General features: G+C 73.7%; 105 protein-coding genes (2 of these 105 only partly in view). 47 read left to right on the top strand and 58 right to left on the bottom strand.

Going from position 1 to position 110,367, the window contains the following annotated elements; translation table 11 throughout:
• The 8 genes from R2E43_RS35595 to bdeA form a co-directional block, all read right to left on the bottom strand.
• Positions 1-530 carry the start of an ABC transporter substrate-binding protein gene (locus R2E43_RS35595; RefSeq protein WP_003978156.1) on the bottom strand. Its footprint begins 754 nt before the window's first position, so 530 of the gene's 1,284 nt are visible here — the first part of the coding sequence; it begins with the start codon at positions 528-530; the stop codon falls past the left edge of the window.
• A complete protein-coding gene (locus R2E43_RS35590; RefSeq protein ID WP_030862924.1) occupies positions 527-1,723 on the bottom strand; it encodes a branched-chain amino acid ABC transporter permease in 1,197 nt (398 codons plus the stop codon). The genes R2E43_RS35595 and R2E43_RS35590 overlap by 4 nt, the downstream gene beginning before the upstream one ends.
• Positions 1,716-2,615, bottom strand: coding sequence for a branched-chain amino acid ABC transporter permease (locus R2E43_RS35585; protein WP_003978154.1), 900 nt, complete (start codon positions 2,613-2,615; stop codon positions 1,716-1,718). The genes R2E43_RS35590 and R2E43_RS35585 overlap by 8 nt, the downstream gene beginning before the upstream one ends.
• On the bottom strand, positions 2,612-3,412 hold the full coding sequence (locus R2E43_RS35580) for an ABC transporter ATP-binding protein (RefSeq protein ID WP_003978153.1): 801 nt from the start codon (positions 3,410-3,412) through the stop codon (positions 2,612-2,614). Before R2E43_RS35580 ends, R2E43_RS35585 begins: the two co-directional genes overlap by 4 nt.
• Positions 3,409-4,200, bottom strand: coding sequence for an ABC transporter ATP-binding protein (locus R2E43_RS35575; RefSeq protein ID WP_003978152.1), 792 nt, complete (start codon positions 4,198-4,200; stop codon positions 3,409-3,411). The genes R2E43_RS35580 and R2E43_RS35575 overlap by 4 nt, the downstream gene beginning before the upstream one ends.
• 1,037 nt (positions 4,201-5,237) lie before the next feature.
• Positions 5,238-6,518 (bottom strand): PucR family transcriptional regulator, encoded by a 1,281-nt coding sequence (locus R2E43_RS35570; RefSeq protein WP_030872201.1) that lies wholly within the window; start codon positions 6,516-6,518, stop codon positions 5,238-5,240.
• A gap of 120 nt (positions 6,519-6,638) precedes the next feature.
• A complete protein-coding gene (locus R2E43_RS35565; RefSeq protein ID WP_332056972.1) occupies positions 6,639-9,470 on the bottom strand; it encodes a helix-turn-helix transcriptional regulator in 2,832 nt (943 codons plus the stop codon).
• 170 nt (positions 9,471-9,640) lie between these two features.
• On the bottom strand, positions 9,641-10,573 hold the full coding sequence (bdeA, locus tag R2E43_RS35560; RefSeq protein ID WP_003978149.1) for a bis(hydroxyethyl) terephthalate hydrolase: 933 nt from the start codon (positions 10,571-10,573) through the stop codon (positions 9,641-9,643).
• 390 nt (positions 10,574-10,963) lie between these two features.
• On the opposite strand from bdeA, the gene R2E43_RS35555 reads away from it, so the two are divergent.
• A complete protein-coding gene (locus R2E43_RS35555; protein ID WP_093455478.1) occupies positions 10,964-11,851 on the top strand; it encodes a Gfo/Idh/MocA family protein in 888 nt (295 codons plus the stop codon).
• 6 nt (positions 11,852-11,857) lie between these two features.
• Here R2E43_RS35555 and R2E43_RS35550 read toward each other — a convergent pair whose 3' ends face one another.
• Positions 11,858-12,229, bottom strand: a complete 372-nt coding sequence (locus R2E43_RS35550) for a hypothetical protein (protein WP_003978147.1) — start codon at positions 12,227-12,229, stop codon at positions 11,858-11,860.
• 294 nt (positions 12,230-12,523) lie between these two features.
• Between R2E43_RS35550 and R2E43_RS35545 the strand changes: the two genes are divergently transcribed.
• The 3 genes from R2E43_RS35545 to R2E43_RS35535 all read left to right on the top strand — a co-directional run bounded on the left by R2E43_RS35545 (position 12,524) and on the right by R2E43_RS35535 (position 15,223).
• Positions 12,524-13,726 carry a glycoside hydrolase family 64 protein gene (locus R2E43_RS35545; protein ID WP_011027312.1) on the top strand — a complete coding sequence of 401 codons (1,203 nt, stop codon included), beginning with the start codon at positions 12,524-12,526 and terminating at the stop codon, positions 13,724-13,726.
• 71 nt (positions 13,727-13,797) lie between these two features.
• Complete coding sequence (locus tag R2E43_RS35540; RefSeq protein ID WP_016325231.1) at positions 13,798-14,925, top strand: PP2C family protein-serine/threonine phosphatase; 1,128 nt, start codon at positions 13,798-13,800, stop codon at positions 14,923-14,925.
• A gap of 76 nt (positions 14,926-15,001) precedes the next feature.
• Positions 15,002-15,223 carry a hypothetical protein gene (locus R2E43_RS35535; RefSeq protein WP_003978144.1) on the top strand — a complete coding sequence of 74 codons (222 nt, stop codon included), beginning with the start codon at positions 15,002-15,004 and terminating at the stop codon, positions 15,221-15,223.
• Between the two features lie 112 nt (positions 15,224-15,335).
• Here R2E43_RS35535 and R2E43_RS35530 read toward each other — a convergent pair whose 3' ends face one another.
• From R2E43_RS35530 to R2E43_RS35515, 4 genes are all read right to left on the bottom strand, one after another.
• Positions 15,336-15,812 (bottom strand): DUF5709 domain-containing protein, encoded by a 477-nt coding sequence (locus R2E43_RS35530; protein WP_003978143.1) that lies wholly within the window; start codon positions 15,810-15,812, stop codon positions 15,336-15,338.
• Positions 15,813-15,884: 72 nt separating this feature from the next.
• Positions 15,885-17,378: a hypothetical protein gene (locus R2E43_RS35525; protein ID WP_332056971.1), complete on the bottom strand. Its 1,494-nt coding sequence runs from the start codon at positions 17,376-17,378 to the stop codon at positions 15,885-15,887.
• Between the two features lie 164 nt (positions 17,379-17,542).
• A complete protein-coding gene (locus tag R2E43_RS35520; RefSeq protein WP_011027316.1) occupies positions 17,543-19,921 on the bottom strand; it encodes a glycoside hydrolase family 65 protein in 2,379 nt (792 codons plus the stop codon).
• Positions 19,918-20,658, bottom strand: coding sequence for a beta-phosphoglucomutase family hydrolase (locus R2E43_RS35515; RefSeq protein WP_003978139.1), 741 nt, complete (start codon positions 20,656-20,658; stop codon positions 19,918-19,920). The genes R2E43_RS35520 and R2E43_RS35515 overlap by 4 nt, the downstream gene beginning before the upstream one ends.
• A 53-nt stretch (positions 20,659-20,711) precedes the next feature.
• Between R2E43_RS35515 and R2E43_RS35510 the strand changes: the two genes are divergently transcribed.
• On the top strand, positions 20,712-21,401 hold the full coding sequence (locus R2E43_RS35510; RefSeq protein ID WP_011027317.1) for a nucleoside/nucleotide kinase family protein: 690 nt from the start codon (positions 20,712-20,714) through the stop codon (positions 21,399-21,401).
• A 24-nt stretch (positions 21,402-21,425) separates the two neighbouring features.
• Here the strand turns inward: R2E43_RS35510 and R2E43_RS35505 are convergent, their stop codons facing one another.
• Positions 21,426-21,599: a hypothetical protein gene (locus tag R2E43_RS35505; protein ID WP_166680897.1), complete on the bottom strand. Its 174-nt coding sequence runs from the start codon at positions 21,597-21,599 to the stop codon at positions 21,426-21,428.
• Positions 21,600-21,776: 177 nt separating this feature from the next.
• Between R2E43_RS35505 and R2E43_RS35500 the strand changes: the two genes are divergently transcribed.
• Both R2E43_RS35500 and R2E43_RS35495 read left to right on the top strand, forming a co-directional pair.
• Positions 21,777-22,694, top strand: coding sequence for a MurR/RpiR family transcriptional regulator (locus tag R2E43_RS35500; RefSeq protein WP_030872221.1), 918 nt, complete (start codon positions 21,777-21,779; stop codon positions 22,692-22,694).
• A gap of 314 nt (positions 22,695-23,008) precedes the next feature.
• The gene (locus R2E43_RS35495; RefSeq protein ID WP_030872223.1) at positions 23,009-23,392 is read left to right on the top strand and encodes a hypothetical protein; all 384 of its coding nucleotides are present in this window, start codon (positions 23,009-23,011) and stop codon (positions 23,390-23,392) included.
• A 56-nt stretch (positions 23,393-23,448) separates the two neighbouring features.
• Here R2E43_RS35495 and R2E43_RS35490 read toward each other — a convergent pair whose 3' ends face one another.
• The gene (locus tag R2E43_RS35490) at positions 23,449-23,937 is read right to left on the bottom strand and encodes a flavin reductase family protein (protein ID WP_193484470.1); all 489 of its coding nucleotides are present in this window, start codon (positions 23,935-23,937) and stop codon (positions 23,449-23,451) included.
• Between the two features lie 32 nt (positions 23,938-23,969).
• Complete coding sequence (locus R2E43_RS35485; RefSeq protein WP_016325235.1) at positions 23,970-24,803, bottom strand: ATP-grasp domain-containing protein; 834 nt, start codon at positions 24,801-24,803, stop codon at positions 23,970-23,972.
• 129 nt (positions 24,804-24,932) lie between these two features.
• On the opposite strand from R2E43_RS35485, the gene R2E43_RS35480 reads away from it, so the two are divergent.
• Both R2E43_RS35480 and R2E43_RS35475 read left to right on the top strand, forming a co-directional pair.
• Positions 24,933-25,667, top strand: a complete 735-nt coding sequence (locus R2E43_RS35480) for a TetR family transcriptional regulator (protein WP_011027318.1) — start codon at positions 24,933-24,935, stop codon at positions 25,665-25,667.
• Positions 25,668-25,848: 181 nt separating this feature from the next.
• Positions 25,849-26,271 (top strand): Zn-ribbon domain-containing OB-fold protein, encoded by a 423-nt coding sequence (locus R2E43_RS35475; RefSeq protein WP_003978132.1) that lies wholly within the window; start codon positions 25,849-25,851, stop codon positions 26,269-26,271.
• A 7-nt stretch (positions 26,272-26,278) separates the two neighbouring features.
• Here the strand turns inward: R2E43_RS35475 and R2E43_RS35470 are convergent, their stop codons facing one another.
• The gene (locus tag R2E43_RS35470) at positions 26,279-26,686 is read right to left on the bottom strand and encodes a PPOX class F420-dependent oxidoreductase (RefSeq protein WP_003978131.1); all 408 of its coding nucleotides are present in this window, start codon (positions 26,684-26,686) and stop codon (positions 26,279-26,281) included.
• 50 nt (positions 26,687-26,736) lie between these two features.
• Positions 26,737-27,918 carry a MalY/PatB family protein gene (locus R2E43_RS35465; RefSeq protein ID WP_329433156.1) on the bottom strand — a complete coding sequence of 394 codons (1,182 nt, stop codon included), beginning with the start codon at positions 27,916-27,918 and terminating at the stop codon, positions 26,737-26,739.
• Between the two features lie 151 nt (positions 27,919-28,069).
• On the opposite strand from R2E43_RS35465, the gene R2E43_RS35460 reads away from it, so the two are divergent.
• On the top strand, positions 28,070-29,434 hold the full coding sequence (locus R2E43_RS35460; protein WP_332056970.1) for a S1 family peptidase: 1,365 nt from the start codon (positions 28,070-28,072) through the stop codon (positions 29,432-29,434).
• Positions 29,435-29,507: 73 nt separating this feature from the next.
• On the opposite strand, the gene R2E43_RS35455 is transcribed toward R2E43_RS35460, so the two are convergent.
• Together R2E43_RS35455 and R2E43_RS35450 are read right to left on the bottom strand one after the other, a co-directional pair.
• Positions 29,508-29,693, bottom strand: a complete 186-nt coding sequence (locus tag R2E43_RS35455) for a hypothetical protein (RefSeq protein ID WP_003978128.1) — start codon at positions 29,691-29,693, stop codon at positions 29,508-29,510.
• 165 nt (positions 29,694-29,858) lie between these two features.
• The gene (locus tag R2E43_RS35450; protein WP_193484476.1) at positions 29,859-31,025 is read right to left on the bottom strand and encodes an ROK family transcriptional regulator; all 1,167 of its coding nucleotides are present in this window, start codon (positions 31,023-31,025) and stop codon (positions 29,859-29,861) included.
• Between the two features lie 174 nt (positions 31,026-31,199).
• On the opposite strand from R2E43_RS35450, the gene R2E43_RS35445 reads away from it, so the two are divergent.
• Positions 31,200-32,402, top strand: coding sequence for a Gfo/Idh/MocA family protein (locus R2E43_RS35445; RefSeq protein ID WP_332056969.1), 1,203 nt, complete (start codon positions 31,200-31,202; stop codon positions 32,400-32,402).
• A gap of 33 nt (positions 32,403-32,435) precedes the next feature.
• On the opposite strand, the gene R2E43_RS35440 is transcribed toward R2E43_RS35445, so the two are convergent.
• Both R2E43_RS35440 and R2E43_RS35435 read right to left on the bottom strand, forming a co-directional pair.
• Complete coding sequence (locus R2E43_RS35440) at positions 32,436-33,131, bottom strand: L,D-transpeptidase family protein (RefSeq protein WP_003978125.1); 696 nt, start codon at positions 33,129-33,131, stop codon at positions 32,436-32,438.
• 185 nt (positions 33,132-33,316) lie between these two features.
• Complete coding sequence (locus R2E43_RS35435) at positions 33,317-34,117, bottom strand: SDR family NAD(P)-dependent oxidoreductase (protein WP_003978124.1); 801 nt, start codon at positions 34,115-34,117, stop codon at positions 33,317-33,319.
• A gap of 50 nt (positions 34,118-34,167) precedes the next feature.
• Here R2E43_RS35435 and R2E43_RS35430 point away from each other — a divergent pair, with 50 nt between their 5' ends.
• Entirely contained in the window at positions 34,168-34,707 is a 540-nt protein-coding gene (locus tag R2E43_RS35430) for a hypothetical protein (protein ID WP_003978123.1), read from the top strand.
• Here the strand turns inward: R2E43_RS35430 and R2E43_RS35425 are convergent.
• The 3 genes from R2E43_RS35425 to R2E43_RS35415 form a co-directional block, all read right to left on the bottom strand.
• Positions 34,691-35,617, bottom strand: coding sequence for an SDR family oxidoreductase (locus tag R2E43_RS35425; protein WP_011027325.1), 927 nt, complete (start codon positions 35,615-35,617; stop codon positions 34,691-34,693). The genes R2E43_RS35430 and R2E43_RS35425 overlap by 17 nt on opposite strands.
• A 154-nt stretch (positions 35,618-35,771) precedes the next feature.
• Entirely contained in the window at positions 35,772-36,401 is a 630-nt protein-coding gene (locus R2E43_RS35420; protein ID WP_003978121.1) for an MBL fold metallo-hydrolase, read from the bottom strand.
• The gene (locus R2E43_RS35415; protein ID WP_011027326.1) at positions 36,401-37,489 is read right to left on the bottom strand and encodes an S-(hydroxymethyl)mycothiol dehydrogenase; all 1,089 of its coding nucleotides are present in this window, start codon (positions 37,487-37,489) and stop codon (positions 36,401-36,403) included. The genes R2E43_RS35420 and R2E43_RS35415 overlap by 1 nt, the downstream gene beginning before the upstream one ends.
• A gap of 177 nt (positions 37,490-37,666) precedes the next feature.
• Between R2E43_RS35415 and R2E43_RS35410 the strand changes: the two genes are divergently transcribed.
• On the top strand, positions 37,667-39,421 hold the full coding sequence (locus R2E43_RS35410) for an ABC transporter ATP-binding protein (RefSeq protein ID WP_189282722.1): 1,755 nt from the start codon (positions 37,667-37,669) through the stop codon (positions 39,419-39,421).
• Positions 39,422-39,429: 8 nt separating this feature from the next.
• Here R2E43_RS35410 and R2E43_RS35405 read toward each other — a convergent pair whose 3' ends face one another.
• Entirely contained in the window at positions 39,430-39,714 is a 285-nt protein-coding gene (locus R2E43_RS35405; protein ID WP_003978118.1) for a hypothetical protein, read from the bottom strand.
• 181 nt (positions 39,715-39,895) lie between these two features.
• Between R2E43_RS35405 and R2E43_RS35400 the strand changes: the two genes are divergently transcribed.
• Positions 39,896-40,261, top strand: a complete 366-nt coding sequence (locus R2E43_RS35400) for a nuclear transport factor 2 family protein (RefSeq protein WP_003978117.1) — start codon at positions 39,896-39,898, stop codon at positions 40,259-40,261.
• Between the two features lie 27 nt (positions 40,262-40,288).
• Here R2E43_RS35400 and R2E43_RS35395 read toward each other — a convergent pair whose 3' ends face one another.
• Positions 40,289-40,948, bottom strand: coding sequence for a TetR/AcrR family transcriptional regulator (locus tag R2E43_RS35395; protein ID WP_003978116.1), 660 nt, complete (start codon positions 40,946-40,948; stop codon positions 40,289-40,291).
• Positions 40,949-41,147: 199 nt separating this feature from the next.
• Here R2E43_RS35395 and R2E43_RS35390 point away from each other — a divergent pair, with 199 nt between their 5' ends.
• Complete coding sequence (locus tag R2E43_RS35390; RefSeq protein ID WP_332056968.1) at positions 41,148-42,401, top strand: YncE family protein; 1,254 nt, start codon at positions 41,148-41,150, stop codon at positions 42,399-42,401.
• 240 nt (positions 42,402-42,641) lie between these two features.
• Here R2E43_RS35390 and R2E43_RS35385 read toward each other — a convergent pair whose 3' ends face one another.
• Positions 42,642-43,142 carry a metallophosphoesterase family protein gene (locus R2E43_RS35385; protein WP_106517574.1) on the bottom strand — a complete coding sequence of 167 codons (501 nt, stop codon included), beginning with the start codon at positions 43,140-43,142 and terminating at the stop codon, positions 42,642-42,644.
• Between the two features lie 122 nt (positions 43,143-43,264).
• On the opposite strand from R2E43_RS35385, the gene R2E43_RS35380 reads away from it, so the two are divergent.
• Positions 43,265-43,846, top strand: coding sequence for a hydrolase (locus tag R2E43_RS35380; protein ID WP_106517573.1), 582 nt, complete (start codon positions 43,265-43,267; stop codon positions 43,844-43,846).
• 19 nt (positions 43,847-43,865) lie between these two features.
• Here the strand turns inward: R2E43_RS35380 and rfbB are convergent, their stop codons facing one another.
• From rfbB to R2E43_RS35360, 4 genes are all read right to left on the bottom strand, one after another.
• Positions 43,866-44,840 (bottom strand): dTDP-glucose 4,6-dehydratase, encoded by a 975-nt coding sequence (gene rfbB, locus R2E43_RS35375; RefSeq protein WP_003978112.1) that lies wholly within the window; start codon positions 44,838-44,840, stop codon positions 43,866-43,868.
• A 165-nt stretch (positions 44,841-45,005) separates the two neighbouring features.
• A complete protein-coding gene (locus R2E43_RS35370) occupies positions 45,006-45,185 on the bottom strand; it encodes a hypothetical protein (RefSeq protein ID WP_003978111.1) in 180 nt (59 codons plus the stop codon).
• A 100-nt stretch (positions 45,186-45,285) separates the two neighbouring features.
• A complete protein-coding gene (locus tag R2E43_RS35365; protein ID WP_003978110.1) occupies positions 45,286-47,772 on the bottom strand; it encodes a SpoIIE family protein phosphatase in 2,487 nt (828 codons plus the stop codon).
• A gap of 237 nt (positions 47,773-48,009) precedes the next feature.
• Positions 48,010-49,332, bottom strand: coding sequence for a S1 family peptidase (locus R2E43_RS35360; protein ID WP_003978109.1), 1,323 nt, complete (start codon positions 49,330-49,332; stop codon positions 48,010-48,012).
• A 581-nt stretch (positions 49,333-49,913) separates the two neighbouring features.
• Between R2E43_RS35360 and R2E43_RS35355 the strand changes: the two genes are divergently transcribed.
• The 9 genes from R2E43_RS35355 (at position 49,914) to R2E43_RS35315 (ending at position 59,368) form a co-directional block, all read left to right on the top strand.
• On the top strand, positions 49,914-50,129 hold the full coding sequence (locus tag R2E43_RS35355; RefSeq protein WP_003978108.1) for a hypothetical protein: 216 nt from the start codon (positions 49,914-49,916) through the stop codon (positions 50,127-50,129).
• Between the two features lie 117 nt (positions 50,130-50,246).
• Positions 50,247-51,053 carry an HlyD family efflux transporter periplasmic adaptor subunit gene (locus R2E43_RS35350; RefSeq protein ID WP_332056967.1) on the top strand — a complete coding sequence of 269 codons (807 nt, stop codon included), beginning with the start codon at positions 50,247-50,249 and terminating at the stop codon, positions 51,051-51,053.
• On the top strand, positions 51,050-53,272 hold the full coding sequence (locus R2E43_RS35345) for an NHLP family bacteriocin export ABC transporter peptidase/permease/ATPase subunit (RefSeq protein ID WP_189282727.1): 2,223 nt from the start codon (positions 51,050-51,052) through the stop codon (positions 53,270-53,272). Before R2E43_RS35350 ends, R2E43_RS35345 begins: the two co-directional genes overlap by 4 nt.
• Position 53,273: 1 nt before the next feature.
• Entirely contained in the window at positions 53,274-56,096 is a 2,823-nt protein-coding gene (locus R2E43_RS35340; protein ID WP_011027334.1) for an NHLP bacteriocin export ABC transporter permease/ATPase subunit, read from the top strand.
• Positions 56,097-56,126: 30 nt separating this feature from the next.
• Positions 56,127-57,137, top strand: coding sequence for a Ppx/GppA phosphatase family protein (locus tag R2E43_RS35335; protein ID WP_332056966.1), 1,011 nt, complete (start codon positions 56,127-56,129; stop codon positions 57,135-57,137).
• Between the two features lie 48 nt (positions 57,138-57,185).
• Positions 57,186-57,365 (top strand): hypothetical protein, encoded by a 180-nt coding sequence (locus R2E43_RS35330; RefSeq protein ID WP_003978103.1) that lies wholly within the window; start codon positions 57,186-57,188, stop codon positions 57,363-57,365.
• A gap of 55 nt (positions 57,366-57,420) precedes the next feature.
• Positions 57,421-58,452, top strand: coding sequence for an iron-containing redox enzyme family protein (locus R2E43_RS35325; RefSeq protein ID WP_319124008.1), 1,032 nt, complete (start codon positions 57,421-57,423; stop codon positions 58,450-58,452).
• Between the two features lie 30 nt (positions 58,453-58,482).
• A complete protein-coding gene (locus tag R2E43_RS35320; RefSeq protein ID WP_016325244.1) occupies positions 58,483-59,127 on the top strand; it encodes a HemK2/MTQ2 family protein methyltransferase in 645 nt (214 codons plus the stop codon).
• A complete protein-coding gene (locus R2E43_RS35315) occupies positions 59,108-59,368 on the top strand; it encodes a CDGSH iron-sulfur domain-containing protein (RefSeq protein WP_003978100.1) in 261 nt (86 codons plus the stop codon). Before R2E43_RS35320 ends, R2E43_RS35315 begins: the two co-directional genes overlap by 20 nt.
• Before the next feature lie 133 nt (positions 59,369-59,501).
• On the opposite strand, the gene R2E43_RS35310 is transcribed toward R2E43_RS35315, so the two are convergent.
• Positions 59,502-59,936, bottom strand: coding sequence for a protease inhibitor (locus R2E43_RS35310; protein ID WP_003978099.1), 435 nt, complete (start codon positions 59,934-59,936; stop codon positions 59,502-59,504).
• Between the two features lie 359 nt (positions 59,937-60,295).
• Here R2E43_RS35310 and R2E43_RS35305 point away from each other — a divergent pair, with 359 nt between their 5' ends.
• On the top strand, positions 60,296-61,465 hold the full coding sequence (locus tag R2E43_RS35305; RefSeq protein ID WP_003978098.1) for a lactate 2-monooxygenase: 1,170 nt from the start codon (positions 60,296-60,298) through the stop codon (positions 61,463-61,465).
• A gap of 70 nt (positions 61,466-61,535) precedes the next feature.
• Here the strand turns inward: R2E43_RS35305 and R2E43_RS35300 are convergent, their stop codons facing one another.
• The 3 genes from R2E43_RS35300 to R2E43_RS35290 all read right to left on the bottom strand — a co-directional run bounded on the left by R2E43_RS35300 (position 61,536) and on the right by R2E43_RS35290 (position 68,986).
• Complete coding sequence (locus R2E43_RS35300) at positions 61,536-63,143, bottom strand: RICIN domain-containing protein (RefSeq protein WP_332056965.1); 1,608 nt, start codon at positions 63,141-63,143, stop codon at positions 61,536-61,538.
• Between the two features lie 359 nt (positions 63,144-63,502).
• Entirely contained in the window at positions 63,503-65,746 is a 2,244-nt protein-coding gene (locus tag R2E43_RS35295) for a cellulase (RefSeq protein WP_319214865.1), read from the bottom strand.
• A 153-nt stretch (positions 65,747-65,899) separates the two neighbouring features.
• Positions 65,900-68,986 (bottom strand): glycoside hydrolase family 2 TIM barrel-domain containing protein, encoded by a 3,087-nt coding sequence (locus R2E43_RS35290; protein ID WP_265695469.1) that lies wholly within the window; start codon positions 68,984-68,986, stop codon positions 65,900-65,902.
• Between the two features lie 278 nt (positions 68,987-69,264).
• Here R2E43_RS35290 and R2E43_RS35285 point away from each other — a divergent pair, with 278 nt between their 5' ends.
• Both R2E43_RS35285 and R2E43_RS35280 read left to right on the top strand, forming a co-directional pair.
• Positions 69,265-71,646: a SpoIIE family protein phosphatase gene (locus tag R2E43_RS35285; protein WP_332056964.1), complete on the top strand. Its 2,382-nt coding sequence runs from the start codon at positions 69,265-69,267 to the stop codon at positions 71,644-71,646.
• A 130-nt stretch (positions 71,647-71,776) separates the two neighbouring features.
• Positions 71,777-72,442: a DUF4232 domain-containing protein gene (locus tag R2E43_RS35280; protein WP_030869332.1), complete on the top strand. Its 666-nt coding sequence runs from the start codon at positions 71,777-71,779 to the stop codon at positions 72,440-72,442.
• Positions 72,443-72,478: 36 nt separating this feature from the next.
• Here R2E43_RS35280 and R2E43_RS35275 read toward each other — a convergent pair whose 3' ends face one another.
• From R2E43_RS35275 to R2E43_RS35265, 3 genes are all read right to left on the bottom strand, one after another.
• Positions 72,479-73,447, bottom strand: a complete 969-nt coding sequence (locus R2E43_RS35275; protein ID WP_003978092.1) for an aldo/keto reductase — start codon at positions 73,445-73,447, stop codon at positions 72,479-72,481.
• A gap of 77 nt (positions 73,448-73,524) precedes the next feature.
• Positions 73,525-74,082: a flavoprotein gene (locus tag R2E43_RS35270; RefSeq protein ID WP_106517568.1), complete on the bottom strand. Its 558-nt coding sequence runs from the start codon at positions 74,080-74,082 to the stop codon at positions 73,525-73,527.
• Positions 74,083-74,091: 9 nt separating this feature from the next.
• Positions 74,092-74,529 (bottom strand): nuclear transport factor 2 family protein, encoded by a 438-nt coding sequence (locus R2E43_RS35265; RefSeq protein ID WP_011027346.1) that lies wholly within the window; start codon positions 74,527-74,529, stop codon positions 74,092-74,094.
• Between the two features lie 96 nt (positions 74,530-74,625).
• Between R2E43_RS35265 and R2E43_RS35260 the strand changes: the two genes are divergently transcribed.
• Positions 74,626-75,204: a TetR/AcrR family transcriptional regulator gene (locus R2E43_RS35260; RefSeq protein WP_003978089.1), complete on the top strand. Its 579-nt coding sequence runs from the start codon at positions 74,626-74,628 to the stop codon at positions 75,202-75,204.
• Here the strand turns inward: R2E43_RS35260 and R2E43_RS35255 are convergent.
• Positions 75,179-75,379: a ferredoxin gene (locus R2E43_RS35255; protein WP_011027347.1), complete on the bottom strand. Its 201-nt coding sequence runs from the start codon at positions 75,377-75,379 to the stop codon at positions 75,179-75,181. The two genes, R2E43_RS35260 and R2E43_RS35255, sit on opposite strands and share 26 nt — an antisense overlap.
• A gap of 12 nt (positions 75,380-75,391) precedes the next feature.
• Entirely contained in the window at positions 75,392-76,630 is a 1,239-nt protein-coding gene (locus tag R2E43_RS35250) for a cytochrome P450 (protein ID WP_011027348.1), read from the bottom strand.
• Positions 76,631-76,939: 309 nt separating this feature from the next.
• Between R2E43_RS35250 and R2E43_RS35245 the strand changes: the two genes are divergently transcribed.
• Entirely contained in the window at positions 76,940-77,389 is a 450-nt protein-coding gene (locus R2E43_RS35245) for a nitroreductase family deazaflavin-dependent oxidoreductase (protein WP_003978086.1), read from the top strand.
• Positions 77,390-77,453: 64 nt separating this feature from the next.
• Here the strand turns inward: R2E43_RS35245 and R2E43_RS35240 are convergent, their stop codons facing one another.
• Positions 77,454-78,374, bottom strand: a complete 921-nt coding sequence (locus R2E43_RS35240; protein WP_016325249.1) for a cation diffusion facilitator family transporter — start codon at positions 78,372-78,374, stop codon at positions 77,454-77,456.
• A gap of 243 nt (positions 78,375-78,617) precedes the next feature.
• Between R2E43_RS35240 and R2E43_RS35235 the strand changes: the two genes are divergently transcribed.
• Positions 78,618-79,643 (top strand): glutathione S-transferase family protein, encoded by a 1,026-nt coding sequence (locus R2E43_RS35235; RefSeq protein ID WP_003978084.1) that lies wholly within the window; start codon positions 78,618-78,620, stop codon positions 79,641-79,643.
• A 48-nt stretch (positions 79,644-79,691) separates the two neighbouring features.
• Positions 79,692-80,000: a DUF4235 domain-containing protein gene (locus R2E43_RS35230; RefSeq protein ID WP_003978083.1), complete on the top strand. Its 309-nt coding sequence runs from the start codon at positions 79,692-79,694 to the stop codon at positions 79,998-80,000.
• A gap of 20 nt (positions 80,001-80,020) precedes the next feature.
• On the opposite strand, the gene R2E43_RS35225 is transcribed toward R2E43_RS35230, so the two are convergent.
• Complete coding sequence (locus R2E43_RS35225) at positions 80,021-80,416, bottom strand: VOC family protein (protein ID WP_003978082.1); 396 nt, start codon at positions 80,414-80,416, stop codon at positions 80,021-80,023.
• 191 nt (positions 80,417-80,607) lie between these two features.
• Between R2E43_RS35225 and R2E43_RS35220 the strand changes: the two genes are divergently transcribed.
• Together R2E43_RS35220 and R2E43_RS35215 are read left to right on the top strand one after the other, a co-directional pair.
• The gene (locus tag R2E43_RS35220) at positions 80,608-81,549 is read left to right on the top strand and encodes an NADP-dependent oxidoreductase (protein WP_030869326.1); all 942 of its coding nucleotides are present in this window, start codon (positions 80,608-80,610) and stop codon (positions 81,547-81,549) included.
• A gap of 184 nt (positions 81,550-81,733) precedes the next feature.
• Entirely contained in the window at positions 81,734-82,120 is a 387-nt protein-coding gene (locus R2E43_RS35215; protein ID WP_030869323.1) for an anti-sigma factor antagonist, read from the top strand.
• On the opposite strand, the gene R2E43_RS35210 is transcribed toward R2E43_RS35215, so the two are convergent.
• Complete coding sequence (locus R2E43_RS35210) at positions 82,086-83,039, bottom strand: ribose-phosphate diphosphokinase (RefSeq protein ID WP_011027351.1); 954 nt, start codon at positions 83,037-83,039, stop codon at positions 82,086-82,088. The genes R2E43_RS35215 and R2E43_RS35210 overlap by 35 nt on opposite strands.
• 201 nt (positions 83,040-83,240) lie before the next feature.
• Here R2E43_RS35210 and otr(A) point away from each other — a divergent pair, with 201 nt between their 5' ends.
• Positions 83,241-85,148 carry a tetracycline resistance ribosomal protection protein Otr(A) gene (gene otr(A), locus R2E43_RS35205; protein ID WP_011027352.1) on the top strand — a complete coding sequence of 636 codons (1,908 nt, stop codon included), beginning with the start codon at positions 83,241-83,243 and terminating at the stop codon, positions 85,146-85,148.
• A 17-nt stretch (positions 85,149-85,165) separates the two neighbouring features.
• Positions 85,166-85,849, top strand: a complete 684-nt coding sequence (locus R2E43_RS35200; protein WP_011027353.1) for a DUF4230 domain-containing protein — start codon at positions 85,166-85,168, stop codon at positions 85,847-85,849.
• Here R2E43_RS35200 and R2E43_RS39050 read toward each other — a convergent pair.
• On the bottom strand, positions 85,846-86,373 hold the full coding sequence (locus R2E43_RS39050) for a hypothetical protein (RefSeq protein ID WP_375336286.1): 528 nt from the start codon (positions 86,371-86,373) through the stop codon (positions 85,846-85,848). The genes R2E43_RS35200 and R2E43_RS39050 overlap by 4 nt on opposite strands.
• A gap of 218 nt (positions 86,374-86,591) precedes the next feature.
• On the opposite strand from R2E43_RS39050, the gene R2E43_RS35190 reads away from it, so the two are divergent.
• A complete protein-coding gene (locus R2E43_RS35190) occupies positions 86,592-87,131 on the top strand; it encodes a VanZ family protein (protein ID WP_003978074.1) in 540 nt (179 codons plus the stop codon).
• Between the two features lie 130 nt (positions 87,132-87,261).
• Positions 87,262-88,530, top strand: coding sequence for a glycoside hydrolase family 16 protein (locus tag R2E43_RS35185; protein ID WP_136208174.1), 1,269 nt, complete (start codon positions 87,262-87,264; stop codon positions 88,528-88,530).
• Between the two features lie 38 nt (positions 88,531-88,568).
• Here the strand turns inward: R2E43_RS35185 and R2E43_RS35180 are convergent, their stop codons facing one another.
• Entirely contained in the window at positions 88,569-88,805 is a 237-nt protein-coding gene (locus tag R2E43_RS35180; protein WP_003978072.1) for a hypothetical protein, read from the bottom strand.
• Positions 88,806-88,964: 159 nt separating this feature from the next.
• On the opposite strand from R2E43_RS35180, the gene R2E43_RS35175 reads away from it, so the two are divergent.
• The 4 genes from R2E43_RS35175 to R2E43_RS35160 all read left to right on the top strand — a co-directional run bounded on the left by R2E43_RS35175 (position 88,965) and on the right by R2E43_RS35160 (position 93,339).
• Positions 88,965-89,996 (top strand): PHP domain-containing protein, encoded by a 1,032-nt coding sequence (locus R2E43_RS35175; RefSeq protein ID WP_030869314.1) that lies wholly within the window; start codon positions 88,965-88,967, stop codon positions 89,994-89,996.
• Positions 89,997-90,051: 55 nt separating this feature from the next.
• Complete coding sequence (locus R2E43_RS35170; protein ID WP_003978070.1) at positions 90,052-90,708, top strand: HAD family hydrolase; 657 nt, start codon at positions 90,052-90,054, stop codon at positions 90,706-90,708.
• A gap of 103 nt (positions 90,709-90,811) precedes the next feature.
• Positions 90,812-92,011: an FUSC family protein gene (locus R2E43_RS35165; RefSeq protein WP_168715318.1), complete on the top strand. Its 1,200-nt coding sequence runs from the start codon at positions 90,812-90,814 to the stop codon at positions 92,009-92,011.
• A gap of 296 nt (positions 92,012-92,307) precedes the next feature.
• Entirely contained in the window at positions 92,308-93,339 is a 1,032-nt protein-coding gene (locus R2E43_RS35160; RefSeq protein ID WP_093455493.1) for an SDR family oxidoreductase, read from the top strand.
• A gap of 17 nt (positions 93,340-93,356) precedes the next feature.
• On the opposite strand, the gene R2E43_RS35155 is transcribed toward R2E43_RS35160, so the two are convergent.
• Positions 93,357-93,665 (bottom strand): hypothetical protein, encoded by a 309-nt coding sequence (locus R2E43_RS35155; RefSeq protein WP_003978067.1) that lies wholly within the window; start codon positions 93,663-93,665, stop codon positions 93,357-93,359.
• A gap of 64 nt (positions 93,666-93,729) precedes the next feature.
• The gene (locus R2E43_RS35150; RefSeq protein WP_011027360.1) at positions 93,730-95,019 is read right to left on the bottom strand and encodes an ROK family transcriptional regulator; all 1,290 of its coding nucleotides are present in this window, start codon (positions 95,017-95,019) and stop codon (positions 93,730-93,732) included.
• A gap of 189 nt (positions 95,020-95,208) precedes the next feature.
• Between R2E43_RS35150 and R2E43_RS35145 the strand changes: the two genes are divergently transcribed.
• The 4 genes from R2E43_RS35145 to R2E43_RS35130 all read left to right on the top strand — a co-directional run bounded on the left by R2E43_RS35145 (position 95,209) and on the right by R2E43_RS35130 (position 99,447).
• A complete protein-coding gene (locus tag R2E43_RS35145; protein ID WP_003978065.1) occupies positions 95,209-95,703 on the top strand; it encodes an FBP domain-containing protein in 495 nt (164 codons plus the stop codon).
• A gap of 106 nt (positions 95,704-95,809) precedes the next feature.
• Entirely contained in the window at positions 95,810-97,078 is a 1,269-nt protein-coding gene (locus R2E43_RS35140) for an FUSC family protein (RefSeq protein ID WP_030869305.1), read from the top strand.
• Between the two features lie 60 nt (positions 97,079-97,138).
• The gene (locus R2E43_RS35135; RefSeq protein ID WP_332056963.1) at positions 97,139-98,191 is read left to right on the top strand and encodes a hypothetical protein; all 1,053 of its coding nucleotides are present in this window, start codon (positions 97,139-97,141) and stop codon (positions 98,189-98,191) included.
• A gap of 35 nt (positions 98,192-98,226) precedes the next feature.
• Entirely contained in the window at positions 98,227-99,447 is a 1,221-nt protein-coding gene (locus R2E43_RS35130; RefSeq protein ID WP_173668699.1) for a lactonase family protein, read from the top strand.
• On the opposite strand, the gene R2E43_RS35125 is transcribed toward R2E43_RS35130, so the two are convergent.
• Entirely contained in the window at positions 99,415-100,140 is a 726-nt protein-coding gene (locus tag R2E43_RS35125) for a DUF2470 domain-containing protein (protein ID WP_011027363.1), read from the bottom strand. The two genes, R2E43_RS35130 and R2E43_RS35125, sit on opposite strands and share 33 nt — an antisense overlap.
• Positions 100,141-100,247: 107 nt before the next feature.
• Complete coding sequence (locus tag R2E43_RS35120) at positions 100,248-100,856, bottom strand: TetR/AcrR family transcriptional regulator (protein WP_003978060.1); 609 nt, start codon at positions 100,854-100,856, stop codon at positions 100,248-100,250.
• 123 nt (positions 100,857-100,979) lie between these two features.
• Between R2E43_RS35120 and R2E43_RS35115 the strand changes: the two genes are divergently transcribed.
• Positions 100,980-102,575 (top strand): cytochrome P450, encoded by a 1,596-nt coding sequence (locus R2E43_RS35115; RefSeq protein WP_332056962.1) that lies wholly within the window; start codon positions 100,980-100,982, stop codon positions 102,573-102,575.
• Here the strand turns inward: R2E43_RS35115 and R2E43_RS35110 are convergent.
• From R2E43_RS35110 to R2E43_RS35075, 8 genes are all read right to left on the bottom strand, one after another.
• The gene (locus R2E43_RS35110; RefSeq protein WP_030869291.1) at positions 102,537-103,385 is read right to left on the bottom strand and encodes a pentapeptide repeat-containing protein; all 849 of its coding nucleotides are present in this window, start codon (positions 103,383-103,385) and stop codon (positions 102,537-102,539) included. The genes R2E43_RS35115 and R2E43_RS35110 overlap by 39 nt on opposite strands.
• 57 nt (positions 103,386-103,442) lie before the next feature.
• The gene (sigJ, locus tag R2E43_RS35105) at positions 103,443-104,417 is read right to left on the bottom strand and encodes an RNA polymerase sigma factor SigJ (RefSeq protein ID WP_319230601.1); all 975 of its coding nucleotides are present in this window, start codon (positions 104,415-104,417) and stop codon (positions 103,443-103,445) included.
• A 22-nt stretch (positions 104,418-104,439) separates the two neighbouring features.
• Positions 104,440-105,183, bottom strand: a complete 744-nt coding sequence (locus R2E43_RS35100; protein WP_003978056.1) for a PIG-L deacetylase family protein — start codon at positions 105,181-105,183, stop codon at positions 104,440-104,442.
• A gap of 70 nt (positions 105,184-105,253) precedes the next feature.
• The gene (locus R2E43_RS35095; protein WP_319214857.1) at positions 105,254-106,555 is read right to left on the bottom strand and encodes an alpha/beta fold hydrolase; all 1,302 of its coding nucleotides are present in this window, start codon (positions 106,553-106,555) and stop codon (positions 105,254-105,256) included.
• Positions 106,556-106,682: 127 nt separating this feature from the next.
• Positions 106,683-107,708, bottom strand: a complete 1,026-nt coding sequence (locus R2E43_RS35090) for a LacI family DNA-binding transcriptional regulator (protein ID WP_003978054.1) — start codon at positions 107,706-107,708, stop codon at positions 106,683-106,685.
• Positions 107,709-107,797: 89 nt separating this feature from the next.
• Positions 107,798-108,118, bottom strand: a complete 321-nt coding sequence (locus R2E43_RS35085; protein WP_003978053.1) for an L-rhamnose mutarotase — start codon at positions 108,116-108,118, stop codon at positions 107,798-107,800.
• Between the two features lie 26 nt (positions 108,119-108,144).
• Positions 108,145-109,227 (bottom strand): rhamnose ABC transporter substrate-binding protein, encoded by a 1,083-nt coding sequence (rhaS, locus tag R2E43_RS35080; protein ID WP_003978052.1) that lies wholly within the window; start codon positions 109,225-109,227, stop codon positions 108,145-108,147.
• A gap of 241 nt (positions 109,228-109,468) precedes the next feature.
• Positions 109,469-110,367, bottom strand: the 3' portion of a protein-coding gene (locus R2E43_RS35075; protein ID WP_003978051.1) for an ABC transporter permease. The gene runs 115 nt beyond the window's last position; the window shows 899 of its 1,014 coding nt (coding positions 116-1,014); its start codon lies off the right edge, out of view; its stop codon occupies positions 109,469-109,471.

Genomic DNA, 110,367 nt, shown 5'->3' with positions numbered 1-110,367 from the left:
ATCATGTCGAGGTCGTAGGTGGTGCCGAGGACCTGGACGGAGTCCCGGCCGAGCAGGGAGGCCGCCCAGGCCTGCGGGAAGGTCAGCATGTGGTCGCGCTCGATGTCGTCGAGCAGGGCGGCGACCACCGGGGAGCCGATGACCTGGGGCAGCGCGACGACGTCGGGGGCGATGTCGGCGTAGGCGGTCACCGCCTTCTGCACGTCGTAGCCGTGGTCCTTGACGACGATCTCGACCTTGCGTCCGCAGATGCCGCCCGCGGCGTTGGTCTCGTCGGCCCACATCTGCTGGGCCTGCACGATGCTCTTGCCGAGGGTGGCGTAGGGGCCGGTGAGGTCGGTCAGGGCGCCGAGTCTGATGCTCTTCTCGCTGACTCCGGGGCCGGACTTGACGCCGTCGGCGGCGGCGTCGTCGGTGCTCCCGCCGTCGGCCTTGGAGCTGCAGGCGGTGCCCGCGAGCAGCACGGCGGCCAGGGCCGCGGCCAGGGCGGCGGTCCGGGTGGTGCGGGGCCTGGGGTGCTTGACGTTCACGGGGTGTGCTCCTTGGCTCGTGCGGAGGTGTCGTCGGTGCCGGTGGTACCGGTGGTACCGGTGGTGCCGGAAGGGGTGTCGGGGTCGGTCCGGTCGGGTCCGGACGAGGGTCCGGTGCCGGGTGGGCCGGTGACGGTCGGGCGGCGGCGCAGGCGGGCGCGGAGGCGGCGGGCCAGTCCGTGCAGGCCGTCGGGGGCGTAGAGGAGGATCACGACGATGGCCGCGCCGTAGAGGTAGCGGGACGCCTCGGTCGGGCCGATCGAGCCGCCGCCGGACCCGGGCGTCGCGACCAGGGGCAGCTGGTCGGCGTAGCGGGTCATCAGCAGGGGCAGCGCGGTGACGAAGACGGCTCCCGCGGTGGCTCCGGCCACCGAGCCGAGGCCGCCGATGACGATCATGGCGAGGTAGTCGACGGAGAGGGCGAGGGAGAAGTAGTCGGGCACCACGCGGCGGAAGGAGAGCGCGAGCAGTACGCCGGCCAGACCCGCGTACATCGAAGAGACGACGAAGGCGGCCGAGCGGTACCGGGCCACGTGCACGCCCATCACGGCCGCGGCGGTCTCGCTGTCGCGCACCGCCGCCAGGGCGCGGCCGGGCCGTCCGCGCAGCAGTCCGCGCGCGGTGAACCAGGTGACGGCGAACAGGGCCAGGCCCAGGTACCAGAGCCGCTCCTCGGCGCCGAACGGCACGCCCAGGACGGTGAGTCCGGGGTCCGACTCGGCGAAGGTGAAGCCGCCCAGTTCCAGCGGCGGCACGGAGCGGCCGTTGAAGCCGCCGGTGACGGAGTCCGCGGTGAGCAGGACGTGGTGGCCGAGGAAGACCAGGGCGAGGGTCGCGACGCCGAGGTAGATGCCCTTCACGCGTCCGGCGACGGGGCTGAACAGCCCGCCCGCGGCCCCGGCGAGCAGGACGGCGAGGACTGCGGCGACGGCGGGCGGCAGACCGGGCCCGGGCTCGCCCGCCAGCCAGACGTAGCCGTAGGCGCCGACGGCCAGGAAGAAGGCGTGTCCGAGGGAGAGTTGCCCGGCGGTGCCGCTGAGCAGGCCGAGCCCGACGGCGCCGATGGCCGCGGCCATGGAGAACAGGCCGATGCGCAGCCAGAAGGCGTCGAGGTAGAAGGGCAGGGCACACAGGAGCAGTGCGGTCAGCAGCAGCGGGCCGCGCCTGAGGAGGAGGGGTCGCGGGTCAGACACGGGCCGCTCCCTTCGCCGCGAAGAGTCCGGCCGGACGCACCAGCAGCACCAGCACCATCACGGCGTACGGAGCGACGTCGCCGAAGCCCTCGCCGAGGACGTGCAGGTCGGACTGGTAACCGGCGACGAACGCCTCGGTGAGGCCGATCAGCATGCTGCCGACCAGGGCGCCGACCGGGGAGGTCATGCCGCCGAGGATGGCGGCGGGGAAGGCCTTCAGCGCGATCTGGCCGGTGGTGCGTTCGAGGCCGGGCGCCGGGAAGGCGACCAGGAAGACGGCGGCGAGGGCGGCGAGGGCGCCGGCCAGGCACCAGGCGGCGGTGCGTACGCGGGTGAGGCGTACGCCCATGAGGGCGGCGGCCTCCCGGTCCTCGGCCGCCGCGCGCAGCGACAGGCCCCAGGGGGTGTACCGGAAGAGGGCGAAGGCGCCGCCGATGGCGACGGCGGACACCAGGATCGCGGCGATGCGGCTGTCGGCCACGGTCACCGGGCCGAGGTCGGTCACGGCGGAGCCCCAGGGGTCGCCGAGCGGCAGCAGGTCGCCGCCGATGCGCCGGGCGAGGTCGGTGACCAGGACGATGTCGACGCCGATGGTGACGATGGTCTGGACGTGGGCGGCGTGCGGGTCGCTCCCGCCGACGCGTTGCAGCACCAGCCGGTCCAGGGCCCCGGCCACGGCCGCCGTCACGAGCACCGCGACGGCGAGTGCCCCGGCGAAGCCGAGGTCGTCGTGGAGGACGGCGACGAGGTACCCGCCGAGCAGCAGCAGCGAGCCGTGGGCGAAGCTCAGGACTCCGGAGGCCTTGAAGATGGTGACGAAGCCGAGGGCGATCAGGGCGTACACGGAGCCCAGCGCGAGGCCGCCCAGCAGACTGTCCAGGAAGCCGGTCATGCCGCGTCCTCCCCCGTGGTGGCGGTGCCGAGGTAGGCGCGGAGCACCTCGGGGTCGCGGCGGACCTCGTCGGGGGTGCCGTGGGCGACGGCCCGGCCGAAGTCGAGGACGGTCACCTCGTCGGCGAGCCGCATGACCAGGCCCATGTCGTGCTCGACCAGCACGACGGACAGGCCGAGTTCGGCACGGATCTCCCGGACGACCGCGGTCATGCGGGTGCGTTCGGCGGCGTTCATGCCGGCCACGGGTTCGTCGAGCAGCAGGACACGGGGCTCCAGACACAGGGCGCGGGCGAGTTCTACGCGTTTGCGGTCGCCGTACGACAGCAGCGCGACGGGCGAGTCGAAGTGGGCGCCGAGGCCGGTGAGTTCGGCGATCTCGCGGGCCTTGGCGAGGTGGGCGCGCTGTTCGCGCCGGGCGCGCGGCAGACGCAGGGCGCTGGCGGTGAAACCGGCGTGGGACAGGGCGTGCCGGCCGAGCATCAGGTTGTCGGCGACGGTGCCCTGGGTGGTGACGATGTTCTGGAAGGTGCGGGCGACGCCCAGGGCGGCGATCCGGTGCGGGGCGAGCCGGGTCAGTTCGGCGGCGCCGAGCCGTACGGTGCCCGCGGTGGGCCGGTACAGGCCCGACAGGACGTTGAAGCAGGTGGACTTGCCGGCGCCGTTGGGGCCGATGACGGCGTGCACGGTGCCGGGGGCGACGGTGAAGGAGACGTCGTCGAGGGCGAGCAGACCGGCGAAGCGCACGGTCACGCCCCGCACTTCGAGCGCGGGCGGCGCGGCGGCGGGGGCGGTCACGCGGCCCCCTTGCCGTCGGCACCCTCGGTGGTCTCGCCGAGGTAGAGGCGGCGTACGGCGTCCGTCCGCGCGAGGTCGGCGGCGGCGCCGGACAGCCGGACCTCGCCGACCTCCAGGACGTGGGCGTGCTCGGCGAGCGACAGGGCCATGCCGGCGTTCTGTTCGACGAGCAGGACGGCGGTGCCCTGGGCGTTGATCTCGCGGACGACCTCGGCGATGCGGTCGACCATCATCGGGGCGAGCCCGAGCGAGGGCTCGTCGAGCAGGAGCAGGCGGGGCGCGGCCATCAGGGCCCGGCCGATGGCGAGCATCTGCTGTTCCCCGCCGGACAGCAGACCCGCGGCCTGGCGGGTGCGCTCGGCGAGCCTCGGGAACAGGGTGAAGACGCGCTCCCTGGCCTCGCGGACCTGGGCGGGGGCGCGACGGTTCAGGCCGAGCCCGCCGGCCCGCAGGTTCTCGTCGACGGTGAGTCCGGCGAAGACCCGCCTGCCCTCGGGCACCTGGACGACTCCGGCGCGTACGGCGGCGACCGGGTCCCGGCCGTCCAGGACCGTGTCGCCGTAGCGGACCCGGCCGGCCGTGATCGCGCCGCGGTGCAGGCGCAGGGTGCCCGAGACGGCCCGCAGCAGCGTCGTCTTGCCGGCGCCGTTGGCTCCGAGCAGCGCGACGACGGCGCCGTGCGGGACGGTCAGGGACACGGAGCGGAGGGCGGACAGTGCGCGCCCGTACGTGACGTCGAGGCTCTCGACGTGCAGCGCGGGCGCGCCGTCCGGTGGTGCTGCGGGCATCGCGGCTCCTTGGGACCGGGCCGGAACGGCACGGTGACGGGTGAAGGGGGGAGCTCACGACAGCACGGACCCCGGGGGCCGTACAGGGTGGTCCGGCAGGGTCGCTGCGGGGTCCCAGTCCGCGGGCGCCGAGTCTGTGCGGATGCCCAGAAGCAGGGCCCGCGGGCCCGCCGAGGCGCCCCCAACGACCGGAGCCGAACGGAACACCTCGGTCGCCCTCCGTGCGACCCACCGGCCGGGACGGCCGACGGGGCAGTGCGAGGGCCCGCCTCCGGCCCCGCACGGACGGGTGACGAACAGGACGCCGCGGTGGTCCCGTGCGGCGCCCCACCCGAACGCCCGGAGGCCACCCACAGCAACGGGCCGGGGAGGTCGAGACGGCGCACCGGCCGGGACGGCCGACGGGGAGGCCGGGCCGGGCGACGGGGAGGCCGGGCCCGGGAGGCAGGGGCCGCTGCCCGGCTGCGGCACGCCGCCCGTCCCGGCTGCGACCCTGGAGCCGGCCGGCGGAGCCACGGGGCCCGCCCCCGGCGCCCCGCACCGACCGGTGCTGAGCGGGACGCCGCGGTGGCCCCGTGCGGCACCCCACCCGAACGCCCGGAGAGCCCCTGTCGCAGCAACGGGCCGGGGAAGTCGAGACGGCGCACCGGCCGGGACGGCCGACGGCAGAGGCCGGGCCGGGCCGGGCCGGGCGACGGGGAGGCCGGGCCCGGGAGGCAGGGGCCGCTGACCGGCTGCGGCACGCCGCCCGTCCCGGCTGCGACCCTGGAGCCGGCCGGCGGAGCCGCGCGCCCGCCCCCGGCGCCCCGCACCGACCGGTGCTGAGCGGGACGCCGCGGTGGCCCCGTGCGGCACCCCACCCGAACGCCCGGAGAGCCCCTGTCGCAGCAACGGCGAACAGGCCGGGGAAGCCGAGCACCGCGTACCGGTCGGGGCAGGGTGGGCCCGGACGGCCGGGGGGCGCACCGCCCGGCTGCGGTACTGGAGTTGAGGGGGGCGGGTGGCTGCGGCCGGTCGGGGGTCGGGCGCCGCGCGCCTCAGTCGTGCAGGACGCGTCGCGCCGTCAGGGCGAGGCTGAACTCGACGAGGTCGGCCGGGCGGGCCAGGGAGCGGCCGGTGAGCTGTTCGCAGCGCCGGAGGCGGTTGAGGACCGTGTTGCGGTGGCAGTAGAGGCGTTCGCCGGCGCGCTGGGCCGAACCGTCGCAGTCGAGCCAGGTGGTGAGGGTGTCGAGGAGCACGTCGCGGTCGGCGGACTCCAGGCGGAGCAGGGGGCCGAGCACCTTCTCGGCGAGGGCCCGGCCCAGCTCGGGGCTGGAGACGACCAGGGCGGCGGGGAGCTGGTCGGCCAGTCGCACGGTGCCCCCGGCCGGGGGGCAGATGGTCAGGGCCGTGTCCGCGAGCCGACGGGCGTCCCCGACGGCGGCGAGTCCGTCGACCGGGCTGCCGACACCGACCCGGAGGCCGGGGACGGGGGCGTCCTGCGCGGCCTCCGGCCGGTGCGGTTCCGGGAGCCCGTCGTGGTCGCCGAGCGAGACGATGCCGTAGTCGGTCTCCGCCCCGGCGTGCCAGTGGACCCGGCTCCCGGGCGGTACGGCGGCGCGGGCGGCGTCGGGCCGGGCCGGTGGCCCGCCGGCGACGGCGACGACGACGTAGCGGCCGTGCTCCGGGAGGCCGAGGACCCGGGCGGCCTCGGGCAGGTCGGCGATGCGACCGGTGCCGTCGAGCAGGCCGGCGGCCAGCTGCCGGACCCGGTTCTCGCGGCGCCGGCCGAGCTGCCACTCGGTCTGCCGGTAGGCGTCCGCGACGAGGGTGCAGTGCTCGTCGACGAAGTTCCACACGTCCGCGGCCACGTGCACGAGGAGCCGCACGTCCTCCGGTGCGGCCCTGGAGGTCTCCTCGACCAGCCGCTGCCACACCAGCGAGCCGCCCAGGCGGAAGGCGTGCAGCAGGGCGTCAAGCGGGAGTCCCTGCTCCGCGCGGGCGGCGCCGATCCGCCAGGAGCAGCGGCGGGCCGCGTCCCGGGCGCCGCGCGGGTCGAGCAGCGAGGCCACGCTGTGCCGCAGGGAGCGGTGGGCCTCCTGCCAGGTGGCGGTGGGGTCCTTGGTGAGGGCGGCCCGGTAGGCGGGCTCCTGCTCCCGCAGCAGCGCCATCAGCCGGTCGGTCAGGTCGGGCAGGTCGTCGAGCAGGGCGCGGGCGGCCCGGTGCAGGACACGCAGGGCGTCGGCGTCGATCAACGACGTGACTCCGGGTGTCCGCGGGCGTGGAACGGGCGTCAGCCCGGTGCGGATCGCTGCTCGTGACCGTACGGCGTGCTGCATCGCGGTCCTCCCCGGGGCAGGGCTTGCGGAGGCGCCTTCCCGCGACGGGCCGTCCCGCCGCGCCGGGCCTGCCCCCTGACTCGTCCTGCCCCGAAGGATGGCATACCGTCCGGTCGGTCCCTAGGGTTGTGCACCGGTCTTTTCCTGGTGTCCGGCTCGACGCGCGTCCTGGGCCGCCTGCGCCTCCTGGGCCCGCTCGGCCTGCCCGACCATGCGGGCCAGCTCCAGGCGGGACCGTACGCCGAGGGCGGCGAAGACCTTGCGGAGGTGGTAGTCGACGGTACGGGTGCTCACCCCGAGGGTCAGCGCGACCTCGCGATTGGTGGCGCCCTCGGCGACCTGTCGCGCGATGCGCAGTTGCTGCGGGGTCAGGCGGCCGAGGCGGGCCGGTGTTCCGGCTCCGGCGCCGGGGCTCCGCGGGGCCGCCCCGAGGGCGCGGAGTTCGTCGCGTGCCTGCGCGGCCCAGACGCCGGCGCCGCAGCGCTCGAAGCCGGCCAGCGCGGTGCCGAGGCGGCCGCGGGCCTCGCGGGGTCTGCGCCGCCGGCGCAGCCACTTGCCGTACAGCAGCGCGGTGCGGGCCCGCTCGAAGTCGCCGCCCGCCTCGTCGTGCCGGTCGAGGGCATGGCGGTAGAGGGCGTCGGCGTGCTCCGCGGGGGCGAGGAGGGCGTGGCAGCGGGCGAGTTGGGCGGCGGCCTGCGGATCGGCGCCGAACGCCGCCCAGTCGGCGAAGTCCGTGAGGACCCGGCGGGCGTCCTCGTCGCGTCCGGCGAGCACGGCGGCCTCCACGAAGCAGGGCACGGCCAGCCGCCACACCGCGAAGTGGCCCCGCCCCGGCCCGGGCAGGACCAGGAGTCCGAGCCGGTCGGCCGCGTCGAAGGGGCGCCCCCGCCCGAGGTCGGCGCGGGCCGCCGCCCACTGGGCGAGGGCGGCCGCCTGGGCGAGCCCGTGCCGGCGGGCCGTGTCCAGGGCGGCCGCGACGTGCCTGGCGACGGCGTCCGGCTCCTCCTCGATCGACGCGGCGAGCGCCAGTACCGCCCGGTGGTGGGCCGCCGTGTTGCGCTGCCCGGCCCGCAGGGCGGTGCGCAGCCCCTCCTCCGCGTGGGTACGGGCCTGCGGGTGCCGCCCGGCGCGCAGTTCGGCGTAGGCGAGGTACTCCAGGGCCTGCGGGACCAGCGCGTCCGACCCGAGCTGCCGGGCCGCGGCCAGCGCCCGGGCCCCGCCGCTGCGGGCTGCGTCCACGTCCCCGAGCAGCAGCGCCGCCGCCGCCGACCGCAGCAGTGTCTCCGGCCGGTCCCCGGTCCTGCTCCGCCGGACCACCTGCCCGAGCGGTGCCCCGGCCCGGTCGAGCCGTCCTTCGAGCAGCGCCCGCATCCCGACGCGGTGGTCGTGCACGACGGCGGCCGTGCGGGCCGCGGCGGGCCCGTCGGACCCGGGGGACGGGTGCTCGGCGCGGAGCGGGGGCTCGGGGGCGAGCGTGGCCAGGCACGCCGGCAGGTCGCCCGCCGCCCAGGCCGCGTCGGCGGCGGCCAGTGCGGCGGCCGCGGCCTCGGCCGGATCGTCCGCGGCGAGCAGGGACGCGGCCAGCAGCAGGGACTGGTGGGCGTCACCGACCGGACCGTCCCTCAGTTCCGTCATACCGCGCAGCAGCTCGGCCCGCCCGCGTACGGCGTCGGGGGCGGCGCGGTCCCGGGCCGCGGCGAGCAGGGGGCGCGCCCGTTCGGGCCGCCCGGCGAGCAGGGCCTGTTCGGCCGCGGCGGTGTAGCGCTCCGCCCGCCGCGCCCCGTCGGCCGTCAGCTCGGCGGCGCGGGCGTACGCGGTCGCGCGCAGCCGGTGCGAGGCGGGCACCGCGCCGTCGGCCGCCGTCGCCGCCAGCCGGTCCGCCGACGCCGGTGCGGGTGCCGGACCGTCCAGGGACCACGAGCGGTGCAACAGCGCCGTGAGGCGGTGGCCGCCGCCGTCCAGCGCGTCGGCCAGCGCGCGGTGCACCGCGCGACGCCGGTCCGCGGCGGCGGTGGCGTGCACCGTTCGACGGACGAGCGGGCTGCGGAAGCGGAGCCGGTCACCGGCCAGGACGAGCTGCCCGGGCAGCGGTTCCGCACCCGGATCGGGTCCGAGACCCGGATCGGGACCGAGACCGGGACCGTGACCCGGTGCCGGCCGCAGGCGCCGTAGCGCGTCGCGGACCATGCCGGCGTCGGCGTCGGCGTCCGACCCGTCCGAGGCCTCTCCGGCCGCCGCCACCGTCAGCAGCAGGTCCCGCGCATGGGCGGACGGTCCGGTCGGCACACCGCCCGCGGCCTCGGCGAGGACACCCGCGTCGGCCAGCGGGCTGGGCAGCGGCCGGTGTCCGCGCAGCTCGGCGGGTGACAGGCGGCGCAGGAGGGCGACGAGCAGGGCCGGGTTCCCCTCCGCCTCGGCCAGGAGCTGCTCGCGGACCGCCGGTGCGGCGACGCCGTCGGTCAGGTCGTCGAGCAGGGCGGCGGCCCTCGCCGGTGCCAGCGGGTCCAGGTGCACGACGGGCAGCCGGGCGAACTCCGGGCCGACGGCACGGTCCGAGGCGACGGAGAGCAGCAGGCCGACCCGGTCGGCGGTGGACAGGAGCCGCGCCGCACGGGCGAGCTCGGTGCGGGCCGGCGCATCCCACCGGTGGGCGTCGTCCACACACACCAGTACCGGCGCCGCGACGGCGGCCGCCCGCAGGGTGTCGAGCAGTTGCCCGGCGGTGAGGTGCGCGTTCGCGTCGGGGCCGGGCCCGAGGTGGAGTACGGGACCGGCCCGGAAGGAACGGGCGGCCCACTGGAGCAGAGTGGTCCGGCCGAGTCCCGGTTCGCCGGCCAGGAGGAGCCGGCCGCCGTGGGCGGGCAGCGCCTCCAGCATCGCGCGCAGCGCCCTGCGTTGCGCGCTCCGGCCGTGGACCCGCACGGCCGTACGTACGGTCGTCTGTCCGGTCATTCCCGGGAGGTTACGCGCGCGTAACCCGGTGCGGAAGGCGTCGATCCGCCCGCGCCCGCCCGGGCATCGTCGCTGTCACCTGCGGTTGTGCGCCCGGGTGGGTGGTACGGGCACTGTGCCGGCGCCCAACGGGCACCGGTCCCGGTCGTGCGCCGGCACAGCGGAGGGTGTCAGGAACCGTGCGGGCAGTTGCCCCGGTACTCCTCGATCGTCAGGCTCGGCCGCGGCAGCGGGCACAGGAACTGCTCGTAGCGGGTGTCGTCGTCGATGAAGCGCTTGAGCCAGGAGATGCTGTACTTCGCGATCGTCGTGTTGGACGTGTTGGGCGAGAAGTGGGTCGCGTTGTTCAGCTCCAGGTAGGCCCGGTCGGTCGACGAGGGCAGGCCGGAGTAGAACGGTTCGGCGTGCGAGGCCACGGGGGCGATAGTGTCGCCGTCGGCCCCGACGACCAGCGTCGGCGTGCTGACCTCCGGCCAGCTCTTGTCCAGGTTCCAGGGGGTGAGGGGGATCGCCGCCTGGAGCGACGGCCGGGACTTGGCGGCCTCCAGGGTGCCGCCGCCGCCCATGGAGTGACCCATGACGCCGAGTCGGCCGCTGTCGATCCGGCCGCGGACGGAGCTGCGCCCGGTCAGGTAGTCCAGGGCGGCCAGCAGTTGCCGCCCGCGGGAGTCGGGCTGGTCCAGCGTGGTGTTGGTGTCGATGGTGAAGACCACGAAGCCCTGGGAGGCCAGGCGCGGGCCGAGCCAGGCGATGGACGACTGGTACGCGGTGAACCCGGGCGCGATGACGACGGCGCCGAACGTGCCGTCGCTGGTGCTGGTCGGGTAGTAGATGGTGCCGCCGCCGAATCCGGTGACCGCGAGCGAGGAGACGCTGGTGTCGGCCACGGAGTAGGGACCGCGCAGGGCTTCGATGCTGGACTCGGTGGGCGCCGGGCCGCGCTCGTACGGGTTGTCGGCGGCCTGGGCTCCCGGGCCGGTGAGGGTGCCGAGCACGAGGACCGCGGCCACGGCCGCCGTCACTGCGGCCAGCCGCCGCCGGACGCCCCGGAGGACGGGGCGCGCGGCGCCTGGGGCGGCGTGGGTGTGGGGGTTCTGCTGCACGAGGGGGGTGTCCTCTCGGTCGTGGCGACCGGCCCGGCCCGGCGACGCACACGGCCCGGAACGCGTGGGGTCGCGTTCGGGCCGTCCGCCGGGCGGACCTCGCCGATGGGTTGGCGCTGCCACTGTCGAGGGGCGGAACGGGCCGGGGGATCGGCAATTTCACCGGTCTCGTACGACTCCGGCGGTACGGCCCTGGGGCGCGGACGCCGGGCCCGGGACGGCGGGGGCGCGTGGCCCGGCACGGTTGCGCCGGGCCCGCGGTGCCCTCCGCACTGTCCGCACGTCCCGTAGGTGTGACACGCTCGGCGTCGGCCGGGCTGTCGCACGCCGGTCGTCAAGGAGGATCGTCGGCCGCCCGTCATCGGGTCGGCACCGTGGAGAGGCGACGGGATGCGCATCGGACTGCTCGGCACCGGCCCCTGGGCGGACATGGCGCACGCCCCCGCCCTGGCCGGGCACGACGACCTGGACTTCGCGGGGGTGTGGGGCCGCCGCCCGGACGCCGCCGAGGAGCTGGCGCAGCGGCACGGCACACGGGCCTACGCCGACCTCGACGCCCTGCTGGCCGACGTGGAGGCCGTGGCCGTCGCGCTGCCCCCGGCCGTACAGGCCGGCCTGGCGGTGCGGGCGGCGCGGGCCGGGTGCCATCTGCTGCTCGACAAGCCGCTCGCGTCGACGGTGGCGCAGGGGCGGGCGGTGGTGGAGGCGGTGCGGACGGCGGACGTCGCCTCGGTGGTCTTCTTCACCACCCGGTTCCAGCCCGAGACCGAGGCGTGGATCACCGAACAGTCGTCCCGGGAAGACTGGTTCACGGCCCGGGCGCAGTGGCTGGGCGCCGTGTTCGGCGGCGAGGACAGTCCGTTCGCCGACTCGCCGTGGCGGCGGGAGAAGGGCGCCCTGTGGGACGTGGGGCCGCACGCCCTGTCCGTGCTGCTGCCGGTGCTCGGTGACGCCCGGCGCGTGGCGGCGGCCGCACCGGGTCCCGGCGACACCGTCCATCTGGTCCTCGACCACACGGGCGGGGCGTCCAGCACGCTCACGCTCAGCCTCACGGCGCCGCCGGCCGCGGCGGGCGCCGCGGTGGAGCTGCGCGGCCGGGCCGGGGTGACGCTGCTTCCGGAGACCACGCAGGGTCCGGTGCCGGCCCTGCGGCGGGCCGCGGACGCGCTGCTCGCCGCCGCCGGTGGCGGGCGCCCGCATCCGTGCGACGCCGCGTTCGGGCTGCGGGTCACCGAGATCCTCGCCGAGGCCGAGGGCCTGCTGACCGGCCGGGAGTGAGCGCCGTCAGCCCTCGGGCCGGGCCGGCCCAAAGGGTTCGTCGCTCCACCGGAACCAGGCCCGGTCGCCCTTGATGTGCAGCAGGAACTCGGCGACCGGTCCGTCGGGCGACACCAGCCGCACCCGACGTTCGATCTCGTCGTGGACCGCCTCCCACCGCGTCCAGTGCTCCGCGTCGTCCGCTTGTGCGAGGGCGAGTTCGCGGGCGAACAGATCGCGGACGGCGCCGTAGGCCGGACCCGCGCGGAACCGGCCCGACAGCCAGGGGAAGTCGGCCTCGTCGATCCGGATCTCCCCGATGTCGGCGGACTCCGCGTCGGCCGCCCCGCCCGCGTCCGGTGCCCGGCGCACGTGCCAGACCTCGCCCTCGAATCCCATGCCGCCTCCGCCGTACCCGCGTCGCCCGTGGCCGTGGCCGTGGGGGCCAGCATGTCATCCGGCACCGGCGACCGGCCGCCACCGCCTCGCGCCGCCGGTCGGCTGATTAAGCGCGCCTTAAACACCGGTTAAGCGTTCCCCGCCCGCCGTCACGCACCCCAAGTCCCAGCTGGGACAACGGGTTTGGAGCCGGAGGCGGACGGTTGGCCGGGCCGGGCACGCTGCGTACCATCGCCGCACCGCGTGAGAGCGCTCTCAGGCTCTGTCAGGCCCCGATCACTGGAGACCCCCCACATGACTCCTCGTCACCAGCGTCCGCTCGCCCGCCGCAAGCTGCTCGTCGCCCTCGGCGGGGCGGTCGTGGCCGCACCGGTCGCCGCCGCCGTCGCCCCGCACGCCCTCGCGGGCATCGGCCCGGACGGCCCGGCCCCCGCGGCCGCCGGCGCCCTGCCGCTGACGATCGTCAACGACACCGGCTCCTTCGGCAACGCCGACGTGCACGTCTACATCGTCGGCAACGTGGACGGCCGCCAGGTACGGGTCACCCCCGACGGCACGGTCGCCCCCGTGGCCCTCTCCGACAACGGCGCCGACGGCTACACCGACTACGCGATCGGCCTGTCGGGCAGCGGCGAGACCAAGCTCAGCCTGCCCCACCTCTCCGGCCGGATCTACGTGTCCCTGGGCGAGAAGCTGAAGTTCAAGGTCGTCGCGGACGGCGCGGGGAACGCCGCGCTGCAGTACCCGGCGGGCTGGGTCGAGTCCGACCCCAACTACGCGGTGCTGCACGACTGCGCGGAGTTCACGTACAACGCCGCCGGAATGTTCTGCAACACCACCATGGTCGACATGTTCAGCGTGCCGCTCGCCATCCGGCTGACCGGTGCCGACGACCGGACCACCGGCACCGTGCGTCCGGGTGGCCGGGCGGCCGTGTTCGAGGCGGTGCGGAAGGTGGAGGAGTTCGCGCCGCTGGTCGTGGACGACACCCGGGTGATCGCCCCCGGCCACGGGCTGGACGCCGGTCTGTTCCCCAAGGACTACCTCGCCCCGTACATCGACGAGGTGTGGAGCACCTACACCGGCAAGGACCTGAGGATCACCACCAACGCCGGGACCTTCACCGGCCGGGTGCGCGGGGACCGGCTGACCTTCGACGGGCCCGCCCAGGTGTCCTTCGCCAAGCCGTCCACCCGGGACGTGCTCTTCTGCGACGGCAACCTCGCCGCCCCCAACGACGGTACGACCGGTCCCGTGGCCGCGGTCCTCGGCGCCGGTTTCAACCGCTCCACGCTGGTCTCCTCCGCCGAACAGCCCACGACCGATCCCGCGACGTTCTACGGGACCGCGCTGACCAACCACTACGCGAAGGCGGTGCACGCGGCCACCGAGGACGGCCGGGCGTACGGCTTCGCCTTCGACGACGTGGCCGACTTCGCCTCCTACATCCAGGACACCGCCCCCACCGGCATCCGGCTGACGCTCGGCGCCTTCTAGGACCCGTGCGGGGACCGTCCGCCCCCGCCGCTCCGCGTGCGGACGGCGCGGCGGCGTAGGAGCGTGGGGGTGTGCGAAAGGTGTCCGCCCCGCCGCGCCGGGGCGAGGACCGGCGGAGCTGGCTGAGCGGGGCGCCGCCGCCCCGCTGGGTACGGGTGCTGCCGCCGGCCCTCGTCGCGGCGATCTGCGCGGCGACGCTGCTCAGCGACGAGCCGCTGGAGATCGGGTTCCTGCTGGGCGCCATCCCGCCGCTCGCCGTACTGTCCTACGGCCCGCTGGCCACCGCCGTCCTGGGCGGTGTGGTGATCGTGCTGCTGCACATCCCGGCCCTCCAGCTCGACCGGCCGGGCGACGCCGACCTGCTGACCATCGTCTTCGTCGCCGTGCTCAGCGTCTTCGTGTCCTTCGTGCGCAGTCGCCGCGACGCCCAGCTGGGCCTGGAGCGCACGGTCGCCGAGGCCGCTCAGCACGCCGTCGTGCCGCCGCTGCCCGAGCGGGTGGGGGCGGTGCGCTGTGCGGGGCTGTACCGGGCGGCACAGCGCGGCACGCTGGTCGGGGGCGACTTCTTCGACGTGCGGGACGGCCCCTTCGGGGTACGGGCGGTGATGGGCGACGTGCAGGGCCACGGCCTGTCGGCGGTGTCGACAGTCGCCTCGCTGCTGGGGGCGTTCCGGGAGGCGGTGCTCGACCAGGCGGACCTGGCGGCGGTGGCCGGGCGGCTGGACCGCAGGCTGCTGGTGGACTCGGCGGACGCACGGCACGCCGAGCTGTTCGCGACGGCCGCGCTGCTGGAGTTCTCCGCCGACGCGCTCGAGGTGCGGGTCGTCGTGTGCGGCAACCCGCCGCCCCTGCTGCTGCGGGGTGCGGACGCCGCGGAGCTGGAGGTCTCGCCGTGGACGCCGCTCGGGCTGGGGCTCGCGGACGCCGGGGCGATCGAGGCGTGCACGGTGTCGCTGCGCCCCGGCGACCGGCTCTTCCTCGCCTCCGACGGGGTGGTCGAGGCGAGGGACGGCAGCGGCGCCTACTACCCGCTGGCACGGCGGCTGAGCGGCCTCGCGGGAGAGGATTCCGCCGCCCTCCCCGACCTGGTCTGGGCGGACCTGGCACGCTTCTGCCCGGACGTGCAGGACGACGTGACGATGCTGGTGCTCACCCCTTCGCCCCCGGCGCTCCGGATGCGCGGTCCGGTTCCGCATTGAATGGTGATATCGGGATATTCGGGACCGACAACAGCACGGCACCGAAGCAGCGATCCGGACTCGAGGAGCACTGATCATGTCGACGTCACAGCCCGACGCCTCCCGGCCCTCCGAAGCCCGCGCGGGCGACGACCGCGCCACTCCGGACGACCTGCTCCACACCCGCACCGGCACCGACGTGTCCCCGGAGGACCTGGTCCTGGCGGCCGGCCGGGACGTCACCCCGCAGAACCTGGAGTGGGCCAGGCGCAAGCTGGCCGACGAGGGCCCCGCGGCCCTCGACAAACTGCTGCCGTGACCGCGCGGAGCCCCCGGCCGGACGGGGAATCGTCCGGCCGGGGGCTCCCACTCGCGTCCCGCCCTTTCTGTCCAGGCCTATCCTGACCAGGCCTTTCCTGTCCGGCCCTTTCCTAGGAGTCCGGCAGCTCCGTCTCGTCCTCCACCACGTGCACGGCGGCCTCCTCGGCGCCCGCGGCTCCGCCGTCGATGCCGACGTCCTCGGCCACGGTCTCCTTGGTGGTGTCGGCGCGTACGCCCTCGTCGGGGGCGACGAGCCGGCCCGAGCGGTCGGTGCCCGCCTCCGGATCGACCGGTTCGCCCTCCCCGTCGGGCTCGTCGCCCACGCCGTCGCCGTCGGGCGCGGACACGTCGGGCACCTCTTCGGCCAGCCGTTCGTCGAGGGTCTCGCCCTCGTGCTGCTCGGCGGCCGTGGTGCCGTGCTTGGTCACGCCCAGGGGCTTCTCCGGCGGGGAGTAGCCCTCGTCGAGCGTGTCGTCGTAGGTCCGCTCGTCGAGGGCGTCCTGGAGGTCGAGGGGCGCGGCGTCCTCCTGCTCCTCGTTGCCACCGGTGGGCTGGTAGGCGTCGTCGGCCATGGGGTCCGTGCCCATCGCTGCCTTCCTCTCGCGCTCGCGTCGGCTCGTGCTCTCACTGTCCGGTTCGCGTTTCCCGATACGCGATCCCTAACCCGGGGGTGCGACGCGGATCTCCAGGTCGGTGATGCGGTGCGGGGTCCAGTCGCGGGCGTATCCGGGCGGGGTGCCGCCGGGTCCGGTGATCGCGGCGACCGGGATCCGCCGGGCGGTGTCGACGATCTCGGCGGCGGTGGTGTTCTCGTTGTTGCCGCTGACGGAGCCGGAGGAGCAGCCCGTGTAGTAGCCGACCGGGATGGACTCGTGCCCGGTGAGCAGGCAGGGTGGCCGGACCCCGAGCCGGTGCAGTTCACCGGCGACGCGGGCCCAGTCCTCGCGGCTCTCGACGTTGCGGTCCACGGTGCCCACGAGCACCGAGAACTGGACCGCCAGGTGACCGGCCACCGCGAGCGCGACCAGCGTCGCGGCCACCGGGCGCCACCGGTCGCGCCCGGCCCCGGCCAGGTGCCACAGCGCGTCGGCGACCGGTACGGCGAGCAGGGCGTAGGCGGGTTGCAGGAAGCGGGGCGCCGCGTAACCGATCAGGAACAGGTACGGCACCGCGGCCGTCACGGCGCAGGCGAAGGGGACCAGCGTCGCGGTGGCGCGGCGGGCCCGGACCGCGACGGCCACGCCGAGGACGGCGACGACCGGGAGCAGCAGCCACCACGCGGTGACGACCGGGTGCGGCATCGCTCCGGTGCACGGCCGGCACAGGCCCCGGCCGCCCAGGCTGCGCATCTGGTCGTCCACGGCGATGTTCCAGCCGAGGCCGCCCTGGATCTCGGAGGCCCGGGCCAGCCGCTCCCCGAGGCCGCCGTACCAGGCGTGGGCCTCGATCACCCACTCCACTCCCCCGGCCGCCAGGCCGCCCGCCAGGGCTAGCAGCAGCGGCCAGTGGCGGCGCACGAGGACGAGGGCGAGCAGGGGCAGGGTCACCCAGACCGCGTCGGTGGGCCGCATCAGCGCCATCAGCAACGCCCCGGCCGCCACCCCGCACAGCGCGGCCCGGCCGGAGCGTCCCCGCCCGGCTCGCAGGGCGCGCAGGGCGCAGCCCACCGTGATCAGGGCGCCGATCGCGACCCAGTAATTGGGCATGGCCTGCGGACCGTAGAAGAGGGTCACCCACAGAGTGGCGAAAAATGCGCCGGCCGTGGCGAGGACCCGGGAGGGAAAGAGGCCCTTCCAGGCGCGCAGGCCGAGGTACAGGCCCAGTCCCGAGAGGAGGGCGAGGTAGACGCGCAGCAGTTCGGTGGACGCCGACCAGGAGGCGAGGGGAGCCACCAGCAGGGAGACGCCGCGGGCGCGGGGGGCGCTGAAGAAGGCCGCGGGGTGGTGGGTGGTGACCTGGCTGACGTAGACGATCTCGTCCCAGCCCAGGCCCATGGCCGGGTGGACGAAGACCAGTTGGGCGAGGGTGAAGACGGCGGCCACCGCCGCGGCCGGGGCGGCGCCGCGCAGCCGTCGGGGGGCGTCGGAAGCCCCCGCCTCCTCGCCCCCGCGTACGCGTCTGCCGGCGAGGGTTGCGTTCGCGCCGTCGGCCATGGTGCACCCCTCACCCCCGCTCGTCGCGGGGTCGCTCGTCGCTCACCTCCTGCCGTCAGTGGCTGGAGCCCGGAGACCGCGGGAGCACGGAAACCCGGAAAACATGGTCAAACTAACCCGCGGGCCACCGGTACGCAGGGCGGAACTCGGCCAGTCGCCCGGGCTCATCCGTCGCTCGGGACCGGCCGCTCGGTGACGCCCGGACGGCGGTGCGGGGGCTGTTCGGGCGTGGGCCGCCACTTGGGCGCGGAGATGCCGAGGGTGACGGGCTCGGCCCCGTCCACGCGGACCTCGGACCCGTGGTGGTGGATCGTCAGGGGCGGTCCGCCCAGCAGCGAGTACGAGGCCCGGTCGGGCCCGATCTCCACCTGGAGGCACCGGCCGCGGAACTGGAGCCGGAAGGCGAGGCGGCTGAACTTCTCGGGCAGCCGGGGTGTGAAGCGCAGGCTGTCGCCGTCCCGGCGGGTGCCGCCGAATCCGGCGACCAGCGCCATCCAGGTACCGGCCAGCGAGGCGATGTGCAGTCCGTCGCGGGTGTTGTGCTCCAGGTCCGCGAGGTCCATCAGGGCGGCCTCGGTGGCGTAGTCGTAGGCGAGGCGCAGGTGGCCGGTCTGCGCGGCGACGACCGCCTGGCAGCAGGCCGACAGGGAGGAGTCCCGCACGGTCAGCGGCTCGTAGTAGGCGAAGTTCGCGGCCATCTGGTCGTCGTCGCAGTGGGCGTCGAACCAGCTGCCGCAGGTGTACATGGCGAGCACCAGGTCGGACTGCTTGACGACCTGCTTGCGGTAGACGTCGAAGTACGGGAAGTGCAGCATCAGCGGGTACTGGTCGGCGCCGGTGTTCGCGAAGTCCCAGCGCTGGTGGCGGGTGAAGCCGGCGTGCTGCTCGTGCACGCCGATCTCCTCGTTGTAGGGGATGTGCACGGCCTCGGCCGCGTCCCGCCAGGCGGCGCTCTCCTCCTCGTCGACGCCGAGCCCGGTCGCCTCCTCCGGGTGGCGTTCGCACACGTCGGCGGCGGCGAGCAGGTTGGCGCGCGCCATGAGGTTGGTGTACGTGTTGTCGTCGACGACGGCGCTGTACTCGTCCGGCCCGGTGATGCCGTCGATGTGGAAGACGCCGTGGTGGTCGTGGTGGCCCAGCGAGCGCCACAGCCGGGCCGTCTCCACCAGGAGTTCCAGGGCGGTCTCGCGCTCGAAGTCGAGGTCGCCGGTCGCCGCCGTGTAGCGCACCGCGGCGTGCGCGATGTCGGCGGCCACGTGGAAGGCCGCGGTGCCGGCCGGCCAGTACGCGGAGCCCTCCGAGCCGTCGATGGTCCGCCACGGGAAGGCGGCGCCGCGCAGCCCGAGCTGGGTGGCGCGGTCGCGGGCGGCGGGGAGGGTGGCCTGCCGCCAGCGCAGCGCCTCGGCGACCGCCTTGGGCGCGGTGTAGGTGAGGAGCGGCAGCACGAACATCTCGGTGTCCCAGAAGGCATGGCCGTCGTAGCCGGAACCGGTCAGTCCCTTGGCCGGAATCGCCCGCTGCTCGGCGCGGGCGCCGGCCTGCAGCACGTGGAACAGGGCGAAGCGGACGGCCTGCTGGATCTCCTCGTCGCCGTGCACCTCGACGTCCGCGCGGGCCCAGAAGTCGTCGAGGTAGTCCCGCTGTTCGGCCACCAGGCCGTCCCAGCCGCCGTGTGCGGCGGCGGCCAGCGCCGCCTCGACCTGGTCGCTCATCGCGGGCCGGGAGCGGGCGCCCGACCAGCCATGGGCGACGGTCTTCTGCACCCGCAGCCGCTGCCCCGGGTCCAGCACGGAGGTGATGGTCAGGCGGGACACGTCCGTGTTGCTCTCGCTGCTGGTGGTGATCTCCCCGGGGGCGTCGACGACGTGGTCGGCGGCCACGGCGACCCTGAGGCCGCTGCGCCGGGTGCGGTGGACCAGCCGGAGCCGGGAGCCCATGGCGAGGTCCTCCTCCGGTTCCAGCGGGGACTGCAGCGCCTGGGCCGCCCTCGGGTCGCCGTCGGAGGAGGGCAGGCTCTCGTTGGCGACCAGTTCGGACTGGATGACGACCCGGGTGCGGGTGTCGACGGGCTCGACCTCGTACTCCACCGCGGCGATGGCGCGCTGGGTGAGGGAGACCAGGCGGGTGGAGCGCACCCGGACGGTCGTGCCGGCCGGGGAGGTCCACTCGCAGGTGCGCTCCAGCACGCCGCGCCTGAGGTCCAGGGTGCGTTCGTGCCTGCCGAGCCGTCCGTAGCGCAGGTCGAAGGGCTCGTCGTCGACCAGCAGCCGCAGCAGCTTGCCGTTGGTGACGTTGATGACGGTCTGGCCCGACTCGGGGTAGCCGTAGCCCGCTTCGGCGTAGGGCAGCGGGTGGAGTTCGTAGACGCCGTTGAGGTAGCTGCCGGGCAGGCCGTGCGGTTCGCCCTCGTCGAGGTTGCCGCGCCAGCCGACGTGCCCGTTGGACAGGGCGAAGACGGACTCGCTCTGCGCGAGGAGGTCGAGGTTGAGGGCGGTCTCGCGCACCCGCCAGGGCTCCACGGTGTACGTCCGGTTGGTGATCACGCGTGGTCTCCCAGCTCGGCGAGGTCCTTGACGACGCGGTCGGCGCCGTGGGCGTAGAGGGCGTCGGTCTGGCCGACGCGGTCGACGCCGACGACGTAGCCGAAGTGTCCGGAGCGTCCCGCGTCCATGCCGGCCAGCGCGTCCTCGAAGACGGCGGCGCGGGAGGCCTCGACGCCGAGGTCGCGGGCGGCTGCGAGGAAGGTGTCGGGGTGTGGTTTGCCGGGCAGTTTCCGTTCCCTGGCCACCACGCCGTCGATCCGTACGTCGAACAGCCGCTCGGCGTCGATGGAGCGCAGTACGTCCCGGGTGTTGGCGCTGGAGGAGACGATCGCGGTGGCGAGGCCCGCGGCGCGGACCGCGTCGATGTAGCGCAGCGTGCCCTCGTAGGGTTCCACGCCGTCGGTGCGGATCTTCTCCAGGAGGAGTTCGTTCTTGCGGTTGCCGACGCCGTTGACGGTCCGCGCGTCCGGCGGATCGTCGGGGGTGCCCTCGGGCAGTTCGACGCCGCGGGAGGCGAGGAAGGAGCGGACGCCGTCGGCGCGGGGGCGGCCGTCGACGTACTGGTCGTAGTCGGAGTCGGTGAACGGCCGGAAGTCCGCGCCGTCCCGCTCGCGCAGGAAGGTGTCGAAGGTCGCCTTCCAGGCGGCGGCGTGCACCACCGCCGTCCTGGTGACCACCCCGTCGAGGTCGAAGAGGCAGGCCTGGATGTCGTCGGGAAGTCCGAGCTGCGTCGTCATACCCCCACAGTTCCCCGCCGGGACGGGTCCGATCAGGTGACACACTGTGCGGTGTGCCGCTGACTTTCGACGACCTGCTCGCCCGTGCCCGCCGGCTGCCGCGGGACGGGCGGCGCGCCGTCCTGGGTGTCGCGGGCAGCCCCGGCGCCGGGAAGTCGACGCTCGCCGGGCATCTGGTGCGGGAGCTGAACGGCGGCGGCGAGCCGTGGGTGGCGCAGGTGCCGATGGACGGGTTCCACCTCGCCGACGCCGAACTGGACCGGCTGGGCCGCCGGGACCGCAAGGGGGCGCCGGACACCTTCGACGCGGCCGGGTACGCGGCGCTGCTGGACCGGCTGCGCGCGGAGCCGGACGGCGAGACGGTGTACGCGCCGGGCTTCGAGCGGGAGCTGGAGCAGCCGATCGCCGGGGCCGTACCGGTGCCGCCCTCCGTCCGGCTGGTCGTGACGGAGGGCAACTACCTGCTGCTGGAGACCGGAGCCTGGGCGCGGGTGCGGGCCCGGCTCGACGAGGTGTGGTTCTGCGGGCCGGCGGAACCGGAGCGGGTCAGACGGCTCGTGGCGCGGCACGAGCGCTTCGGCAAGTCCCCCGCACAGGCTGCCGCGTGGGCGCTCGGCCCCGATCAGCGCAACGCCGACCTGGTCGCGGCCACCCGGCACCGGGCCGACCTGGTGGTACCGGAGGGCGTGGTACCGGGCCCGCCGCCCGGCGACCCTGGGCCCGCGCCCTCAGCCCCTGCGTAAGAAGGTCACTCCTCCGCAGCCCGGTCACTCCTCGTCGAAGTCGTCGGGACGGACGTGCGCCTCCTCGAGGGCCTCGCGCAGGGTACGGCCGGTACCGCCCGGCGGGCGGGGTCCGTCCTCCTCGCGCTCGCGCCGGCGCCGGCCGAGAACGTCGTCGGTGGTGTCGGTCTTCGGCCGGTTCTCTTCCGGGACGGTCATGACGTCGGCTCCTCGTCCGTGTCTGCGGGTTCTTCCGTGACGGCGGGTTCCCGTGCTACGCGGTGCTATCCCCGACGGCGTGGTCCCGTCACCGGGCCGGGCGGTCCGGTCGCCGGGCGGCGGGGGTGGGCTATGTTGACCTCCGTGGGAGACATGGGAGACGAAGGAGGCGCACCCGTGCCATCGCCGCAGCAGGCACGTGCTCAGGCGTCGGCGATCACCTCGGGCCGCGCGGCCCCCGAGTCGGAGATCTCCCCCACCTCCCGGCTCAGGACGCTCTTCGACCGGCCCCGGCTCTCCCCGGGACAGCGGCGCATCGCGCAGTACCTCATCGAGCACCTCACCGAGGCGGCGTTCCTCTCGATCACCGACCTGGCCGACCGGGTGGGAGTGAGCCAGCCGTCCGTGACGCGGTTCGCCTCGGCGGTCGGTTTCAGCGGTTACCCGGCGTTGCGGGAGCAACTCCAGGCGATCGCGCTGGGCGGCCGGGGTGGGTCCGCGGCCGAGGAGTACCGGGGCAACGAACTCCAGGCGGCGGTGGACGCCGAGATCGAGAACCTGGAGAACCTGCGGCGGGACTTCGCGGACGCGGACCGGGTGATCGACGTCGGCCGCAAGCTGGCCGCCTCGGCGCCGCTGACCGTGCTCGGGCTGCGCATCTCCGTCTCGCTCGCCGAGTACTTCGCCTACGCGGCCCGCCGGGTCCATCCCGACGTGCGCCTGGTGACCCGGGGCGGCACGGTCGCCTACGACGCCCTGCTCCAGTCCCGGGAGGCGGGCGGCACCTGGGTGCTGGCCTTCTCCATGCCCCGGCACGCCCACGAGACGCTGGGCGCCGTCCGTGTGGCACGCGGTGCCGGGCTGAAGGTGGCGCTGATCACCGACCTGGCGCTCGGCCCCGTCGTGGACGAGGCCGACGTCACCTTCGCCACCGGCACCGGGTCCCGCCTGGTCTTCGACTCCTACGCCGCGCCGGGCGTGATGTGTGCGGCGCTGCTCCAGGCCATGACCGACGCCGATCCGGAGCGGACGCAGGCGCGGCTGGAGGAGTACGAGCAGGTCGCGGACCAGCACCAGTTCTTCCTGCGGGACTGATCCGGAACGGTCTCGCCCGCGATTGGTCGGCGCAGACGGGGCCATCCCCGTCAAAGCAGGCATGAATGTTTTCATACGTCTTGCAAAGCGGTTGGCATATATAAATACTGCTCACGGATCGCGACCCGGCCGCCCCGGAGCGCGTCCGCACCTGCCGCGAACACCTCGGGCCGCCGAATCCTACCCGCTCCGGCGCACCGGGTGTTCCGGTCGGGCATCGCCTGCGCGAGCGCCCGCGGCGGTCCCGGTCGTCCCCTGGACCGGGACCGCCCCCACCCGTCGCCCACCCCGTCGACGCCGCACACCCGGAAGCGATGATCATGCCCCTGACGACCACGCGCATCAGCCCGGACTGGCCCTGCCAGGTCAAGACCCCCGGCAGCTACGACTGGGAACGCTCGGCCACCAGGTGGCTGCGCGAGCTGGTCCCGGCGCGCTACGCCGGCTATCCGGCCCTGATCCGGCACCCGGTGCTGCTCGCCCGGCACGCGCAGATCCAGGTCCAGCACGAGATCCGGGTGGCCCGCACCGCACTGCAGACCGCCCGGGCGGACCTGCCCCGGCTCGGCCTGCACGAGGCGGCCATCGAGCACACCATCAAGCTGTACGCGGCGGAGGTCCTCCAGTTGCAGCACATCGCGCGCAGCGTGCGGGCCGTCACCGAGGCGCTGGCCGAACGGGGCGCCGCCGGACGCTGAACGGACACGGATCGGACGCCGGACGGGCACCGACCGGTGCTGACGGCGAGGGCGCCTCAGTCCACCGGATGCCCGGGCCGGACGGTGCGCGCGTCGGCGAGCCGCAGCAGCGGTGCGGCGGCCCGCTCGCGTCCGCCCCACTCGACCGGCTCGAGGACGAAACCGACGTGGTCGCCCCCCGGCATCCGCTCCAGGACCCGACCGACGAACCACGCCTCGGCGTCCTCCAGCACGGCGGCCCCTCCGTACGCCTCGCGCCAGCGGACCCGGCCGAACTTGTCGACGTCGTCGCCGGTCAGCCCGCCGAACAGTTCGGCCGTCGCGCGTTGGTCGCGGGCCAGCAGGTGGACCGCCAGGACGTCGGCGAACCGTGCGACGCGGAAGGTCCGGTTGACGTCGGAGATCCACACGACGTACCGCACGGGCCGGATGGAGCACTGCGAGGAGAAGCCGACCAGGCAGCCGGCCCGTTCTCCGTCCGCGGCGGCCGTGACGACGCACATATCCGGGTCGAGCCGGTCCAGGAACACGTCCATGGCGGCCATGCTAGGTGCCGCCGCCCGGGCAGCGGGGCGGCTCAGCCCGCGAGCAGGCGTCGCAGGGCCGTGCGCAGGGCCGTGACGAACGCGTCGCGGGCCGCCTCGTCGAGGGCGTCCAGGGACAGGTAGGGGTTGAGGTCCTCCAGCTCGACCAGCAGCAGCTCCCCGCCGGGCGCGCGGCAGGCGTCGACGCGCTGGATGCCGTGGTCGACGCCGTTCCACTCGATGAACCGCCGCGCGAAGTCGAGGTCGGCCACGGTGGCGTCGTACGGTTCCAGCTGCCAGCGGCGGTCGGGGTGCGGCGCGTACAGGGCGTACTGGTAGTCGTGGTCGACGAAGTAGAAGGAGACCTCGTAGGCGAAGTCGACGCGCGGCTGGACCAGGAGGTCCCCGGCGCCGTCCAGCGCTTCGGCCACCCGGCCGGCCGGGACGATCCCGAGGCCCGCCGAGTCCGCGCCGAGCCTCGGCTTGACGACGTACTCGTCCGCGGCGGGCAGCCGGTGCAGGTCCTCGGCACGGTCCACGGTGGGGATGACGGGGTACCCCGCGGCGGTGAGGTCGAGCAGGTACTGCTTGCCGATCATGTCCGCCCGGCCGGTGAGCTGGTTGTAGACGCGCGTCCCGCGTTCGGTGGCGCGCTCGCGGAACGCCGCGTGGGCGGCCTCGTACCCCTGTACGGGACCGCTGTTGCGGACGACGACGGCGTCGAAGGCGTCCAGCAGCGCGGCGGCGTCCCGGGGATGGCACAGGGCCAGGTCGAACTCCTCGCGCAGCCGCGAGGCCAGGTAGATGTCCTCGTCGCAGTAGCGCCGCCCGCGCGCCTCGTAGGCCAGGTCGGTGACGTACAGGATGCGGGGGCGGGTGAACGGCATGCGGGACTCCTCCGGGGCTGATCGGAAGTGATCGTATGCGACCGGGACGCTGGGGCGGCAGGTGCACTCAGTTCCCTCTGCATCCTGCACTGAGTGCCAGGCACTCGGCGGGCTGCTACGTTCCCCCTCATGAGCACCAGCAGTGCGGCGCCCCGCCGCGGCGACGGGACGGACGCGGCGGAGGTCCGGCCGCCGATGCGGGAGGCGCTGGTCGCGGCGGCGTTCCGGCTGTTCCTGGAGCGGGGGTACGAACAGACCACCGTGGACGACATCGTTGCCCTCGCCGGCGTCGGACGGCGTTCCTTCTTCCGGTACTTCCCGTCCAAGGAGGACGTGGTCTTCCCCGACCACGAACGGTGCCTGGCCGACATGCAGGCGTTCCTGGCCCGTTCGCCCGAGGACGCCGACCCGGTGCGGCGGGTCTGCGACGCGGCCCGGCTGGTCCTGGGCATGTACGCCGAGAACCCGGCGTTCTCCGTGCAGCGCTACCGCCTCACCAAGAAGGTCCCCGGCCTGCGCGCCTACGAGTTGTCGGTGGTGTGGCGCTACGAGCGGGCCCTCGCCGAGTACCTGCGCGGGCGGCTGGGCGGACGTCCGGACGGCAGCCTGCGCGCCGACGTGATCGCGGCCGCGGTGGTCGCGGCCCACAACAACGCGCTGCGGTCCTGGCTGCGTTCGGACGGGCGCGACGACGCGGGCGCCGCGGTGGACCACGCACTGGCGTACGCGCAGTCCGCGTTCGGCGACGTTCCGGTGCCGCCCCGCGGCACCTCGCCCGAGGACGTGGTGGTCGTGGCCGCGCGTCGCGGCACACCGCTGTGGCAGGTGCTGCGGGAGATCGAGACGGCGTTCGCGCACGACTGACGGCCGGACACGACGGCCTCACGCGTGCGTTCACCCGCAATCAAGGGTACCGAGTGCCTTTACGCGTGACACTCAGTGCCATACGCTGTGGTGCGTGCACGGCGGCACGGTGAGCCGCGCACCCGCGTGCCCGGTGACCGCGCACGCGGGATTCCGGCCCTAGCGCAGGGAGTTGACCAGCGTGTACCACTCAGGAAACGTCGCTCAGCAGGCGGCCGGCCCCGCGACGGGCCTGCTCGACCCGAGGACCGAGGACCGGGGCCCGGACACCGAGGCCGTCTTCTACCAGCGCTGCACCTGGTGCGGCACCGCCGTGTACCACCGGGTGCTGTGCCCGGTCTGTCGCGGCAGCGAGCTGCGGACGGAGCGGAGCGAGGGCACGGGGACGGTGCGTCACGCCACGGTGGTGCACCGCAACACCCCGGCCGCACGCAATGTCTCCCTCATCGAGATGGCCGAGGGGTTCGTGCTGCGCGGCCGGGTCATGGGACCGCTGATCGGCATACACAGCGGGGACCGGGTGCGGCTGTCCACGGCCAAGGACCCGGTGCGCGGCGAGCCGGTCTTCCAGCTGGTCGACGAGCCGTACCGGGCCTGGACCTGATGGCGGGTCAGTTCTCGGCCGGTGGCGCCGACGTGAGCGTGACGCGGATTCCCAGGGTGCCGTCGAGCCCACGGCGCAGCCTGCTGCCGAGCAGGGTGAGCCGGCCGAGGACGCCGTACTTGCGGGCGAGCAGCCGCCGGTAGCGGGCCGTGGTGGCCGCGTCGCAGATCTCCGCAGTCCCCGGCACCTGCTCGCCGGTCGGCCTGCCGCGCACGTCGCAGGGGCCGACCAGGACGTCGGCGCGGTTGCGCACGCGTTTGACCTTCCAGGAGTCGGACACGGTCCAGACGCCGAGCGCGTCCCCGTCCCGCACCACCCACACCGGGGTGGCGACCGGCGTGCCGTTCTTCCGGTACGTGGTGACCAGCAGGTACTTGCCGGCGCCGAGCCGGGCGAGTGACGCGTCGTCGTCCATGCTCCGGAAGTCTAGGCCCGCCGCCCCGGGTCCCCGGTGTCGCCCCCGCCTCATTCCAGGGCGGCCGCCATCCTCCGCACCGCCTCCGTGAGCACCTCCGGCGAGGTGGCCAGGTTGAGCCGCACGTGTCCCGGCCCGCCGCTGCCGAAGGGAACGCCGGAGCTGAGTGCCACCCGGCCCCGGTCGAGGAAGACCTCGGCCGGTTCGTCACCGAGGCCGAGGGCGCGGCAGTCGAGCCAGGCGAGGTAGGTCGCCTCACCGGCGCGGTGCACGACGCCGGGCAGCCGCTCGGCGAGCAGGCCGGTGAGCAGCCGCCGGTTCTCGTCGAGCCCGGTGAGCACGGCGTCCAGCCAGGCGGTTCCGTCACGCAGGGCGGCGGTGTGGGCGAGGACGCCGATGTGGCTCGGCCCGTGACCGACCTCCTCGGGCATCCGCGCCAGGTCGGCGGCGGCTCCGGGGCCCGCGACGGCCAGGGCCGCCTTGAGCCCGGCGAGGTTCCAGCCCTTGGACGCCGACATCAGGGAGAGGCCGCGCTCGGCGCCGGGCACGCCCAGGTAGGGCACGAACCGCGCGTCGGGGGCGGTGACGACCGGAGCGTGGATCTCGTCGGCGACGACCCGGACGCCGTACCGCTCGGCCAGGGCGGCGACGGCCGCCAGTTCCTCGGCGGTGTGGACGGTGCCGGTCGGGTTGTGCGGGCTGCACAGCAGGAAGGCCGCCCGGCCACCGCCCGCGACGGCCCGCCGGAAGACCGCCTCCAGCACGCCCAGGTCAATCCGCAGGTCAAAACCAAGGGGCGCCTCGACGACGCGCCGGTCCATGTGGGTGACGAACTGGTAGAACGGCGGGTACACCGGCGGGTTGACGATCACCGGGTCGCCGGGCCCGGTGACCAGCTTGAGCATCTCCACGACGCCCAGCATCACGTCGGGCACGATCGCCGTCCGTTCCACGGCCAGGCCGTCCCAGCCCCACCGCTTGGCGGCGAAGGCGGCGAGGGCCTCGGCGTAGGCGGTGCCGACGGGGTAACCGGTGTCGCCGAGTTCCATGGCCTCGGTGACGGCACGCACGACGGGCCGGGCGAGCGGCACGTCCATCTCGGCCACCCACAGCGGCAGTACGTCCGCCGGGTGGGTGCGCCACTTCATGCTGGTACGTCGGCGCAGCTGGTCCGGCGTGAGCGCGCGCAGCGGGTTCGGTTCAGCGGCCTGGTCCCACGGGTTGCTGGTCATGGGGCCAAGATAGGACGCGGTGACGCGGCCGGGGAACAAGGCGCCGGCCCGGTGAACACCGAGGTTCCCGCCGCCGTATGGGAGGAGGGTGCTCGACGTCCGGAGGCCCCCGCGGCGGCGACGCCGCGCGGTCGGCTTCGGGAGCGCAGGCATGAGGCACGCACGACGACGCATCGTCCGGCGAGTGGCGCGGCTGGCGGCCGTCGGCGGACTGCTGCTCGGGGGAACGATGGTCACCCGGGCCGTGGCGAGCGAGCCGCCCGACGCGTCCGCCGCGCCGCGCACCTTCGCGCAGACCCCGTCCGGCGCCGGCGGCGACCTCGTGTCCCGGCTCGGCACCGGTCGTACGGCGGGTCACTGGGTCGACTCCGAGGGGCGGCCGGTCGTGGCGGTGACGGACGAACGCGCGGCCGAGGCGGTGCGCCGGGCGGGTGCGACGGCGAAGCGGGTGCGGCACAGCTTGTCCGAGCTGAGGTCGGCGGCCTCGACGCTGCGCTCGGCGCCCCGGGTGGCCGGTACGGCGTGGGCGCTGGACTACCGCTCCAACGAGGTGGTGGTCCGGGGCGACCGCACGGTCTCCGGGTCGGACTGGTCGCGGCTGACGGCGGTCGCGGAGGGTATCGGCGGGTTCGTCCGCATGGAGCGTACGGAGGGCACGTTCACCACCCGCCTGAACGGGGCGGAACCGATCCTGTCCACGGCGGGCCGCTGCTCGGCGGGATTCAACGTGACCGACGGCACGAGCGACTTCATCCTGACCGCCGGGCACTGCGGCCCGACGGGCTCCGTCTGGTTCGGCGACCGCCCGGGTGACGGGCAGGTCGGCAGGACGGTCGCCGGGAGCTTCCCCGGAGACGACTTCTCCCTGGTGGAGTACGCGAACGGCAAGGCGGGCGACGGTGCCGACGTGGTGGCGGTCGGCGACGGCAAGGGGGTGCGGATCACGGGGGCGGGCGAACCGGCGGTCGGGCAGCGGGTGTTCCGCAGCGGAAGCACCAGCGGGCTGCGCGACGGCCGGGTGACGGCGCTGGACGCGACGGTCAACTACCCGGAGGGCACGGTCACCGGTCTGATCGAGACCGACGTGTGCGCCGAACCCGGGGACAGCGGTGGGCCGATGTTCTCCGAGGGCGTCGCGCTCGGGGTGACGTCGGGTGGCAGTGGCGACTGCGCCAAGGGCGGCACCACGTTCTTCCAGCCACTGCCGGAGGCCATGGCGTCGCTCGGGGTCCGGCTGATCGTCCCGGGCCGGGAGGGTGCCGCCGCGGGCACCTCGGCACCGGCCGGCCAGGCACCGGGCACCCGGGCACCGGGCGCCTCCGGGGCGGGGGCGCCGGCCCCCGTGGCGGGCGTCGACGGCTCGACCCTGCTCGCCCGGCTCACCGACCGCCGGAACATAGGACCGGGCCTGCTGGTGGTCGCGGGCAGCCTGGTGGCGCTGGTGGCCACGCGGTGGATTCGCGAGGAGCAGGACCGCAAGGCCTATCGGCGGCGGTACTCGGCGACGTGGGGCTGACCGGGCCGGTACGAGGCTCGGCCCTCGGGGCTGCCGGGGGGCCGGGACGGCGAGGCGTCCTGGGCGGCGCCGGTCAGGCGGCCTTCACGGACTCCGGGGCCGCGTTGGCCCACTCCATGACGAGCCGCTGGTACTCCGCGCGCTGCTCGACGCTCAGTGTCCCGCCCGACCGGAGCCACAGGGCTCGGATCTCCTCGTTGACCTCGGCAGCCGATCGCTCGGAGGAGGGTTCAACAGTGGTGGACATGCTGTGAAGCATACGGCGCCCCGCGTGAAGACGATGTGAGTAATCGCGAGCCAAGCGGACATATCGGACCGTGTTACTGATCACGTCCATGCTCTCATCTGTCAAGACCTACCGGCGAGTTCGTTCCCACCAGATGTGTTCTGCCGCACACGGCCCACCCGTTCACACCGGAGCCGCTCACACCGGCGCGGCACCCAGCACCAGCACCTGGATCGCCGGCACGGCCGCGCCCCGGGCCCAGTCGTGGAAGTCGGACACCCGGGTCTCCAGGCCGACCGGCGCGGCCCGCGGATGCCGGTGGTCCCGGACGGTCTCCGCCACCACGTCGCCCGCCACCTCCATCAGCCCGACCCCCTCCCCCGCGAGCAGGATCTTCTGCGGCATCACGAAGTTGGCGATCTGCGCCACCAGGGTGCCCAGCGCCCGCCCGGCCTCCGCCACGACTCGCGCGGCCATGGGCTCCCCGGCGGCGGCGGACGCGAGGATCTCCTCGTAGGTCCGGTCGTGGCCGGTCGCGGCCCGCACCTGGTAGCGCATGTTGGGGATGGTCAGCAGGGAGACGGCGCTGCCGCGCCGCCCGTCGGGGGTGAGCGGCCCGTGGGGGTCGAGGATCCAGTGTCGCCCGAAGCCGCGGTCCTCGTCCCCGGCGTACGGCACCCGCCTGCCGCCCAGTACCAGCCCGTACCCGATGCCGGCGCCGATGGTGAGGACGACGAACCGGTCCAGTCCGCGCCCCGCCCCGAACCAGGTCTCCGCCTCCACGAAGGCGGCGGTGTCGTTCTCGACGACGACGGGCAGCCCGGTGCGCTCCTGCACCAGCGCGGCCAGCGGCACCCCGCGCCAGCCCAGGAAGGGTGACTCGCCGACGACGGCCCGGTCCTCGACGAGCCCGCCGACGCCGATGCCGATCCCGGCGACCCCGGGGCGGCCGCGGGACAGTTCGGCGGTCATGCCGGCCAGCAGGCCGGCGACCTCGGCGGGGTCGTGGGTGGCGAGCGCGCGGTCGTGGCGGGCGACGATCTCGCTCCTGAGGGTGGTGACGACGCCGTACACCATGTCCTGAGTGATCTTGAAGCCGAGGAAGTACCGGGAGTCCGCGACCACGTCGAGCGGCCGGGACGGGCGCCCCTGCCGCCCTCCGGCCGGGCCGCCGCCCGCCTCCGGGACCTCGACCAGCAGCCGCTGCTCGATGAGCGGTTTGGTCAGCCGGGTCAGGCTGCCGGGCGAGAGGCCGAGCCGCCGGGCGATCTCGCTGCGGGAGAGCGGGCCGTGCACGAGGACCTCGATCGCCACGGAGCGTTCCCCGGGAGTCAGGGGCGGCCAGTCTTCGGGACGTGTGGGCATGGGCTCACGCTCCGGTTTCTTCCGCTTCGGAAACAACAGGGCGACTCTACGCCCGGACGGTCCACCCGAGGCGTCGGTAATGGATGTCCGCGCAGCCCTTGACGGCATGATTGTTCTGCGTCAAAAGTAAAGGGGGTCCGAGCCGCCGCATGCGACAGTGAAGGGCACGCCATCATGACGTTCTCCATCGGCATCGTCGGTGCCGGCCAGTTCTCCGGGCAGTTCGCCAGGCTGTTCCGGGCGCACCCGGGCGTACGTGACGTGTACGTCACCGACCTGCTGCCGGAGCGGGCCGAGCGGCTCGCCGCCGCCGAAGGCCTGGCCGGCACCTTCCCGGGCTACGAGGCGATGCTGGAGTCCCGGGCGGTCGACGCCGTCGCGATCTTCACCCAGCGCTGGACGCACGGCCCGCTCGTGCTCCAGGGGCTGGCGGCGGGCAAGCACGTGTACTCGGCGGTCCCCATGGCGATCAGCGCGCGGGAGATCGCGGACATCATCGACGCGGTCAGGGCGACCGGCCTGACGTACATGATGGGTGAGACCAGCCAGTACCACCCGGCGACCGTGCACGCCCGCAACAAGATCGCCGAAGGCGCCTTCGGCAGGCTCTTCTACGCCGAGGGCGACTACGTGCACGACATGGACCTCGGGTTCTACGACGCGTACCGGTACAGCGGCGGCACGGACTGGAAGGCCACCGCCAGCTATCCCCCGCTGCTGTACCCCACGCACTCGGTGGGCGGGGTGCTGGGCGCCTGGCGGACGCACGCGGTCGGCGTCTCGGCGATCGGCGTGGTCGACGAGCGCGGGGACGGGGTCTTCGACCGGTCGGTCAGCCGGTTCGACAACGACGTGTCCAACGCCACCGCACTGTTCGAGGTGGCCGGCGGCGGGTCGTTCCGCACGAACGAGTTCCGCCGGGTCGGCTATCCCTCGCACATCAGGGAGTCGCGCTTCCGGTTCTTCGGCACGGAGGCGAGCATGGAGCAGCTGGCCACAGTGGCGTTGTGGCAGGACAAGACCGGAGTGGCGGACATCAGCGAACTGCTGGAGCCCAAGCCCACCACGTCCCCCGACGACCCGTCGCTCCAGCACATAGCGCCGGAACTGCGGGCCGCCTTCACCTCCGGTTCGGCGCCGGTGCACGACCGGGCGCGGCTGCCGCGGGCCTACGACCGGATGCACAACGGGCACGAGGGCAGCCACCACTTCCTGGCGGACGACTTCGTGACCGCGGTCAACTCCCGGACGCTGCCGTCCGTGAACGCGTGGGTGGCCGCCCGCTACACCCTGCCGGGCATCGTCGCGCACGACTCCGCACGGCAGGGCGGGGCCCGGCTGGAGATCCCGGACTTCGGGGACGCCCCCGGGGTGTGAGACGCCGCGGCGCGAGCCGGGCGCCGGTGTCCGTCAGGTGCCCGGCTTGCGGCCGTACACGTACACGTCGTCGCCCTTCTTCAGCAGCGACCAGTACTTCTTGGCGGCGGTCCTGGTCATGTTGACGCAGCCGTGCGACCCCGGCGGGTTCCACATGCTGACGCCGACGGAGTGGAAGGCCTGGCCGCCGTCGAAGAACTGGCTGTAGGGCATCGGCACGTGGTAGATGGTCGAGACGTGGTCGATGTTGCGCCAGTAGACCTTCTTCAGGCCGGTGCGGGTCTCGTAGCCGTTGCGCCCGGTGCGGACCGGCACCGGCCCGTACACCAGCTTCTTGCCGTCCTGGATCCAGCTCAGCTGGAGGCTGAGGTTCACGCAGGCGATGCGGCCCTTGTTGGTGGGGCACTTGCCGGCTTTGTTCGGGTTCTTTCCGACGGCCTTCTGCTTCGTCATCAGGTCCATCACTCCCCAGGTGACGGGTCCCGCGTAGCCGGCGTTCGGCTGGATGCCGTGCTTGGTCTGGAAGGCGCGGATCGCCTTGCAGTCGGCGGTGGACTGCTTGCCGTCGGCCTTGCGGCCGAGGAACTTCTCCACCTTCTTCTGGTACGGACCCGCCTTCGCGGTGCAGCTCGCGGCCTGGGCCGGTGCCGCCGTGAGCGCGAGTGTGAGCGGTGCCACCAGTGCGGTGACCCCGAGTGCGACGGCTCCCCGTCTGCGTATGTCCCCCATGGCCGGTCATGCCTTTCGCGTCGAGGCGGTGCGCTGGGCGGAAGGTCGCCTTCGTGCGATCCCGGCATGCTAGACCGCCGTCCGGCGGCTTTGGTTGCGTGCCGGCTGCCGCCGCGACGCAACCGTGACAAACACCACCGGACCGCATGTGACCGCATCGGACCGCACCGGACCGCCCTGACGCGTCAGTCCGAGCCCTCCGCCCGCGCGATCGCCTGCCGGAAGCCGGTGTTGACCGCGGTCAGACCGCCGTCGACGACCAGGGTGGTCCCGGTGATCCAGGCGGCGTCGCGCGAGGCGAGGAAGGCGACGGCCGCCGCGACGTCCTCGGGCTCGCCGACCCGCCCCAGCGGGTACAGCCCCCGCACCGCGGCCAGTTCCTCGTCCCGGCCCTCCCAGGCCGTGGTGCGCACCGTGCCCGGCGTGACGAGGTTGACGCGGACGCCGCGCGGGCCCGCGTGTCCGGCGAGGGTGCGGGTCAGCGAGGCGAGACCCGCCTTTGCCGCGCTGTAGGCGTGGTTGCCGAAGTCCTGGACCCCATTGACCGAACCGATGCTCACGATCGCGCCGCGGCCGGAGGCCGCGAGGTGGGGCAGCGCGGCCCGGCAGCAGCGTTGGGCGCCGGTGAGGGTGACATCGAGGTCGCGGGCCCAGACGTCGTCCGGTTCGTCCTCGAAGAGCGGGGCGTCCGGCGTACAGGCGAAGGCGTTGTTGACCAGTACGTCCAGACCGCCGAAGGTTTCCACGGCATGGGCGACGGCCGTCTCCACGGACTCCCGGTCGCTCACGTCGCAGGCGAACGCGGTCGCGTCGAGCCCGTCGTCCGCCAGTTCCGCCGCGGTCCGCCGCGCCCCCACGAGGTCCACGTCGGTCAGCAGTACCCGGGCTCCCTCCGTGGCGAGCCGGCGTGCGGTGGCCGCGCCGATGCCCCGGGCCGCGCCCGTCACGAGTGCCGCGTAATCGGTGAATCGCCTGGTGTCCGTCATGGGCCAGACGGTAGTACCGCGACGATCACGGGGGCAGATAGCGTGCGGCCATGTCCGCGTTTCTGCAGCAACTCCCCGCGCTCATGGGCGTCGTCATCGGCGCGCTCGGTTCCTATCTCGCCGTGGTCCGCAGTGACCGGGCCCGGTTGCGCCGGGAGAGCGAGGCCCGCTGGGAGGAGCGCAGGCTCGCGGTGTACTCCGACTACGCGCGGACCGTGAAGACCTCCGTCACGCTGACGTACCGGGTCGCCGCCCACCTCGGCAACGACCCCCACCCGCATCCGCTGACCCCCCGCGAGGCTGCGCCGGCCCAGGCGGAGGCCACCGTCGCCCGGGACCCGGCCGGTGAGGCACTGCTCCTGCTGGGCAGCAAGGACGTGGTGGACAAGGCGCGGGTATGGGTGGTGGCAGTGATGGAGATGGAGCGCTTCCTGCGCGAGGAGACCCGCGATCCGGATGCCTGGCGGGCCATGCTGGAGGGGCAGCGCACCGCGCGCGAGGGCTACTACGCCGCCGTGCGGGAGGACCTGGCGCTGCCACCGGGGCACGGCGCCCGGTGGCCGCTGCCGCCCGTCAGCGATACCCCGTGACGTCGGCGGGTTTGTCCGCGTCCTGGACCTCCACGAGATAGCGCCAGGCGTCCGGGCGGCTGCCGTCGAGGTCGGTGAAGCCGTACTCGCGGGCGAGCGAGCCGCTGGAGAAGGACCGTCCGTTGAAGCGCGCCACACCGGGGTCGGCGGCGAGGGCGGTGACGGCGCGGCCGACGTAGCGGGGCGTCTCGGAGATGGCGAAGTGCGGGACGCGGTCGAGGGCGTCGCGCCAGTTCTCCTCGCGCACGCCGAAGTGGTCGAGCATGATCTCCGAACGCAGCCAGCCGGGGGTCAGCGCGACGGCGGTGGCACCCCGCGGTCCCACCTCGTGCCCCAGGGAGAAGGCCATCCGCAGGACGGACGTCTTGGCGAGGTCGTAGAAGAACGAGTTGCGGTAGTGGTCGCGGTTGTAGGCGTCGGTGCCGTCGGTGACCTCGACGACCAGTCCGCCGGGGCGGCGCAGCAGCAGCGGCAGCGCGTGGTGGCTGGTGATGGCGTGGGTCTCGACGGCGAGCCGCAGCAGTCTGAGGCCCTTGTCGAGGTCGTGCTCCCAGACGGGGCTGTCCCACTCGAAGAGGGTCTCGCCGCCCCAGATGTCGTTGACCAGGATGTCGAGGCGGGCCTGTTCGCTGGCGATCCGGTCGACGACGGCGGCGACCTGGTCCGGGTCCAGGTGGTCGGCGGGTACGGCGACACCGTGGCCGCCCGCCTCGGTGACCAGGTCGGCGGTGTCCTCGATGGTCTCGGGGCGGTCGTACTCCGAGCGCCGGACGCGGGTACTGCGGCCGGTGACGTAGACGGTGGCGCCGGCCGCGCCCAGTTCGACGGCGATGCCCCGGCCGGCACCGCGGGTCGCCCCGGCGACCAGTGCGACCCTGCCCGCCAGCGGACCTTTCGATGACCCTGTCATGTCCGGCTTCCGTTCCTCTCCCACCCGTCCCGCACGAGCGATGTCGTTTCGAGAGTGCCCGGGAAGCCGGACATCTTCTGTCACCTTTACCGCGTGTCCCCGCGTTTACGCGTTTGGGCACGTGCCGGGGCGGTCCCGGTGGCGACCGTCCCGGTCAGTGGCCGCGCTTGATCCACTCCTCCAGGTGCGGGGCCTCGGCGCCGATGGTCGTGGAGTCCCCGTGCCCGGTGCGGACCTCGGTCTCCGGCGGGAGGACCAGCAGCTTGTCCCGGATCGAGTCGATGATGGTCGGGAAGTGGGAGTAGGAGCGGCCGGTGGCGCCCGGTCCGCCCTGGAAGAGGGTGTCGCCGGTGAACACGGTGCCGAGACCGGGGTCGTAGAGGCAGACCGCGCCGGGCGCGTGGCCCGGGGTGTGCAGGACGGTCAGGTCGGCGCCGGCGGCCTCGATGACGAGGCCGTCGGTCAGCCACGCGTCCGGGGCGCGGTCGGGGTGGGTCTGCTGCCACAGGGGGAGGTCGTCGCGGTGCAGCCAGATGGTGGCGCCGGTGCGCTCGGCGAGCGCGGGCGCGGCATCCACGTGGTCGTTGTGGGCGTGGGTGCACACGATGGCGGTGAGCCGCCGGTCCCCGACGGCCGCGGCGATGGCGTCGGCGTCGTGGGCGGCGTCGATGACGACGACCTCGTGGTCGTCGCCGACGAGCCAGACGTTGTTGTCGACGTCCCAGGTGCCGCCGTCGAGGCTGAACTGCCCGGAGGTGACGAGGCGTTCGATGCGGGGGGCCATCAGAGCACCACCACCGAGCGCAGCACGTCACCGGCGTGCATCCGGTCGAAGGCCTGCTCCACCTCGTCGAGGCGGATGGTCTCGGTGACGAACTTGCCGAGGTCCAGGCGGCCCTGGAGGTGGAGGTCGACCAGCATCGGGAAGTCGCGGGAGGGCAGGCAGTCGCCGTACCAGGAGGACTTGAGCGAGCCGCCGCGGCCGAACACGTCGAGCAGCGGCAGCTCCAGCTTCATCTCGGGAGTGGGCACGCCGACCAGGACGACGGTGCCGGCCAGGTCGCGGGCGTAGAAGGCCTGGCGGTAGGTCTCCGGGCGGCCGACGGCCTCGATGACGACGTCGGCGCCGAAGCCGCCGGTCAGTTCGCGGATCGCCTCGACGGGGTCGGTCCCGCGGGAGTTGACGGTGTGGGTGGCGCCCATGGTGCGGGCGGTCTCCAGCTTGCGGTCGTCGATGTCCACGGCGATGACCTTCGAGGCGCCCGCCAGGTACGACCCGGCGATCGCCGCGTCGCCGACGCCGCCGCAGCCGATGACGGCGACGGTGTCACCGCGGCCGACGTTGCCGGTGTTGATGGCGGCGCCGATGCCGGCCATCACCCCGCAGCCGAGGAGCCCGGCCACCTCGGCCGGGACCGCCGGGTCCACCTTGGTGCACTGTCCGGCGGCGACCAGGGTCTTCTCGGCGAAGGCGCCGATGCCGAGGGCCGGGGAGAGCTCCTGTCCGGTCGAGGCGAGGGTCATCCTCTGCTCGGCGTTGTGGGTGTCGAAGCAGTACCAGGGGCGCCCGCGCCGGCATGCCCGGCACTTCCCGCACACGGCGCGCCAGTTGAGGATCACGAAGTCCCCGGGCGCGACGTCGGTGACCCCGGCGCCGACCGACTCGACCACGCCCGCGGCCTCGTGGCCGAGCAGGAACGGGAACTCGTCGTTGATGCCGCCCTGCTTGTAGTGCAGGTCGGTGTGGCACACCCCGCAGGCCTGGATCTTGACGACGGCCTCGCCCGGGCCGGGGTCCGGCACGACGATCGTCTCGATCCGCACCGGCTCGTCCTTGCCCGGCGCGATCACGCCGCGTACTTCCTGCGCCATGGTCCTGACCCTTCCTCGGCCGTTCAGCGTTCCCCCAGACCCTACGCGCAAGTGATCGGAAAGGGGCAGGTGACAGGGCGGTTCGCGGAGTGCGGGGTGGTCCGGCGCGGACCGGCGCGTCGTGGCGTGCGGCGCCGACGTAGCCTGAGTGCCCCGTCCGTGTGCCGAAGGAGCGACGTGACCACCGCACAGCCTCAGACCGGTACGCCCGCCTGGCGGCTGCTCCTGTCGTACGTACGACCGCACCGCACGGCCCTGTTCGCGGGCGCGCTGCTCTCCCTGGTCACCGGCGCCACGGGGCTGCTGCTGCCGCTGGTGGCGCGGGAGCTGATCGACGACCTGGCGCAGGACCGGGCCATCACCGGCGCGCTGCTGGCCATGTCGGGGCTGGTGGTCGCCAACACGGCGCTGGGCGCGCTGGGTTCGTACGTGCTGCGGCGCACCGCGGAGTCGGTGGTGCTCGGGGCGCGGCGCACCCTGTCGTCGTATCTGCTGCGGCTGCGGATCGCGGCGGTGGACCGTACCGAGCCCGGCGACCTGATGGCCCGGATCACCTCCGACACGACGCTGCTGCGCGAGGTGACCACCGACTCCCTCATCGGCCTCGGCACCGGTGGGCTGACGCTGGTGGCGACGCTGGTGATGATGGGCGTCGTCGATCCCGTGCTCCTCGGGGTGACGCTGACCGTGGTGCTGGGCGCGGGCACGGTGCTGGGGCTGATCGTGCCGCGCATCAACCGGGCGAGCCGGCAGGCGCAGGACGCGGTGGGCGTGATGGGCGCCGCGCTGGAGCGGATTCTCGGCGCGCTGCGCACGGTGAAGGCGTCGGGCGCCGAGCCACGGGAGGAGCGGGTGCTGCACGAGGCCGCCGAGGAGTCCTGGCGGCAGAGTGTGCGGGCCGCCAAGTGGTCGGCCGCCGCGGGCAACACGGCGGGACTCGCGATGCAGATCGCCTTCATCACGGTGCTCGCGGTGGGCGGGGCGCGGGTGGCGACGGGAGCGATCGACGTGGGAACTCTGGTCGCGTTCCTGCTGTTCGTCTTCTATCTGATGTCCCCGATCCAGCAGGTCGTCGGCGCGATCACGCAGTACCAGACGGGCCGGGCGGCGCTGGGCCGGATCCAGGACGCGCTGGGCCTGCCCGCGGAGCCGCAGGCCCGGCCGGTCCCGCTGCCGTCGGCGGGCGCGCCACCGGCGTCCGTCTCCTTCCGCGAGGTCCGCTTCCGCTATGCCGACGATCTTCCGTACATCCACCACGGGGTGAGCTTCGAGGTGCCGGCTCGGGGGATGACGGCGTTCGTCGGTCCGTCCGGTGCGGGCAAGACCACCGTGTTCTCCCTCGTCGAGCGGTTCTACGACCCGGACTCCGGGGAGATCACGCTGGACGGCCGGAGCCTCGGGGACTGGGAACTGTCCTCGCTGCGGGCCTCGATCGGCTATGTGGAGCAGGACGCCCCGGTGCTGTCCGGTTCGCTGCGGGACAACCTGCTGCTGGGCAATCCGGAGGGGGACGAGGCGACCCTCGCCGCCGTGCTGAAGACGACCCGCCTGGACGGCCTGGTCGAACGGCTGCCGAACGGGCTGGAGACGCTCGTCGGGCATCGGGGCACGAAACTGTCCGGGGGTGAGCGCCAGCGGGTGGCCATCGCCCGGGCGCTGTTGCGCCGGCCGCGTCTGCTGCTGCTCGACGAGGCCACCTCGCAGCTGGACGCGGTCAACGAGGCGGCGCTGCGCGACACCGTGGCGGACGTGGCCCGGACGACCACGGTGCTGGTGGTCGCGCACCGGCTGTCCACGGTGACGATGGCGGACCGGATCGTGGTGATGGACGCGGGGCGCGTGCGTGCGGTCGGCACGCACCGGGAGCTGGTGACCGCCGATCCGCTGTACGCGGAGCTGGCGGCCACCCAGTTCCTGGCGACCGGTGGCTGACGCGGGCGTCAGCCCAGGGCGGGGACCACGCCGAAGACGGGCGAGACCAGGCCGGTGACCTGCTGGAGTTGCTGGAGGTCCTGCAGCCGGTTCAGCTGCTGGGAAGGGAGCGGCATCCGGGCCCGGTCCTCGGCGGGCATGTCACCGACCGCGAGCGAGTCGAGGGTGTTCGTCACGCTGAGCTTCTCCGTGCCCAGCGGACCCCCGCCGGCCGCGCTCGCCATCGGGGCGGCGAGGCCGGTGACACCGGCGGCGAGCCCGACGACGGCGACGATACGTCGTGTTGAGATCATGTGCTGAGCAACGCGGGCGGGCACGGCGTGGACACGGGCGGGTGGCGCCGCTCACCCGTGAGGACCAGTGTCACGGTCACCGTTGCCGTGGCCGCCCGGACGGAGGAAGCTCGGAGGGAGAGGGCCGAGGCGGCCCGTTCGGGCTCCGGGTCGCGGCCCTCGACGTCCGAAGGAGGTCGTCATGGGTACCACGGCAGGCCCCGGCTTCGACACCGAAGCGCTGCGCCGGGGCATCGAAGGAGAGACGGCGGCACCCCTGTTGTCGCTGTACGCGCGGGACGCGGAGGTCCGCATCGTCGACCGGTACGACCAGCCCAGCCGCCCCAAGGTCCTGCACGGCCGGGACGAGATCGCCGAGATGCTCGACGACGTCTACAGCCGCGACCTGACCCACCGGATGGCACGCTGTGTGGTCCAGGGCGACCAGGTCGCGTTCTCCGAGGAGTGCACCTATCCGGACGGTGTGCGGGTGCTCTCGGAGTCCATGCTGTCGCTGCGGGACGGTGAGATCGTCGAGCAGACCATGATCCAGGCCTGGGACGAGTAGCCGTCGGTCGGCCGACGGGCGGGCCTCTCAGCCCTCCGGGGACGGGCCGGGCGGGCGCAGGACGGCCAGGAGCAGGTGGACCAGTTCGTCGACGACCTCGTCCAGGGTCGCGTCCACCCAGCCCGCGCTGTAGTCGTGCAGCAGGCCGTTGACGCCGCCGATGAACGCGGTGGCGGCGAGCCGGTGGTCACGGGTCGCCGCCTCCCCGCGTACGGCGGCCGACCGGGCCTCGGCACAGATGAGGTCGACCCAGCGGGCCCGGCGGGCCAGGCGCTGTTCCTCCAGGCGCGGGCTGACGCCGACGATCTCCACGAAGGTGATGCGGACGCGGCGCGGATCGGCGGTGACGTTGGCGGCGTAGGCGCGGAAGATCACGGCGGCGCGGTCGGCGAGGGGCAGGCCGCGGGCGCCCGCGGCCGCGGTGCGGACGGCCTCCTCGGCCCAGGCGTTGACCTGGAGGTGGAGCGCGGCGAGCACGTCCTCCAGGGTGCGGAACTCCTCGTAGAACTGGCGGGTGGACAGACCTGCGGCCTCACTGAGGGCCGCGACGGTCGTGGCGCGGTAGCCGGGACTGTCACCGAACAGCTGGAGCGCGGCGTCGAGGAAGCGCCGGCGGCGCTCGGCCTGGCGCTGTGCGGCCGACTTGCCGCCGTAGCGGCCCGTCGGCGCCCTGAGCCTGCCCGCCACCCGCTGCCTCCTCCCGCTCGCCAACTCCCGTCCCTCCGAACGAGTTTGTCGGGTCCGGGGCCTTGTGGAGAAGGGCGACCCTTCCTTACTTTGCAGTAAGTTCACTCTGAAAGCAGCTGTGTTCAGATTGCGCGCTCCGGCGCGCCAGCAGCCCATGCTCCAGCGCCCCCCACCACGCCCCCTGCCGGAGGAGAGCACCATGCCCGCCTTCTCGACCAGGCACCTCGGCGCCGTAGCCGCCGCCCTCGCCCTCACCGTCGCCACCCCCGCCGCCACGGCCTCGGCCGCTCCGGACGCCCCCGCCGGCCTGCGCGAGGTGATGTTCGTCGGCAACAACTGGGACGGCACCGCGGACGTCATCCGGTCCACCGGTGACTTCGCGCGGATCGGCCGGATCGACGTCGTCCCGGACAAGGCGGAGCGGATGGCGGAGATCAACGCCGATCCGATCAAGTGGATCTACTTCCAGGCCATCCGCAACGGCGTCGGCGAGGGACACGACCAGCTCGTCGACGACATGTACTCGACGCCGGACGGCACCTCGGTGGTCGTCTCCCGGCCGAGCTTCGCCGACGTGGTCTCCGTCGACCTCGCCACCGGCGACATCAACTGGCGCTTCCCCGTCTCGGGTTACCGCTCCGACCACATGGCGGTCTCCCCCGACGGCACCCGGGTCGCGGTCTCGGCGTCGACCTCGAACACCGTGCACGTCCTCGACATCCGGACCGGTGAGCAGGTCGGCTCGTTCGGCACGGGCGACAAGCCGCACGAGAACATCTTCACCCGCGACGGCCGGTACATCTGGAACATGTCCATCGGTGACGTGAACACCGCGCTCGACGCCCCCTGGCTCGACTGGACGAAGGGCGACCGGCGCATCACGGTCGTGGACGCGAAGACGTACCGGCAGGTCAAGGTCATCGACATGCGGCAGCGGCTCGACGCGATCGGTCTCGGGGATCACTCGGACGCGGTGCGGCCGGCCGTCTTCTCGCCCGACGAGTCCAAGCTGTACTTCCAGGTCTCGTTCTTCAACGGCTTCTTCGAGTACGACGTCGCCGGGGACCGGATCACCCGGACGAAGACCCTGCCGAAGAACCCCGCCACCAGCGAGGACCGCACCACCTGGGTCAACGACTCGCGTCACCACGGTCTCTCGATGAGCCCGGACGGCGCCAGGATCTGCGTCGCGGGCACGATGGACGACTACGCGACGGTCGTCAACCGCGACACCCTCGAGGAGGGTCCGCTCGTGCCCGCGGCCAAGCCCTACTGGGCCACCATCAGCGGCGACGGGACGCACTGCGTGGTCTCCGAGAGCGGCGCCGACCAGGTGACGGCCATCGACTTCGCCACCGGCGAGAAGTCGGTCTCCGTCCCCGTCGGCGATCACCCGCAGCGGGTCCGCATCGGCCGGGTGGCGGCGGACTGGACGGGGCCGTCGGCCGGCTGAGACACCACGCGGTCCGGGCCCGGCGGGTCGTCCCCGCACGCATGTGTGAGCCGGCCCGTCCCGGGTAGTCGCCCGGCAACGGACGAGGCATGCATGCCCTCGACACCACTGCCCCGGAAGGAGGTCCGTGACAGCGCACTCCAGAAGAAGCGCCCGGGCCGCTTCCCGCGACACGGAGCGGCCCGGTCCGCACCGGGCGGCGCCCTCACGGGTGCCGCCCGTCCCGATGCGGGCCGCCGCTCACCGCGGCGGCAGCCGGTGCAGCTCGACGTCGCGCAGCCGGCCGTCGGCGACCGTGGCGGTCAGGTAGGTGCGGTACGGCTGACGGCGCCGGTCCGTCGGCGACCCCGGGTTGAGCAGCCGCAGGCCGGTGGCGGCGGTGGTGTCCCAGGGGATGTGGCTGTGTCCGAAGACCAGGACGTCCAGGCCGGGGAAGCGGGCGGCGCAGCGGGCCTCCCGCCCCTGTGCGGCGCCCGTCTCGTGGACGACGCCGAAGCGCAGGCCGCCGAGGTCCGCGTACGCCACCTCGGGCAGCCGGGCACGCAGCGCGGGTCCGTCGTTGTTTCCGTGGACGCCGACGAGTCTGCGGCTGCGGCTCTCCACTAGGTCGAGGGTGGCCGTGTCGACCCAGTCCCCCGCGTGCAGGACGACGTCCGCGCGCGGGATCTCCGCCAGCAGCGGTGCCGGCAGTTCTTTCGCACGCTTGGGCAGGTGGGTGTCGGACGTGATCAGCAGACGCACGTGTTCCAGCTTAATCGACAGGTAAAACTGTGCAGGCTTAGCTGGACAGTTTTAGCTGTCGAACTTACGGTGGGGTCGATCGCGGCCGAACCGCGTGAGAACCACCCGAAAGGCACCGCCCCATGACCGTCACCGTTCTGGACCCCCGTACCGCCCTCGTCGTGATCGACCTCCAGGCCGGTATCGTCGCCGCGCCCACCGAGCCGTACTCCGGCGCCGAGGTCGTGGCCCGGAGCGCCGAACTGGCCGAAGCCTTCCGGGCCCGCGACCTGCCCGTGGTGCTGGTCCGGGTCTCCTTCGCCGCCGACGGGGCGGACGCCGTGCCCGGTCGCACGGAGGCCGGCGCCGGCGGGCCGCGGCCCGAGGGCTGGGACGTCGTCGTCGGCGAACTGGCCGGGCACCCCGGCGACCTCACCGTCACCAAGCGCAACTGGGGCGCCTTCCACGGCACCGGCCTCGATGTCCAGCTGCGCCGCCGCGGTGTCACCCAGATCGTGCTGACCGGCATCGCCACCAGCATCGGTGTCGAGTCCACCGCCCGGGCCGCCCACGAGCACGGCTATCACGTCACGCTCGCGACCGACGCGATGAGCGACATGAGTGCCGAGGCGCACCGGGGCAGCGTCGAGCGGATCTTCCCGCGCCTGGGCGAGACGGGCACGACGCGGGACATCCTGGAGCTGCTGGCCAAGACGCACGGCTGACCCGTACGGAAGCGGCCCGTCAGCCCGCGTCGGCGCGCCGCTCGAGCGGCTCCCACCAGGCCCGGTTGTCCCGGTACCAGGCGACGGTCTCGGCCAGCCCGGTCGCGAGGTCGCGGTGGGGGCGGTAGCCCAGCTCCTCGCGGGCCTTGCTCCAGTCGACCGAGTAGCGCAGGTCGTGGCCCTTGCGGTCCTCGACGTGCACGATGCGGTCCGGCCCCGCGCCGCAGGCGTCCAGGAGCAGGCCGGTGAGGTCGCGGTTGCTCAACTCGGTGCCGCCGCCGATGTTGTAGACCTCGCCGGCCCTGCCACGGGTGCGGACCAGGTCGACGCCCCGGCAGTGGTCGTCGACGTGCAGCCAGTCGCGGACGTTGCGGCCGTCCCCGTACAGCGGGACCCGGTGGCCGTCCAGGAGACGGGTGACGAACAGCGGCACGAGTTTCTCGGGGAACTGGTGCGGGCCGTAGTTGTTGGAGCACCGGGTCACCCGTACGTCGAGGCCGTGGGTGCGGTGGTAGGAGAGGGCCAGCAGGTCGCCCGACGCCTTCGAGGCGGAGTAGGGGGAGCTCGGCCGCAGGGGGTGCTCCTCGGTCGCCGAACCGGCGTCGACCGAGCCGTAGACCTCGTCGGTGGAGACGTGCACGAAGGGCCCGACGCCATGGCGCAGGGCGGCGTCCAGCAGGTTCTGGGTGCCGACGACGTTGGTGAGGACGAAGTCGGAGGCGGCGTGGATGGAGCGGTCCACATGGGACTCGGCGGCGAAGTGCACCACCTGGTCGGCCCCGGCCGTCAGCCTGTCCACGAGCGCCGCGTCGCGGATGTCGCCGTGCACGAACTCCAGCCGGGGGTGGCCGAGTTCGAGATTGGCGGTGGATCCGGCGTAGGTGAGGGCGTCCAGCACGGTGACCCGCGGGGCGCCGGGCGCGTCGGAGGCGAGCAGCCCGCGGACGTACCGGGAGCCGATGAATCCGGCGGCGCCGGTGACCAGGATGTTCATGAGCGGATCCGTGCCTAGTCGCGGGCTCCGTGCCCTCTTGCGGGTGGTGCGGGACCCCTGTGACGCTACCGGCGTGCCCCTCGCGGTCCGCGGCCGCCCCGCAACGCGCACCGCGCCGGCACCAAGGCCGGCGCGCTGGGCGGTGTCACCACCCTCGGGGTCCGGTCAGTCCTCGCCCCGGACGATGTTCGACTCCTGACCCGATTGCGGTGCGCGGACGGTGCTGCCGTCCTCCACGGCGGGTACGCAGGTGCGCATCACGCCTCTGCTCCGCAGGCGGCGGGCCTTCGACCAGCCTGTCTCCAGCCGCCGGACGGCGGGTTTGCCGTCGGTGTCCGTGGTCACGGGGCATCATCTTCCTTCTGGTTCCGCTTCTGGTGCGCTCGCCCCTGCGGGTCCCCGGACGGGGACCGGTGAAACCCAGGGGCCGTGCGGGCCGCGCGGCTCAGCCGCCGCCCACCGGGATCTCGCTCCACACCTGCTTGCCCCCGCTGACCGGCAGCGTCCCCCAGGTCGCCGACATCGCCTCGACCAGGAGGATGCCGCGTCCGCCGGTGGCCTCCCAGCCGATGCTGGTCGGCTTGACCGGCGTGCGCGGCGAGGCGTCGGCGACGGCCACGCGCAGCCGTCCGCCGATCAGGGTGAGGTCGAGCCGTACCTTGCCGTCGGTGTGCACCAGGGCGTTGGTGACCAGCTCGGAGACGATCAGGAGCACTCCGTCGATGTCGTCGTCCGGTACGCCCCAGGTGCGCAGGGTGCGCCGGGTGAAGCGGCGGGCGTGCCGCACGGCCTCGGGCAGCCGCCACACCGACCAGCTCTCGCGCAGCGGGCGCAGGGCCATTCCGTCGTAGCGCACCAGCAGCAGGGCCACGTCGTCGTTGCGGCGGGCGTTGCCGAGCAGGGCGTCGGCGACGAGTCCGAGGTGGTCGGGGGCGGAGACGGCCAGCGCGTGCGCGAACCGGTCCATGCCCTCGTCGATGTCGGACTCCGGCGTCTCCACCAGGCCGTCCGTGGTGAGGGCGATCAGCGTGCCGGGCCGCAGCCGCAGCGGGCTCATCGGGAAGTCGGCCTGGGTCACCACGCCGAGCGGCGGGCCGCCCTCCACCTCCGCGATCTCGGTGCTGCCGTCGGGATGGCGCAGCACCGGTGGCAGGTGCCCCGCGCGCACGCACCAGGCGGAGCCCTCCTCCATGTCGAGGTCGACGTAGACGCAGGTGGCGAAGAGGTCGGTCTCCATGCCCGTCAGCAGCCGGTTGGCGTGGGAGACCACGACGTCCGGCGGGTGGCCCTCGACCGCGTAGGCGCGCAGGGCGGTGCGCATCTGGCCCATGAGGGTGGCCGCGCCGGCGCTGTGGCCCTGGACGTCGCCGATGACGAGGGCGACGTGGTGGTCGGGCAGCGGGATCACGTCGTACCAGTCGCCGCCCAGCTCCAGGCCCGCCGTGCTGGGCAGGTAGCGGGCGACGGCGACCGCGCCGGGCAGCTTGGGCAGGCGGCGCGGCAGCAGCTGGCGCTGGAGCATGCCGACCAGCTCGTGCTCGGCGTCGAAGGCGTGGGCGCGCATCAGGGCCTGCCCGGCCAGGCCCGCGGAGGCGGTGAGCAGGGCCCGTTCGTCGGGGCCGAAGTCGTGCGGGGTGTCCCAGCCGATCAGGCAGGCACCGGCCATGCGTCCGCCGGCGGGCAGCGGCAGCACGGCGAGGCCGCCGGGGCCGACGTCGGCGAGGGCGGGCTCCAGGTCCCCGGTGCCGGCGGGCCAGATCCGGGCGCGGCCCTCGCGCAGCGCGGCGGCCAGGGTCGGCATGGCCCGTACCGGCGCGTCCGGCCACTCGGTGCGCCACTCCAGGCGCCACAGTTCGGGCCAGGACTCGGGGTCGGGCGGGTCGAGGACGGTGACGACGAGCCGGTCGTTCTCCAGCTCGGCCAGCGCGATCCGGTCGGCCCGCAGCGGCCTGCGCAGGGCGGCGACGACGGCCTGGCTGACGTCGCGGACCGTCCCGGCGGTGGCCAGCGCGGCGGCCAGCCGCTGGACGCGGGCGACGTCGGTCACGTCCGGACGCAGGGTGGAGGCGTCGGCGACGGTGCCGACCAGAAGGGCCGGCCGGCCCTCGCCGCCGGGCAGCAGGCGCCCGCTGAGCCGCAGCCACTTCGGCGGGCCGGTGGGCTGGAGCACCCGGAACTCCAGCTCGCGCTCGCCGATGGTCATGTGGTCGGACTCGGTCACCGACATCAGGGACGGCAGGTCCTCCGGCACGGTGAGGCCGAGCAGCGTCTCGACCTTGCCGTCGAACTCGCCGGGGGCCAGTCCGAACAGCCGCAGGATGTCGTCGCCGACCTCCACCCGGCCGGAGTCCATGGTCAGGGTGAAGGCGTCCGGCTGGAGGTCACCGGTCTCGGCACGGGCGGCGGTCTCGGCCGGGGCGGGGCAGGTCATCGCCTCCGCGATCGCCTCCAGGCACGTACGGTCGTCGGTGTCGAACCCGTCCGGGCGCTCGGTCAGGGCGAGAAAGCAGCCGCCGCCGTCCCCGCGCACGGGCAGGACGGCGAGCGAGAAGCCGCTCGACGGCACATGCCGTGACTCCGCCGATCCGGCGAACTCCTCCGGCCCGATCCACACCGCCTCGCCGGCGCGGTGGGCGTCGGCGACCGGGGAACCGCCGGACGCGGGGTAGCTGTCGCGTACGCCGTACAGCGAGCGGGGCACTCCGGCCGACTCGACCAGGCAGAGCAGCTCGCGATCGTCGCCCGGCGCGTAGAGCGCGGCGAAGGAGGCGCCCGCGAAGACCAGCGCCTGCTCGAGGATTACGCGCAGCCGCTCCTGCGGCACCGGTCCGGCCACGATCGCGTTCAGGGCGCCCTCGGCACGCAGCGTCCTCGGTCCGCGTTCCGCAGCGTCCTCTCCGGCCACCTCGCCATTACAGCGCTTGTGAGGCATCCGCGCAGCCCCTGGGGACCGGGGAGCGGCGATCAGGGGCACTCCGGGGCTCGCGGACGGGCGCTTCGCGCCGCCGGACGGGTGCGGGCCGGGCCGGGACCTGCCGGCGGCCAGGAGGTGGTGGCGGACACGCACCGCTGCCCGCGGGCCGTGAACCAGTGCGGCGGGCGGTGCGGCCGGGGCGCAGACCGGCCGCACCGAGCCGACGTGGCGTCAGCCCGTCAGCCCGTCAGCCCGTCAGCCCGTCAGCCCCGAGCCGTCCCCACCGCCGACGGGTGCACCGTCACCCGCGTCACCCGCGTCACCTGTGTCACCTTTGTCACCTTTGTCACCCGCACCAGCGCCGCCGTCGCCCGCGTCGCCCGCACCTCCCGCATCACCCTCCTCGCCGGCACCTGCGCCGGCACCGCCCGCGTCTCCGGCACCCGCGCCGCCGTCCTCGCCCCCGAGGGTGGCGCCGACCGCCGCCAGGGCCGTGGTGACCGGCTGGAAGAAGGTCTCGCCGCCGACCGTGCAGTCCCCGCTGCCGCCGGAGGTCAGGCCGATCGCGAGGCCGTCCCGCGTGAAGAGGGAGCCGCCGCTGTCGCCGGGCTCGGCGCAGACGTCGGTCTGTATGAGGCCGGTGACCGTGCCCTCGGGATAGTTGACGGTGGCGTCCAGGCCGAGCACCTGCCCGTCGGCCAGTCCGGTCGTACTGCCCATGCGGAAGACCTCCTGGCCGACCGCCGCCTCGGCGGCCCCGCTGATCGGCAGGGTCTGGTCGCCGAGGTCGACCTCGCTCGGCGCCTCGGTCGCCGGGTCGTCGTACCTGACGAGCGCGAAGTCGCCCTCGCCGGGGAAGACCGCCTGGTCGACGGTGGCGATCGGCTGTCCGCCCTGTGCGTCGGACCACTGGTCGGCCGCCACCCCGCAGTGACCGGCCGTCAGGAAGGCGGGCGAGCCGTCGCCCGCGGTGACGTTGAAGCCGAGTGAGCAGCGCGCTCCGCCGCCGAAGATCGCGTCGCCGCCCGACGCGAAGGTCTTGAAGGTGCCGGCGGACTTCCTGACCGTCGCCATGCCGGACCCGAGGCCGTCGACGGTGGACTCCAGCCGGTCCCACCGGTCGCCGGTGACGGTGCTGTCGGCGGTCACCAGGATCTTGTTGGTCCGCGGGTCGATCGCCCACGCGGTCCCGGGGATGCCGGCCTCGGCCTTCAGGGTCTGCGCGCCGCCGCGCAGCTCGCCCATGCTGTTGTCGACCTCGCGGACCTTCGCACCCGCCTTCTCGGCCTGCACGACCACCTGGTTGTTGTCGCCGGGGACGACGTTGACGACCAGTTGCCGGGCGCCGGAGTCGTAGTAGGAGCCGGCGAAGCTGTCGCCGAGCAGGCCGGCGAGCCGGGCGGCGAGATCCGACGCGTCCGCCGCCTTGAGCGTCCTGGGTGCCGCGGCGGCATCGTCCGAGGAGCCGCCGTCCTGCGAGGCGTTCGCGTTCGGCAGCAGGATCGCGGCCGCGCCGAGCGCCACCACACCGCCCGCCGCCATCGCGGCCCTGCGCTTGGGGATTCGCTTGTGACTCAACCTGCTCGACCTCCTGGGACCGGGGTTGATGCCCGCCGGTCCGGCAGCTGTTGGGGGCGCCTGGACGGCTGTTGGTACGCACGGACCGGGCGGGGTGTTCAGCCGGGCCCTCGCGCCGCCCCCGATCGGCACCCTCCGCATCCGGAGCGCGACGCACCGTCGCGATCACGGAGCGGAATGACTGCTTCAGCGAATCTGCACATCGAATGCCCAACCCGGTCACTCCCGTTGGCGCATCTGCACAAGCCCGCGGCGGCCCGTACGCCTTTGGGGCCGTAGTGCCCCAATCGCCTCGGCCGGGGCAAGGGGCCGCACGAGCCGATCTCGCGCACCGTGTGAAGAAGTGGCCGCGAAGGAGTGCGCGCCCCTGCACGCTTGGGCCCGCAGGCCTCGCAAGTGTGCTGGTGAGAGGGGTGTTTGATTGGAAGCCCGGACCGGCCGCGTGCTTTGATCCATCGCACCGCGGGGGCCGCGGAGGGCTCCGGAAAAGGGCGCCCGGCGCCCGCGGTCGCGGCCGTCATCTGTCCCCAGAGGGGGCCGCTCCCCCCTTGTGAAATGGCTATACGAAGGGAAGTTCCATCATGAACTCCACCCCCCAGGTTGAGACCGTCGAGATCTCCGACGCCGACCTCGACAACGTCTCCGGCGGCCTGAACGTGAACGCCGTCGGCACCGTCACCGGCCTGGTGGACGGCATCGCCCCGGTCTCCGGCCTGCTCAACACCGCCGTCGGCACCGTCGAGGGTGTCACCGGCCTGAACACGGCCCCGGTCACGGGCCTGGTCGCCGGTCTCTGATCGCGCCCTTGCGTCGCTGAGTCCCGGAGCCGTCCAGGCTCCGGGACTTTTCGGCCGTTCTCCCTCCGGCCGTGATCGTCCCCCGGCCGTTCTCACCAAGCCCTGGATACGTCAGCCGTGCAGTTCCGCCAACAGGCCCTCGCAAAACTCCAGTCGCCGGAGGAGCTCGATCTCCCGGTGCGTTTCGCCCGTCCCCAGGGCTGGCTGGTGCTGTCCGTGACGCTGATCGCCATGGCCGCCGCGTCCGTGTGGGCGGTGGGCGGCTCGGTGACCTCCACGGTGTCCGCACCCGCCGTCCTCACCCACGGCCAGGGCAGTTACCTCCTGCAAAGCCCCGTCTCCGGGCAGGTCACCGCGGTCCTCGCCGGTCCGGGGCAGCGGCTGGCCGCCGACGCCCCGGTACTGAAGGTCCGCACCGCGAAGGGCGAGACGGTGGTCCGCACGGTGGACGCCGGCCGGGTCAGCGCACTCGCCGCCACCGTCGGGCAGATCATCGCCACCGGCGCGAACGTCGCGTCCGTCGAGAAGGTCGCCCACGCCGGCGACCCGCTCTACGCCACCGTCTACGTCCCCGCGGAGAACGCCGCCGCCATCCCCGCCCACGCCTCGGTCGACCTGACCGTCCAGTCGGTGCCGACGCAGCAGTACGGCGTCCTGCACGGGGAGGTGAAGTCCGTGGACCGCTCGGCCCAGTCGGCGCAGACGATCGGCGCGTTCCTCGGGGACAGCGCGCTCGGCGAGCAGTTCACCGAGGACGGCAGGCCGGTGGCCGTGACGGTGCGGCTGGCGACCTCGAAGTCCACGAAGAGCGGCTACGCGTGGTCCTCGGCCGACGGGCCGCCGTTCGAACTGACCTCCATGACCCTGGCCTCGGGCTCGATCCGGCTGGCCGACCAGCGTCCCGTCGATTGGCTGCTGCCGTGAGCACCGCACAGGAGACCCGGGGCAGGCGCCGTGCCGCCCCGCCGAGGCGCAGCGTGCCGAAGAGCCGCGCGAGGACCGTCCGCACGCCCACGGTGCTCCAGATGGAGGCCGTGGAGTGCGGTGCCGCCTCCCTCGCCATGGTGCTGGGACACTACGGCCGCCATGTCCCCCTGGAGGAGCTGCGGATCGCCTGCGGTGTCTCCCGCGACGGGTCCCGGGCGAGCAACCTGCTGAAGGCCGCGCGGAGTTACGGGTTCACCGCCAAGGGCATGCAGATGGACCTGGCCGCCCTCGCCGAGGTGACGGCACCGGCCATCCTCTTCTGGGAGTTCAACCACTACGTCGTCTACGACGGCATGGGCCGTCGGTTCGGGCGGCGCGGGGTGTTCATCAACGACCCGGGCAAGGGACGCAGGTTCGTGTCCCTGGAGGACTTCGACGGGTCCTTCACCGGTGTCGTGCTGACCATGGAGCCCGGTGACGGCTTCACCCGCGGCGGCCGCAAGCCCGGTGTGCTCGGTGCGATGCCCGCCCGGCTGCGCGGAACCGCGGGCACGCTGCCCGCCGCGGTGCTGGCGAGCCTGCTCCTGGTGGCGGTCGGCGCGGCGGTGCCCGCGCTCAGCCGCACCTACATCGACATGTTCCTCATCGGTGGGCAGACCTCGCTGCTCGGCGTGCTGTTCGCGTCGATGGGCGCCTGTGTGCTGCTCACGGTGGTGCTGACCTGGCTCCAGCAGGCCAACCTGCTGCACGGGCGCATCATCTCCTCCACCCTCTCCAGCGCCCGCTTCCTGCGGCACCTGCTGCGGCTGCCGGTGACCTTCTTCTCCCAGCGCAGCCCCGCCGACCTGGTGCAGCGGCTCCAGTCCAACGACGCCGTCGCCGAGACGCTGGCCCGCGACCTCGCCGCGGCGGGCGTGGACGCGATCGTGGTCGTCCTGTACGCCGTGCTGCTGTACACGTACGACCCGCAGCTCACCTTCGTCGGCATCGGTGTGGCGCTGCTCAACATCCTGGCGATGCGGGTCGTCATCCGGCTGCGCGCGACCCGTACGGCCAAGCTGCGGGCGGACACGGCGCGGCTGACCAACACCGCCTACACCGGCCTCCAGCTGATCGAGACGATGAAGGCGACCGGCGGCGAGGACGGCTACTTCCGCAAGTGGGCCGGCCAGCACGCCACCACGCTGGAGGAGCAGCAGCGGCTCGGGGTGCCCAGTGCCTGGCTGGGCGTGGTCGCGCCGACGCTGGCGACGCTGAACAGCGGGCTGATCCTGTGGATCGGCGGCATGCGCGCGGTCGAGGGCCACATCTCGGTCGGGCTGCTGGTCGCCTTCCAGGCGCTGGTGGTCCGCTTCACCGCGCCGCTGACCCGGCTGAACGGTGTCGCGGGCCGCATCCAGGACTTCGCGGCCGACGTGGCCCGCCTCAAGGACGTGGAGAACTTCCGGGCGGATCCGCTCTACGACCGCCCCGGTGACGGCGACTCCACCCGCCGGCTGCGCGGGCACGTGGAGCTGCAGAACGTCTCCTTCGGCTACAACCCGCTCGACAAGCCGCTGCTGTCCGGTTTCGACCTGACCGTGGGGCCGGGGCAGCAGGTGGCCCTGGTCGGCGGTTCGGGCAGCGGCAAGTCGACGGTGTCGCGGCTGATCTCGGGCCTGTACGCGCCCTGGGACGGCGTGATCCGCATCGACGGGCAGCGACTCGACGACATCCCGCGCGGGGCGCTGGCGTCCTCCGTCTCCTTCGTCGACCAGGACGTGTTCCTGTTCGAGGGCTCGGTGCGCGACAACGTGGCCCTGTGGGACCCGTCGATCCCCGACGACGCCGTGGTGGAGGCGCTGAAGGACGCCGCGCTGTACGACGTGGTGACGCGCAGGCCGGGCGGGCTCCACAGCCCGGTGGAGCAGGACGGCCGCAACTTCTCCGGCGGGCAGCGCCAGCGCCTGGAGATCGCGCGGGCCCTGGTGCGCCGCCCCAGCATCCTCGTCCTGGACGAGGTGACCAGCGCGCTGGACGCGGAGACCGAGCTGGTGGTGATGGACAACCTGCGCCGGCGCGGCTGCGCCTGCGTGGTGATCGCGCACCGGCTCAGCACGGTGCGGGACAGCGACGAGATCGTCGTCCTCGACCACGGCACGGTCGTGGAGCGCGGGCGGCACGAGGAGCTGCTGGCGCGCGGTGGCGCGTACGCGGCGCTGGTCAGGGAGCGGTGAGATGACAACCGTGCACGAGGGGCAGGGCGACCTGGTCCTGGGGGCGCTCGGCTCGCTGGGCACGCGCGTCGACTGCGCCGGGTTCAACCGCCTCGACCTGGAGGGGCCGCAGGTGCTGTGGCTCGTGGTGTCCGGCGCGGTGGACCTGTTCGCGGTCGACGCCGGGGAGCAGGGCCACTGGCACCACCTGGGACGCCTGGAGGCGGGCTCGGTACTGCTGGGACCGGTCGCCGGGCCGCAGCACACGCTGGTGGCACGCCCGCTGCGGGACTGCGTGGTGCACCGGATCGGGCTGCGCGAGCTGTACCAGCCGGCGCCCACCCAGACGTGGTCGTACGACGCGTACGGCAACCCCCAGTACGTGCCGCCGACGACGAGTCCGCTGGAGTACGCCCTGGCCCTCGGCGTGGGACGCGGCCTGACCGTCCTCTTCCAGGCGCCGATGGCCACGGAGCGGGCCGGCGCACCCACGGACGACGACGTGTTCTGGATGCAGGTGCCGCCGGGCAGCGTGCAGTACGGGGCGGTGTACGGCGAGGAGGCGGCCGCCGACCTGTTGATGGACCCGGCGCTGTGGCAGAGCATGGTCGACCAGCAGTACCGGCTGCTGACCACCCTTGACCGGTGGATCGAGCAGCTGGAGCGCACCCACGAGACCCGCACGGCGGCCGGTATCAAGGCCGGTGAGGCGGTGCGCGCGCGGGCCGACCGGACGCTGCTGGCCTCCATCGGCAAGCGCTCGGCGCAGCGCACCACGGCCGCCGACGCCGACGCCACGTACGCGGCGTGCGGGCTGGTCGCCCGCGCCGCCGGTATTCCGCTCGCCGAGCCGTCCCCGGGCGGCACCGAGAGCGACCGGCTGGACCCGGTGGAGCGGATCGCGCTCGCCTCGCGGGTGCGGACCAGGTCGGTGCGGCTGGCGGACCGCTGGTGGCGGGAGGACGTGGGGCCGCTGGTCGGGCACCGCACCCTGTCGGGGGCGCCGGTGGCTCTGCTGTGGCGGCGCGGCGGCTATGTGGCCGTGCATCCGGCGACCGGTCGGGAGACGCCCGTGGAGCGGGCGAACGCCGGGGAGTTCGAACCGCGCGCGGTGATGTTCTACCGCCCGCTGCCGGAGCGGCGGCCGAGTCCGCTCGGGCTGCTCCGGTTCTGTCTGGCGGGCACCCGCCGGGATCTGACGTCGCTGCTGCTCGCCGGGCTGGTGACGGTGGTGCTCGGCGCGCTGGTGCCGATCGCGACGGGCCGGGTGCTCGGCGAGTTCGTGCCGAAGGCGCAGACCGGGCTGATCGTGCAGGTGTGTCTCGCGGTGATGCTGAGCAGCGTCGTCGCGGCGGCCTTCATGCTGCTGCAGAACCTCACCATCCTGCGTCTGGAGGGCCGGATCGAGGCCACCCTCCAGCCCGCCGTGTGGGACCGCCTGCTGCGGCTGCCGACGAAGTTCTTCACCGAGCGCTCCACCGGCGAACTGGCGAGCGCGGCCATGGGCATCAGCGCGATCCGCAGACTGCTCGCGGGGGTCGGCCCGACCGTGGCCCAGTCGGTGACCGTCGGGGCGATGAACCTCGGTCTGCTGCTCTGGTACAGCGTGCCGATGGCGTTCGCCGCGATCGGCATGCTGGTGGTCGTCGCCGGGGTGTTCCTCGGGCTCGGGCTGTGGCAGGTGCGCTGGCAGCGGCGGCTGGTCAAACTCACCAACAAGCTGAACAACCAGGCGTTCCAGACGCTGCGCGGGCTGCCGAAGCTGCGGGTGGCGGCAGCCGAGAACTACGCCTACGCGGCGTGGGCGGAGCGGTTCGCGCACAGCCGGGAGCTGCAGCAGCGGGCGGGCCGGATCAAGAACCTGAACGCGGTGCTCGGCGCGGTGTACCTACCGCTCTGCACCCTGTTGATGTTCATGCTGCTGGCCGGCCCGGCGCGGGGCTCGATGTCGGCGGCGGAGTTCCTCACCTTCAACGCCTCGGTGACGATGCTGCTGACCTCGGTCACCCAGCTGACCGGCGCGTTCGTGTCGGGGGTGGCGGCGCTGCCGCTGTTCGAGGAGATCCGGCCGGTCCTGGACGCCACGCCCGAGGTGCGGACGGCGAGCACCCGGCCGGGGCCGCTGTCGGGGGCGATCGAGGCGCGCCGGCTGTCGTTCCGGTACACCGACGACGGGCCGCTGGTCCTGGACGACGTGTCCTTCGAGGTGCGGCCGGGCGAGTTCGTGGCGGTCGTCGGCCCCAGCGGCTGCGGCAAGTCGACGCTGCTGCGGCTGCTGATCGGCTTCGACCGTCCGCTGTCGGGCAGCGTCCTGTACGACGGCCAGGACCTGGCCGCGCTGGACCAGTCGGCGGTGCGCAGACAGTGCGGGGTGGTGCTCCAGCACGCCCAGCCCTTCACCGGCTCGATCCTGGACGTCATCTGCGGCACCGAGGCGTACACGCCCGAGGAGGCGATGGCGGCGGCCCGGATGGCGGGGCTCGCGGAGGACATCGAGCGGATGCCGATGGGGCTGCACACCATCGTGTCGGGCAGCGGGGCGGTCTCCGGGGGCCAGCGGCAGCGGCTGATGATCGCGCAGGCCCTGATCCGCCGGCCGCGCATCCTCTTCTTCGACGAGGCGACCAGCGCCCTGGACAACGAGACGCAGCGCAGGGTGATCGAGTCCACCAAGGCGCTCAACGCCACCCGGATCGTGATCGCGCACCGCCTGTCCACGGTCCTGGACGCCGACCGCGTGATCGTGATGGAGGACGGCAGGGTCGCCCAGCAGGGCCCGCCCGCCCGGCTGCTGGCGGACACCGGCGGACGGCTGCACGAGCTGGTGCGGCGGCAGCTGGCCTGATCGGCGCTCAAATGGGTACCTGTTGCCCTCATGCGTACCAGCGTGGTGGATGTGGGGTCGAACACGGTCCGGCTCATGGTGGCGGACGCCGAGGGCGGCGTTCCGCTGCCGGTGCACACCGCGAAGTGGCGGCTGCGGCTGTCGGAGCAGGTCAGGCCGGGCGACCCGGTCCCGGAGGAGGCCGTGGAGCGGCTCGTCGGGGCGGTCGCCGACGCGAGCAGGACCGCGGACCGGTGGGGGGCGTCGGGGCCGCTGGCCTTCGCGACCGCGGTGGTGCGCGCCGCGCCGAACCGGCGTGAGGTGCTGCGCACCGTCCAGGCCCGCACCGGCGTGCCGCTGTGCACCCTGCCGGGCGAGGTGGAGGCGGAGCTGACGTTCCTCGCGGCCCGGCGCTGGATGGGCTGGCGGTCCGGTCCGCTCGCCCTGCTCGACATAGGCGGCGGCTCGCTGGAGGTCGCGTTCGGGCGCGGCCGGCTGCCCGGCTTCGTGGCCTCGCTGCCGCTGGGGGCGGCCCGGCTGACCCACGAGTTCCTGGCCGGCGGCCGGGACCCGGCCTCGCCGGAGCAGGTCAAGGCGCTGCGGCGCAGGGTCCGCCACCAGCTGCGGGACGCGGCGGCGCGGATCCGCTGGGAGGGACCGCGGACCGCCGTGGCCACCTCGCGGACCTTCCAGCAGCTCGGGCGGCTGTGCGGCGCCCCGCCCGGCCGGTGCGGACCCTTCACGGAGCGGCGGATGCGCTGCTCGGACCTGGGCGACGCGGTGGGCCGGCTGGCCGCCCTGTCCGCGGCCGAGCGGGCCCGGCTGCCCGGCATCTCGGCGCCGCGCGCGGCCCAGAGCCTGGCGGGCGCCGTGGTGGGTCACACCGCGATGAAGCTGACCGGTCTCGATGCGGTGGCGCTCTGCCCCTGGGCGATCCGCGAGGGCGTCCTGCTGCGCCACATCGAGGACGGGCCGGCCTGGTGGGCCGAGGTGGTGCGCCGCAGCGACGAGGCCGCTCCCCCGGCGCCGGTGCCCCTGCGCCTGGCGTCCGCGTCGAACTGAACGACCGCAAGCAGGAGCCGTACGACGAGAAGCGAGAAGGAGGACCCCGTGTCCCAGGACGGCGAGCACGACCACAAGCAGCCCGAGACCGCGGTCGAGGAGGTTCTGCGCGAGATCGAGAAGGCCAGGCCCCGCGACGCGGAGTCCGACGAGGGCGAGCACCGGGGCGAGGCCGGGGACGCCACCTCCCCGAACACCGGCGCCCAGGAGGACGTCGAGGGCGAGTGACGCGCCGCTCCGCGCGGCCGGGGGTGCCACGGCGCCGGCCGGGTACTCGCGGCGCATGGAGTACGACCGCGAAGGACCACAGCTGCCGACGGCCCGGGGACCGGTCTCCGAGGCCGTCGGCGCACATCTGCTCGGCACCGGCCCGCTGCCCTCCCCCAAGGCCGTCGCCGCCGCGCCGGTGTACGGCGACGACCTGCAGCTCGCCCTGTACCAGTGCTACGAGCTGCACTACCGGGGTTTCGCGGGTGTCCGCCCCGACCTCGAGTGGGACCCCGGCCTGCTGGGCGTCCGGGCCGGTCTGGAACGGCGTTTCCTGGCCGCCCTGCGGGCCGACACCCCGGTCCACGACGGCGTCGCGGACGCGGTCGGGGCGCTGCTCGTCGAACCCGTCCACGGCGAGGGGGTCAGCCACTTCCTGCGGGACGAGGGCGAGTTGTGGCAGTTGCGCGAGTACGCGGCCCAGCGCTCGCTGTACCACCTCAAGGAGGCCGACCCGCACGCCTGGGTGCTGCCCCGGCTGTGGGGCCGCGCGAAGGCGGCGATGGCGGCGGTGGAGTTCGACGAGTACGGCGGCGGGCGCGCCGACCGGGTGCACGCCCGCCTGTTCGCCGACCTGATGACGGACCTGGACCTGGACACCACGTACGGGGCCCACCTGGACGCGGCCTCGGCCGAGTGCCTGGCCACGGTGAACATGATGTCCCTGTTCGGCCTGCACCGGTCGCTGCGCGGGGCGCTGGTGGGGCATTTCGCGGCGGTGGAGATCACCTCGTCACCCGGTTCCCGGCGACTCGCCGAGGCGATGCGCCGCACCGGCGCCGGTCCGGCCGCCGAGCACTTCTACGACGAGCACGTCGAGGCCGACGCGGTGCACGAGCAGATCGTGCGGCACGAGGTGATCGACGGCCTGCTGGAACAGGAACCGCATCTCGCGGCCGACGTCGCGTTCGGCATCGACGCCACCGGATACCTCGAGGAGCGCCTCGGCGCCCGGCTGCTCGCCGACTGGCGGGCGGGACGGTCGTCGCTGCGTACACCGCTTCCCGCCCCGAGCGGCGTTCACGGGGAAATTTTTCATATTCCGTGACGGCCGGGGTACGTGGGATCCGTGAATTTCATGGTGCTACCGGGCGTCTACGCCCCTCAGGAGGACACCGCCCTGCTGGCCGGGGCGCTGTCCGACGAGTCGCTCCCGCCGGGCGCCGCCGTGCTCGACGTGGGAACCGGCTCGGGCGCCCTCGCCCTGGCTGCGGCCGGGCGGGGCGGCCGGGTGACCGCGGTGGACGTGTCGTGGCGCGCGGTGTGCGCCGCGCGGCTCAACGCGGCCCGGGCCGGGCTGCGGATCCGCGTCCGGCACGGCAACCTCTTCACACCCGTGCGCGGCGAGTCGTTCGACCTGGTGCTGGCCAATCCGCCGTATGTGCCGGCACCCGCCACCGGCCGCCGGCCGCGTGGTGCCGCGCGGGCCTGGGACGCGGGCCACGACGGTCGCATGGTCCTGGACCGGATCTGCCTGGAAGTACCCCGGCTGCTGCGCCCCGGCGGGGTGCTGCTGCTCGTGCAGTCGGCGCTCAGTGACCCCGCGAGGACCGAGGCGCTGCTGCGCGAGGCGGGGCTGAAGGCGGCGGTGACCCGGCGGCGGCGGATCGCGTTCGGTCCCGTGGTGCGCGGCCGGGAGCGCTGGCTGCGGCAGCGCGGGCTGCTGTCCCTGGCGGACTACGAGGAAGAGCTGGTGGTCGTCCGTGCCGAACTCCCCGTCTGAGCCCGCGCGCCCGTCCGACGCCCGGCGCCGGATCAAGGTCCAGCGCCGGGGGCCGCTGCTGGTGGAAGGCCCGGTGGAGGTGGAGCTGGAGGACGGGACGACGGTGTCCTCCGACCGCTTCCGGGTGGCGCTGTGCACGTGCCGGCGCAGTCGGCGCTATCCGTGGTGCGACACCAGCCACCGTGCCCGGTCCGCCAGGGCCGCGGACGGCCCGGCCGCGAACGGCCGACCGTGCCCCTGAACCGGGAGAACGGCGGACGGCCCCACTCCGTCCGCCGTCCCCGGTGCGGGCCCGCGGGACCCGTACGGCGGCGCTCGCACTCCCCAGTAGCGAGCAGCCGATCACGCCGCACGGTCCCGGCGGTCCCGGTCCCTCAGAACGTGAAGACGCTCGCGCTGCCCGCGTTCTTCACGCACTCGTTGGCGAAGGTGCGTTCGTAGGAGAGGCGCCGGCCCTGCCAGACGCCGTCGACGGTGACGACCACGGGGGCGTACTCCCGGGTGCACATCACCGAGTCCTCGGCGGCCAGGGCACTCGGGTCGCCGTGCGCGGCGCGCAGTTCGGCACAGGCCGCGGCGGCCGCCGGGTGGGTGCCGGAGGCGGTCGGGGCGCAGGTCAGGGTGACCGCGCGCAGGGGTGCGGCGGTGGCAGCGCTCTCTCCGTGCCCCACGGTCAGCACCAGGGCCGAGGGGGCGTAGAGCGACGCGGGGGCGGTGGCCGGGGAGGCGAGGGAGGCCCCGGCGAGGGGCCCGCAGACGGCGGTGGCCGTCAGGCCCAGAGTCGCTGCCCAGCGCGCGGTGTTCCGCATTGTGTGCATCCTTCCGCTCGTTTCGAGGGTGGTGCCGGTCCGACCCGGTCGGTGCCGGAGCGGCGAGCGCGAGTCTGCCGAGTCCCGCACCGAAACTCATCTCGACCCCACGGGTTTCGGTAACCTTGCGTATTGAATCAGTGGCGTGAAGTCACAGAATTAGAACGTTCCAAGTCCGGAACTGGGCGTTTCTTGATCGATTATTGAGAACAGAACTGGCCGAATGGCGTGATCCGCACCTTCGCCAATAGGCCTGAAACACCCCCGGAACAGGTCCGTCGGCCCCGACCGCCACCCCCGGCATACTCGCGGGTATGGTGCCGGGCAGCGCGAGCTCGACGACGAGAGGCGGACCGGGGATGCCGAAGCACTGGGCGGATTTCCAGTACGAGATCTATCTGAACGGCATGACGGGCGCGGTCCCGCGGCTGCCCACCGACCTGACCCGGCTCGAGGAGCTGACCGAGCGGCGCCTCGGGCCCGGCCCCTTCGGATACGTCGCGGGCAGCGCGGGCGACGGCAGCACCGCCCGAGCCAACCGGGCGGCGCTGGCCAGGCGCCGGATCGTTCCGCGCATGCTGCGGGACGTGCACGAACGCGACCTGCGTGTCGAGGTGCTGGGCCGTTCCCTGCCCGCCCCGCTGGCGCTCGCGCCGGTCGGTGTGCTGTCGATCATGCACCCGGAGGCGGAGCCCGCGGCCGCCCGGGCCGCCGCGGCCCAGGGTGTGCCGTACATCCTCTCCTCCGCCTCCAGCACGCCCATGGAGGAGGTCGCCGAGGCGATGGGCGACGCCGAGCGCTGGTTCCAGCTGTACTGGCCGAAGGACCGCGAGGTGGCGCGCAGCTTCCTGGACCGGGCCCGGGCGGCCGGGTACACGGCGCTGTTCGTCACGCTGGACACGCCGCTGCTGTCCTGGCGCCCGCGCGACCTCGACCAGGCGTACCTGCCGTTCCTGCACGGCGTCGGCACCGCCAACTACTTCTCGGACCCGGCCTTCCGGGCCGGGCTGGCCAAGCCGGTGCACGAGGACCCGAACGCGGCGGTGATGCATTTCGTCGGCATGTTCTCCGATCCGGCCAAGTCCTGGCCCGATCTGGCGTTCCTGCGGGAGAACTGGGACGGTCCGATCGTCCTCAAGGGCGTGCTGCACCCGGACGACGCCCGGCTCGCCGCCGACGCCGGGATGGACGGCGTGGTCGTCTCCAACCACGGGGGCCGGCAGGTGGCCGGTTCGGTCGCGGCCGCCGACGCCCTGCCGCGTGTGGCGGAGGCGGTCGGCGACCGGCTGACCGTGCTGTTCGACAGCGGTGTCCGCACCGGCGACGACGTCTTCAAGGCGCTCGCGCTCGGCGCCCGTGCGGTGCTCCTGGGCCGTCCCTACGTCTACGGGCTCGGCCTGGACGGCCGGCCCGGCGTCGAGCACGTGATCCGCTGCCTGCTCGCCGAACTGGACCTCACCCTGGCCCTGTCCGGGCACGCCTCACCGGCCACGCCGGGGCCCGCGGACCTGGTGGAGGACCCGGTGTGAGGGACGGTGGCACCGTCCCCCGCACCGCTGCCGGCGCCGTCGAAGGCACACCGAAGGCGCACCGTCCTGCTCAGCCGCCGGACAGGTCCACGGCCCGCGCTCCCGGGGCACCGGTGCGGGCGATCGACAGGGAGCCCTCCGCCGTCGGCACCGGGTCGGTGCTCCAGCGCTGGTCCTCGGAGCCGTCGTGCACCTTGACGACGATGTCGGCGTCCTGGGCACGGGTGGTGGTGGCGAGCGCGAGCAGTGTCTGCCCGCGCGGCACCAGTTCGCCCCGGCCGGTCAGCTCGTAGCGCACGTCCTCGCCCCGCTCGGTTCCCTCGTCGGCGCAGGTACCGAGAATGACGACTCCGGCGTCCGCCCGCGAGTCCAGACACAGTCCCGGGTCGGCGACGCTGCGCAGCAGCCCGTCGTCCTCGTAGGTCCACTGCTGGGTCCCCGCCTCGGAGCACTCCGCCAGCCGGGCGCCGGCCCCGGCCTTCGGCTCGCCCCGGACGTCCAGGCACAGGCCGGCGGCGACGTTGCGCAGCCGCGTGCGGTCCGCCGACGTGGGCATCCCGGCCGCGTCGGGCGGTTTGGGACGGCTCGTCGCGGACGTCTCGCCGTCGCCGTCGACCGCGCTGGTGGAGGCGGCCGGATCGGCGCCACCGCCGTCGTAGGACCACACGCTCACCACCAGCACGATGGCCAGCACCCCGGCGGAGGCGGCGCCGAGCTGCCGCAGCACCGACCGGCCGGAGCGCGGGCGGCCCGGCACCCGGCGCACGGGCACGGGGATCCGGGCCAGCAGCCCGGTGCGTGAGCCGCGGTGCCGGGCGGCGCCCTTGGACAGCACACCCAGCGTCGCGCGCGCCGGACGGGAGTCGAGATAGCGCCGGGCACCCCAGCCGAGCACGGCCTCGGCGATCAGCGTGCCCAACTCCCGTTCGAAGTGACCGAGTTGATCGGCCGCATGCTTGCAGTGACGGCAGTCCGCCAGATGCTTGCGCACGTCCGGCAGCAGGGCACCGCCCCGGCGAATCGGGACGTCGAGCAGTCGGCTGTGGAAGCGGCACTCCTGGCTCGGCGCGAGCTGCCGGTGGGCGTGCAGACATCCCTCGCGGAATTTCTCACGCGCCTGTTCGAGAGTGGCCGACGCGGTGTCGGTGTCCATGCCCAGCAGACCGGCCGGGACGCTTATGGACTCTCCTTCGACCTCCGTGTGCCACAGCAAACAACGGGCCGGTCCGGGAAGAGAAGCGAATGCCCGGGCCGCCAACGTGCGGTTTTCCGGAGTCAGGGACTTCGCCGCCCGCATACCCCGCCCCCCGGCGGGTTTGAGCAACTGCGGCAGCGCGCCGGATATCGCGTCGTCGCCGGACCACTGGCGGACCGTGTCACGCACGGCCACCAGCAGCCGGGGGCGCAGCGCGGTGGCCGGCTCGCCCTCGGCGAGGCGGGCCAGCACCCGGTGCCAGGCCGCGGCGGTGACCATGGCGGTGACCTGGGCCGAGGTGGCCAGGCAGATGGTCGCGTAGTCGTGTGCCGGCTGCCAGTGGCGGGCCATCAGCAGCGCGGTGATCCGGGCGGCCTCGTGTTCCGGGCCGTCCCGGAGCCGCGCGGCCAGCAACTCGTCGGACTCGCCGGGATCCCCACCGGAGGGCGGGTGGGCGGGCCGAGGGGGGTGGGGGGTGGGCACTGAGATGTTTCCTTCCCACGCGCAGGCGGCTCAGAAGTTCCGATCGCCGAAAAGGACCCACGGATTGGTGTGTACCTCTTGGGCGGAGCGCGGGAGGTGTGAATTCGCCATGGCGAAATCGGACCCGGTCCGTCAAAGCGCGTGCGAGACCCGGCCTTTACCCCCCGCACGGGTGCTTCACTCTCGCACAAACCACTCATGGTCAACAAGGCGACCGGGCAACATCGGCCGCCTTTGAAAGAAGGTCAGAATCTCCGGCATGCATGATCCCCCGGCATGCCGAGAGGGCCGCACCGGCTTTCCGCATTCTCCCGCGGAAGCGGCACGGCCCTCGGGCGCGGTGCTCAGGGGTCAGCCGGTCATCCCTGGTCCGCCACGAAGGAGGCCATCCGGGCCAGCGCGGCGTTCCAGTTGATCGTGTGCTCGTTGGTCGACCAGGACTGGATGTCGTCGATGAAGCAGAACTGAGCGACGCAGCCCTGGAGTTTGCTCTGTGCGTAGGGGTCCTGGATGCTCGAGTTCGGACCGCCGGACAGGGTGCCGTCGGGCGGCGCGGGCAGGGCGGGGTCGAGCTGGTGGGCGTACCAGCGGCTGTGCTGGTTGTGCGCGTTGACCTCGCCGTATCCGGTGACGTACGACATGTTCAGGGCGTTGCGGCCCAGGATGTAGTCCATGCTCTGGACGGCGCCGTCACGGTACTTGGATCCGCCGGTGATGTCGTAGGCGGTGGCGAGGACGACCGCGTTGTTCAGGATCTGGTGGCTGGAGCCCCAGTCGTACACGTTGCCGTCGGGGGCGTAGGGCATGCCGTACGGATGGGCCTTCAGCGTGGCCAGGTAGCGGTCGGCACCCCGGACGACGGAGCGGCGGACGTGGTCGCGGCCGGGGAGCCGGCTGGGGACGGTCGCCAGGTCGAGGCGGGCGGCGGCCGCGGTGCGCGCCCAGTCGAATCCGATCGGGCCGAAGATGTCGGCGGTGTGGACCGGGGAGTTCAGCACGTGGTCCTTGAAGTCCCGCTCCCCCGTCGTCAGGTACAGCTCGGCCGCGGCCCAGTAGAACTCGTCGGCGACCTCGTTGTCGGGGTAGGCGCCGCCGCCGATGCCGTCGCTCTCGTCGGCGAGCAGGTCCGGGTGGGCGAGTGCGGCGGTCCAGGCGGTGCGGGCCGCGTCGAGCGCCTTCGCGGCGAACTCCCGGTCGTAGGGGCGGTACAGCCGGGCGGCCTGCGCGGCCGTCGCGGCCAGGTTGAGGGTGGCCGCGGTGGTCGGCGGGTGCAGTTCGCGCTTTTGCGGGTCGTCGCTCGGCAGCAGCGGCAGCCCGGTCCACTGCTCGTCGTGGATCTTGTGGTGCGCCATCCCGGCCAGTGGCTGCCCCTGCGGCACCTGCATCTTCAGCAGGAAGTCCAGTTCCCAGCGGGCCTCGTCGAGGATGTCCGGCACCCGGTTGCCGCTCTCGGGGATGTCGAGCGAACCGTCGCCGAGCTTGCCCGGCTCCCCGGTGCGGGCGTGCAGCGAACGCTCGTAGGTGCTGAGCAGCTCCCAGGTGGAGATGCCGCCGTTGACCACGTACTTGCCGTGGTCGCCCGCGTCGTACCAGCCGCCGGAGACGTCGAGGGTGTAGTCGCACACACCGGGCTGGCAGGGCACCTCGGTGTCGCCCTGGTTGGGTGCCGTGCCGACGTGTCCGGCGGGGCGTCCGTAGCCGGGGCGGAGTGCGTCGCTGATGGCGGTGCCGCTGCGCTGCGTGTAGTAGTACTTCGCGGAGTCCAGGCGCAGCCGCTCGTAGGCGGCCGTGCCGATGTCGAAGGGGCGGCTGGTCTCGCCGTCGGCGACCAGGGTGAAGCCCTCGCCGCGCTTCCTGTAACGGCCGAAGTCGATCGAGTGGACGTTCTGCCCGGAGGAGGCGTCGACGCCGCGCGGCACGCTCCAGCCGTGGGCGACGGTCCGTCCGGCGTCGTTCTTCAGCTGCCAGCGCAGGCGCGAGGTCGCGTCGGTGACGAGGGTGGCGTTCTTCGGCCCCGACGGCAGGTAGGCGACCTGGTTCACCCGCACCCGCGGCCCGGTGTCCGGCACGTACGGCTCCGGTGCCACGCCGCCCAGCAGGGACACGTCGTCCACGCAGAACCGCCAGGCGTCGGGCGTGCCGCCGAGCTGGAAGCCGACCTGGCCCTGGGCGGTGTCGACCGGCGAGGTGAAGGTGTACGAGTAGGTGTTGCCCGAGACGCTCAGCTGCGGACTGATCTCGTAATAGGTGTCGTACGGGGACACCGACAGGCCGACGATCGCCCGGACCACGTGGTCGGCGGGCGTACCGGTGGCGGTGAAGGAGAACTTGTACGACTCCCCCGCGACCAGGGTGACGTCGTTCTGGCCGAGGGCCGCGTCCCAGCGGTTGGTGGTGCCGCCGGGAGCGTCGGCGCACAGCCGGCCGTCGGTCACGGCGGCGGTGACGTTGCTGCTCGTCCACCAGGAGTCCGTGCCGTTGTCGAAGGTGCCGTTCCTGACCTGCTCGGTCTCCTCGGCGCCGGCCGGGGCGGCGGGCAGCGCGGTGACGGCCGCCGCCAGCAGGGCCGTCAGGCAGACGAGCGCGGTTCTGCGTCTTTTCACGTCCGGGCTCCTCGGGGGAGGTGGCGCTCGCCGGGAATGGGAGCGCTCCCAAATGCGGTCGCAGGACATGCTTGTGGCAGACATGACACGCCGTCAACGGTCCGGACGGGACCGGTTTTCCGACCGGGCCCGTCCGGAGCGTGGTACCGCGGCTCAGGCGGCGGGGGCCTCCAGGCGGCTGACCCGGACCGCTCCCCGCGCCTCGCCGGGGTGACGGCTGGTCAGCGTGAGACGGATCCGGGACCCGCGCAGCGGCCGGAAGCCGATGACCGTGGGCCCGTCGGAGGCGGTGGCCCACTCGGTCCGCACCTCGGTGGCCGCACGCCAGGCACGGCCGTCCCAGACGTCCACCGCGAGGGTCGCGGGCAGGCTGTGCCCGTCGTCCACGGTGAAGGAGACCTCGACCCGGTCGTAGGTGCGCGTGCGTCCGTGGTCGACCGAGATCCAGTCCTCGGCGCGGGCCCCGTCGAAGGCGGGCAGCAGGGCGGTGGCCGCCTTGTGGAAGCCGTTGGACCAGCCGGTGGCCGGGTCGCCGTCGAGCACGGCGGCGGGGAGGGAGTCGGTCCGGCCCGAGTAGCTCGCGTCCGCGTGCGGGTGCTCCACCGGCGCCGGGTGCTCGGGCCGGAACTCGGGGGCCGGTGTGGTCGCCGGGTCCGGGGCGCGCCGGGCACGCACCGCCGCCGTGCCCGTGCGCAGGCCGTCCGCACGCGCCGTCACGCGTACCGTGCCCGGCCGGGTGCCGGACCGGACGATCGCCAGCGCCTTGCCGTGGAAGGCGGTGCGGGTGCTCGCCTGGTAGCGCTCGGCGCTCTCCTGGCGGCCGTTGTCGAGTCCGGCGAGCGAGCCGCCCGCGACGTCGAAGGAGATCAGGTGCTCGGCGCCCGGCACCACCACGCCGTGCCGGTCGACCACCTCGGCGGTCACGAAGACCAGGGAGCGGCCGTCCGCGTCGACGGACTCGCGGTCGGGGGTGAGGCGCAGGGCGTGCGCCGCCTGGGCGGTGCGCAGGACGTCGGTGGCCACCGTCCTGCCGCCGCGCCGGGCGACGGCCTTCAGCTCTCCTGCCTCGAAGGGCACCGTCCAGGTCAGGTGCAGTTTGCCCGCGCTGCCGTTCGGACTGGTGTAGCTGCCCGGGTAGGGGCCGTCGGTGAAGGTTTTGTCGTCGCCGGTGGCCTCGGTGGTCTCCAGGTAGGTCCGGCCGTCGACGGTCTTCTTGCGGTCGAAGCGCCGGGTGCCCAGCGACTTCCCGTTCAGGTACAGCTCGACGGTGTCGACGTTGGTGTAGGCCCAGACCTCGACGGCGTCGCCCTCGCGGTGGTTCCACGTCGTCGGCAGCAGGTGGACCATCGGCTCGTCCGTCCACTGGCTGCGGAACAGGTGGTACATGTCCTTCGGGAAGCCGGCCGTGTCGACCGCGCCGAAGAAGGACGCCTTCACCGGGAAGACGTCGTACGGCGTGGGCTCCCCGATGTAGTCGATGCCGGACCACAGGAACTGCCCGGCGAACCACTTGCGGTCCCGGTCCTTCTTGTGGCCGTACTCGCCGCTCATCGTCCAGGAGGCGAGGTTGTTGTCGTAGGACGAGGTGGCCCGCCCGCCCGGGGTGTGGTTCTCACCGGTGTTCAGGTGCTCGGGCTCCTGGTAGGTGCCGCGGGTGGAGGTCTCGGAGGACGACTCGGACTCGAAGAGGAACAGGTGCGGGTAGACCGCGTGCAGGTCGTCCACCGACTTGGCGGTGTTGTAGTTGAGGCCGAGCCCGTCCAGCTTGGCCAGCATCAGGTCGGCCGCGGAGCCCTTGGCGGGCAGCCGGCGGTATTTGTCGGAGCCGATGACCAGCGGGCGGGTGTCGTCGGCGGCGCGGATCGCCTCGATGATCCGGTCGGCCATGGCGAGTCCGGCGGTGGCGGTGGAGTCGGGGACCTCGTTGCCGATGGACCACATGACGACGGCGGGCGAGTTGCGGGCCGCGAGCACCATCTCGGTGGCGTCCCGCTCGCACCACTCGTCGAAGAACCGTCCGTAGTCGTAGCGGTTCTTGCCGGTGCGCCAGCAGTCGAAGGCCTCCACCAGCATGATGATGCCCATCTCCTCGCAGACCTCGATCATCTCGGGCGAGGGCGGGTTGTGGGAGGTGCGGAAGGCGTTGACGCCCATCGACTTCATGAGGGTCATCTGGCGGCGGACCGCGTCGGCGCTGACGGCGGCGCCGAGCGCGCCGAGGTCGTGGTGCAGGTCGACGCCCTTGATCTTGGCGTACCTGCCGTTGAGGTGGAAGCCCTCCTCCGGGTCGACGTGGAAGGTGCGGATGCCGAACGGGGTGCGGTACGTGTCGACGGTCCGGCCGCCCACGCGCAGTTCGGTGTGCAGGGTGTAGCGGTGCGGGCTCGCGAAGTCCCACAGCCGCGGGCGGGCGACGGTGAGTTCGTGGGTCTCGGACGCCGCGTCGGTGACGTCCACCGTGGAGGCGGTGCGGGCCACGGTGCGGCCGTCCGCGTCCTTCACCGCCGACCGGATCTCGACCTCGCGCGCGGTGCCCGTGGCGTTCACCACCGACGTCCGGACCCGGACGACGGCGCTCTCCCCGCTCACCCGCGGCGTGGTGACGTACGTGCCCCAGCGGCGTACGTGCACCGGCTCGGTGACGACCAGCCGGGCCTCGCGGTAGATGCCGCTGCCCGAGTACCAGCGGCTGCTCGGCAGTTGGTTGCGCACCCGCACCGCGAGGACGTTCTCGGTGCGGCCGTCGGTGTGCACCAGGTCGGTGAGGTCGAGGGCGAAGCCGGTGTAGCCGTAGGGGTGGTGGCCGACCTCCCGGCCGTTGCAGTGGACGCGGGAGTCCATGTACACGCCGTCGAACTCGACCGAGATCCGCTTACCGGCGAGGGCGGGCGGCAGCGTGAAGGCGAGGCGGTACCAGCCGAGACCGCCCGGCAGGAAGCCGGTGCCGCTGGTGGTGCCGTGCTCGGTGGTGGGCGTCTGCTCGATGCTCCAGTCGTGCGGGACGGCGACCTCGCGCCACGCCGAGTCGTCGTGGGCGGGATCGGCGGCGTCCGTGTCGTCCTCGGCCGCCCCGTCGGGGTCGGTCAGCCGGAAACGCCAGCCGTCCCGCAGGGCGAGGGTGCTGCGGCCCGCCGAGCCGCCGGTCGCGTCCGCGGCCCACGCCAACGGGGCGGCGAGCGCCATCCCGGCCGCGGGTGCGGCGGTGGAGGCGATCAGAACCGATCTGCGCGTGACCGTCATGACGGATCTCCCTCATCAGAACTCATCGAGGCTCATCAGAACTCAGAAGTACTCACAAGCGATCGCGAACAAACAGATTCTGACGTCGGGCCATACGCGCCCGTCAAGGCCACGGAAAGCACTTTCTGCCCTGCGTCGCCCGGACCGGACCGGTGCCCCCTGGGGCGGTCCGGCACCGAGCGCCCGGTGAGTACGGGTCCGCAGGGCGCCCGTACCCACTAGGCTGGAAACAAGGTGACGCGCTGATCACCGTGAGTGTGCGCAATGGAGTGGCGACGATGAGTCCGGTCAACCCGTTCGACGATGCCGCCACGGCCCGCGCCGTCGTCGACGGCTCCGGCACCCTGGTCGAGTGGAACGAGGGCGCCCGCCTGCTGCTCGGCCACCCGGCCGCCGAGGTCGTGGGGCGCCCCGCCTCCGACCTGCTCGCGGGCGACCTGGACGGCGCACCTCCGGGAAGCGACGACGCACAGTGGAGCGGCACCCTGGACCTGCGCCACCGCGACGGACACACCGTGTCGGCGTGGGTGCTCGCGCACCGCAGACCGGCGGCCGACGGCGCCCCGGTCACGTGGCTCGCCGTCTCCCCCCTGGATCCCGGTCCCGAGCCGGAGGACGACCCGCTGATCAGAGCCGCGCTCGCCCAGTCTCCCTGCGCCATGATGATCTTCGACGACCGCCTCCTGCTGCGCGGGGTCAACGACGCCATGGCGCGGCTGCTGGGGCTCCCGTCCGCCCGCGTGCGCGGTCTGCGGGCCACCGACTTCAGCGTCCAGCCGCAGGACGCGGAACTGGAGCGCCGGATGCGGCGCGTGCTGGCCTCCGGCCGCCGGCACGACATGCAGGCCCACCTCAAGGCGGGGGGCGAGAGCCGGGCCCACGCGTGGAACGCCCGGATCGCGCCGCTGACCGACGCCGACGGCCGGGTGTGCGGCGTGTGTGTGAGCGTCCACGACCTCACGGAGCAGCACCGCGCCCGGGAGCGGCTGCAACTGGTCAACGAGGCCAGCGTGCGCATCGGCACCACCCTCGACGTCACCCGTACGGCCGAGGAGCTGGCGGACGTGTGCGTCCCCCCGCTGGCCGACTTCGTCAGCGTCGACCTGCTGGACCCGCACGAGCACGGCGGTGAGCCCGCCCCCCTGGTCGAACCGCCGGTCGGTCTGCGCCGCACCGCCCACCGGTCGATCACCGAGGGCCGCTCGCAGGCGGTGGCCGAGACCGGGCAGCTGGACGTCTATCCGGCCGGCTCCCCCCAGGCCGAGTGTCTGCTCTCCGGGCAGGTGATCGTGGCCTCGGAGGCCTACGGCGACCTGGAACGCTGGCTCCAGTGGGACCCCGCCCGGCTGCGGCGGGTGAAGGAGTACGGCATCCACTCCACGATGTCGGTGCCGCTCCAGGCCCGCGGCACCACCCTGGGCGTCGCCGTCTTCACCCGGTTCCGGCGTCCCGACCCGTTCACGCACGACGACGTGCTGCTGGCCGAGGAGGTCAGCGCCCGTGCCGCCGTCTGCATCGACAACGCCCGCCGCTACTCCCGCGAGCGTGAGGCCACGCTGACCCTCCAGCGCAGTCTGCTCCCCCGGTGGCTGCCGCCCACCGCCGCGGTGCAGGCGGCCTCGCGCTATCTTCCCGCGGCCCGCTCGGGCGTCGGCGGCGACTGGTTCGACGTCATCCCCCTGTCCGGGATGCGGGTCGCCATGGTCGTCGGGGACGTCGTCGGCCACGGCATCCCGGCCTCGGCCACGATGGGCCGGCTGCGCACCGCCGTGCGCACCCTCGCCGACATCGACCTGACGCCCGAGGAGCTGCTCACCCACCTGGACGACCTGGTCGTCCGGCTGTCCGAGGAGTCCGGCGACGACCGGGCCGGCGAGGTCGGCGCGACGTGCCTGTACGTGGTGTACGACCCGGTGTCGCGGCACTGCTCCATGGCGCGGGCCGGACACCCGGCGCCCGTCCTGGTCCCGCCGGACGGTCCGCCGGAGCAGGTCGAGCTGCCCTCCGGGCCACCGCTGGGCGTGGGCGGACTGCCCTTCGAGTCGGCCGAGCTGGAGCTGCGCGAGGGCAGCGTGCTGGCGCTGTACACCGACGGACTGGTCGAGAGCCGGGACCGGGACACCGACGCCGGCCAGGCGCTGCTGCGCGAGGCGCTGGCCGCCCCCGCCGACTCCCTGGACACCGCCTGTGACCGGGTGCTGCACCGACTCCTCCCGTCGGGCAGCGCCGCCGACGACGTGGCGCTGCTGCTGGCCCGGACCCGGGGGCTGCCGACCGGACAGGTCGCCACCTGGGACATCCCCGCCGACCCCGCGCTGGTCGCCCCGGTGCGCAAGCAGGTCCTCGACCAGCTCTCCGACTGGAACCTGCTGGAGGCCACCTTCACTGCCGAGCTGGTCGTGAGCGAGCTGGTCACCAACGCCATCCGGTACGGTTCCCCGCCGATCCGGCTCCGGCTGATCCACGACACGGCCACCCTGATCTGCGAGGTCTCCGACACCAGCCACACCGCGCCGCACCTGCGCCGGGCCAGGACCTGGGACGAGGGCGGGCGCGGTCTGCTCCTGGTGGCACAGCTCACCCAGCGCTGGGGCAGCCGGCACACGGCCGAGGGCAAGACGATCTGGGCGGAGCTGGGGCTGCTCGACGACGAGGCGTGAGCCCGTCGCCCCGACGCGGAGTGCGCCCCCTCGTTTCCCGGGCCGTACCGCGGGACACTCGCAGTACGGGGGCCTGCGGTACCGGTCGCCCCGGGACCGCGGGCGAGTCCGACGGGAGTGTGGAGAAACGATGGCTAACACGTCCCAGCCGCTGCGCCGGACGGCCCTGCTCGCGAGCGGGGTCGCGCTGCTCGGCCTGTTGACCGCATGCGGTACCGAGGGCGCCACGTCGAGCGGGACCCCGCGGCCCAGCGAGGCCGCCCGCACGGCCGGCGCCAACCCGGGCAGCGGCACCCCGACGTCCGGCGACACCGCACCGCCGGTCGGCGCCGCACCCACCGACACCGCGGGCTCGGCCTCCGCCTCGGCCCGCACCGACGGCCGCTGCCACACCGCCGAACTGCGGGCCACCGTCGGCCGCGTGGACCCGGGGGCGGGCCAGCGCAACTTCCCCGTCGTGCTGACCAACACCTCCGACCGCACCTGCACGGTGTACGGCTATCCGGGCGCCGCCTTCGTGGACGCGTCCGGCAAGCAGCTGGGTCCGGACCCCGAGCGCGCGCCGGGCTCCCCCGGGACGGTCACGCTGACGCCGGGCAAGAGCGCGTGGGCCGGGCTGTCGTTCTCCAGTCCGCAGATCAGCGGCGCGCGTACGGCCACCCCGGCGGCGCTGCTCGTCACCCCGCCGGACGAGCGGGAGCCGTTGAAGGTGGCGTGGACGGCCGGCGAGGTCCCGGTCGGCGGCAACGCGTCGTCGGTGTCCGTCACCGCCCTGGAGGCGGGCACCGGCCCCTGAGCCACCGCACCGGTGCCCGACGCCGCCGGTCCCCGCTCAGTGACCGGCGATCGGGTGCGGCGCGTAGGGCCGCTCCAGCTCCTCGATCTCCGTCTCGCTCAGCGTGAGTCCGACCGCCGCCACGGCGTCCTCGAGGTGGCCCGGCCGGGAGGCGCCGACGATCGGCGCGGTCACCGTGTCCTGGTGCAGCAGCCAGGCCAGGGCCACCCGGGCGCGCGGGACGCCGCGCTCCCCCGCGATGCGGGTGACGGCCTCCACCACGGCGCGGTCGCCCTCCTGGTACAGGGTGCTGCCGAAGGTGTCGGTGGCGCTGCGCCCGGTGGCGGTGTCCCAGTCGCGGGTGAGGCGGCCGCGGGCGAGCGGACTCCAGGGCAGCACGCCGACGCCCTGGTCCGCGCAGAGGGGCAGCATCTCGCGCTCCTCCTCGCGGTAGACCAGGTTGTAGTGGTTCTGCATGGACACGAACTTCGTCCAGCCGTGCCGCTCGGCGGTGTACTGCATCTTGGAGAACTGCCAGGCGTACATCGAACTGGCCCCGATGTAGCGGACCTTGCCCGCCTTGACCAGGTCGTGCAGCGCCTCCATCGTCTCCTCGACCGGGGTGTGCGGGTCGAAGCGGTGGATCTGGTAGAGGTCGACGTAGTCGGTGCCCAGGCGCCGCAGGCTGTGGTCGATCTCGGTCATCACCGCCTTGCGGGAGAGTCCGGCGCCGTTGGGCCCGGGGCGCATCCGGCCGTTCACCTTGGTCGCGAGCACGATGTCGTCGCGGCGGGCGAAGTCGGCCAGCGCCTTGCCGACGATCTCCTCGCTGGTGCCGTCGGAGTACACGTTGGCGGTGTCGAAGAAGGTGACGCCGGCCTCCAGCGCCTGCCGGATCAGCGGACGCGAGGCCGCCTCGTCGAGGGTCCACTCGTGCGTGCCCCGGTCGGGCACGCCGTAGGTCATGCAGCCCAGGCAGATCCGCGACACGTCCAGACCCGTCGAACCGAGCTTCACGTACTGCATCGTTGCCGCTCCTGTCTTCGCCGATCACCGCTACCAGGGCGAGCGTACGTCTTCGCACGGGCTCGGCCCCGGCCGGGTCAGCGCCGTTGGACCAGGTCCAGGGCCCGTTCCCAGCCGAACTCCGGACGGCCGCCGCTCTGCGCCGCGTCCCCGGTGTTCCCGGCGTGCGGGTCGCCGAAGCGCACCCCCATCCCGCGCAGCCGGGCCAGGCTCTCCCGGTAGGCGGGGTGGGAGGCCAGCGCCTCGCCGACGCACGGCAGGACGCCGACGGGGACCCCGAGGCCGCTCGCCTCGCACAGGGTGGCCACGGCGAGCGTGTCGGCCAGGCCCGCGGCCCACTTGTTGATCGTGTTGAAGGTGGCGGGAGCGACCACGACGGCGTCGGGCGCCGGGAAGGGCCGCGGCTCGCCGGGGGTGCGCCAGGCCGAGCGGATCGGGCGACCGGTCCGCGCCTCGACGGCGTCCGTGTCGAAGAAGCCGCCCATGGCGACCGGTGTCGCTATGACCCCGACCTCCCAGCCGCGTCCCCGCGCCGCGTCGATCAGCCCGACCACGCCTTCGGCCACGCCCGCGGCGCAGACGACGACGTAGAGGAAAGGTCGTGCGGCCCCGCCGGTTCCAGCCCGATCGCTCATCCCGGAACCCTACTGGGCGGGTCTCGGGCCGAGGATGCGCCGGTCCGCCTCCTCGATGGGCACGTCGTTGATGCTCGCCTCGCGCCGGGTCATCAGGCCGTGCTCGTCGAACTCCCACAGCTCGTTGCCGTAGGAGCGCCACCACTGGCCGTCCGCGTCCTGGGACTCGTACTGGAAGCGGACGGCGATGCGATTGCCGTCGAAGGCCCACAGGTCCTTGCGCAGTGCGTACCGCCGCTCGCGCTCCCACTTGGCGGTCAGGAACTCGACGATGGCGGCGCGGCCGGTGAAGAAGGCGTCGCGGTTGCGCCAGACCGAGTCCTCGGAGTAGGCGAGGGCGACCTGGTGCGGGTCGCGGGTGTTCCAGGCGTCCTCGGCGGCCCGCACCTTGCGTTCGGCGGTCTCCCGGGTGAACGGCGGCAGGGGCGGCCGGTCGGTCGTCGTCATGGCTGAACCTCCAGGGGCAGCACTGGAGAACAAGCGTTCTCCACTGGACTGCTACCGTAGGAGAACGCACGTTCTCCGGTCAAGGAAGAGGTCCCCATGGACAGCGAGGTCGCCCGGGAGCGGGCGCTGGACGCGGCGGAGGGGCTCTTCTACGCGCGGGGCGTGCGGGCGGTGGGCATGGACGAGGTCCGCGGCGCCTCCGGCGTGTCGCTCAAACGCCTCTACCAGCTCTTCCCGGCCAAGGAACAGCTCGTCGTGGCCTGTCTGGACCGGCGCGACCTGCGCTGGCGTGGGCGGCTGGCCGAGTACGTCGGCCGGCACGAGGAGCCCGGCGCACGCGTCCTTGCCGTGTTCGACTGGCTCGGCGTGTGGTTCGCGGAGCCCGGTTTCCGCGGCTGCGCCTGGATCAACGCCTATGGCGAACTCGGCCCCGCCTCACCCGCCGTGGCGGAGCGGGTACGGGCGCACAAGGCGGCGTTCCGTGCCTTCCTCGACACTCTGGCGGCCGGAGCGGGGCTGCCCGCCGCGCTGGGCGGGCAGCTGTTCCTGCTGGCGGAGGGCGCCATGGTGACGGCGGGCGTGACGGGCGAGGCCGAGCCCGCGCGTCAGGCACGGGAGGCGGCACGGGTGCTGCTGGGCGCGGCCGGGGTCAGCCGACCCGCTCCGAGACGGTGATCGCGCCGACGGGGCAGGCGCGGGCCGCCTCCCGGACCAGCGCGCTGCCGCCGCCGTCCTCCCGGCCGGGCCTGAGCGTGCTGTAGCCGTCGTCGTCCTGGGTGAAGACGCCGGGGGCGGTCAGGGCGCACTGGCCCGCGCCGATGCAGGTGTCCTTGTCGATGCCGATGTGCATGCCGGGAGCCTCCTACCAGGCCACGGGGAGTTCCAGCATCCCCTGGATCGTGTCGCCGGGTTTGAAGGGGATCTCGTCCGCCGGAGCGGCCAGGCGCAGCGTGGGCAGCCGGTCGAAGAGGCTCTCCAGGGCGATCTCCAGTTCGGCACGGGCCAGGTTCTGACCGAGGCACTGGTGGATGCCGAACCCGAAGGCGACGTGGTGGCGGGCGGGGCGGTGCCAGTCGAGGGCGTCCGGTTCGGGGTAGACGCTCTCGTCGCGGTTGATGACGGAGGTGGAGAAGACGACCCCGTCGCCGGCCCGGATGGTCTGCCCGTCCACGTCGATGTCCTCGGTGGCCATCCGCAGCAGCCCGTCGGCGATCGACAGGACGCGCATCAGCTCCTCCACGGCGCCGGGCAGCAGCGCGGGATCCGCACGCAGTTCGGCCAGCCGCCCGGGGTTGGTCAGGAGGGTGTAGGTGCCCAGCGAGATCATGTTGGCCGTGGTCTCGTGTCCCGCGACCAGCAGGATCACCGCGAAGGCGATCAGTTGTTCGCGGTCGGTCGCGCCCTCGCTCGCCTGTCGCCGGACCAGGTCGTCCAGCAGGCCCTCGCCGGGCGCCCGCCGCTTGCGGTCGATCAACTCCCCCAGGTACGCCTCCAGTCGGTCGCGGGCGTCCCTGGTGTCGGCGGGCAGGGGGCCGCGCAGCAGCCGGCGGGACTGTTCCTCGAAGAACTCGTGGTCGGCGTAGGGGACGCCGAGCAGCGCGCAGATCACCATCGAGGGCACGGGCAGCGCGAAGGCGGTCACCAGGTCGGCGGGCGGGCCCTGCGCGATCATCGCGTCGAGCCGTTCGCCGACGATCCGCCGGATGCTCGGGCGCAGTGCGCCGGCGCGTTTCAGGGTGAACTCCGGGAGCACCATCCTGCGCTGGGCGCGGTGCTCGGGGTCGTCCACGCCGAGCAGGGCGGTCCTGCGCTCGCGGACGGCGGCCAGCCGCGCCGACGTGGCGGGGAAGCCGTCGCGGGTGCGGTCGGTCGACAGGCGCTGGTCGGCCAGCAGCCGGCGCGCGGCGGCGTGCCCGGTCACCAGCCAGGCCGGGCGGCCGTCGAAGAGCGTGATGCGGGCCAGTGGACGCGCGGCGCGCAGCGGGTCGTAGGCGGCGGGCGGGTGGTAGGGACAGGTCCGGTCCTGCGGGAAGGCGACGGGGGCTGCCGGATGGGTGTTCGTCGTCGTGTCGGTGTTCGTCGTCGTGTCGGTGTCCGTCATGGAAGACCTCGCAGACGAGGAGTGCGTCGGATCGATCTTCATTAGATGCCTGGGGCACCTATGGGGCGACGGCAAGTTCGGCCAGATCGGTGGCGGAGGCAGACTGGCCGGGGAACTACGCTCCGGTGGTGGTAGGACCCTCCCGTGCCGGTCTCCGCCGCGACGCGCATGGCGCGATCGCGGCCTCCCGCGGCCCCGATCGCGCCCCGTGACTGGCCGAGCGGCACGGGGTTCGGGAGCGGGATGCGGTAAGGACGGGAACGCGCCGGTCCGCCGGCCTCACATCACGACGAACAGGGACGGATGCACATGCCTCTTGACGGCGAGTACGAACCCAGCCCGACGCAGTGGGTGCGCGAGCAGGTCGAGCGTTACGAGAGTTCGGGCGGCACCGAGGGCACGACGCTGATGGACACCGGTCTGCCCGTGATCGTCCTGACCACCCGGGGCGCGCGCAGCGGCAAGCTGCGCAAGACGCCGCTGATGCGCGTCGAGCACGAGGGCCGCTATGCCGTGGTCGCCTCTCTCGGCGGGGCGCCCAAGCACCCCGTCTGGTACTTCAACGTGAAGGCCGATCCCCGGGTGGAGCTCCAGGACGGTCCGGTGAAGCAGGACATGACGGCACGTGAGGTCACCGGCGCGGAGAAGGCCCGGTGGTGGGAGCGCGCGGTCGCGGCGTATCCGTCGTACGCCGACTACCAGAAGAAGACGGAACGGGAGATCCCCGTCTTCGTCCTGGAGCCGTCCCACGCGGGCTGAACCGGGCGTGCGGGAGTTTCCCGGACCGGCGTGCATGGGCCGGGCGGTTTCGGGAACACGTCGTTCAGGCCCCGCCGCGTTCCCCCGTCGCGGCGGGGCTTTCCGCCGCCTCCCGCGCGGGCCGGTCCGTGACGTCGAGGAAGACCTGGTCCGCCTCGCTGACGGTGCGCGCGATCGACTTCTTGATGCGTACGGCGACCTCCTCCACCCGCTCGCTGTCCAGGCCCGGCACGAGATCGACGCGGGCCGCCACCAGGGTGGAGTCCAGGCCGGTCTTCATGGTGAACAGCGCCTCGACGCTGTCGATCTCCGGCTGGGCGCGCAGCAGTGCCCGGATCCGGCCGCTGGCCTCCGGGTCGGCGGCCTCGCCGATCAGCTGGTCGCGGGCCTCGCGGCCCAGCCGGTAGGCCACGTAGACGAGCAGTGTGCCGATGGCGAGCGAGGCGCAGGCCTCCCACACCACCTGCCCGGTGACCATGTGCAGTGCCATGCCGGTCATGGCGAGGCAGACGCCGAGCACCGCGGTGCCGTCCTCGGCGACGACCGTGCGCAGCGCCGGGTCCCGCATCCCGTCGGCGAGCCCGCCCTGGCCCCGCACCTGGTGCAGGGCCCGCAGCAGGGAACCGCCCTCCGCGAGCAGGGCGACGCCCAGCACGATCAGTCCGGCCACGTAGCCGCCGAGTTTCTCGTCGGCGCCGGTGCGCAGGGCCTCGACGCCCTGGAAGAAGGAGAAGCAGCCGCCCATGACGAAGATGCCGACGGCCGCGAGGAGCGACCAGAAGAACCGTTCCTTGCCGTAGCCGAAGGGGTGCCTGCGGTCGGCGGGGCGGCGGCTGCGGCGCAGTGCGGCGAGGAGGAAGATCTCGTTCATGCTGTCCGCGACGGAGTGTGCCGCCTCCGACAGCAGCGCGGGCGATCCCGCGACGAATCCGCCGACCGCCTTGGCGGCGGCGATCACCAGGTTGGCCGCCAGGGCCACGAGCACGGTGACGCGCGTCCTGCGGTCGGCCTTCCGGTCCGTCTTCTCTTCCCCACCTGTCCCACTCACGAAGGCCCGACTGCCCCGGCCGGCGCGGATCACACCCCGCCTTGCGGGTGGCCGCCAGTGCCGACCGGCGAAATCGGGGAACGCCTACACAAGGGGCCGGTTCGAGGGCGCGGGGCCGGTCGAGGAAACGGACGCGACGCACGGACCCACGGACTCGGACGGCGGAAGGAAGGCAGGGGCATGAGCGGCGACGACGGGACGCCCGGGAACAGCGGCTACGGGAAGAAGGCGTTCAAACGGTCCCGGAGCCACTTCGCGGACCGGATCACGGCGGACGGCCGGGACGGCTGGCCGGTGGAGGCCGGCCGCTACCGCCTGGTGGTGAGCCGGGCCTGTCCGTGGGCGAGCCGGGCGCTGGTCTCCCGGCGGCTGCTCGGCCTGGAGGACGCCCTGTCCCTGGCGGTCGCCGACCCGGTCCAGGACGACCGCAGCTGGCGGTTCACGCTGGACCCGGACGGCCGCGACCCGGTCCTCGGCATCCGCTACCTCGGCGAGGCCTACGACCGGCGGGAGACCGGCTACCCGGGCGGGGTGAGCGTGCCCGCGGTCGTGGACGTGCCCAGCGGGGCGCTCGTCACCAACGACTACCAGCAGATCACCCTCGATCTCGCGACCGAGTGGACCGCGCTGCACCGGCCGGGCGCGCCCGACCTGTACCCGCGGGCCCTGCGCGACGAGATCGACGAGGTGATGGCGGGCGTCTACGAGGACGTCAACAACGGTGTGTACCGGGCGGGCTTCGCCACCGGCCAGGAGGAATACGAGGCGGCGTGCGCCGGTGTGTTCCGGCGGCTGGAGCAGTTGACGCCCCGGCTGGAACGGCAGCGCTACCTGGTCGGGGACACGATCACGGAGGCGGACATCCGGCTGTTCACCACGCTGGTCCGCTTCGACGCCGTCTACCACGGCCACTTCAAGTGCAACCGCTGGAAGCTGACGGAGAACCCGGTGCTGTGGGCGTACGTCCGGGATCTGTTCCAGACGCCCGGATTCGGGGACACCGTCGACTTCGACCACATCAAGCGCCACTACTACCAGGTGCACACCGGCATCAACCCGACCGGCATCGTGCCCCTGGGTCCGGACCTGGCCGGCTGGCTCACGCCCCACCACCGGCAGGAGCTGGGCGGGCGGCCGTTCGGCGAGGGCACCCCGCCGGAGCCGGTCCGGGCCGAGGAGGAGGTGCCGGCGCGGGGCAGGCCCTGATCCGGGATCCGTACGACCATTCAGCGCACACCAGGCAAGGAGATTCCCATGGCGAAGACGGCGAAGAAAAAGAAGAAGAAGCTCCCCCTCGCGTACAAGCCCGTCGGGTTCGCGCTCGGCTGGCTGGGCGGCACGCTGGCCGGAATGACCTTCCAGAAGACCTGGAAGGTGATCCGGCACGAGGACGACGCGCCCGACGCCCTCGACCCGGACCGCGGCTGGGGCGAGATCCTGCTGGCGGCCGCGATCCAGGGCGCCATCTTCGCCGCGGTGCGCAGCGCCGTGGACCGTACGGGCGCCAAGGCCATCGAACGCTCGACCGGTTCCTGGCCGGTCCCCGCGAAGGGCCGGGACTGACCCGCGCCGCCCGGCAGGGGCTAGCCCTGCTTGGGTGCCGTCGGTGCGAGAGTGCGGCGGAGGGTGAAGGAGTGGCCGGCCGGGTCGGAGAAGCCGCGCTCCTCGTGCGGGCCGGCCGGGTCCTTCGCCTCCACCGGACGTCCGCCGAGCCCCACGATCGCGCGCTCCGCCTCGTCCAGGTCCGCCACCACGAAGTCCAGGTGGACCTGGAGGGAGTTCTCCGGGCGCGGCCAGCTGGGCGGGGTGGCGTTCACGTCCCGCCGGAAGGCCATGCGGAAACCGCGGGGGCCCTCGATCTCGATCCGGTTGGCGCTCACGTCGCTCTCCTCCGCGCCCAGCAGCCCCTTGTAGAACTCGGCGAGCCGCTCGGGTTCGGCGCAGTCGAGCACCACGACGCCCGCGTTGACCAGTGCCATGTCTCCTCCGAAGGATTCCGGGCGCGGGGTGTCGTGCCCCCTGCCCTGTACCTTGCGGATATCCCGGCTGGGCGGAAACAGTCGGCGGAGCGCCACCGGCCGGTACCGCCCCGGACCGCGCCACCCGTCCCGTCTCCTCAACTCTCCTCCCCTCTCCTCCCACCCCTCCCCTCCCGAGTTGCGAGGTCTCGATGAACACCATGCGCGCCATCGGACAGGACGTCCTCGGCGGTCCCGAGGTCCTGAAGGAGGTGCGGCCCGAACGCCCCGAGCCGCGCCCGAACGAGGTGCTGGTACGGGTGCGTGCCGCCGGGGTGAACCCGACCGACTGGAAGCACCGGGCGACCGGCGGCTTCCTCGGCGAACCGCCCTTCGTACTGGGCTGGGACGTGTCGGGCGTGGTGGAGTCGGTGGGGATCGGCGTCGCCGCGTTCCGGCCCGGTGACGAGGTCTTCGGCATGCTGTCCTACCCCTTCGGCCACGGTTCCCACGCCGAGTACGTCACCGCCCCCGCGCGCACCTTCACGCGCAAGCCGTCCGGGATCGACCACGTCCAGGCGGGCGCCCTGCCCCTGGTCTCGCTGACGGCGTGGCAGGCCCTGGTGGAGCGCGCGGAGGTGCAGCCGGGGCAGCGGGTGCTCGTCCACGCGGCGGCCGGCGGTGTGGGCCATGTGGCGGTGCAGATCGCCAAGGCACGGGGCGCCCGGGTGATCGGCACGGCCAGCGCCGCCAAGCACGAGTTCCTGCGCTCCCTCGGGGCGGACGAGACCGTGGACTACCGGGAGACGGATTTCGCCGAGGCCGTGAAGGACGTCGACGTCGTCCTGGACACGATCGGCGGTGACACGTCACTGCGGTCCCTGCGGGTGCTGCGGCCGGGTGGAGTGGTGGTCTCGATCCTGCCGGTCGGGTCGGACGACTTCTACGAGGAGGCCGACCGGCTGGGGGTGCGGGCGGTGCGGATGCTGGTCGACGCCGACCGGGCCGGTATGGAGGAGATCGCCCGCCTGGTCGGGGCGGGACGGTTGCGCGCCACGATCGCACAGACGTTTCCGCTGGCCGAGGCGGCGCGGGCGCACACGCTGGGCGAGACCGGCCGCACCACGGGCAAGCTCGTCCTCGAGGTCGACTGAGCGGTCGACGGAGGGGCGGTCACCCCTGACCGGCGGACAGTCGGGCACGGCACTGAGATTTCAGTGACATATGTCAATCGAACATGCTCAAACTCGCTCGATCGGGGTAACTTTCCGAGCGGACTGGGTAGTTGAGCCCCCGGAAGCAGGCCGGACAGGCCGCGACAGGCTGGAGGCAAGGTTCGTGCGGCAGGAATCCGCGTCGCCCACCCGGCACCTACGGGTGCGCCACCACCGGGGACACACGGTGCTGGAGTTCCGGGGCGAGATCGACATCGCCTCGGCGGCGGAGATCGCCCCGTACCTGGACCGGGAGACGGGCCGTCCCGGCGCCCGGGTCGTCCTGGACCTCGACGGCATCGAGTTCTTCGACTGCTCCGGGCTGCGCCTGCTGTACCGGGCCCGCAGCCAGGTGCTGGACGGGGGCGGGCAGGTGCGCCTGGTGTGCACCCACGCGCTGACCCTGCGCATGCTGCGGATCACCGGCCTGGCGCGGCTGCTGCCGCCGTGGCCGACCCTGGACGAGGCCCTCGGCGTCAGCCGGCCGGCCGGGCGTCGAACAGGGCGCTGACCGACTCGCCGTTGTGGATGCGGCGCACCGCCTCGGCGAGCGCCGGGGCGATGGACAGGATCCGCAGTTTGTCCGTGTGGTCGTCCGCCGGGACCGGCACGGTGTTGGTGCACACGATCTCCAGCACGTCCGGCTGCTCGCTGAGGCGGCCCAGCGCACCGGCCGCGAACAGCCCGTGCGTACAGGCGAGGCGGATGGTGCGCGGGCCCGACTCCCGGAGCCGGTCGAGGAGTTCCAGAACCGTGCTGCCCTTGGCGATCTCGTCGTCGAGCACGATGACGTCCCGGCCCGCGACGTCCCCGATCACCGAGCTGATGCTGACCCGGTCGTCGGCGTACCGCTGCTTCGCCCCGGCCGCCACCTGGGCGCCGAGCATCCGGGCGAACGCCGCGGCCTCCTTGGCGTTGCCCAGGTCCGGCGAGACGACGGTCGCGCGGGAGAGATCGTACTGCCGGAAGTGCGCGGCCAGTTCCCGCAGCGCGTGCAGGTGGTCGACCGGGACGGAGAAGAAGCCGTGCACCTGGGGCGAGTGCAGGGTCATGGCGAGGACCCGGCTCGCCCCCGCCGCCACCAGCAGGTCGGCGACCAGGCGCCCGCCCAGCGAGATGCGCGGGGCGTCCTTCTTGTCGGAGCGGGCGTAGGAGTAGTGCGGCATGACCACCGTGATGCGGCCGGCCGACGCCCCGCGGGCCGCGTCGCACATCATCAGCAGCTCGACGAGGTGCTCCTGGACCGGTGTGACCAGCGGCTGGACGAGGAACACGTCCCGCTCGCGGCAGTTGGCCATCAGCTGCACCTCGAGGCAGTCGTTGGCGAACCGGCTGACCCGGGTGGGGCTGAGCGGCACGCCCAGCTGCGCGCAGACCTCCTCGGCCAGGTCGGGGTGGGCACTACCGCTGAACACGGCGATGTCTCGCACGGACCGCTCCTCGCGTGATCCTGTCCGGCCGGGATCCCCAGCTTACGGAAATCCTGTTGCGCCGCGCCCGGGGCCCCGCGCCATGATGGCGCCGTCCGAACTCCCACCGCCCTCCTCACGTCAGGATCCCCCGCATGCGCCGACTCCTCGGATTCCCCCAGCGCCCCTTCCGGCCCACGGCTCCCGAGGACTCCTGCACGCATGCGCACCCTGAACATCGGCATTCTGGCCCACGTCGACGCGGGTAAGACCAGCCTGACCGAACGGCTCCTGTTCGACCACGGCGCCGTCGACCGGCTCGGCAGCGTCGACGCCGGCGACACCCGTACGGACGACGGCGGCATCGAGCGCCGCCGCGGCATCACCATCCGCTCCGCCGTCGCCGCCTTCACCGTCGGCGACACGCGCGTCAACCTGATCGACACCCCGGGACACTCCGACTTCGTCGCGGAGGTCGAACGGGCCCTGGAAGTGCTCGACGGCGCGGTGCTGCTGCTGTCCGCCGTCGAGGGCGTCCAGGCGCGGACCCGCGTCCTGATGCGCGCGCTGCGGCGGCTGCGGCTGCCCACGATCGTGTTCGTCAACAAGATCGACCGGGCCGGCGCGCGCACCGACGGCCTCCTCGGTGACGTCCGGCGCCTGCTGACGCCGCACGTCGCGCCGCTGAACGAGGTGGCGGACGCCGGTACCCCGCGCGCCCGGGTCACCCGCCGCCCGCCGGACGGGCGGACCGCGCAGGCCCTCGCCGAGGTCGACACGGAGGTCCTGGCCGCGCTGGTCGACGGCCCCGAGCCGACCGGGGAGGACGTGGCCCGCGCCCTCGCCGCCCGTACCGCCGACGGCTCGTTCCACCCGCTGTACCACGGCTCCGCGCTCGGCGGACAGGGCGTCGCGGAGCTGGTAGAGGGCCTGCTCGGCCTGATCCCGGCCGCCACGCCGGGCACGTCCGGCGGCACGGAACCGCGCGGCACGGTCTTCGCCGTGCGCCCCGGACCCGCCGGCGAGCGCACCGCGTACCTCAGGCTGTACGGCGGCGAGGTGCACCCGCGCCGGCGGCTCACCTTCCTGCGGCGCGAGTCCGACGGGCGGACCACCGAGGTCTCCGGCCGGGTGACCCGCCTCGACGTCGTCGGCGGCGACGCCACGCTCACCGCCGGGAACATCGCCGCGCTCACCGTTCCCGGGGGCCTGCGCGTCGGCGACCGGCTCGGCGGACCGACCGACCGTGCACCGCAGTTCGCGCCACCGACCCTGCAGACGCTGGTCCGGGCCCGGCACCCGGAGCAGGCGGCGCCGCTGCGCTCCGCCCTGCTGGCGCTGGCCGACCAGGATCCGCTGCTGCACGCCCGACCGGCGGCGTCCGGCGCCACCGCCCTGCTCCTGTACGGCGAGGTCCAGATGGAGGTGCTCGCGGCGACACTGGCCGAGGACTTCGGGATCGAGGCGGAGTTCACGCCGGGCCGCGTCCGGTTCCTGGAGCGTCCGGCGGGCACCGGCGAGGCCGCGGAGGAGATGCCGTGGCTCGACCGCACCCGGTACTTCGCGACGATCGGGCTGCGCGTCGAACCGGGTCCGCGCGGCTCCGGCGGGGCCTTCGGGTACGAGACGGAGCTCGGCGCGCTCCCCCGGGCCTTCCACCAGGCCGTGGAGGAGACCGTCCACGACACGCTGCGGACCGGGCTCACCGGGGCGGCGGTCACCGACTACCGGGTCACACTGATCCGCTCCGGCTTCAGCTCGCCGCTCAGCACGGCCGCCGACTTCCGCGGGCTGACACCGCTCGTGCTGCGCCGTGCCCTCGCCCGCGCGGGGACCGTGCTCCACGAGCCGTACCAGGCCTTCGAGGCGGAGGTCCCGGCGGACACGCTGGCCGCCGTGACGGCCCTGCTGGCCTCGCTGGGCGCGGACTTCACCGGAACGACGGGGGGCGACCCCGCCTGGATCGTCACCGGCGAGCTGCCGGCCCGGCGGGTGCGGGAGGCCGAGCTGCGGCTGCCGGGACTGACGCGCGGGGAGGCGGTCTGGTCCTCCCGCCCTTGCGAGGACCGACCGCTGAAGCCCGGAAACTCTGGGCCTGGCACGGGAGTTGGCGGGCATTCGGGTGAGTAGGAAGGAGGGCCGTCGCCATGACGACTCCCGTCAGGAAGCCCACGAGCCCCACCGAGACGCCCACGCGCCGCATGCCCGGCTGGGCGAAGGTGCTGACCGCGCTGCTGCTGGTGCTCGTCGTGCTGTTCGCGGGGCTGCGCCTGAGTGTCGTACCGGGACTGAAGGACCTGTTCGGCTCCGAGACCCAGGACCGTTCGGGTCCCGCGCTGCTGAAGTCCGTCCAGGACATCAGCCGCTACGACGCCGCATCCGGCAACTTCCAGGTCGTCGTGGACCTGGAGAAGGACGCCAAGTTCCTGCCCGACGCTATCCGCGGCACCCGCACCCTGTACGTCGGGGCCGGCACCGTCGACGCCTTCGTCGACCTCGGCAAGGTGGACGAGGAGGACGTGAGGGTCGACGACGCGCGGACCTCGGCCACGCTCCGGCTGCCGCACGCCGCGCTGGGCGAACCGGCGCTCGACCCCGACCGTTCCTACGCGGTCTCCAAGCAGCGTGGCCTGCTCGACCGGCTCGGCGACCTGTTCTCGGACAACCCGAACGGCGAGCAGGCCGTGCAGAAGCTCGCCGCCCGGCACATCGGCGACGCGGCGAAGGACAGCGAGCTGAAGGCGCGGGCCGAGAGCAACACCACCGCCATGCTCCGGGGGCTGCTGACCTCCCTCGGCTTCGAGGAGGTACGGGTGACGTACGGGGCCTAGGCCGGGTCGGCCGTGGGTGCCGCCCGGCTCACCCGGACAGCACACCGGGGAGGGCCGGCGCGCCCAGCAGGGCGGTGCCGACCAGGAGCCACGCCGCGTGGTGCCTGCGGCACGGCGAACAGCACGGCGAGGACGACGCCGAGGACGGCCGGCACCAGCGACTGGCGCACGGGGTCGCGGACCGCCACCACCGCCGTGGCGGACAGGGCGACCAGCAGCAGCGCGAGAACGATCACGGCCTCAGTCACGGCGGCCCTCCTGCCTCCCGCCCACGAGCGCCCGGGAGGCGACCAGGTTGCCGCCGACCAGCAACGCCCCGACGACCAGCGGCTTGACCAGGCCCTGCCCGGACCGGTGGTCACCCCCACCGCCACCACGACCGCGGCGCCGAGGGCCGGCACGCTGGACAGGTTCAGCGCGGCGGCGCGGCGGCGCAGGGGCCCGGTCATCAGGCCCCACAGGGTGGCTCCGACTCCTGCGGCGAGCACCACGGCCGCGGCGAGGAGTGTCCTACGGCTCCGCACAAGCACCCCTTTTGCCACCGTTGTTCCGGCTTCGCCGCCATCCAAGCCCCGTGCGAGCGACGGCCGACGGCGGCGCGCGGCGGCACCCCCGCCGGAGTGCCCCGGCCGGGGGAGAACCGGACAGCTGTACGCGGGGACGCGCGGTTCGCCGGGCATCCTCGACGGTTGGGCGGGTAACCGGCCTACCACGCGGGGAAGTTGACGACTGGAGGACCGACATGGCTCGCGCCGCCTCACGACCACGTTCGCGGCCACACTCCCGCGCCGGCAAGCCGCGGGACGGCGACCGACCCGAACGGCACACCCTCGCCCTGCCGTTGCGGCTGCTGGCGACGGCGTGCGCGTTCGTCTTCATGGTGGCGTTCGCGGTGGTGCTGGCGCGGCTGACCCTGCACCCCTCCCCCGCCTCCGAGGCCCTGACGCACACCAACCTGCACCCCGGACGCTCGCTGAAGGCCTATCTGGACCAGCCCGCCCTGCGCGACGCGGTCAAACAGATCGGCGGGAACATCCTGCTCGGCGTGCCGTTCGGCGTCCTGGTCCCGGTCGTCGCCCCGCGCACGCGCGGGGTGCTGCGCGTGCTGGTGCTGACGGCCGTCGTGATGCTGCTGGTGGAGTCCGCGCAGGGCGTCCTGGTCACCGGGCGGGCCTTCGACGTCGACGACGTCATCCTCAACACCACTGGGGCCCTGATCGGTTACCTGCTCCTCGGCCGGCGCATGAGCCGCACGGTGCACGCGCGCGGGGGACGTACCTGAGACCGGGCCATCCGGTCCGTACCAAGGTATTGACCGCCCCTTATCTCACTACTTGAATAAAGAGGCGTCACCCCCAACCCCCCACCTCGGTCGGCGCCTTCGCGCGAGGCGCCGTACGGAAGGGAGAGCCGTGGCCCGCCCACGCCTGCTCCGCAGATGCCTCCTCGCCGCCGCCCTGTCCGCCGGGCTGGCCGCTTCCCTCGTGACCGGCCCCGCCCAGGCGGACCCGGAAACCTCCCGGGCCGCCGGGTCCGTCGGGTCCGCCTCGTCCTCCGCGGCGGCCGCCGTGGCCTTCTCCGACACCTTCGACGGCCCGGCCGGCGCCGCCGTCGACTCCTCGAAGTGGCAGATCGAGACCGGCGACAACGTCAACAACCACGAGCGGCAGTACTACACCTCCGGCAACAAGAACGCCGCCCTGGACGGCCAGGGCCACCTGGTCGTCACCGCCCGCAAGGAGAACCCGGCCAACTACCAGTGCTGGTACGGCACCTGCCAGTACACCTCCGCCCGGCTCAACACCTCGGGGAAGTTCACCGCGCAGTACGGCCACGTCGAGGCACGGATGAAGGTGCCGCGCGGCCAGGGCATGTGGCCCGCGTTCTGGATGCTGGGCACCCCGGTGAACTGGCCGGACTCCGGCGAGATCGACATCATGGAGAACGTCGGCTTCGAGCCGTCCACCGTGCACGGCACCATCCACGGCCCGGGCTACTCCGGCTCGGGCGGTATCGGCGCGGGATACACCCTGCCGGGCGGCCAGGCCTTCGCCGACGCCTTCCACACCTTCGCCGTCGACTGGGCGCCCGACTCCATCACCTGGTCGGTGGACGGCACCGTCTACCAGCGGCGCACCCCGGCCGACCTGGGCGGGAAGCAGTGGGTGTTCAACCGGCCGTACTTCCTGATCCTGAACCTGGCGGTCGGCGGCTACTGGCCCGGCGACCCGGACGGCTCCACGGTCTTCCCGCAGACCCTCGTCGTCGACCACGTGTCGGTGACGACGGGCGACTCCCCCACGGGCGGCGCGATCCGGGGCCTGGCCGGCAAGTGCGTGGACGTCGCCGCGGCGAACACCGCCAACGGCACGCCCGTACAGCTCTACGACTGCAACGGCACGGCGGCCCAGCGGTGGACGGTGGGCTCCGACGGCACGATCCGCGCGCTGGGCAAGTGCCTGGACGTCAACGCCGGCGGCACGGCGGACGGCACGGTCGTCCAGTTGTGGGACTGCAACGGCAGCGCCGCCCAGCGCTGGGCCGTCACCGCCGCGCGCGACATCGTCAATCCCCAGGCCGACAAGTGCCTCGACGTCACCGGCAACAACGCGGCCAACGGCACCCGGCTGCAGATCTGGACCTGCACGGGCGGCGCCAACCAGAAGTGGACGGTCGGCTGAGACACCGGGCGGGGGCGGGGCCCCTGCGGGGGCTCCGCCTAGTGCGGCTTCCAGGTGAACTTGTCCCCGCCCACCCAGCGGACCACGTCCGGGTCGTCCAGGTCGTGGACCGTGATGCCGAACGCGGCGGCGGCCTCCAGGACGTCGGTGACGGCCTTGGCCTCACCGACCACCTGGCCGTCGATCTCCACGATCCGGAACGGGGGCGGGCCCGCCTGCACCCCGAGCACGAGGATCCGCGGACTGCCGATGTGCGGGCTGTCGATCTCGGTCATGCCTAGAGGGTAGGCCGCAACCCGCGCCGGCGAGGACCCGGCCGGTCCGGGACGGGCGGACCCGCCCGGCTCGTGGTGCGGGTCCCGGTGCCCTGGGGAACCCTGGAGATGCCGGTGGAGTCCGGTGGGGAGCGGTCGAGGTCGCACGAGGAGGTCGCGATGGACCCCGTCGAGGCACTGGAGCGGATCGCGTTCCTCCTGGAGCGGTCCCAGGCCCCGACGTACCGTGTCCGGGCCTTCCGTACCGCCGCGGGGGTGCTCGGTGGGCTGTCCTTGACCGAGCTGCGCGAGCGGGCGGGCTCCCTGGAGTCCCTGAAGGGGGTCGGCCCCAAGACGGCGCAGGTGGCGCGCGAGGCCCTGGACGGCCAGGTGCCCGGCTACCTCGCGAAGCTGGAGGACGAGGCGGACTCCCCGCTCGCCCGGGGCGGTGAACGGCTGCGCGAGCGGCTGCGCGGCGACTGCCATCTGCACTCGGACTGGTCCGACGGCGGCAGCCCGATCGAGGAGATGGGCCGGACCGCGGCGGCGCTCGGGCACGAGTGGGCGGCCCTGACCGACCACTCGCCGCGGCTGACGGTGGCCCGCGGGCTCTCCCCGGCGCGGCTGCGCGAGCAACTGGACGTGGTGGCGGAGCTGAACGCCACCTGGGCGCCGTTCCGGCTGCTGACCGGCATCGAGTGCGACATCCTCGACGACGGCTCGCTCGACCAGGAGCCGGAGCTGCTGGAGCGGCTGGACGTGGTCGTCGTGTCCGTGCACTCCAAGCTGCGGATGGACGCCCGCTCGATGACCCGCCGGATGGTGGCCGCCGTCCGCGATCCGCACGCGGACGTGCTCGGGCACTGCACCGGCCGGCTGCTGACCGGGCGGGGGCGCCCGGAGTCGGCGTTCGACGCGGACGAGGTGTTCGCCGCGTGCGCGGAGGCCGGCACGGCCGTGGAGATCAACAGCCGCCCGGAGCGGCTCGACCCGCCGCGGCGGCTGCTGCGCCGTGCGGTGGCGGCCGGCGTGCTGTTCTCGATCGACACGGACGCGCACGCGCCGGGTCAGCTGGACTGGCAGATCCACGGGTGCGCCCGGGCCGAGGAGTGCGGGGTGCCCCCGGAGCGCGTGGTGACGACCTGGTCCCTGGACGAGCTGCTGGCCTGGACGCGAGAGGGCCGGACACCGGCCGGAGTGGCCAGCGGCTGACGTGGTACCCGCCCGCCGATCCACGGGCCGGAAAAGGACCAGGAAGGAACAGCGCATGCAACGGGCGGCCGTGTTCGACGTCGACGGGACCCTCGTCGACACCAATCACCTGCACGTGACCACCTGGTGGGAGGCGTTCCGGCAGGCGGGGCACCGGGTGCCGATGCACGCCGTGCACCGGGCCGTGGGCCTGGCCTCGGGCGACCTCGTCGCCCGGCTGCTCGGCGAGGACCGGGACAAGGAGCAGGACGCGGAGCTGAGCGCCGCGCACAAGGCACTGTACGGACAGTACTTCGACCGGCTGCCGGCGCTGCCGGGCGCCGGGGACCTGCTGCGCCGCCTGGCCGCGGACGGCTGGACGGTGGTGCTCGCCACCTCGGCGGGCGGGTCGGAGCTGGGCGCCCTGCGGCGCGCGATCGACGCGGACGACGCGATCGAGGCCACCGCGAGCGCCGACGACGTGGACGCGGGCAAGCCCGCCCCGGAGCCGGTCGAGCACGCCCTGGAACTGGCCGGGGTACCGGCCGAGCGGGCCGTCTTCGTCGGCGACACCGTCTGGGACATGCGGGCGGGCAGCCGCGCCGGAGTGCGCTGCGTGGGCGTACTGTGCGGCGGTCTCCCCCGCGCCGACCTGGAGGAGGCGGGAGCGGAGGCGGTCTACGCCGACCCGGCCGACCTGCTGGCCTCGCTGCGTGGGAGCCCCCTGGCATGAGGCACCTGTTCCTGCCCAGCACGCCCCGGCCGCGGTTCCCTCGCCCGCCCCGCCGCCCGGGCACCGAGACGGGTCCGCCGCTCGCGCGGACGTCCGGCACCGTATGAGCGCTGTGACACACACCCTCCGGGAGGCACTCCGGGGACGGCGGCCCGCGGCCGCGGTGTGGTGGGAGGCGTGTGCCGTCGGACGGGCCGTCCGCGCCGCCTGGCGGGGGCCGGGGCGGGAGCGCGACCTGGTCGTGCAGTCGCTCAAGGCGGCGGGCGCCGCGCTGATCGCCTGGACCGTGGCGGGCGTGTGGCTGGGCGACCCCATGGCGCTGATGGCTCCCTGGGTGGCGCTGGTCCTGGTGCAGGCCACCGTCTACAGCTCGGTACGGCAGGCCGGGCAGCAGTTCGCGGCGATCTGTACCGGCGCGCTGCTGGCGTCGGCGGCGCAGGCGATCATGGACGACAACACGGGGGCGCTGGTGCTGTCACTGCCGGTGCTGATGCTGGTGGCGAACTGGTCGCGGTTCGGCGGGCAGGGCATCTACGCGGCCACCACGGCGGTGTTCGTCCTGGCCTCCGGCACGGCGGTGTCGGCCGCCGCGGTCGGTCACCGGGTGGGGCAGGCGGCGCTCGGGGCGGTCATCGGCGTGGCGGTCAACGCCCTGGTGCTGCCGCCGATCCATCTGCGGGACGTGCGCGAGAACCTCGCGGCGCTGGCCCGGGAGGCGGGCGACCTCCTGCACTCCGTCGCCGCCGACCTGCGGGAGACCCAGTGGGACGCGCAGAGCGCGGCCGGCTGGACCAGTGACGCGGCACGGCTCGAGCGGCGGCTGGAGGCGCTGTACTCCGCCCGGTCGTGGAGCCGGGAGAGCCTGCGGCTGACCTCGGGCCGGCTGCGGCGGCTGCACCGCGCTCCCACCGTCGTGCCGCCGGAGGACGAGGACCGGCGGTGGAGCCGGGTCACCGGGAACCTCGGCGCGCTGACCCGGACCCTGGCGGTGGCGGCCGACGAGCACCGGACGCCCGCACCGCCCGAGGGTCCGGTCCTGGACCTGTACGCGCGCCTGCTGCGGCTGATCGGCGACGCCTGTCACACCGAGGCGGGCCGGTGGGCGGGCGAGCGGCCCGGGGCCGATCCGGCGACGGCCACCGAGGAGACGATGGAGGAGCTGCACCGGCGGCTCCAGGAGGGGCTGCGGGAGCACGCCGGGCAGGGCGCCGCCCGGACCGCGGTGCTCGGCACGCTGCTGCTGCAGGCGGAGAACCTGTGGGCCGAGATCGTGCCCGAGCCCCGTGAGTCCGCCGAGCAGTGACACACATCACCCCAAACCACGACAGACGGTGGAACACCGGCCGGTGGTTCGCCGTTGAACAGAGCGTGGGTACGGACGGGACAGTGTCCCCGGGCCCCACCTATTGCCCACAGGGACGATCGTTCGGCTGAAGCCCTGTGGAGCCTTTCGCCGAGAGCCGACCGCCGTCCGTACTCACCTCGTACCGCCCCGATCGTGATTCCCCCGTCGCGGTCGGGGCTTCTCCTTGCGTGCCCTTCCCGGGCTGCGGGTACCCGGTGCTCTCCGCACGGGCAGCCGGCCGAGAGGAGCACAGGGTGAGCAGCGCAACGGGCAGCAAAATCGTGATCACGGGTGCCACGGGCAACGTGGGCACCAGCGTGGTGCGGCTTCTCTCCGAGGATCCGGAAGTCGGGACCGTGCTGGGGCTGGCCCGGCGGATCCCCGACTGGTCGCCCGCGAAGACGGAGTGGGCCGCGGTCGACCTGGCCTCGGAGCAGAGCGACCTGACGAGCCACTTCGCGGACGCCGACGCGGTGGTCCATCTGGCCTGGGCGTTCCAGCCGACGCACGACCCGGCGACGACCTGGCGCACGAACGTGCTCGGCTCCATCCGGGTGTTCGAGGCGGTGGCCGCGGCCGGGGTACCGGCGCTGGTGCACGCCTCGTCGGTCGGCGCGTACTCGCCGGGGCCGAAGAATCACGCGGTGGACGAGTCCTGGCCGACGCACGGCTGGCCGGACGCCGCGTACTGCCGGGAGAAGGCCTATCTGGAACGGGCCCTGGACACCTTCGAACGCGATCACCCGGGGATCCGGGTGGTGCGGATGCGGCCGGCCTTCCTCTTCAAGCGGGAGTCGGCCAGCGAGCAGCGCCGGATCTTCGGCGGCCGGTTCCTGCCCGGTCCGGCGGCTCGTCCGGAGCTGCTGCCGTTCCTGCCGGACGTCCCCGGTCTGCGGGTACAGGCCCTGCACACGGACGACGCGGCCCGGGCCTACCGGCTGGCGGTGCGGTCCGCGGACGCCCGGGGCGCGTTCAATCTCGCGGCCGAGCCGCCGGTGGACGCCGAACTGCTCGGCGAGCTGCTCGGGGTGCGCCCGGTGCGCCTGCCGCGCGCCGCGGCCCGCTCGGCGATCGCGGCCGCGTGGGGGATGCGGCTGCTGCCCGCCTCACCGCACCTGTTCGACGCGGTGCTGCGGCTGCCGGTCATGGACTGCACCCGGGCGCGGGTGGAGCTGGGCTGGGGCGCGACCCGCACCGCCACGGAGGTGCTGGAGGAGTTCCTGCGGGGACTGCGGCAGGGCGCGGGGGCGGACACGGAGCCGATGCGCGGACGCAAGGTCGGCTGAGCCGCGTGGGCCGGGCCTCAGCCGGAGGACTCGTCGGGCACCGGGTGCTCGGGGTGTACGGCGGCCGAGTGCGGCGCACCCTGCCGGCCCGTGCCCGCCTCGTCGGTGTCGGGTACGTCGGGCACGGGCCCCGTCTCCGCGTCACCGGCGCTCTCCGCGTCGTCCTCCGGCCGTTCGCCGTCCGGACCCTGCCGGTGTTCGCTCTGCTCGCGGGTGGGCGAGGCGGCCTCCCACGGGTCGTCGTGGTCGCCGGCCTGCTGGTCGGGCATGTCGCGCGGGACGGGGGCACCGTTCTCACCCGGTCCTTCGTGGCGGTGGTCGGACACGGCGCGCTTCCTTCCCATGGGTTTCGGAGCGACGTCGGGTACCTCCGCGGCGACCGGCGAAACCTCAGTGCGGCGCCCGCTCCTCGAGCGCCGTGCGCCAGGCCGGGACCGGGTACTCGGGGGCCGGTTCGGGGCGTCTGCCGCCCCGGGCGAAGAAGTCGGCCAGGGGCAGGATCGCGGCGCCGACGGTGACGGCGTCCGGGCCGAGCCGCCCCAGGTCGACCGTCACCTTCCGGGCGGGATGGCGCAGCGCGTACGACACGGCGTGGCGCCGTACGGCGGGCAGGAAACGGGCGCCGAGCTGGAGGCCTGCCCAGCCGCCGATGAGGATGCGCTCCGGCTGGAAGAGGTTGATCAGGTCGGACAGGCCCGCGCCCAGGTACTCGGCGGTCTCCTCCAGCACGGCGAGCGCCACCGGGTCGGCCGCCGCGCCGTCGGCCGGGTAGGCGGCGGCGAGCATCGCGGTGAGGGCGGTCTCCTCGTCGGTGCCCTCGGGCACCCGGCCGCCCTCCTCCCGCCAGCGGGCCAGCAGCGACTCCGCACCGGCGTACGCCTCCAGGCAGCCGAGTGCTCCGCAGCGGCAGCGGCGGCCCCTGACCCGGACCGTCAGGTGCCCCCATTCGACCGCCCGGCCCTGCTCGGCCTCGGGGGTGACGAGGCTGGCGCCGACACCGGAGCCGAAGAGGACCACGACCGCGTTGCGGGCACCGCGGCCGGCGCCGAACCACATCTCGGCCTGGCCGAGGGTCTTGGCGCCGTTGTCGATGAGGCAGGGGACGGTGTCGGGCAGTGGTGAGCCGGCGCGGAGCAGGGCCTCCAGCGGGACCGCGTCCCAGCCGATGGTCTGGCCGTGCACCACGGCACCGCGGTCGGCGGTGTGCTCGACGATGCCGGGGACGCCGATCCCGGCGCCGAGCAGCCGCTCGGGCGGGAGTCCGGCCGTGGCCAGCACCTCGGCGATGCCGTCGCGGACGTGTCCGACGATGACGTCGACGTCGTGCCGTTGCGGGGCCAGCGGGCGTTCGGCGCGGGCGAGTTCGGTGAGCGTGAGGTCGAACAGTTCGACCCGCACCCGGGTCTCGCCGACGTCCACGCCGATCATGTGTCCGCTGGCGGGGGCCACCCGCAGCAGGGTGCGGGGCCTGCCGCCGTCGGAGTCGACGCTGCCGGCCTCCTCCACCAGTCCGTCGGCGACCAGGTCGGCGACCACGTTGCTGACGGAACCCGAACTGAGGCCGGTCGCCGGACCCAGCTCGAAGCGGCTGAGCGGTCCGTCGAAGTAGAGCCGTTGCAGCACGGCCGTACGGTTGGCCCTCCTGAGGTCGCGCACCGTGCGCCCGTTCCGCCCCGCCATGTGGCTCCTCCCGTACCGTGCCCGGTCTGCAAGATACCTCCGCCGGACGGCCGCACGCGACTTCCCTTTGCTCTTAATTCATGCTATGAACTCGCCTCCCCGAAATCCGCTGGCGATTTCACCCGTAGGCTATCTACGCTAGGCGGAAACCTAGAGATCCTAGGTTCCTTTGACCCAGGGGAGGCTCCCGTGAGAGCACTCGACGAGCAGGACGTCCGCACCTCCTTCATCAACTGCTCGAAGGGCGAGGCCAAGCGGCTGGCCGTCCCCCGCGACCTGGACGAGCGCCCCTGGGACGATCTCGACTTCCTCGGCTGGCGGGACCCCGGGGCACCCGACCGCAGCTACCTGGTCGCCGACCTCGACGGGCGTCCCACCGGCGTGGCACTGCGCTTCCAGCCGGCCCGCAGCGGCTACTTCCAGCGCAGCATGTGCGCGCTGTGCCTGACCACCCATCCCCGGGGCGGCGTGGCCCTGATGACGGCACGCAAAGCCGGAGCGGCCGGCCGTGAGGGCAACTCGGTGGGCCTGTACATGTGCACCGATCTCGCCTGTTCGCTGTATCTGCGGGGCAGGAAGGTCTCGCAGAGCGGGGCCCGCTTCGAGGAGAGCCTCACCCTGGAGGAACAGGTCGCCCGGACGCTGGGCAATCTGTCCGCGTTCGTCGCCAAGGTGACCGGCTGACCCGTCCGGCGGCGCCCGGCGCGTGAGAGGGGGTCCGGCCGCCCGCGTCCGGCTACCGTCCTGATCGGACACGTTCGAGGCGCCTGCGGAAGGGAACAGCCCGAGGATGCGGGATGTGCTTGAGGCCGCGAGGGCGGCTCTGCGGCGGGTGAAGTGGCTGCGGGACCCCATGGTCGTACAGGCCCTGCGCTCCGCCGCCGCGGCCTCGATCGCCTATGTCATCGCGGTGCGGCTGACCCCCGACAAGTCGGCGGCACCGCTCACCGCGCCCCTGACCGCGCTGCTGGTCGTCCAGGTCACCCTGTACGCCACGCTGAAGATGAGCTTCCGCCGGGTGAACGCCGTGGTCGCGGGTGTCCTGGTCGCGATCGCCTTCAGTCAGCTGGTCGGGCTCAGCTGGTGGAGCCTCGCCCTGATCATCGTGGCCGCGCTGGGCGTCGGGCACCTGGTGCGCGCCGAGGAGTTCACCGCCGAGGTGGCGATCAGCGCGATGCTGGTGCTCGGCGTCACCTCGCACGGGAGCCTGGCCTGGGCCCGGGTGGTGGAGACGCTGATCGGGGCGATCGTCGGCCTCGTCTTCAACCTGATCCTCGCACCTCCGGTGTGGGTGGAGCAGGCCGGGGAGTCCGTCGTGGGGCTGGCCCGGCAGGTGCGCCAACTGCTGCTGCGCATGGGCGAGGAGGCCGCCGGCAGCACGCCGTTCCACCAGGCGGCGGCCCGGCTGCACGAGGCCCGCCGGCTCGACCACGACATCGGCGAGGTGGACGAGGACCTGCGCCAGGCCGAGGACAGCCTGCGGTTCAATCCCCGGGTGCGCGAGGGGCTGCTCCACCGGGTCGTGCTCCGTACCGGCCTGGACACCCTGGAGATCTGCACGGTGGTCATGCGGGTCCTCGCGCGCAGCTTCACCGACCTGGCCAAGGAGCGGGAGCCGGAGCCCCTGTTCGCGCCGGAGACGGGCGCCGCCGTCCAGCAGCTGCTGTCCGAGATCGCCGACGCCGTGGTCAGCTTCTCGGTCCTGGTCACCAGCAACGCCAGCGAGAACGCCGAGTCCGCGGAGGAGCGCCTGGCCACCGAGCTGCGCCAGGCCGCGGCCACCCGGGACCGGCTGGCCGACCTGCTGCTGGAGGAGGTCCGGCGCGACGCGACCCAGTGGCAGCTGCGGGGCGCGGTGCTGGCCGAGGTGAACCGGATCATCGACGAGATGGACACCGAGCACCGCTCCCGCCGGCTCCTGGAGGAGCTGGACCGCCACACGCGTGAGCAGCGGGAGCGCATGCCGCGGCTGACCCGGCTGCGGGACCGGGCGCGCGACCGGCTGCGGGCCGGGCCGCGCAGGCGGAACCGCGACACCGCCGCGCGGCGTTCCTCTTGAGGAAGGACGAAGCGCGCGCGGCCGGCGAAGGCGCGTGAACGGCGAATGAGGGGCGTTCGGATGACCGACACCAGTGTGCGGATCGACGGGAACCGGCTGTCGCTGCCGGGCGGGGCGACGGTCCGCTTCATACGCACCCTGCGGCTGCCCGAGACGGGCACGTATCCGCTGCCGCCCGGGCTCGGCGAGTTCCCGGTCCGCCGGGTCGCCGACTACGCCGACCGTGTGCCCGAGGCGTGGCGGGCGCGGGGCGGCGTGATGCTGCCGGTGTACCTGCGTGAGGCCATGTGGCTGAGCTTCGCGGGCACTCGGGAGCCCGCCGCGCTTCAGGTGGGAGTGGGCAAGGTGTGCGCGGTCTCGGGCAGGCCCTGGAGCGACCGGCTGTCCCGGGATCCGCAGAACTACGTGGTCCTTCCCCGCCAGCCCTGGCTGGACGGCATCAACTCCGGAACCGGCACGGTCCGTCAGTTCGTGGCGGTGCCGCTCGGCATGGGGGCGAGTGTCGAGGGCCAGGTCACCGGCGAGGAGGTCTGGGGAGGCGTCCAGTTGCAGGCGTTCACCCTCAATGACACCGAGCTGGCCCGCTGGCGCGAGGAGGAGCGGCGCCGTGCGGAGACGGCCCGCAGGGCGGCCCGTCCGGGCGGGGCCCTCGGCGCTCCGGCACCGGCGTCGGCACCGGCCGCCCCGGGCGCGGCCCCGGCGTACGGCGGTGCGGCCCGGCCCCGGTCGGCGCCCGCCATGGGTCTGGGGGTCGGCGGCTCCATGCGCCAGGAGGTGTACCGCGACCAGCGGCCGCCGACGGACTGGGCCAAGCGCCCGGCGGGCCGGGTCTTCGTGCACCTGGTGACGCCGCCCGAGTGGCGCCGCATCACCGGCGAGGCGCCGCCGCCGTCCCCGGTGGACCGGGCCGCGTACACCCGGGCCGGCCTGCCCTGGTACGACTACTACGACCAGGACGCCCACGACCTCGCGCCCACCGAGCCGTTGCGGGACGTGCAGCCGGTCGGGGACTGGATCGGCGACGACCACGAGCCCTGGCAGCCGCCCGCGCCCCACCAGGTCCACCCGCTGGGGGACGCGCCGGGCAAGCCGGTGCAGGACGGGGACTGGTAGCGGCGCGAGGGGCGGTACGGGTGCGGGAGGACGGCATGGACGGGGCCGACTGGAGCAGGCGGCGACTGGTCGGGCTCCTCGCCCGGACCGCCGCCGCGGCGGCGGCACTCCCCGCGGCGGCGTGCGGCGGCCCGGCGGGGACTCAGGCGCCGGCCGCGGCGCCCACCGCGCCCCGGGCGAGCAGCGGTGCGTCCGGCAGGGCGCGGGGGGCCTCCGGCCGGCGCCCGCTCCTCCTCGGCACCTACACCTCCGCCGAGGGCGGCGGCCGGGGCATCGGGCTCGCGGAGTACGACCCCGCGACGGGCCGGATCACCGGGAGCGGCCTCCTCGCGGAGGTCGACGACCCCTCCTACCTGGCGGTGCATCCCGACGGCCGGACCCTGTACGCGGTGAACGAGCGCGAGGACGGGGCGGTGACCGCCGTCCGGCTGTCGGACCACAGGGTGCTGGGCAGCCGGAGCACCGGCGGCGCGGCGCCCTGCCACCTCTCGGTGCACCCCGGCGGGCGCTGGCTGTTCAGCGCCAACTACGGCTCCGGAAGCGTCGCCGTACACCCGGTCGACGCCTCCGGCGCACTGGGAGAACGCACCGGCCTGGTCACGCACGCCACTCCCCCGCCGGGCCCGGGACAGCGGGGCCCGCACGCCCACCAGGTCGTCACCGCCCCGGACGGGGCCCATGTCCTCGCCGTGGACCTCGGCACGGACACCGTGTACACCTACCGTCTGGACGAGGGCGCGGGGACCCTCGTGGAGGTCTCGCGGGCCCGGACCCGGCCGGGCGCCGGTCCCCGGCACCTCGCCTTCCACCCCGGCGGACGCCACGCCTATGTCGCCAACGAGGTCGACAACACCGTCGCGGTCTGCGCGTACGACCCGGGGACGGGACGGCTGGCCGTCGGCGAGCCGCAGTCCACCGGGGCGCCACCGGGCGGGGGGACCGGCGCCAACTACCCGGCGCAGATCCTGGTGACGTCCGACGGCGCGTACGCCTTCCTCGCCAACCGGGGGCACGACAGCGTCACGCGGTACGCGGTGGAGGCGGAGGGCGCCCGGCTCCGGCTCCTCGGCGCCGTGCCGGTGGGCGGCGACTTCCCCCGGCAGATCGCCTTCTCCCCGGACGGCGGGCTGCTGTTCGCGGCCAACCAGCGGTCCGGCACCGTCAGTACGTTCCGGGTGAGCGCGGGCGACGGCGGACTGCGGCGCACGGGAGAGCCCTTCGCCTCACCCGTCGCCGTCTGTGCGCTGCCGCTGTAGGGCCCGCGGACAGGAGACGGCGCCCGCCTGCGCGAGGAGCACGTGCACCCGCTCCGTGAGCTGTGCGACCTCGTCGGCGGGCGCGTGGAACGGCAGGCGTACGTCGCCGTGGTCACGGACGCGTTCGACCCGCAGGGTCAGGCCGTGCCGGTCGACGGCGAGCGGCCGCACCCGGACCGCTCCGTGCAGGCTGTCCGGGTCGACGAGCCGGGTCAGCCGCTGCACGGCGTCGTCGTGGCAGTCGGCGAGATGGGTCAGCAGCCGCGCCTCCGCCAGGGCCAGCGGATCGGGCGCCGCGGCGGCGAACTCCTCGACGTCGACCACCACGGCGCCGGAGGGCCGCCGCAGCACCACGCGGGTGGGCCGGAAGGCCAGGTGCCCGTCCGTCACGGCGAACCAGCCGGCGAGCCAGAGCCGGGCCCTGATCCGGCTCCGCACCGGGACGGGCGCCACGTCGGCGAACTCCAGCACGCCGGACGGCTCTCCGCGGGGCGCGCACACCGCCGCGGCGAGCAGCGCGCTGTCCTCGGGCACGTGCAGGAGCACCCGGCCGTCGTCGGCCACGGTGTGCGCGCCGACGAACTCCTCGCGGCCGCCCTCCGCGGTCACCGCGCAGGACCAGGCGGCGGCGAGCACGGAACGGGCCTGTTCCGCCGCGCCGGGCGTTGCCGTCCAGGTGTGGCTGTCACCCATCCCAACCTCCGTTCACGATTCATTAGGTAAGGCTCACCTAACCTAGCGGAGATCGGGGAGTGCGCCAACCACGACAACCCCTCGAACCGGCATCCGGACCGGCGCCGTCAGGGCGCGACGGCCCCCAGCAGCGCCCGCGCGCACAGGTCCCGCACCTGCTCGCGGGCGGGCTCCGGATCCCGCAGCCACTCCAGGCACACCGCGGTGGTGAAGGCCAGCCAGCCGCGCACCGCGAGCCGCACGTCGCCGCGTTCCTCGAAGGCCGGGCCGAACTCCGGGTCGGCGGCGAGGGCGGCGAGGATCTGCCGCTCCTGCGCGGCGAGCGCCTTCTGGTAGACCCGGCGCACCGCCCGGTCACCGGCCGCGTCGGCGCGGTGGAAGGCGCGGTAGCCGTGCGCGTGGGCCCGGACGTACTCCAGGTACGCGTCGAGGCCCGCGGTGAGCTGCTCACGGACCGGGACGCCGGGCACGGCCGCCGTCATCCGCAGCATGCGCTCGCTCTCGCGCTCGACGACCGCCGCGAAGAAGTCCCGCTTGTTCGGGAAGTAGTGGTACAGCAGCCCGCGGGAGACACCGGCGATCTCGGCGACCTGCTCGATCCAGACCTCGTCGTAGGGGCTCTCCGAGAACAGCCGCGCGCCCACCGAGAGCAACTGCTCCCGGCGCTCGCCCGTGCTGAGCCGGCGGCGGATGCGCTCCCCCTGGTTCGCGGCCATGCCCCGCACCTTACTTGACGCGGGTTCAACAACGGGTCGAGACTGGGGCGCGCTATTGAATCCATGTACAACACGCTCGCCTCGGCTCGTGCAACACGCCGCTGCGTCAAGGGAGATCGCGTCATGGCCCAGACAGCGAGGGAACCGGCCCGGGACGGACTGCCGAAGGGCTTCCGCAGCGCCGAGCTGGGCTGGCCCGAACTGCACCGCATCCCGCACCCCCCGTACCGGCTGCCCCTGCTCGGAGACGTCGTGGGAGCGAGCAGGCGCACCCCGATGCAGGACTCGCTGCGGTACGCGCGACGACTGGGGCCGATATTCCGGCGGCGGGCCTTCGGCAAGGAGTTCGTGTTCGTGTGGGGTGCCGCCCTCGCCGCCGACCTGGCGGACGAGGCGCGGTTCGCCAAGCACGTGGGCCTGGGGGTGGCCAACCTGCGTCCGGTGGCCGGGGACGGGCTGTTCACGGCGTACAACCACGAGCCCAACTGGCAGCTCGCGCACGACGTGCTGGCGCCCGGCTTCAGCCGCGAGGCCATGGCGGGGTACCACGTGATGATGCTGGACGTGGCCGCGCGGCTCACCGGCCACTGGGACCTGGCCGAGGCGTCGGGCCGGGCGGTGGACGTGCCGGGCGACATGACCAAGCTGACGCTGGAGACCATCGCGCGCACCGGTTTCGGCCACGACTTCGGCTCCTTCGAACGCTCCCGCCTCCACCCCTTCGTCACCGCGATGGTGGGCACGCTCGGCTACGCGCAGCGCCTCAACACCGTGCCCGCGCCGCTCGCCCCCTGGCTGCTGCGTGACGCGAGCCGCCGCAACGCCGCCGACATCGCCCACCTCAACCGCACGGTCGACGACCTCGTCCGTGAACGCCGGGCGAACGGCGGCACGGGCGGCGGAACCGGCAGCGGCAGCGGCAGCGGCAGCGGCAGCGGCGACCTGCTCGACCGGATGCTGGAGACGGCCCATCCCAGGACCGGTGAGCGGCTGTCGCCCCAGAACGTCCGCCGGCAGGTCATCACCTTCCTGGTCGCCGGTCACGAGACCACCTCGGGCGCGCTCTCCTTCGCCCTGCACTACCTCGCCCAGCACCCCGACGTCGCGGCCCGGGCCCGCGCCGAGGTGGACCGGGTGTGGGGCGACACCGAGGCACCCGGCTACGAGCAGGTGGCCAAACTGCGCTACGTGCGCCGGGTGCTTGACGAGTCGCTGCGGCTGTGGCCGACCGCGCCGGGATTCGCGCGCGAGGCCCGCGAGGACACGGTTCTCGGCGGTACGCATCCGATGCGCCGCGGGGCCTGGGCGCTGGTGCTCACGGGCATGCTGCACCGCGATCCCGAGGTGTGGGGCGCGGACGCCGAGCGGTTCGACCCGGACCGCTTCGACGCGAAGGCCGTGCGGTCGCGCGCCCCGCACACGTTCAAGCCGTTCGGGACCGGGGCGCGGGCGTGCATCGGGCGGCAGTTCGCGCTGCACGAGGCCACGCTGGTCCTCGGGCTGCTGCTGCGCCGCTACGAACTGCGGCCCGAGCCCGGCTACGAGCTTCGGGTGACCGAGCGGCTGACGCTGATGCCGGAGGGGCTGCGCCTGCACCTGGTCCGGCGGACCGCGGCCGCGCCGGCGCCCGGTCGCCGCACGGCCGCCCCGGGGGCGGCCGACGATGCCGGGGACGCCGTCTCAGCGCCCGGCTGTCCAGTGCACCGGGCGGGTGACTGAGTCCGGCAGCCCGGTGCCGGGGCCGCCCCTGGCCGCGTTGACCTGCGGCTGGGTCAGGAAGAAGGCGCCCGTCAGGTCCGCGTCGGTGAGGTCGGCGTCGCGCAGGTCCGCGCCGATCAGGTCGGCGCCCCGCAGGTCGGCGCCGGTGAGGTCGGCGGCGATGAGGTAGGCGCCGCGCAGATCGGCACCCGCGAGGTCGGCGCCCTTGAGACGGGCGCCCATCAGGTCGGCGTTGCGGCGGTTCTTCTTCCGGCCGCGGGTGCCGGCCCGGACCAGCTCGCTGGTGCGCAGCAGGAGCACGTTGACCCGCTGCCGGTGTGCGGCCACGTCGAGGCCGGCCAGCTCCTCGGGGGTCCCCCCGGCGAGGCGTTCGGTGTCGGCGAGGGCACCGCGCAGGTCGGCGTGGACCGGGCGGGCGGCGGGCAGGGTCAGCGCCTCGGTCAGGTACCAGAGCAGCTCGTGCAGTTGGCGGACGACCGGGAACACGTCGAACATGCGGCGGCGCTGCTCCGGCGGGCCCGCGCGCCAGTCCCGGCCGCCGAAGGTGAGCTGCGAGACCCGTTGTCCCGCGCCGAAGCAGTCGTAGACCGTGCAGCCGGTGAAGCCGCGCTCCCGCAGCGTCGCGTGGATGCCGCAGCGGTGGTCGGTGCGGAGGTTCGGGCAGGGCGTTCCGGCGTCCTTGTCGATCGCGAAGTCCGCCGAGCGGGCGAACGGCAGGGCCGCACAGCACAGGCCGAAGCAGCTCGCGCAGTCGCCGCGCAGTTCCGCCCCGGCCCGCGTCTGAGTCCGGTCCACCCTGTGTTCTCGCATGTCACCGAGGATACGGTCCGCCGCCGCGCGGGGTGGTGGGTGGCCCCGCGCGGCCGGTCAGGCCTCCAGCCCGGACACGTCCAACCCGGCCAGCCGCTCCGGGTCGGACAGGATGTACAGGCCGGTGATGAGGCCGTCGGTGACGGTGACGTAGGTGACCGACACGGGACGTCCGTCGGACACCGCGACGGTGCCGACCGCGTCGTTGACCAGGACGACGCGGGCGAGAGGCGCGAGGTGGCGGAAGTGGAACGCCCCGGTGGCGACCGTCCGCGCTCCCCGCACCACCTTGGACGCCGCGACGCCCCGGGCCGGCGCGCCCGCGTCGGCCCGCAGCACCACGTCCGGGTGGAGGACGGACACCAGCGCCTCGAAGTCACCGGCGCGGCTGGCGGCGAGGAACGCCTCCACCACCCGGCGCTGACGGCCGAGGTCCGGTTCGGCTGCGGGGGTGGCGTCGCGCACCCGGCGCCGGGCCCGGCTGGCGAGCTGCCTGGTGGCGGCCGGGCTGCGCTCGACGACCGCCGCGATGTCGTCGAAGGGCACGGCGAACATGTCGTGCAGGACGAACGCCAGCCGCTCGGCCGGTTCCAGCCGCTCCAGGACCACCAGCAGGGCGATGCCCACCGAGTCGGTGTGCAGTGCCTCCGCCTCCGGGTCCGCCCGGGGCAGGGCCCGCAGCACGGGGTCGGGCACGAAGGAGTCGAAGCCCTCGGTCATCGGCTCCTCGCGGCGCGCGGTGCGGGAGCGCAGCAGGTCGAGGCAGATCCGGCCGGTCACGGTGGTCAGCCAGGCGCCGAGGTTGTCGATGCCGTCCGCCTCGGAGCGGTCGAGCCGCAGCCAGGCCTCCTGCACGGCGTCCTCCGCCTCGGCCAGGGAGCCGAGCATGCGGTAGGCCACCGCCTTGAGCTGCCCGCGGTGCTCCTCGAAACGCTCCGCGAGCCGCTGCTGTCCCCGCGCGTCCCGTTGCCGCCGCACGTCCTGTTCCCCCCGCACGTCCCGTTCTCCCCGCATGTCGCCCTGTCCCCGCATGTCCTGCTCCCCCGTCATGCCGCTACCGGGCGAAGACTTCGAAGGTCACCGCCGGCCTTCCGCCGAACCGCTCCCCCGCGGCCTCGGCGAAGCCGGTGAGGAACCCGCGCACATACGTCTCCGGGTCCTCCTCGGTCAGCACCTCGATGTAGGTGCGGTGTTCGAGCAGCGAGCGCACCGCCCGCTCCATTCCCGGGGTGGCGTCCACGGCGTGGGTGGGCGAGGAGGAGCCGGCGACCGCGACCCAGCGCACCCCGTTCCAGGGCTCCAGGCCCCGGTCGGTCAGCTCCGGGAAGATCCACCGGTTGCCGGCGTCGGCCGCCGCGTCGAGCGTGGCGCGGCCGACGGCGACGTGGTCCGGGGTGTTCCAGGCGACGCCGCCCCAGGTGTCCCGATGGTTCATGGTGATGACCAGTTCGGGCCGGTGGCGGCGGATCGCGGCGGCGATGTCGCGGCGCAGCGCGGTGCCGTATTCGACGACACCGTCCCGGTGGTCGAGGAATTCCACCTCGCTCACCCCGACGACGGCGGCGCTCGCCCGCTGCTCCCGCTCACGCAGCGGGGCGCACTCGGCGGGCGCCAGCGTGTCGATGCCGGCCTCGCCCCTGGTCGCGAGCACGTAGGCGACCTCGCGGCCCTCGTCGGTCCAGGCCGCGATCGCCGCCGCGCAGCCGTACTCCAGGTCGTCCGGGTGGGCCACGACGGCGAGGGCGCGGCGCCAGTCGCCGGGCATGGGCTCCAGTTGCGTGATCGTCGGCTCCGTCATGCCCGCACATTAACCCGCGCCACCGGTCTGCCACCCGGAGATTCCACCCGGACGTCGCGCCCGGCGTCGTTCAGGCCTCGTCGCGGGCGAGCGCGAGCAGCCGGTCCAGGACGCGCGGGCCGCCGGCCCGCACACCGTCGTGCTCGAACTCGTCGGTGACCCAGGTGCGCAGGCCCCGGATCGCGCGGGCGGTGGTCAGCGCGTGGGCGGTGTCGACGTACATGTCGTCGTGGTAGACGGCCGCGGCGGCCGGCACCTCGTTGGCGGCGAGGCGGGCCGGGTCGTACAGCGGCGTCCAGTCGGTGCGGGCGGCGAGCAGTTCGGCCGTCTCGCGCAGCGGGCGCAGGGCCGGGTCGCAGTCGAACATCCAGGGGTGGATGGACTCGCCGGTGAAGAGCAGCGGTTCGTCGCCCGCGAGGGCCTTGGCGGCGTCGAAGCGCGGGAACTCGGCGCGCACCCGCTCGGCGGACCAGTCGGTGGGCCGGGCGTCCTGGCCGTAGATGGCCTCGTGGACCAGGGCGTACAGCGGACGGCCGGCGTACGACAGGAGGCCCTGCGTCTGCTCCTGGAAGGCGTCGGACAGTTCGTGTCCGTTCGCGGTGCGGACGAAGGCGTCCTCCAGCAGGAAGTGCAGCCGGTGGCTGCCCTCGCCGCCGCCGAGCATGATGCCGAGGGACTGGAAGGCCTCCACGGTGAGGCGGTAGCCGTTCGGCAGGACCACGTCGTGGGTCAGCAGGTGGTCGGCGATGCGGCGGGCGCGCTCGACGTCCTGCGGGTAGCGGGCGTAGTGCGCGACGACCTTGCGCTCGATGCGGGGGTAGGCGGCGCGGTAGACGTCGTCCGCGTGGGCGTCCAGGGAGGGCAGGCCGCCGGTGATCAGGGCGGCGCTCAGGCCCTCGGGGGCCAGCGACAGGTAGGCGACGGTGCAGAAGCCGCCGAAGCTCTGGCCGAGGACGGTCCAGGGGGCGCCGCCGGTGACCTGGGGGCGGATGGCCTCGCAGTCGCGCACGATGGCGTCGGCCCGGAAGTGCGCGAGGTAGTCGGCCTGCTCGGCGGGGCCGCCGCGCAGCGGGAGCGTCTGGCGGTTGGCCGGGGTGGAGGCGCCGGTGCCGCGCTGGTCCAGGAGCAGGACGCGGTACTCCTTGAGGGCCCGGCCGAACCAGGCGGGCCGGCCGACGAAACGGTCCGCCTTACCGCCGGGGCCGCCCTGGAGGTAGACCAGCCAGGGCAGGTCCTGGTCGGCCTTGTCGCTCGCGACGGCTTCGCGGGCGTACAGCTCGATCGTCTCCCCGGTGGGGTCGGCGTGATCGAGGGGCACGGTGAAACGGCGGTCGGTGAGGACGACGCCTGGCTGGCGGTAGCTGACGCTCAAGGGGTCTCCCGGGGCGGACGGATCTGGCGGCCGATTCTTTCGGCCGCGTCCCAGTTCAGCACACCGTCCTGCGGCCGCCGACCCCCGGGATCATGAAATCGTTTCGGACGGCCCACTGAACGGCCGGTCAGCGGGCGGCGAGGCTGGAGCGCCGCACCACCAGTTCGGGCTGGAGGACGACCCGCCGGTGCGGGTGGGTGCGGTCCGTGCCCTCCAGCTCGGTCTCCTCCAGGAGCAGTTCGGCGGCCATCGCGCCCATGGTGACGGCGGGCTGGCGCACGGAGGTGAGCGGGACCGCCGCGGCGGCGGCGAACTCGATGTCGTCGTAGCCCACGATCGCGAGGTCGTCGGGGACGCCGACCCCGGCGGCGTACATGGCTTGCAGGACGCCGAGGGCGAGCAGGTCGTTGGCGCAGAAGACGGCGGTCGGCCGCTCGGCGAGGCCCAGCAGGCGGGCGCCGGCGTCGCGGCCCGCGGCGACGTCGAGGCGCTCGGTGGGCAGTTCGCGCAGCGCGTCGGGGCCGAGCCCGGCCTCGGCGAGCGCGGCGAGGGCGCCGGTGCGGCGGTCGCGCACCTGGTTGAGGCCGGGCGGGCCGCTGACGTAGGCGATGGAGCGGTGCCCGGCGTCCACGAGGTGGCGGACGGCCAGCGCGCCGCCCGCGACGTCGTCGACCGAGACCGAGCACTCGGTGGTGCCCTCGGCGACGCGGTCGACGAGGACGAAGGGGATGTTGTGGCGCCGGAAGCCCTCGATGTTGCGGCCGGTGGCGTCGGCGGGGGTGAGCAGGACGCCGCGGACCCGCTGCTCGGCGAAGAGCGAGAGGTACTCGGCCTCCTCGCCCGGGTTCTGCGCGCTGTTGCAGACCATCACGCCGAGCCCGGCCTCACGGGCGGCCCGCTCGGCACCGCGGGCCACGTCGACGAAGAACGGGTTGCCCATGTCCAGGACGAGCAGCCCCATGATGCGGCTGCGTCCGGCGCGCAGTTGGCGTGCGGACTCGCTGCGGACGTAGCCCAGCCGGTCGATCGCGGACAGCACCCGCGCCCGGGTCTCGGTCGCGACGGTGTCGGGGCGGTTGATGACGTTGGAGACCGTGCCCACGGAAACTCCGGCGGCGCGGGCGACGTCCTTGATACCCACGGAATGGGCCATCGGGCAGGGACCTCCGAGGTCGAAGTGGGTGTGGGGGGCGGCCGCGGGACCTTCACACAGTACCCGGGCCGCCCCCTGCGGGGCCTGAGTCAGGCGAGGTGGAACACCTCGGTGAGGGGTTTCATCGCCTCGTCGGGGCGGTCCCCGTCGAGGGACTCGAACAGCGGGCCCATCTCCGCCTGCCAGCGGGCGTTCACCTCGGTGGCCTCCATGCCGGACCGGGCGGCGGCGAAGTCCTCGGTCTCCAGATAGCCGACGAGCAGGCCGTCGTCGCGCAGGAAGAGCGAGTAGTTGTGCCAGCCGGTGGCGGAGAGCGCCTCGCACATCTCCGGCCACACCGCGGCGTGGCGTTCGCGGTACTCCGCGATGCGGTCCCTTCGGACCTTGAGCAGGAAACAGACGCGCTGCATGGACTGCCGCTCCCGTACGTTCGTGACTAGAAGTCGAACTGGTCGACGTTGTCGGCGGTGAACACGGTCGGCTTGCCGAGGTCGATCACACCGTTCTTGCCGATGGTGTACTCGCCCATGGCGCCGGCCTTGAAGGTCTCGCCCTCCTTGCCGGTGATCTGCCCGGAGGACAGGGCGACGGCGGTGCGCGCGGCCAGCTCGCCGAGCTTGGCCGGGTCCCACAGCTCGAACGCCTCGACGGTGCCGTTCTTGACGTACTTGCGCATGTCGTTGGGGGTGCCGAGGCCGGTCAGCTTGACCTTGCCCTTGTACTTGGAGCCGGACAGGTACTGGGCGGCGGCCTTGATGCCGACGGTGGTCGGGGAGATGATCCCCTTCAGGTTCGGGTGCTCCTGGAGCAGGCCCTGGGTCTGCTGGAAGGACTTCTGGGCGTCGTCGTCGCCGTAGGCGACCTTGACCAGCTTGACGTCCTTGTACTTCGGGTCCTTCAGCTCGTCCTTCATGATCTCGATCCAGGCGTTCTGGTTCGTCGCGGTCTGCGCGGCGGACAGGATCGCGATCTCGCCCTTGTTGCCGATCTGCTCGGCCATCTGCTGCACCTGGGTGCGGCCGATGTCGTCGGCGGAGGCCTGGGAGATGAAGGCGTTGCGGCACTCGGGGTTGGTGTCCGAGTCGTAGGTGACGACCTTGATGTCGTTCTTCATCGCCTGCTTGAGCGCGGTGCACAGGGCGCCCGGGTCCTGCGCGGAGACGGCGATGGCGTCGACCTGCTGCTGGGTGAGCGTGTTGACGTAGGAGACCTGGCCGGCGGTGTCGGTGCCGCTGGAGGTGCCGACTTCCTTGTAGCTGGAGCCCAGCTCCTTCAGGGCCTTCTCGCCGCCCTTGTCGGCGACGGTGAAGTAGGGGTTGTTGACCTGCTTGGGCAGGAAGCCGACGGTCAGCCCCTTCTTCGTCGCGGCGTTCGGGTCGGCCTTGCCCGCGGCGGCGGCCTTGCCGCCCTCGTCCTTGACGTCCTCCTTCGTGGTGCCGCCGCAGGCGGTGGCGGCCAGGGCGAGGGAGGTGACTGCGGCGAGGGCCGCACAGGTACGGCGGATGGACGACTTGCGCATGGTGGGTTCCTTACGAGGGTGGACGGAGTCGGGGACGGGGTTGGGTCCTGTCGTCACATTCCCGTCGTCCGCCCGAAGGGCGGGCTCGGCGGCGTTAGGTGCGTGCTCTGGGGGTCCCCCCGGCCGGAGGCTGGGGGAGTGCCGGGCGTCGACCGGCGTACTGGTTGTACGTGGTCGGTGCCCGGTGGGGCGAGAGTGCGTGCATGGCGTCGCCGAGCAGACGGGAATGTGACGACAGGGCCTAAGGGGTGGGGGCGGGCGCCTTGGACGGGGGCGCCGGTGCCGCCCCGCGTCCGGCCCTCGCGAGGGAGATCTGCCGTGCGACGCGGGGACCGAGCACGGAGAGGACGAGCAGGACGCCGGTGACGACGATCTGCGACTGGGCGGAGACGTCCTGGAGGCTCATGACGTTCTGCAGCGCGCCGAGCAGGAATACGCCCGCGATCGCCCCGCCGAGCGTGCCCTTGCCGCCGTCGAAGTCGATGCCGCCCAGGAGCACGGCGGCGACGACGGACAGTTCGAGGCCGGTGGCGTTGTCGTAGCGGGCGCTGGCGTAGTGCAGGGCCCAGAAGACGCCGGTGAGGGAGGACATCAGGCCGGTCAGCGTGAACAGGATCAGCTTCTGCCGCTTGACCCGGATGCCGGCGAAGCGCGCGGCCTCCTCGCTGGCGCCGATGGCGAACAGCGACCGGCCGAACGGCATGGCGTGCAGGGCGACGACGGCGACGGCCAGCAGCACGAGGAACGGCAGGAAGGCGTACGGGACGAAGGTGCCGTCGATGCGTCCGGCCGCGAAGTCCAGGTACTGCGAGGGGAAGTCGGTGACCGCGTCGGAGCCGAGCACGATCTGCGCGATGCCCCGGTAGGCGGCCATGGTGCCGATGGTGACGGCGAGGGAGGGCAGTCCGAGGCGGGTGACCAGCAGGCCGTTGACCAGACCGCAGACCACGCCGAGCAGCAGGCAGATCGGGATGATCGTCTCGATGGTCATGCCCTGGTTCCACAGGGCGCCCATCACCGCGCCGGACAGGCCCGCGGTGGAGGCCACCGACAGGTCGATCTCGCCGGAGACGACCAGCAGCGTCATCGGCAGGGCGATGAGCGCGATCGGCAGCGTGTTGCCGATCAGGAAGGACAGGT

This window comes from Streptomyces violaceoruber (genome assembly GCF_033406955.1).
GTDB lineage: Bacteria > Actinomycetota > Actinomycetes > Streptomycetales > Streptomycetaceae > Streptomyces > Streptomyces violaceoruber.
Note: the sequence above shows the minus strand (reverse complement) of the source record. Positions and strands in the feature narration are given on the sequence as shown.

What these genes read in the sequence shown, in the direction of transcription:
- R2E43_RS35180 (WP_003978072.1), bottom strand. Translation starts at nt 88,805, where the DNA reads ATGACCGAGATCGACAGCCCGCACATCGGCAGTCCGCGGATCCTCGTG.
- R2E43_RS35230 (WP_003978083.1), top strand. Translation starts at nt 79,692, where the DNA reads ATGGCGAAGACGGCGAAGAAAAAGAAGAAGAAGCTCCCCCTCGCGTAC.
- sigJ (WP_319230601.1), bottom strand. Translation starts at nt 104,417, where the DNA reads ATGCGGGGACAGGGCGACATGCGGGGAGAACGGGACGTGCGGGGGGAA.
- R2E43_RS35495 (WP_030872223.1), top strand. Translation starts at nt 23,009, where the DNA reads ATGATCATGCCCCTGACGACCACGCGCATCAGCCCGGACTGGCCCTGC.
- R2E43_RS35515 (WP_003978139.1), bottom strand. Translation starts at nt 20,658, where the DNA reads ATGACGACGCAGCTCGGACTTCCCGACGACATCCAGGCCTGCCTCTTC.
- R2E43_RS35455 (WP_003978128.1), bottom strand. Translation starts at nt 29,693, where the DNA reads ATGCTTCACAGCATGTCCACCACTGTTGAACCCTCCTCCGAGCGATCG.
- R2E43_RS35270 (WP_106517568.1), bottom strand. Translation starts at nt 74,082, where the DNA reads ATGAGCGATCGGGCTGGAACCGGCGGGGCCGCACGACCTTTCCTCTAC.
- R2E43_RS35415 (WP_011027326.1), bottom strand. Translation starts at nt 37,489, where the DNA reads ATGGCGCAGGAAGTACGCGGCGTGATCGCGCCGGGCAAGGACGAGCCG.
- R2E43_RS35255 (WP_011027347.1), bottom strand. Translation starts at nt 75,379, where the DNA reads ATGCACATCGGCATCGACAAGGACACCTGCATCGGCGCGGGCCAGTGC.
- R2E43_RS35200 (WP_011027353.1), top strand. Translation starts at nt 85,166, where the DNA reads ATGACGACTCCCGTCAGGAAGCCCACGAGCCCCACCGAGACGCCCACG.
- R2E43_RS35135 (WP_332056963.1), top strand. Translation starts at nt 97,139, where the DNA reads ATGACCGACACCAGTGTGCGGATCGACGGGAACCGGCTGTCGCTGCCG.
- R2E43_RS35480 (WP_011027318.1), top strand. Translation starts at nt 24,933, where the DNA reads ATGAGCACCAGCAGTGCGGCGCCCCGCCGCGGCGACGGGACGGACGCG.
- R2E43_RS35225 (WP_003978082.1), bottom strand. Translation starts at nt 80,416, where the DNA reads ATGGCACTGGTCAACGCGGGCGTCGTGGTGCTCGACTGCGCCGAACCC.
- R2E43_RS35460 (WP_332056970.1), top strand. Translation starts at nt 28,070, where the DNA reads ATGAGGCACGCACGACGACGCATCGTCCGGCGAGTGGCGCGGCTGGCG.
- R2E43_RS35465 (WP_329433156.1), bottom strand. Translation starts at nt 27,918, where the DNA reads ATGACCAGCAACCCGTGGGACCAGGCCGCTGAACCGAACCCGCTGCGC.
- rhaS (WP_003978052.1), bottom strand. Translation starts at nt 109,227, where the DNA reads ATGCGCAAGTCGTCCATCCGCCGTACCTGTGCGGCCCTCGCCGCAGTC.
- R2E43_RS35555 (WP_093455478.1), top strand. Translation starts at nt 10,964, where the DNA reads ATGCGCATCGGACTGCTCGGCACCGGCCCCTGGGCGGACATGGCGCAC.
- R2E43_RS35285 (WP_332056964.1), top strand. Translation starts at nt 69,265, where the DNA reads ATGAGTCCGGTCAACCCGTTCGACGATGCCGCCACGGCCCGCGCCGTC.
- R2E43_RS35280 (WP_030869332.1), top strand. Translation starts at nt 71,777, where the DNA reads ATGGCTAACACGTCCCAGCCGCTGCGCCGGACGGCCCTGCTCGCGAGC.
- R2E43_RS35310 (WP_003978099.1), bottom strand. Translation starts at nt 59,936, where the DNA reads ATGCGGAACACCGCGCGCTGGGCAGCGACTCTGGGCCTGACGGCCACC.
- R2E43_RS35220 (WP_030869326.1), top strand. Translation starts at nt 80,608, where the DNA reads ATGAACACCATGCGCGCCATCGGACAGGACGTCCTCGGCGGTCCCGAG.
- R2E43_RS35565 (WP_332056972.1), bottom strand. Translation starts at nt 9,470, where the DNA reads ATGACCGGACAGACGACCGTACGTACGGCCGTGCGGGTCCACGGCCGG.
- R2E43_RS35505 (WP_166680897.1), bottom strand. Translation starts at nt 21,599, where the DNA reads ATGACCGTCCCGGAAGAGAACCGGCCGAAGACCGACACCACCGACGAC.
- rfbB (WP_003978112.1), bottom strand. Translation starts at nt 44,840, where the DNA reads ATGAACATCCTGGTCACCGGCGCCGCCGGATTCATCGGCTCCCGGTAC.
- R2E43_RS35130 (WP_173668699.1), top strand. Translation starts at nt 98,227, where the DNA reads ATGGACGGGGCCGACTGGAGCAGGCGGCGACTGGTCGGGCTCCTCGCC.
- R2E43_RS35490 (WP_193484470.1), bottom strand. Translation starts at nt 23,937, where the DNA reads ATGGCCGCCATGGACGTGTTCCTGGACCGGCTCGACCCGGATATGTGC.
- R2E43_RS35380 (WP_106517573.1), top strand. Translation starts at nt 43,265, where the DNA reads ATGACCGTCACCGTTCTGGACCCCCGTACCGCCCTCGTCGTGATCGAC.
- R2E43_RS35305 (WP_003978098.1), top strand. Translation starts at nt 60,296, where the DNA reads ATGCCGAAGCACTGGGCGGATTTCCAGTACGAGATCTATCTGAACGGC.
- R2E43_RS35320 (WP_016325244.1), top strand. Translation starts at nt 58,483, where the DNA reads ATGGTGCTACCGGGCGTCTACGCCCCTCAGGAGGACACCGCCCTGCTG.
- R2E43_RS35470 (WP_003978131.1), bottom strand. Translation starts at nt 26,686, where the DNA reads ATGGACGACGACGCGTCACTCGCCCGGCTCGGCGCCGGCAAGTACCTG.
- R2E43_RS35570 (WP_030872201.1), bottom strand. Translation starts at nt 6,518, where the DNA reads ATGCAGCACGCCGTACGGTCACGAGCAGCGATCCGCACCGGGCTGACG.
- R2E43_RS35245 (WP_003978086.1), top strand. Translation starts at nt 76,940, where the DNA reads ATGCCTCTTGACGGCGAGTACGAACCCAGCCCGACGCAGTGGGTGCGC.
- R2E43_RS35405 (WP_003978118.1), bottom strand. Translation starts at nt 39,714, where the DNA reads ATGATCTCAACACGACGTATCGTCGCCGTCGTCGGGCTCGCCGCCGGT.
- R2E43_RS35235 (WP_003978084.1), top strand. Translation starts at nt 78,618, where the DNA reads ATGAGCGGCGACGACGGGACGCCCGGGAACAGCGGCTACGGGAAGAAG.
- R2E43_RS35115 (WP_332056962.1), top strand. Translation starts at nt 100,980, where the DNA reads ATGGCCCAGACAGCGAGGGAACCGGCCCGGGACGGACTGCCGAAGGGC.
- R2E43_RS35355 (WP_003978108.1), top strand. Translation starts at nt 49,914, where the DNA reads ATGAACTCCACCCCCCAGGTTGAGACCGTCGAGATCTCCGACGCCGAC.
- R2E43_RS35090 (WP_003978054.1), bottom strand. Translation starts at nt 107,708, where the DNA reads ATGGCCCATTCCGTGGGTATCAAGGACGTCGCCCGCGCCGCCGGAGTT.
- R2E43_RS35445 (WP_332056969.1), top strand. Translation starts at nt 31,200, where the DNA reads ATGACGTTCTCCATCGGCATCGTCGGTGCCGGCCAGTTCTCCGGGCAG.
- R2E43_RS35120 (WP_003978060.1), bottom strand. Translation starts at nt 100,856, where the DNA reads ATGGCCGCGAACCAGGGGGAGCGCATCCGCCGCCGGCTCAGCACGGGC.
- R2E43_RS35325 (WP_319124008.1), top strand. Translation starts at nt 57,421, where the DNA reads ATGGAGTACGACCGCGAAGGACCACAGCTGCCGACGGCCCGGGGACCG.
- R2E43_RS35430 (WP_003978123.1), top strand. Translation starts at nt 34,168, where the DNA reads ATGTCCGCGTTTCTGCAGCAACTCCCCGCGCTCATGGGCGTCGTCATC.
- R2E43_RS35340 (WP_011027334.1), top strand. Translation starts at nt 53,274, where the DNA reads ATGACAACCGTGCACGAGGGGCAGGGCGACCTGGTCCTGGGGGCGCTC.
- R2E43_RS35435 (WP_003978124.1), bottom strand. Translation starts at nt 34,117, where the DNA reads ATGACGGACACCAGGCGATTCACCGATTACGCGGCACTCGTGACGGGC.
- R2E43_RS35425 (WP_011027325.1), bottom strand. Translation starts at nt 35,617, where the DNA reads ATGACAGGGTCATCGAAAGGTCCGCTGGCGGGCAGGGTCGCACTGGTC.
- R2E43_RS35110 (WP_030869291.1), bottom strand. Translation starts at nt 103,385, where the DNA reads ATGCGAGAACACAGGGTGGACCGGACTCAGACGCGGGCCGGGGCGGAA.
- R2E43_RS35585 (WP_003978154.1), bottom strand. Translation starts at nt 2,615, where the DNA reads ATGACCGGCTTCCTGGACAGTCTGCTGGGCGGCCTCGCGCTGGGCTCC.
- R2E43_RS35260 (WP_003978089.1), top strand. Translation starts at nt 74,626, where the DNA reads ATGGACAGCGAGGTCGCCCGGGAGCGGGCGCTGGACGCGGCGGAGGGG.
- R2E43_RS35085 (WP_003978053.1), bottom strand. Translation starts at nt 108,118, where the DNA reads ATGCAGCGCGTCTGTTTCCTGCTCAAGGTCCGAAGGGACCGCATCGCG.
- R2E43_RS35140 (WP_030869305.1), top strand. Translation starts at nt 95,810, where the DNA reads ATGCGGGATGTGCTTGAGGCCGCGAGGGCGGCTCTGCGGCGGGTGAAG.
- R2E43_RS35525 (WP_332056971.1), bottom strand. Translation starts at nt 17,378, where the DNA reads ATGGCCGACGGCGCGAACGCAACCCTCGCCGGCAGACGCGTACGCGGG.
- R2E43_RS35190 (WP_003978074.1), top strand. Translation starts at nt 86,592, where the DNA reads ATGGCTCGCGCCGCCTCACGACCACGTTCGCGGCCACACTCCCGCGCC.
- R2E43_RS35125 (WP_011027363.1), bottom strand. Translation starts at nt 100,140, where the DNA reads ATGGGTGACAGCCACACCTGGACGGCAACGCCCGGCGCGGCGGAACAG.
- R2E43_RS35390 (WP_332056968.1), top strand. Translation starts at nt 41,148, where the DNA reads ATGCCCGCCTTCTCGACCAGGCACCTCGGCGCCGTAGCCGCCGCCCTC.
- R2E43_RS35250 (WP_011027348.1), bottom strand. Translation starts at nt 76,630, where the DNA reads ATGACGGACACCGACACGACGACGAACACCGACACGACGACGAACACC.
- R2E43_RS35265 (WP_011027346.1), bottom strand. Translation starts at nt 74,529, where the DNA reads ATGACGACGACCGACCGGCCGCCCCTGCCGCCGTTCACCCGGGAGACC.
- R2E43_RS35150 (WP_011027360.1), bottom strand. Translation starts at nt 95,019, where the DNA reads ATGGCGGGGCGGAACGGGCGCACGGTGCGCGACCTCAGGAGGGCCAAC.
- R2E43_RS35485 (WP_016325235.1), bottom strand. Translation starts at nt 24,803, where the DNA reads ATGCCGTTCACCCGCCCCCGCATCCTGTACGTCACCGACCTGGCCTAC.
- R2E43_RS35290 (WP_265695469.1), bottom strand. Translation starts at nt 68,986, where the DNA reads ATGACGGTCACGCGCAGATCGGTTCTGATCGCCTCCACCGCCGCACCC.
- R2E43_RS35400 (WP_003978117.1), top strand. Translation starts at nt 39,896, where the DNA reads ATGGGTACCACGGCAGGCCCCGGCTTCGACACCGAAGCGCTGCGCCGG.
- R2E43_RS35165 (WP_168715318.1), top strand. Translation starts at nt 90,812, where the DNA reads ATGAGCGCTGTGACACACACCCTCCGGGAGGCACTCCGGGGACGGCGG.
- R2E43_RS35545 (WP_011027312.1), top strand. Translation starts at nt 12,524, where the DNA reads ATGACTCCTCGTCACCAGCGTCCGCTCGCCCGCCGCAAGCTGCTCGTC.
- R2E43_RS35550 (WP_003978147.1), bottom strand. Translation starts at nt 12,229, where the DNA reads ATGGGATTCGAGGGCGAGGTCTGGCACGTGCGCCGGGCACCGGACGCG.
- R2E43_RS35450 (WP_193484476.1), bottom strand. Translation starts at nt 31,025, where the DNA reads ATGCCCACACGTCCCGAAGACTGGCCGCCCCTGACTCCCGGGGAACGC.
- R2E43_RS35420 (WP_003978121.1), bottom strand. Translation starts at nt 36,401, where the DNA reads ATGGCCCCCCGCATCGAACGCCTCGTCACCTCCGGGCAGTTCAGCCTC.
- R2E43_RS35440 (WP_003978125.1), bottom strand. Translation starts at nt 33,131, where the DNA reads ATGGGGGACATACGCAGACGGGGAGCCGTCGCACTCGGGGTCACCGCA.
- R2E43_RS35100 (WP_003978056.1), bottom strand. Translation starts at nt 105,183, where the DNA reads ATGACGGAGCCGACGATCACGCAACTGGAGCCCATGCCCGGCGACTGG.
- R2E43_RS35175 (WP_030869314.1), top strand. Translation starts at nt 88,965, where the DNA reads ATGGACCCCGTCGAGGCACTGGAGCGGATCGCGTTCCTCCTGGAGCGG.
- R2E43_RS35365 (WP_003978110.1), bottom strand. Translation starts at nt 47,772, where the DNA reads ATGCCTCACAAGCGCTGTAATGGCGAGGTGGCCGGAGAGGACGCTGCG.
- R2E43_RS35170 (WP_003978070.1), top strand. Translation starts at nt 90,052, where the DNA reads ATGCAACGGGCGGCCGTGTTCGACGTCGACGGGACCCTCGTCGACACC.
- R2E43_RS35335 (WP_332056966.1), top strand. Translation starts at nt 56,127, where the DNA reads ATGCGTACCAGCGTGGTGGATGTGGGGTCGAACACGGTCCGGCTCATG.
- R2E43_RS35535 (WP_003978144.1), top strand. Translation starts at nt 15,002, where the DNA reads ATGTCGACGTCACAGCCCGACGCCTCCCGGCCCTCCGAAGCCCGCGCG.
- R2E43_RS35575 (WP_003978152.1), bottom strand. Translation starts at nt 4,200, where the DNA reads ATGCCCGCAGCACCACCGGACGGCGCGCCCGCGCTGCACGTCGAGAGC.
- R2E43_RS35275 (WP_003978092.1), bottom strand. Translation starts at nt 73,447, where the DNA reads ATGCAGTACGTGAAGCTCGGTTCGACGGGTCTGGACGTGTCGCGGATC.
- R2E43_RS35530 (WP_003978143.1), bottom strand. Translation starts at nt 15,812, where the DNA reads ATGGGCACGGACCCCATGGCCGACGACGCCTACCAGCCCACCGGTGGC.